The 112376-nt window shown below is 65.2% G+C and carries 107 protein-coding genes (1 of these 107 running past the window's edge); 40 read left to right on the top strand and 67 right to left on the bottom strand.

The genetic code is table 11. The annotated features are described in order from the left end of the window. Positions 1-137, bottom strand: the 5' end (the start) of a protein-coding gene (locus C404_RS47965) for a YggS family pyridoxal phosphate-dependent enzyme (RefSeq protein ID WP_021195932.1). Its footprint begins 586 nt before the window's first position; the window shows 137 of its 723 coding nt (coding positions 1-137); its start codon is at positions 135-137; its stop codon lies beyond the left edge, outside the window. 122 nt (positions 138-259) lie between these two features. Here C404_RS47965 and C404_RS47960 point away from each other — a divergent pair, with 122 nt between their 5' ends. The 3 genes from C404_RS47960 to C404_RS47950 all read left to right on the top strand — a co-directional run bounded on the left by C404_RS47960 (position 260) and on the right by C404_RS47950 (position 3404). Beyond that, entirely contained in the window at positions 260-1303 is a 1044-nt protein-coding gene (locus tag C404_RS47960; protein WP_009241469.1) for a type IV pilus twitching motility protein PilT, read from the top strand. Positions 1304-1368: 65 nt separating this feature from the next. After that, on the top strand, positions 1369-2508 hold the full coding sequence (locus tag C404_RS47955; protein WP_021195931.1) for a PilT/PilU family type 4a pilus ATPase: 1140 nt from the start codon (positions 1369-1371) through the stop codon (positions 2506-2508). Positions 2509-2906: 398 nt separating this feature from the next. Next, positions 2907-3404, top strand: coding sequence for a glutathione peroxidase (locus C404_RS47950; RefSeq protein ID WP_021195930.1), 498 nt, complete (start codon positions 2907-2909; stop codon positions 3402-3404). Here C404_RS47950 and C404_RS47945 read toward each other — a convergent pair whose 3' ends face one another. From C404_RS47945 to C404_RS47895, 11 genes are all read right to left on the bottom strand, one after another. Continuing rightward, positions 3405-4103, bottom strand: coding sequence for a helix-turn-helix transcriptional regulator (locus C404_RS47945; protein WP_021195929.1), 699 nt, complete (start codon positions 4101-4103; stop codon positions 3405-3407). It lies immediately after the preceding gene. A 66-nt stretch (positions 4104-4169) separates the two neighbouring features. Next, the gene (locus tag C404_RS47940; RefSeq protein WP_031329682.1) at positions 4170-4649 is read right to left on the bottom strand and encodes a cupin domain-containing protein; all 480 of its coding nucleotides are present in this window, start codon (positions 4647-4649) and stop codon (positions 4170-4172) included. Positions 4650-4719: 70 nt separating this feature from the next. Continuing rightward, positions 4720-5115, bottom strand: coding sequence for a VOC family protein (locus C404_RS47935; protein WP_021195927.1), 396 nt, complete (start codon positions 5113-5115; stop codon positions 4720-4722). A 169-nt stretch (positions 5116-5284) separates the two neighbouring features. Continuing rightward, a complete protein-coding gene (locus C404_RS47930; protein WP_021195926.1) occupies positions 5285-6016 on the bottom strand; it encodes an LrgB family protein in 732 nt (243 codons plus the stop codon). Beyond that, positions 6013-6390, bottom strand: coding sequence for a CidA/LrgA family protein (locus C404_RS47925; RefSeq protein WP_021195925.1), 378 nt, complete (start codon positions 6388-6390; stop codon positions 6013-6015). Before C404_RS47925 ends, C404_RS47930 begins: the two co-directional genes overlap by 4 nt. Positions 6391-6442: 52 nt before the next feature. After that, entirely contained in the window at positions 6443-7687 is a 1245-nt protein-coding gene (gene glcF, locus C404_RS47920; protein ID WP_021195924.1) for a glycolate oxidase subunit GlcF, read from the bottom strand. 12 nt (positions 7688-7699) lie between these two features. Beyond that, complete coding sequence (gene glcE / locus C404_RS47915) at positions 7700-8833, bottom strand: glycolate oxidase subunit GlcE (protein ID WP_021195923.1); 1134 nt, start codon at positions 8831-8833, stop codon at positions 7700-7702. Positions 8834-8856: 23 nt separating this feature from the next. Beyond that, positions 8857-9777, bottom strand: coding sequence for an ion transporter (locus C404_RS47910; protein WP_021195922.1), 921 nt, complete (start codon positions 9775-9777; stop codon positions 8857-8859). A gap of 8 nt (positions 9778-9785) precedes the next feature. After that, entirely contained in the window at positions 9786-11279 is a 1494-nt protein-coding gene (locus tag C404_RS47905; RefSeq protein WP_021195921.1) for an FAD-linked oxidase C-terminal domain-containing protein, read from the bottom strand. A 162-nt stretch (positions 11280-11441) separates the two neighbouring features. Then, positions 11442-12332 (bottom strand): LysR substrate-binding domain-containing protein, encoded by an 891-nt coding sequence (locus C404_RS47900; protein WP_021195920.1) that lies wholly within the window; start codon positions 12330-12332, stop codon positions 11442-11444. Between the two features lie 27 nt (positions 12333-12359). Beyond that, entirely contained in the window at positions 12360-13778 is a 1419-nt protein-coding gene (locus C404_RS47895; protein ID WP_021195919.1) for an FAD-binding oxidoreductase, read from the bottom strand. A gap of 116 nt (positions 13779-13894) precedes the next feature. Between C404_RS47895 and C404_RS47890 the strand changes: the two genes are divergently transcribed. Next, positions 13895-14452, top strand: a complete 558-nt coding sequence (locus tag C404_RS47890; RefSeq protein WP_021195918.1) for a cob(I)yrinic acid a,c-diamide adenosyltransferase — start codon at positions 13895-13897, stop codon at positions 14450-14452. 70 nt (positions 14453-14522) lie between these two features. On the opposite strand, the gene C404_RS47885 is transcribed toward C404_RS47890, so the two are convergent. From C404_RS47885 to C404_RS47865, 5 genes are all read right to left on the bottom strand, one after another. Continuing rightward, positions 14523-15437, bottom strand: a complete 915-nt coding sequence (locus C404_RS47885; protein WP_021195917.1) for a mechanosensitive ion channel family protein — start codon at positions 15435-15437, stop codon at positions 14523-14525. 177 nt (positions 15438-15614) lie between these two features. Beyond that, positions 15615-16694, bottom strand: coding sequence for a 3-deoxy-7-phosphoheptulonate synthase AroG (gene aroG / locus C404_RS47880; RefSeq protein ID WP_021195916.1), 1080 nt, complete (start codon positions 16692-16694; stop codon positions 15615-15617). Positions 16695-17080: 386 nt separating this feature from the next. Beyond that, positions 17081-18544 (bottom strand): metalloprotease TldD, encoded by a 1464-nt coding sequence (gene tldD, locus C404_RS47875; protein WP_021195915.1) that lies wholly within the window; start codon positions 18542-18544, stop codon positions 17081-17083. A 154-nt stretch (positions 18545-18698) separates the two neighbouring features. Beyond that, the gene (locus C404_RS47870) at positions 18699-19568 is read right to left on the bottom strand and encodes a carbon-nitrogen hydrolase family protein (protein WP_031329680.1); all 870 of its coding nucleotides are present in this window, start codon (positions 19566-19568) and stop codon (positions 18699-18701) included. Between the two features lie 5 nt (positions 19569-19573). Then, positions 19574-23842 (bottom strand): YhdP family protein, encoded by a 4269-nt coding sequence (locus C404_RS47865; protein WP_021195913.1) that lies wholly within the window; start codon positions 23840-23842, stop codon positions 19574-19576. Positions 23843-24029: 187 nt separating this feature from the next. Here C404_RS47865 and glnE point away from each other — a divergent pair, with 187 nt between their 5' ends. Beyond that, positions 24030-26900, top strand: a complete 2871-nt coding sequence (gene glnE, locus C404_RS47860; RefSeq protein WP_031329679.1) for a bifunctional [glutamate--ammonia ligase]-adenylyl-L-tyrosine phosphorylase/[glutamate--ammonia-ligase] adenylyltransferase — start codon at positions 24030-24032, stop codon at positions 26898-26900. Further along, positions 26897-27523: a rhombosortase gene (gene rrtA, locus C404_RS47855; RefSeq protein ID WP_021195911.1), complete on the top strand. Its 627-nt coding sequence runs from the start codon at positions 26897-26899 to the stop codon at positions 27521-27523. The genes glnE and rrtA overlap by 4 nt, the downstream gene beginning before the upstream one ends. A gap of 88 nt (positions 27524-27611) precedes the next feature. Here the strand turns inward: rrtA and C404_RS47850 are convergent, their stop codons facing one another. The 6 genes from C404_RS47850 to C404_RS47825 form a co-directional block, all read right to left on the bottom strand. After that, positions 27612-29615 (bottom strand): S8 family serine peptidase, encoded by a 2004-nt coding sequence (locus tag C404_RS47850; RefSeq protein WP_031329678.1) that lies wholly within the window; start codon positions 29613-29615, stop codon positions 27612-27614. Positions 29616-29800: 185 nt separating this feature from the next. Beyond that, positions 29801-31780 carry a S8 family peptidase gene (locus C404_RS47845; RefSeq protein ID WP_021195909.1) on the bottom strand — a complete coding sequence of 660 codons (1980 nt, stop codon included), beginning with the start codon at positions 31778-31780 and terminating at the stop codon, positions 29801-29803. 170 nt (positions 31781-31950) lie between these two features. Further along, entirely contained in the window at positions 31951-33588 is a 1638-nt protein-coding gene (gene mprA / locus C404_RS47840) for an MprA protease, GlyGly-CTERM protein-sorting domain-containing form (protein ID WP_031329676.1), read from the bottom strand. Between the two features lie 286 nt (positions 33589-33874). After that, complete coding sequence (locus C404_RS47835; protein WP_021195907.1) at positions 33875-34321, bottom strand: hypothetical protein; 447 nt, start codon at positions 34319-34321, stop codon at positions 33875-33877. A gap of 93 nt (positions 34322-34414) precedes the next feature. Next, a complete protein-coding gene (gene recN / locus C404_RS47830) occupies positions 34415-36121 on the bottom strand; it encodes a DNA repair protein RecN (RefSeq protein WP_021195906.1) in 1707 nt (568 codons plus the stop codon). A gap of 22 nt (positions 36122-36143) precedes the next feature. Beyond that, a complete protein-coding gene (locus C404_RS47825; protein WP_031329674.1) occupies positions 36144-37082 on the bottom strand; it encodes an NAD kinase in 939 nt (312 codons plus the stop codon). 110 nt (positions 37083-37192) lie between these two features. Between C404_RS47825 and hrcA the strand changes: the two genes are divergently transcribed. The 7 genes from hrcA to C404_RS47790 all read left to right on the top strand — a co-directional run bounded on the left by hrcA (position 37193) and on the right by C404_RS47790 (position 45490). Beyond that, positions 37193-38260: a heat-inducible transcriptional repressor HrcA gene (gene hrcA, locus C404_RS47820; RefSeq protein WP_021195904.1), complete on the top strand. Its 1068-nt coding sequence runs from the start codon at positions 37193-37195 to the stop codon at positions 38258-38260. A 128-nt stretch (positions 38261-38388) separates the two neighbouring features. Next, positions 38389-39450: a taurine ABC transporter substrate-binding protein gene (gene tauA / locus C404_RS47815; RefSeq protein WP_031329672.1), complete on the top strand. Its 1062-nt coding sequence runs from the start codon at positions 38389-38391 to the stop codon at positions 39448-39450. Next, entirely contained in the window at positions 39447-40238 is a 792-nt protein-coding gene (locus C404_RS47810; RefSeq protein WP_021195902.1) for a taurine ABC transporter ATP-binding protein, read from the top strand. Before tauA ends, C404_RS47810 begins: the two co-directional genes overlap by 4 nt. Beyond that, the gene (locus C404_RS47805) at positions 40235-41104 is read left to right on the top strand and encodes an ABC transporter permease subunit (protein ID WP_021195901.1); all 870 of its coding nucleotides are present in this window, start codon (positions 40235-40237) and stop codon (positions 41102-41104) included. The genes C404_RS47810 and C404_RS47805 overlap by 4 nt, the downstream gene beginning before the upstream one ends. A 106-nt stretch (positions 41105-41210) precedes the next feature. Then, positions 41211-43556 (top strand): hypothetical protein, encoded by a 2346-nt coding sequence (locus C404_RS47800; protein ID WP_021195900.1) that lies wholly within the window; start codon positions 41211-41213, stop codon positions 43554-43556. Continuing rightward, the gene (locus C404_RS47795; protein ID WP_021195899.1) at positions 43553-44809 is read left to right on the top strand and encodes a hypothetical protein; all 1257 of its coding nucleotides are present in this window, start codon (positions 43553-43555) and stop codon (positions 44807-44809) included. Before C404_RS47800 ends, C404_RS47795 begins: the two co-directional genes overlap by 4 nt. A 12-nt stretch (positions 44810-44821) precedes the next feature. Then, positions 44822-45490, top strand: coding sequence for a DUF1266 domain-containing protein (locus C404_RS47790; RefSeq protein ID WP_021195898.1), 669 nt, complete (start codon positions 44822-44824; stop codon positions 45488-45490). Here the strand turns inward: C404_RS47790 and hutC are convergent. Next, positions 45487-46200 carry a histidine utilization repressor gene (gene hutC, locus C404_RS47785; RefSeq protein WP_021195897.1) on the bottom strand — a complete coding sequence of 238 codons (714 nt, stop codon included), beginning with the start codon at positions 46198-46200 and terminating at the stop codon, positions 45487-45489. The two genes, C404_RS47790 and hutC, sit on opposite strands and share 4 nt — an antisense overlap. A gap of 153 nt (positions 46201-46353) precedes the next feature. Between hutC and hutU the strand changes: the two genes are divergently transcribed. From hutU to C404_RS47755, 6 genes are all read left to right on the top strand, one after another. Continuing rightward, a complete protein-coding gene (gene hutU / locus C404_RS47780; protein ID WP_021195896.1) occupies positions 46354-48072 on the top strand; it encodes a urocanate hydratase in 1719 nt (572 codons plus the stop codon). Between the two features lie 120 nt (positions 48073-48192). Then, positions 48193-49749: a histidine ammonia-lyase gene (gene hutH, locus C404_RS47775; RefSeq protein WP_021195895.1), complete on the top strand. Its 1557-nt coding sequence runs from the start codon at positions 48193-48195 to the stop codon at positions 49747-49749. A gap of 2 nt (positions 49750-49751) precedes the next feature. Continuing rightward, entirely contained in the window at positions 49752-50729 is a 978-nt protein-coding gene (hutG, locus tag C404_RS47770; protein ID WP_021195894.1) for a formimidoylglutamase, read from the top strand. After that, positions 50722-51957: an imidazolonepropionase gene (gene hutI / locus C404_RS47765; RefSeq protein WP_021195893.1), complete on the top strand. Its 1236-nt coding sequence runs from the start codon at positions 50722-50724 to the stop codon at positions 51955-51957. Before hutG ends, hutI begins: the two co-directional genes overlap by 8 nt. A 58-nt stretch (positions 51958-52015) precedes the next feature. Continuing rightward, positions 52016-53131, top strand: coding sequence for a ferrochelatase (gene hemH, locus C404_RS47760; protein WP_021195892.1), 1116 nt, complete (start codon positions 52016-52018; stop codon positions 53129-53131). Continuing rightward, entirely contained in the window at positions 53128-53523 is a 396-nt protein-coding gene (locus C404_RS47755) for an RNA-binding S4 domain-containing protein (protein ID WP_021195891.1), read from the top strand. The genes hemH and C404_RS47755 overlap by 4 nt, the downstream gene beginning before the upstream one ends. Positions 53524-53558: 35 nt before the next feature. On the opposite strand, the gene C404_RS47750 is transcribed toward C404_RS47755, so the two are convergent. After that, a complete protein-coding gene (locus tag C404_RS47750) occupies positions 53559-53753 on the bottom strand; it encodes a hypothetical protein (protein ID WP_021195890.1) in 195 nt (64 codons plus the stop codon). 262 nt (positions 53754-54015) lie between these two features. On the opposite strand from C404_RS47750, the gene grpE reads away from it, so the two are divergent. The 4 genes from grpE (at position 54016) to rnk (ending at position 55609) form a co-directional block, all read left to right on the top strand. Continuing rightward, the gene (gene grpE / locus C404_RS47745) at positions 54016-54654 is read left to right on the top strand and encodes a nucleotide exchange factor GrpE (RefSeq protein WP_021195889.1); all 639 of its coding nucleotides are present in this window, start codon (positions 54016-54018) and stop codon (positions 54652-54654) included. A gap of 18 nt (positions 54655-54672) precedes the next feature. Next, positions 54673-54888, top strand: a complete 216-nt coding sequence (locus C404_RS61035; RefSeq protein ID WP_021195888.1) for a hypothetical protein — start codon at positions 54673-54675, stop codon at positions 54886-54888. Between the two features lie 13 nt (positions 54889-54901). Further along, positions 54902-55042 (top strand): hypothetical protein, encoded by a 141-nt coding sequence (locus C404_RS60480; RefSeq protein ID WP_021195887.1) that lies wholly within the window; start codon positions 54902-54904, stop codon positions 55040-55042. A 162-nt stretch (positions 55043-55204) separates the two neighbouring features. Next, the gene (gene rnk / locus C404_RS47735; protein WP_021195886.1) at positions 55205-55609 is read left to right on the top strand and encodes a nucleoside diphosphate kinase regulator; all 405 of its coding nucleotides are present in this window, start codon (positions 55205-55207) and stop codon (positions 55607-55609) included. Between the two features lie 136 nt (positions 55610-55745). Here the strand turns inward: rnk and C404_RS47730 are convergent, their stop codons facing one another. Further along, the gene (locus tag C404_RS47730) at positions 55746-57041 is read right to left on the bottom strand and encodes a phospholipase A (RefSeq protein WP_031329670.1); all 1296 of its coding nucleotides are present in this window, start codon (positions 57039-57041) and stop codon (positions 55746-55748) included. A 271-nt stretch (positions 57042-57312) separates the two neighbouring features. On the opposite strand from C404_RS47730, the gene dnaK reads away from it, so the two are divergent. From dnaK to C404_RS47715, 3 genes are all read left to right on the top strand, one after another. After that, positions 57313-59268, top strand: coding sequence for a molecular chaperone DnaK (dnaK, locus tag C404_RS47725; RefSeq protein WP_021195884.1), 1956 nt, complete (start codon positions 57313-57315; stop codon positions 59266-59268). Between the two features lie 134 nt (positions 59269-59402). Then, on the top strand, positions 59403-60545 hold the full coding sequence (gene dnaJ, locus C404_RS47720) for a molecular chaperone DnaJ (RefSeq protein ID WP_021195883.1): 1143 nt from the start codon (positions 59403-59405) through the stop codon (positions 60543-60545). A 35-nt stretch (positions 60546-60580) separates the two neighbouring features. Further along, the gene (locus tag C404_RS47715) at positions 60581-62470 is read left to right on the top strand and encodes a bifunctional chorismate-binding protein/class IV aminotransferase (protein ID WP_021195882.1); all 1890 of its coding nucleotides are present in this window, start codon (positions 60581-60583) and stop codon (positions 62468-62470) included. On the opposite strand, the gene C404_RS47710 is transcribed toward C404_RS47715, so the two are convergent. The 9 genes from C404_RS47710 to C404_RS47670 all read right to left on the bottom strand — a co-directional run bounded on the left by C404_RS47710 (position 62414) and on the right by C404_RS47670 (position 70042). Further along, a complete protein-coding gene (locus C404_RS47710; RefSeq protein WP_021195881.1) occupies positions 62414-63112 on the bottom strand; it encodes an energy-coupling factor ABC transporter ATP-binding protein in 699 nt (232 codons plus the stop codon). The genes C404_RS47715 and C404_RS47710 overlap by 57 nt on opposite strands. Next, positions 63109-63816, bottom strand: a complete 708-nt coding sequence (locus tag C404_RS47705) for an ABC transporter permease (RefSeq protein WP_021195880.1) — start codon at positions 63814-63816, stop codon at positions 63109-63111. Before C404_RS47705 ends, C404_RS47710 begins: the two co-directional genes overlap by 4 nt. A gap of 11 nt (positions 63817-63827) precedes the next feature. Continuing rightward, positions 63828-64646 (bottom strand): 3-methyl-2-oxobutanoate hydroxymethyltransferase, encoded by an 819-nt coding sequence (gene panB, locus C404_RS47700; RefSeq protein WP_021195879.1) that lies wholly within the window; start codon positions 64644-64646, stop codon positions 63828-63830. Positions 64647-64700: 54 nt separating this feature from the next. Then, a complete protein-coding gene (locus tag C404_RS47695) occupies positions 64701-65345 on the bottom strand; it encodes a deoxynucleoside kinase (protein ID WP_021195878.1) in 645 nt (214 codons plus the stop codon). A gap of 27 nt (positions 65346-65372) precedes the next feature. Further along, the gene (gene folK / locus C404_RS47690; protein WP_021195877.1) at positions 65373-65888 is read right to left on the bottom strand and encodes a 2-amino-4-hydroxy-6-hydroxymethyldihydropteridine diphosphokinase; all 516 of its coding nucleotides are present in this window, start codon (positions 65886-65888) and stop codon (positions 65373-65375) included. After that, positions 65885-67474 (bottom strand): polynucleotide adenylyltransferase PcnB, encoded by a 1590-nt coding sequence (gene pcnB, locus C404_RS47685; protein ID WP_021195876.1) that lies wholly within the window; start codon positions 67472-67474, stop codon positions 65885-65887. Before pcnB ends, folK begins: the two co-directional genes overlap by 4 nt. A gap of 12 nt (positions 67475-67486) precedes the next feature. Further along, positions 67487-68161 (bottom strand): HAD family hydrolase, encoded by a 675-nt coding sequence (locus C404_RS47680; protein ID WP_021195875.1) that lies wholly within the window; start codon positions 68159-68161, stop codon positions 67487-67489. A 63-nt stretch (positions 68162-68224) separates the two neighbouring features. Then, a complete protein-coding gene (gene hda / locus C404_RS47675; RefSeq protein WP_021195874.1) occupies positions 68225-68926 on the bottom strand; it encodes a DnaA regulatory inactivator Hda in 702 nt (233 codons plus the stop codon). 45 nt (positions 68927-68971) lie between these two features. After that, complete coding sequence (locus tag C404_RS47670; RefSeq protein ID WP_021195873.1) at positions 68972-70042, bottom strand: AI-2E family transporter; 1071 nt, start codon at positions 70040-70042, stop codon at positions 68972-68974. Between the two features lie 164 nt (positions 70043-70206). Between C404_RS47670 and purM the strand changes: the two genes are divergently transcribed. Further along, positions 70207-71256, top strand: a complete 1050-nt coding sequence (gene purM, locus C404_RS47665; RefSeq protein WP_021195872.1) for a phosphoribosylformylglycinamidine cyclo-ligase — start codon at positions 70207-70209, stop codon at positions 71254-71256. Positions 71257-71337: 81 nt separating this feature from the next. Here the strand turns inward: purM and C404_RS47660 are convergent, their stop codons facing one another. From C404_RS47660 to mutL, 10 genes are all read right to left on the bottom strand, one after another. Continuing rightward, positions 71338-71766, bottom strand: coding sequence for a hypothetical protein (locus C404_RS47660; RefSeq protein WP_021195871.1), 429 nt, complete (start codon positions 71764-71766; stop codon positions 71338-71340). A gap of 38 nt (positions 71767-71804) precedes the next feature. Next, positions 71805-72017 (bottom strand): Ada metal-binding domain-containing protein, encoded by a 213-nt coding sequence (locus C404_RS47655; protein WP_049286079.1) that lies wholly within the window; start codon positions 72015-72017, stop codon positions 71805-71807. Between the two features lie 47 nt (positions 72018-72064). Beyond that, positions 72065-73144, bottom strand: coding sequence for a bifunctional DNA-binding transcriptional regulator/O6-methylguanine-DNA methyltransferase Ada (gene ada / locus C404_RS47650; protein WP_021195869.1), 1080 nt, complete (start codon positions 73142-73144; stop codon positions 72065-72067). 95 nt (positions 73145-73239) lie between these two features. Beyond that, positions 73240-73878 (bottom strand): DNA-3-methyladenine glycosylase family protein, encoded by a 639-nt coding sequence (locus C404_RS47645; protein ID WP_021195868.1) that lies wholly within the window; start codon positions 73876-73878, stop codon positions 73240-73242. A gap of 16 nt (positions 73879-73894) precedes the next feature. After that, a complete protein-coding gene (gene alkB / locus C404_RS47640; protein WP_021195867.1) occupies positions 73895-74551 on the bottom strand; it encodes a DNA oxidative demethylase AlkB in 657 nt (218 codons plus the stop codon). 10 nt (positions 74552-74561) lie between these two features. Further along, positions 74562-75266, bottom strand: a complete 705-nt coding sequence (locus tag C404_RS47635) for a 2OG-Fe(II) oxygenase (protein WP_021195866.1) — start codon at positions 75264-75266, stop codon at positions 74562-74564. Then, on the bottom strand, positions 75263-75772 hold the full coding sequence (locus C404_RS47630; protein WP_021195865.1) for a methylated-DNA--[protein]-cysteine S-methyltransferase: 510 nt from the start codon (positions 75770-75772) through the stop codon (positions 75263-75265). The genes C404_RS47635 and C404_RS47630 overlap by 4 nt, the downstream gene beginning before the upstream one ends. Before the next feature lie 100 nt (positions 75773-75872). Continuing rightward, complete coding sequence (locus C404_RS47625; RefSeq protein ID WP_021195864.1) at positions 75873-76397, bottom strand: GNAT family N-acetyltransferase; 525 nt, start codon at positions 76395-76397, stop codon at positions 75873-75875. Beyond that, positions 76394-77374, bottom strand: coding sequence for a tRNA (adenosine(37)-N6)-dimethylallyltransferase MiaA (miaA, locus tag C404_RS47620; protein WP_021195863.1), 981 nt, complete (start codon positions 77372-77374; stop codon positions 76394-76396). The genes C404_RS47625 and miaA overlap by 4 nt, the downstream gene beginning before the upstream one ends. Before the next feature lie 7 nt (positions 77375-77381). Then, positions 77382-79292, bottom strand: a complete 1911-nt coding sequence (mutL, locus tag C404_RS47615) for a DNA mismatch repair endonuclease MutL (protein ID WP_021195862.1) — start codon at positions 79290-79292, stop codon at positions 77382-77384. Between the two features lie 135 nt (positions 79293-79427). Between mutL and C404_RS47610 the strand changes: the two genes are divergently transcribed. Next, entirely contained in the window at positions 79428-80075 is a 648-nt protein-coding gene (locus C404_RS47610; RefSeq protein WP_021195861.1) for a VTT domain-containing protein, read from the top strand. A gap of 3 nt (positions 80076-80078) precedes the next feature. Here the strand turns inward: C404_RS47610 and C404_RS47605 are convergent, their stop codons facing one another. Next, the gene (locus C404_RS47605; RefSeq protein WP_021195860.1) at positions 80079-80924 is read right to left on the bottom strand and encodes a SirB1 family protein; all 846 of its coding nucleotides are present in this window, start codon (positions 80922-80924) and stop codon (positions 80079-80081) included. Then, positions 80924-82477, bottom strand: coding sequence for a murein biosynthesis integral membrane protein MurJ (murJ, locus tag C404_RS47600; protein ID WP_031329667.1), 1554 nt, complete (start codon positions 82475-82477; stop codon positions 80924-80926). The genes C404_RS47605 and murJ overlap by 1 nt, the downstream gene beginning before the upstream one ends. 306 nt (positions 82478-82783) lie before the next feature. Here murJ and rpsT point away from each other — a divergent pair, with 306 nt between their 5' ends. Then, positions 82784-83053 (top strand): 30S ribosomal protein S20, encoded by a 270-nt coding sequence (gene rpsT / locus C404_RS47595; RefSeq protein WP_021195858.1) that lies wholly within the window; start codon positions 82784-82786, stop codon positions 83051-83053. 150 nt (positions 83054-83203) lie between these two features. Here rpsT and C404_RS47590 read toward each other — a convergent pair whose 3' ends face one another. Continuing rightward, entirely contained in the window at positions 83204-83521 is a 318-nt protein-coding gene (locus tag C404_RS47590; protein ID WP_021195857.1) for a DUF3579 domain-containing protein, read from the bottom strand. Positions 83522-83890: 369 nt separating this feature from the next. Between C404_RS47590 and argF the strand changes: the two genes are divergently transcribed. Next, a complete protein-coding gene (gene argF, locus C404_RS47585; RefSeq protein ID WP_021195856.1) occupies positions 83891-84817 on the top strand; it encodes an ornithine carbamoyltransferase in 927 nt (308 codons plus the stop codon). 76 nt (positions 84818-84893) lie between these two features. Here the strand turns inward: argF and argG are convergent, their stop codons facing one another. Together argG and ppnP are read right to left on the bottom strand one after the other, a co-directional pair. After that, positions 84894-86231, bottom strand: a complete 1338-nt coding sequence (gene argG, locus C404_RS47580) for an argininosuccinate synthase (RefSeq protein ID WP_021195855.1) — start codon at positions 86229-86231, stop codon at positions 84894-84896. Positions 86232-86263: 32 nt separating this feature from the next. After that, on the bottom strand, positions 86264-86581 hold the full coding sequence (gene ppnP, locus C404_RS47575) for a pyrimidine/purine nucleoside phosphorylase (protein WP_021195854.1): 318 nt from the start codon (positions 86579-86581) through the stop codon (positions 86264-86266). Positions 86582-86689: 108 nt separating this feature from the next. On the opposite strand from ppnP, the gene C404_RS47570 reads away from it, so the two are divergent. After that, positions 86690-87739, top strand: coding sequence for a patatin-like phospholipase family protein (locus tag C404_RS47570; protein ID WP_021195853.1), 1050 nt, complete (start codon positions 86690-86692; stop codon positions 87737-87739). 4 nt (positions 87740-87743) lie between these two features. Here the strand turns inward: C404_RS47570 and murB are convergent, their stop codons facing one another. Then, complete coding sequence (murB, locus tag C404_RS47565) at positions 87744-88772, bottom strand: UDP-N-acetylmuramate dehydrogenase (protein ID WP_021195852.1); 1029 nt, start codon at positions 88770-88772, stop codon at positions 87744-87746. Positions 88773-88878: 106 nt separating this feature from the next. Here murB and C404_RS47560 point away from each other — a divergent pair, with 106 nt between their 5' ends. Continuing rightward, positions 88879-89364, top strand: a complete 486-nt coding sequence (locus C404_RS47560) for a YajQ family cyclic di-GMP-binding protein (RefSeq protein ID WP_009241389.1) — start codon at positions 88879-88881, stop codon at positions 89362-89364. A gap of 82 nt (positions 89365-89446) precedes the next feature. Here the strand turns inward: C404_RS47560 and C404_RS47555 are convergent, their stop codons facing one another. After that, positions 89447-91840, bottom strand: a complete 2394-nt coding sequence (locus C404_RS47555; protein ID WP_021195851.1) for an acylase — start codon at positions 91838-91840, stop codon at positions 89447-89449. Positions 91841-91997: 157 nt separating this feature from the next. Between C404_RS47555 and C404_RS47550 the strand changes: the two genes are divergently transcribed. Further along, complete coding sequence (locus tag C404_RS47550; RefSeq protein WP_021195850.1) at positions 91998-93014, top strand: GlxA family transcriptional regulator; 1017 nt, start codon at positions 91998-92000, stop codon at positions 93012-93014. A 7-nt stretch (positions 93015-93021) separates the two neighbouring features. Here the strand turns inward: C404_RS47550 and plsY are convergent, their stop codons facing one another. From plsY to queG, 6 genes are all read right to left on the bottom strand, one after another. Next, positions 93022-93645 carry a glycerol-3-phosphate 1-O-acyltransferase PlsY gene (plsY, locus tag C404_RS47545; RefSeq protein WP_021195849.1) on the bottom strand — a complete coding sequence of 208 codons (624 nt, stop codon included), beginning with the start codon at positions 93643-93645 and terminating at the stop codon, positions 93022-93024. A gap of 70 nt (positions 93646-93715) precedes the next feature. After that, on the bottom strand, positions 93716-94207 hold the full coding sequence (gene ybaK, locus C404_RS47540) for a Cys-tRNA(Pro) deacylase (protein WP_021195848.1): 492 nt from the start codon (positions 94205-94207) through the stop codon (positions 93716-93718). A 15-nt stretch (positions 94208-94222) separates the two neighbouring features. Then, positions 94223-95158, bottom strand: coding sequence for a site-specific tyrosine recombinase XerD (xerD, locus tag C404_RS47535; protein WP_021195847.1), 936 nt, complete (start codon positions 95156-95158; stop codon positions 94223-94225). Continuing rightward, entirely contained in the window at positions 95155-95631 is a 477-nt protein-coding gene (locus C404_RS47530) for a methylated-DNA--[protein]-cysteine S-methyltransferase (protein ID WP_021195846.1), read from the bottom strand. The genes xerD and C404_RS47530 overlap by 4 nt, the downstream gene beginning before the upstream one ends. 73 nt (positions 95632-95704) lie before the next feature. Next, positions 95705-96367: a chalcone isomerase family protein gene (locus C404_RS47525; RefSeq protein WP_021195845.1), complete on the bottom strand. Its 663-nt coding sequence runs from the start codon at positions 96365-96367 to the stop codon at positions 95705-95707. Positions 96368-96598: 231 nt separating this feature from the next. Beyond that, complete coding sequence (gene queG / locus C404_RS47520) at positions 96599-97774, bottom strand: tRNA epoxyqueuosine(34) reductase QueG (RefSeq protein WP_021195844.1); 1176 nt, start codon at positions 97772-97774, stop codon at positions 96599-96601. Positions 97775-97790: 16 nt separating this feature from the next. Here queG and tsaE point away from each other — a divergent pair, with 16 nt between their 5' ends. From tsaE to C404_RS47505, 3 genes are read left to right on the top strand one after another with little or no spacing between them, the layout of a single operon-like run. Then, positions 97791-98369: a tRNA (adenosine(37)-N6)-threonylcarbamoyltransferase complex ATPase subunit type 1 TsaE gene (gene tsaE / locus C404_RS47515; RefSeq protein WP_031329666.1), complete on the top strand. Its 579-nt coding sequence runs from the start codon at positions 97791-97793 to the stop codon at positions 98367-98369. Continuing rightward, on the top strand, positions 98363-99910 hold the full coding sequence (locus tag C404_RS47510; RefSeq protein WP_021195842.1) for an N-acetylmuramoyl-L-alanine amidase: 1548 nt from the start codon (positions 98363-98365) through the stop codon (positions 99908-99910). Before tsaE ends, C404_RS47510 begins: the two co-directional genes overlap by 7 nt. Then, positions 99910-100446, top strand: a complete 537-nt coding sequence (locus C404_RS47505) for a GNAT family N-acetyltransferase (protein WP_021195841.1) — start codon at positions 99910-99912, stop codon at positions 100444-100446. Before C404_RS47510 ends, C404_RS47505 begins: the two co-directional genes overlap by 1 nt. Here C404_RS47505 and C404_RS47500 read toward each other — a convergent pair whose 3' ends face one another. Next, complete coding sequence (locus tag C404_RS47500) at positions 100447-101466, bottom strand: bile acid:sodium symporter family protein (protein ID WP_021195840.1); 1020 nt, start codon at positions 101464-101466, stop codon at positions 100447-100449. A 119-nt stretch (positions 101467-101585) separates the two neighbouring features. Between C404_RS47500 and C404_RS47495 the strand changes: the two genes are divergently transcribed. Next, positions 101586-102479 (top strand): LysR family transcriptional regulator, encoded by an 894-nt coding sequence (locus C404_RS47495; protein WP_021195839.1) that lies wholly within the window; start codon positions 101586-101588, stop codon positions 102477-102479. 20 nt (positions 102480-102499) lie between these two features. Here the strand turns inward: C404_RS47495 and C404_RS47490 are convergent, their stop codons facing one another. The 7 genes from C404_RS47490 to C404_RS47460 form a co-directional block, all read right to left on the bottom strand. Continuing rightward, on the bottom strand, positions 102500-103258 hold the full coding sequence (locus C404_RS47490; protein ID WP_021195838.1) for a 3-hydroxyacyl-CoA dehydrogenase: 759 nt from the start codon (positions 103256-103258) through the stop codon (positions 102500-102502). A 149-nt stretch (positions 103259-103407) separates the two neighbouring features. Then, on the bottom strand, positions 103408-104076 hold the full coding sequence (gene adk, locus C404_RS47485; protein ID WP_021195837.1) for an adenylate kinase: 669 nt from the start codon (positions 104074-104076) through the stop codon (positions 103408-103410). A 338-nt stretch (positions 104077-104414) separates the two neighbouring features. After that, positions 104415-105221 (bottom strand): 3-deoxy-manno-octulosonate cytidylyltransferase, encoded by an 807-nt coding sequence (gene kdsB / locus C404_RS47480; RefSeq protein WP_021195836.1) that lies wholly within the window; start codon positions 105219-105221, stop codon positions 104415-104417. Between the two features lie 29 nt (positions 105222-105250). After that, positions 105251-105439: a Trm112 family protein gene (locus tag C404_RS47475; RefSeq protein ID WP_021195835.1), complete on the bottom strand. Its 189-nt coding sequence runs from the start codon at positions 105437-105439 to the stop codon at positions 105251-105253. Positions 105440-105507: 68 nt separating this feature from the next. Beyond that, positions 105508-106557, bottom strand: a complete 1050-nt coding sequence (gene lpxK / locus C404_RS47470) for a tetraacyldisaccharide 4'-kinase (RefSeq protein ID WP_021195834.1) — start codon at positions 106555-106557, stop codon at positions 105508-105510. A gap of 15 nt (positions 106558-106572) precedes the next feature. Further along, a complete protein-coding gene (locus tag C404_RS47465; RefSeq protein WP_021195833.1) occupies positions 106573-107004 on the bottom strand; it encodes an ExbD/TolR family protein in 432 nt (143 codons plus the stop codon). A gap of 27 nt (positions 107005-107031) precedes the next feature. Then, complete coding sequence (locus tag C404_RS47460) at positions 107032-107652, bottom strand: MotA/TolQ/ExbB proton channel family protein (protein ID WP_021195832.1); 621 nt, start codon at positions 107650-107652, stop codon at positions 107032-107034. A 1100-nt stretch (positions 107653-108752) separates the two neighbouring features. Here C404_RS47460 and xseA point away from each other — a divergent pair. Together xseA and sodB are read left to right on the top strand one after the other, a co-directional pair. After that, positions 108753-110159 (top strand): exodeoxyribonuclease VII large subunit, encoded by a 1407-nt coding sequence (xseA, locus tag C404_RS47455; RefSeq protein WP_031329665.1) that lies wholly within the window; start codon positions 108753-108755, stop codon positions 110157-110159. A 166-nt stretch (positions 110160-110325) separates the two neighbouring features. After that, positions 110326-110904, top strand: a complete 579-nt coding sequence (gene sodB / locus C404_RS47450) for a superoxide dismutase [Fe] (RefSeq protein ID WP_021195830.1) — start codon at positions 110326-110328, stop codon at positions 110902-110904. A 125-nt stretch (positions 110905-111029) separates the two neighbouring features. Here sodB and C404_RS58890 read toward each other — a convergent pair whose 3' ends face one another. Next, a complete protein-coding gene (locus tag C404_RS58890) occupies positions 111030-111542 on the bottom strand; it encodes a hypothetical protein (protein ID WP_021195829.1) in 513 nt (170 codons plus the stop codon). 90 nt (positions 111543-111632) lie between these two features. Here C404_RS58890 and C404_RS60475 point away from each other — a divergent pair, with 90 nt between their 5' ends. Beyond that, the gene (locus tag C404_RS60475; protein WP_031329663.1) at positions 111633-112349 is read left to right on the top strand and encodes a hypothetical protein; all 717 of its coding nucleotides are present in this window, start codon (positions 111633-111635) and stop codon (positions 112347-112349) included. Positions 112350-112376: the final 27 nt, after the last annotated feature.

The following is a 112376-nucleotide window of genomic DNA, read 5'->3' as shown; positions in this document are numbered from 1 at the left end:
GCGGCACGCACGGCATCGGCATCGAACGTCTTGGAAACGGCCAGCAATATGACACCCGCGGGGTCGCGCGAAGCCAGTGTGCAGGCCGTTGTGATCCGCTGACGCACGGCTTGCAAGTTGGCGGCGATTACAGACATAATCCGGCGACGTTTGTTACAAATAAACAAGGCTCCGGCACGTTGTCAACAATGGCCGGCAGCCCCCGGGATGCGCCATTGCGACGCCTGGGCGACATAAAAAAGTCGGGGGTCATTATAAGATGGACATCGCGCAGCTTCTGGCGTTTTCCGCCAAGAACAAGGCGTCGGACTTGCACCTGTCGGCCGGCTTGCCGCCGATGATCCGGATCCACGGCGACATGCGCCGGATCAACGTGCCACCGCTCACGCACCAGGACGTGCACTCCATGGTGTACGACATCATGAGCGACGGCCAACGCAAGGTCTACGAAGAAAACCTGGAAGTCGACTTCTCGTTTGAGATCCCGGGGCTCTCGCGTTTCCGGGTCAACGCATTCAACCAGAACCGCGGCGCGTCAGCTGTGTTCCGGACGATTCCATCCAAGGTACTCTCGCTGGACGACCTGAAGGCGCCGGCTGTGTTTGCCGACCTGGCCATGAAACCGCGCGGTCTGGTGCTCGTCACGGGCCCGACGGGCTCGGGCAAGTCGACCACGCTGGCGGCCATGGTCAACCACCGCAACGAAAACGACATGGGCCACATCCTCACGGTGGAGGACCCGATCGAATTCGTGCACGAATCCAAGAAGAGCCTGATCAACCAGCGCGAACTCGGGCCGCATACGCACTCATTCGCCAACGCGCTCAAGTCGGCACTGCGTGAAGATCCGGACGTGGTCCTGGTCGGCGAATTGCGTGATCTTGAAACGATTCGCTTGGCGCTTACCGCCGCCGAAACCGGCCACTTGGTGTTCGGCACGCTGCACACCAGCTCGGCTGCGAAGACCATCGACCGGGTCGTCGACGTGTTCCCGTCGGACGAAAAAGAGATGGTGCGCACCATGCTTTCGGAATCGCTGGAAGCGGTGATCTCGCAGACCCTGCTCAAGACGCGCGACGGTTCGGGCCGGATTGCGGCGCACGAGATCATGATCGCCACGCCGGCCATCCGCCACTTGATCCGCGAGAACAAGATCTCGCAGATGTACTCGATGATGCAGACCAGCAGCGGCATGGGCATGCAGACGCTCGACCAGTGCCTGTCGGAGCTCATCAAGCGCTCGGCGATCAACTACGCAGACGCACGCGCCATCGCCAAGAATCCGGACGCGTTCGCGAACTGATGCACGGATGCGCTAACTGGCAACACGTTAGCGCGCACACCAATTCCTTCTAGGAGGGGCACGCCATGCTGGACCGCGAAGCCGCCACCAAATACATCCACGAACTCTTGCAGTTGATGGTGAACAGCCGTGGCTCGGACTTGTTCATCACGTCGGAATTCCCGCCCGCCATCAAGGTGGATGGCAAGGTCACGCCGATCTCGCAGCAGCCGCTGAGTGCAGTGCAGGCCATCGGTCTGGTCAAGTCGATCATGAACGAGAAGCAACTGCGCGAGTACGAAGACACCTCCGAGTGCAACTTCGCCATCACGGCACCGGGCGCGGGGCGCTTTCGCGTGTCAGCGTTCATCCAGCAGGGCCGTGCCGGCATGGTGCTGCGGACTATCAATACGAAGATTCCCTCGCTGAGTGAGTTGGACCTGCCGCCACTGCTCAACGAGATCGTGATGAGCAAGCGCGGGCTGGTGATCGTGGTGGGTGCCACGGGCTCGGGCAAGTCGACCTCGCTGGCGGCCATGGTGGGCCATCGCAATGCCAACTCGTACGGCCACATCATCACCATCGAAGACCCGGTCGAATACGTGCACGCGCACCAGAACTGCGTGGTGACGCAGCGCGAAGTGGGTGTGGATACCGAGTCGTGGCACGTGGCGCTGAAGAACACGCTGCGCCAGGCGCCGGACGTGATCCTGATCGGCGAAATCCGCGACCGCGACACGATGGAATACGCCATCCAGTACGCAGAAACCGGCCACCTGTGCCTGGCCACGCTGCACGCCAACAGCTCGAACCAGGCGATCGACCGGATCATCAACTTCTTCCCGGAAGAGAAGCGTCAGCAGCTGCTGATCGACCTGTCGCTGAACCTGCGCGCGATGATCGCGCAGCGTCTGCTGCCGCGCCAGGGCAAGAAGGGTCGCGTGCCGGCGGTGGAGATCATGCTGGCGACGCCGCTGGTGCAGGACCTCATCTTCAAGGGCGAGGTGCACGAGCTGAAAGAGGTCATGAAGAAATCCCGCGAGCAGGGGATGATCTCGTTCGACCAGGCGCTCTTCGATCTGTATGAAGAAGGCAAGATCAGCTATGAAGATGCGCTGCGCAATGCCGACTCGCTGAACGATCTGCGTCTGCAGATCAAGCTGCATAGCAAGCGTGGTGGGCAGACTGATCTGTCGGCGGGGACCGAGCATCTGAACGTGGTGTGATGTTTGTTCTGGGATGGATGCGGTTGGTCCATCCCTTGTTTCATCCCCTGCCGGGGCTGACTCACTTTCTTTGTCTTGCCAAAGAAAGTAAGCAAAGAAAGGCGCGCCCGAGATGGTGACCCCCTCCTTGAATTTCTGTCGCAGGGAGGGAGAGCGGGCAAACTCGCTGCGCTCAGACAGGCCCGCTCTCTTTTTCCTCCCTGCAACAGAAATTCAAGGCGCCATCTAGGGCATCAACGGCCAAACCGGTGGTGTGCATGTGTCGGCGCTGCGCCGCGCTTTGATTCCCTGCCCCCTTGCCGCAGGGCAGGGAAAGCCACACCGGCGCGGGACTGGCGTTTCTGGCATTCTCCGGCCAGACTTGATTCGTCCTTTCCACCTTTCTCTCGGGGTTTCCCATGTCTGATGTCTACGCGTTCGAGGCAGATTCGCTGACAGGGCAGCGCGTGCCGCTTTCGCAATATCGCGGCAAGGTGCTGTTGATCGTGAACACGGCAAGCAAGTGCGGGTTCACTCCGCAATACGCGGGGCTGGAGGCGGTGTACAAGCGCCTGGGCGAGAAAGGCCTGGAAGTGCTCGGCTTCCCCTGCAACCAGTTCGGTAAGCAGGAGCCGGGCGAGGCGGAGGAGATCGGCGCGTTCTGCGAGAAGAACTACGGCGTGTCGTTCCCGATGTTCAGCAAGATCGACGTGAATGGCGACAACGCGCATCCGCTGTACAAGTGGCTGACGTCCGAGAAGCCTGGCGTGCTGGGCTTGGAAGCGATCAAGTGGAACTTCACCAAGTTCCTGCTGCGCCGTGACGGCACGGTCTACAAGCGCTATGCGCCGTTGACCAAGCCGGAAGAGATCATTGGCGATATCGAGATGCTGCTGGCAGAGCCCGATCCGGTTTGACTAGCAGTCAGACCCACGCACCTTGCGCATGAAATCCGCCAGCGAGCGCTCGGCGGATTCCGCAAACTGCCGCTCCAGGATGTCGACCTTCACGCAGCGGTCCAGGCGGAAGGTGCGGTAGTCCTGACGGTGCTCGCACCACGCGGCCACCAGCCACACCTGCCCCCAGAAGAACAGCCCGAGCGGCTGGATGCACCGCTCGGTCAACTGGCCCTGCGCGTCACGGTAGGAGAGCCGCGCGACCGCGTGGCGGCCGAGTGCAGAATGCAGCGTATCGAAGACTTGCTTGACCTCGCTGCCCATGCCGTAGCCGGGCGCGAAGATGCGCGTGGTCTCGGCTTCGGAGCGGCGCTCGGCGGGCAGGGCGCCCATCAGCTTTTCCAACGCGGCTTCGACCGAGCCGGCCATCGTGCCGCCGCTCCACGCCTTGATCATCCGCGCGCCTGCGACCAGCGCCTCCACTTCATCCGCGGTGAACATGAGCGGGGCCAGATCGAAGCCGGCGCGCATGCGGTAACCGATGCCGGCCTCGCCTTCAATCGGCACGCCCGAGATAGAGAGATCGCGGATGTCGCGATACACCGTGCGCTCGGACACGCCCAGGCGGTCGGCCAGCATTGCCGCCGTGGTTAAACGGCGGCCTCGCAGGATCTGGGCAATCTGGAACAGGCGGTCAGCGCGGCGGGTCATGCGCGGCATTGTAGTGGGCTTCGGGCCGGGTGCCATGCGCGCCATGATTCGACCACCTAAGCCCGCCTGAGCCCACTAAGCGCCGAAGGGCGTCAGCTCGCGCTGCGGGTGGATATCGACCACGTCGACCTGCTCGCCACGGCGCAGCATGCGCTTGCCCAGCCGGGGGAAATCGGCAATCTCGATGTTCAGGTGTTCGCCGCCGCACAGGTAGAGCAGGTCGTCCTTGCCGCAGTTGCGCAGGTGGTGCGCAATGCCGACGGGGAAGGCCATGAAATCGCCCGCGCGCACGGTAAAGATGCTGTCGTCGATATCCGCCTGCGCCTCGCCCGAGAGGATGTAGATCCATTCCTCTTCACGCTGGTGCGCGTGGTAGACAAACGACTCCTTGCCTGGCGGTACGCGCGCGTAATTGATGCCGGTGCGCTTGAGCCCGAGCAGCCGGCCCATCATCGTGCCGTGGATTTCCGACAGGCTGTTCCAGGGGTGCGAAAACGACTGCGTGCGCGCAGCAATGTCGGCGGCGCGCATGAGATAGGGCGATTGACTCGGCATGGTGTTGTTCTCTATGTCTGTCAGGAGGCCGGCGCCTGCGCGCCGGCCGGTACAGTCGTCCCGCGCAGCGTTACTGCTGCAACAGGTACGACTGCGTCTTGGCATCGGGCTCGTGCAGGCCGACGCGGTTGCCTTCGGTGTCGACGATGTGGGCGATGCGGCCCATGTGGTCGGGCAGCGTCATCGGGCCGAACACGCATTGGCCGCCGCTGCCGTTCACGCGCTCGAGCACGGCATCCAGGTTGGGGGCGTTCAGGTAGACCACGCTGCCCCTGTCGGACGGGGCAAAGCCTTCGCCCTTGACCAGCGCGCCGTGGATGGTCGTCTCACCTGCCGGGAACACGCCCATGGTCAGGTCGCCCATGTCTTCCTGCTTGAGCTGGGTGTCGAAGACGTTCTCGTAAAATTTCACCGCGCGCGGGAAATCGTTGGCGGGGATTTCAAACCAGTTGATGACGCTTGCCATGGTGCTCGCTCCGGTTGGTGAGGCAGGTGGTTGGGGGAAACCTGTCTCGTTAAGGTGAAGCGAATTCTGGCGGGGGGCTCCTGACAGCGTTCTGTCAGGAGCCTTCAGGAGAGAAGTGGGTGTTGCAAATTGCCCAGGCAGTGAGCGCCGGGGCGGAGGGAGGCGGGGCTCAGTGCGGAATCCAACCCGCCAGCAGCGGCACGAGTATCGCCGTCAGCACACCGTTCAAGCCCATGCCCAACGCCGAGAACGCACCCGCTTCCGGGCTGACCTGGAACGCGCGCGCCGTACCGATGCCGTGCGCCGCAATGCCGGTCGCAAAGCCGCGCACGCTGTACGCACGGATGCGCAGCAGGTTCAACAGCCGCGTGGCGGTGGTTGCGCCCACGATGCCGGTAATCAGCACCAGCACGGCCGTGATGGTCGGGGAGCCACCGATTTTCTCCGAGATGCCCATGGCGATCGGGATCGTCACGGACTTCGGCGCCATGGAGCGCAGCGTTTCCGGCGTAGCACCCAGCAGCCACGCGATGCCCACCGCCGACACCACCGCCACGACCGACCCGGCCAGCAGCCCGCACATCAGCGGCAGCGCATGCCGGCGCAGCTTCGACCACTGCTGGAACAGCGGCACGGCCAGCGCCACGGTGGCGGGCCCCAGCAGGAAGTGCACGAACTGCGCGCCGTCGAAGTAGGTCTTGTACGGCGTGCCCGTCAATGTCAGGAGCGTGCCCAGAATGACCACCGCAATCAGCAGTGGGTTGACCATCGGATTGAAGCCGCTGCGCTCGTGCAGGCGCACGCCGATCAGGTAGGCGATCAGCGTGGCGGTCAGGCCCAGCAGCGGGCTGGCTGACAGGTAGACCCAGAGTTGGTACAGGTTGGGTGCCATCGTGTTCATGGGGCAAGCTCCTCGTTGGCCTCGCCGTGGTCACCCATCCGGCGCATCAGGGCGCGTGTGACGAGCGCGCCTGCGGCAATCGACAGCCAGGTCGACACGACGGTCGCCACCACGATCGGCAGCCATTCCTGGCCGATGCGATGCAGTTGCGTGATCACACCCACGCCGGCCGGCACGAACAGGATGGTCAGGTGACGGAGCAAGTCGCTGACCGTGCCCTGCATGACTTCGAGCACGCGGCCCTTGTCCACCAGCAGGTAGATGACCAGCAGCACCATGCCGATCACCGGGCCGGGCACCGGCAGGTGCAGCGAGTACGTGAGCAGCTCCCCTATCGACTGGAACGTCAGCAGGATCGCGAAGGTTTGCAGCATGGGGCCTCCGGGCAAAACGAAGCGGGCAGTATAGAACCGACGCGCCGACGTTTCAGGCCAGCATCCGGTCCACCAGCTCGATCCAGTGCTCGACCGGCGTATCCGTGCCGCTCTGCAGATGCGTGACGCAGCCGATGTTGGCGGTGACGATGCGCTCGGGCTGCGTGGCCTGCAGCTTGGCGAGCTTGTCGTCGCGCAGGCGGTAGGCCAGCTCGGGCTGCAGCACCGAATACGTGCCCGCCGAGCCGCAGCACAGGTGGCTGTCGGCGCAGAGCTTGACGTCTACGCCCAGCGCGCTAAGCAGCGTTTCCACCGCACCACGAATCTGCTGCCCGTGCTGCAGTGTGCAGGGCGGGTGCCAGGCCACGCGCGGGCGCTGTGCTTCGGGTTTGGCCTTCTGCAAAAGCGCATCGTAGAAGGCCGGCAGCACTTCGCACAGGTCCCGCGTCATGGCGGACACGCGCGCCGCGCGCTCCGCATAGACGGGGTCGTCACGCAGCAGGTGGCCGTAGTCCTTGACCATCGCGCCGCAGCCGGAGGCCGTCATGACGATGGCCTCCGCACCGGCTTCGATATGCGGCCACCACGCATCGATGTTGGCACGTGCGTTGCCGAGGCCGCCCACGTGGTCGTTCATGTGATAGCGGATGGCGCCGCAGCAGCCGGCACGGTCTGCGCTGATGAGCTGCACGCCCAGCTTGTCGAACACGCGCGCCGTGGCCGCATTGATGTTGGGCGACATGGCCGGTTGCACGCAGCCTTCGAGCAGCAGCATCTTGCGTGCATGTGCGGTGTTTGGCCGCACACCTGCGTGCGGCTGTTTGGCCGGGACTTTGTTGCGCAGCACTTGCGGCAGCAGCGGACGCACAGCCTGCCCCAGCTTGAGCGCCGGGCCGAACAGTGCGGGCCGCGTCAGGCTCTCGCGCAGTACCCAGCGCACCGCGCGCTCGCCCAAGGGGCGCGATTCACCACGCGCATCGAGCTGGTCATCGACGATCTTGCGGCCGATCTCCACCAGCCGGCCGTACGTCACGCCGGACGGGCAGGTCGATTCGCAGTTGCGGCAGGTCAGGCACCGGTCCAGGTGCAGGCGCGTGGCCTGACCGGCGGGCTGGCCTTCCAGCACCTGCTTCATCAGGTAGATGCGCCCGCGCGGGCCGTCCAGCTCGTCGCCGAGCAGTTGGTAGGTCGGGCAGGTGGCCGTGCAGAAGCCGCAGTGCACGCACTTCTGCACGATGCTTTGGGCTTCTTCGCCGTCGGGGGTGTTGCGCAGGAACGCCGCGAGCGTGATTTGCATGATGAGCGTGCTTTAGAAATCTGCGTACAGACGGCCCGGGTTGAAGATGCCGTGCGGATCGAAGCTGTCCTTCAGGCGTTTGTGTACGGCCATCAACGGCGCGGCGACGGGCGTGAAGACGTCGCTCGCACGATCGCCGTTGCGGAACAGCGTGGCGTGGCCACCGGCCTTGTTTGCGGCATCGCGGATGGTGTCGGCGGGGGTACTGGCGGTGTCGATCCACCAACGCTGACCGCCGCCCCATTCGACGAGTTGTTCATCAGCCGATGCATGGCCGAGTGCGAGCGGCGGCGTGGCCGGGGGCAGGGCAATGCGCCACAGCGGCAAGCTGCCCTGCGTGGCACGCGCGAAGAACGCGTGCGATTGCTCACGCAGGTCACGCCAGAACGAAGCGGCTTCCGCATCGTCAACACGCTCGCCGCCCAGCTTGGTGATGGCTGCGCGCACCGCCGCATCGGCACCGCTCAGGCGCACCCACAGCGCACCGTCGATCCACGCAGACGCGGCAATCGGCAAGGGCTGGCCGCCCCAGCGGTTCAGCGTGTCGATGGCCTCGGCTTGTGGCAGGGCAAAGCGCAGCGTCGCATCGCAGAACGGCATCGGCAGCACCTTCAACGACACCTGCACCACCAGGCCGAGCGTGCCGAGCGCACCCGCCATCAGGCGCGAGACGTCGTAGCCGGCCACGTTCTTCATCACCTGGCCGCCGAAGTTGAGCAGGTCGCCGCGGCCATCCATCGCCACCGCGCCAAGCACGAAATCACGCAGTGCCCCCACCGATTGCCGGCGCGGGCCCGACAGGCCCGATGCAAATGCACCGCCCACCGTGGCCTGTTTGCCATCCGCAGCAAAGTGCGGCGGCTCGAAGGCGAGCATCTGCTTGTGCTCGGCCAGCGCGGCTTCGATCTCGGCGAGCGGCGTGCCACTGCGCGCGGTGATCACCAGCTCTGCGCAGTCGTAGTCGACGATGCCGGACCACTCACGCGTGTCGAGGGTGGTGCCCTGCGGGGCAGGCGCGCGGCCGTAGAAATCCTTGGTGCCGCCGCCACGTAACGTGAGCGGTGTGCGGCTGTCAGCCGCCTGCGCGATGGCATCGCGAAAGTGCGCAAGCGTGGGGGAAAGCGTGGTGTCTGGCGTAATTGACATGGCGAACGTCCGGGCACGGCAGCTCACTGGCTGCGGGCGGTTTCCGTGGAAAGGGGCGGCAGCTTGGTCGCGCAGCGCTTGCAGAACACGGCGTCGGCGTCGTGGCCTTCGGTGGCGCAGTGCGTACAGGTGCGTGTCTTGGGCGAGCGCTCGCGCATGGTGTTCACCAATTCCGCGCCGATGATGCCGGTGGGGAACGCGATGATGCTGTAGCCGAGCAGGATGGTCATCGACGTGATGAACTGGCCGAGCGGCGTTTTCGGCACCAGGTCCCCAAAGCCCGTGGTGGTGAGCGTGACCACCGCCCAGTACATGCTGACCGGGATGCTGGTGAAGCCATGCTGCGGCCCTTCCACCACGTACATCACGGTGCCCAGGATGATGGTGATGATGAACACCGTGCCCAGGAACACGAAGATCTTGTGCCGCGCGTTGACCAGCGCACGCAGCAGCACTTGCGCTTCTTCAAAGTAGATCGTGAGCTTGAGCACCCGGAACACGCGCAGCAAGCGCAGCAGGCGCACGTCGATCAGGTAAGCCAGTTCCGGTGCGAACACCGCCAGCCAGGTCGGCAGGATCGAGATGAAATCGATCACGCCATAGAAGCTCAGCACGTAGCGCCAGGGCTTGCGCACCACCAGGATGCGCATGATGTACTCGGCCGTGAACAGCAGCGTGGCCAGCCATTCGATCACGGTGAAGAGCGTGCCCGCGCGCTCGTGCACGCTCGGCAGGCTGTCGAGCATCACCACCAGTACGCTGGCAAGAATGGCGACCAGCAGGGTCACGTCAAACTGGCGCCCGGCGCGGGTTTCGGCCTCGAAGATGATGATGTACCAACGGCGGCGCCAACCCTCTTCTTCGGGTTTGCCGAGGTACTCGCCCAGGCGCGCGTTATGGGCGTGCCACCGGTATCGGTTGGTGCTGGAAGGGTTCTGGCTCATGGGCAGGCTCAGAAGCGCGGCAGATCCGGATGCGGCAGCAGCCCGTTGCGCACGTGCAGCTTGCCGTACTCAGCGCAGCGCGCGAGCGTGGGGATGGCCTTGTCGGGGTTCAGCAAACGCACGGGGTCGAAGGCGGCCTTCACGCGCAGGAAGGCGTCGCGCTCCTCGGTCGAAAACTGCACGCACATCGAGCTGAGCTTCTCCACGCCCACGCCGTGCTCGCCGGTGACAGTGCCGCCCAGCTCCACGCAGGTCTCGAGGATGTCCGAGCCGAACAGTTCAGCGCGGTGCCATTCGTCCTGGTCTTCGCCATTGAAGAGGATGAGCGGATGCATGTTGCCGTCGCCCGCGTGGAACACGTTGATGCAGCGCAGGGCGTACTTCTGCTCCATCTCTTGAATGCGCCGCAGCAGCGTGCCGATGTGCTTGCGCGGGATGGTGCCGTCCATGCAGTAGTAGTCCGGCGAGATGCGGCCCGCTGCGGGGAAGGCGTTCTTGCGGCCGCTCCAGAACTTCAGCCGCTCGGCCTCGCTTTGTGAGACCTGGATGCGCGTGGCACCGGATGCGCGCAGCACCTCGCTCATGCGCGCGATTTCTTCGGCCACCTCTTCGGGCGTGCCGTCGGATTCGCACAGCAGGATGGCGGCGGCGTTCAGGTCGTAGCCGGCGCAGACGAATTCTTCCACGGCGGCGGTGGCGGGCTTGTCCATCATCTCCAGCCCGGCCGGGATGATGCCCGCGGCAATCACGTCCGCCACGGCGTTGCCGCCGGACTCCACATCGTCGAAGCTCGCCATGATCACCTGCGCCAACTGCGGCTTGGGGATCAGGCGCACCGTCACTTCCGTCACCACGGCCAGCATGCCCTCGGAGCCGATCACGGTGGCCAGCAGGTCCAGGCCGGGCGCGTCGGGCGCCTCGCTGCCGAATTCAACCACCTCGCCGTCCATCATCACCGCCCGCACGCGCAGCACGTTGTGCACGGTCAGGCCGTACTTGAGGCAGTGCACGCCGCCGGAGTTTTCGTTGACGTTGCCGCCGATGGTGCAGGCGATCTGCGACGACGGATCGGGCGCGTAATACAGCCCGTGCGGGTTGGCCGCCTCCGAAATGGCGAGGTTGCGCACGCCCGGCTGCACGACCGCGGTGCGGGTGTACGGATCAACCTTGAGGATGCGTTTGAACTTAGCCAGCGACAGCACCAGCCCGCCCGGCGTGGGCATCGCGCCGCCCGACAGACTCGTCCCCGCGCCGCGCGGCACCACGGGCACGCCCATGCGGTGGCACACGCGCAGGATCTCGACGACCTGCGCTTCGGTATCCGGCAGCACCACGGCCAGCGGCACCTGCCGGTACGCGGCCAGGCCGTCGCATTCATAGGGGGTGGTGTCTTCGCGTTCCCAGAGCAGCGCGTCGTCGGGCACGATCTGCGACAGCGCGGCGACCAGTTCGGCCTGCAGGGCAGACGGGTCGCGGGCGGTATTGGGGAGCGGCGCGTTCATGGGGTGTCTCTCTTGGTGATCGCCCGGCTACGGTGGCCGGGGCGTGAGGGACTATAGCCCGGCCGTCGCACCGCGCGGCGTGTTAAGGACTTTTGCGATGATGAATTTGGCTCGCGCAAACGGCCAATCCGGTTCATCGCGGTGCAGCAAGGTGCTGCCGGCTTACCAATCCAGCCCAAGCAGCCAATCCACAAAATGCTGCGCCTCGGGCTTCATCGGCGCCTGCTCGCGCTGGACGATGTAATACGCATGCGGCGACGTCGACTCAATATCCAGCAACCGCACGATCTGCCCCGACGCCAGCCAGTTGCGCGCCATGGCCTGCCGCACCAGCGCCACGCCCTGGTTGGAGGCCACCGCCTCCAGCATCAGGCCGATGTCGTTGAACAGCGAGCCGGTGGAGGGCTCCGGCGCATCCAGCCCGGCGGCCTCAAACCACGGGCGCCACGGCTCCAGCGGGCTGCGCAGCAGCGTGAGGTTCAGCAGTTGCGAGGCTTCGGTGATGGTGTTGCCGCTGATCTGCTCGAAGTACGCGCGCCCACATGCCGGGAAGACGGGCTCGTTGAGCAGCAGCGTGGTCTTCAGGTCCGGATAGCGGCCGGTGCCGTAGCGGATTTCGACGTCGGTGTCCTCGGCCTTCACGTCGAGGAACGGGATGGAGAGATGCAACTCCACGTCGATGTGCGGATACAGCGCGTTGAACTCGGGGATGCGCGGCACGAGGTGCTGGCGCCCGAAGGTGGGCGGAATCGCCACGCGCAGCCGCGCGCGCTGCTTGCTGAATTCGGGCCGCGCCAGCTCGTGCAGGCTCTTGAGCGCGTCCTGCACGCTGCGCAGGTAGCGCGTGCCGGCAGCGGTGAGCCGCAGCGCCGTGCCGGTGCGCACAAACAGGTCTTCGCCCCACAGCTCTTCGAGGTTCTTGATGCGGTGGGAGACGGCGCTGGGCGTGACCGACAGCTCTTCGGCCGCACGCGCGAAGCTGGCATGGCGTGCCCCCGCTTCGAAGGCAATCAGCAGATGCAGCGGAGGAACGCGCTTGAAGACGGAGGACATGCGGGCGGTCGCTGGTGGTGGAGCCGGTTACAGGTGGAAGATCTTGCCGGGGTTCAGGATGTGCTTCGGGTCCAGTGCCTGCTTGACGCTGCGCATCAGGTCGATGGCGTCGTTACCGTGCTCGGCGACGAGGAAGTCCATCTTGTGCAGGCCCACGCCGTGCTCGCCCGTGCAGGTGCCGTCCATGGCAATCGCACGCGAAACAATGCGTTGGTTGATGCGCTCGGCTTCTTCCAGTTCTTCCGGCTTGTCCGGATCGATCAGCAGGGCGACGTGGAAGTTGCCATCGCCCACGTGGCCGACGATGGGGGCGGGCAGGTGCAGCGCGCTGGCGAGCAGGTCTTTCTCGGTTTCCACCACGCACTCGGCCAGGCGCGAGATTGGCACGCACACGTCGGTGGTGACGGCGCGGCAGCCGGGCTTGAGCTGCAGGAAGGCGAAATAGGCGTTGTGACGGGCGTTCCACAGGCGGCTGCGGTCTTCGGGGCGCGTGGCCCATTCGAAGCCCTGGCCCTTGTGTTCGGCGGCGATCTGCTGGACGGTCTCGGCCTGTTCCTGCACGCCGTGCTCCGAGCCGTGGAACTCGAAGAACAGCGTCGGCATTTCGGGCAGCGTCAGCTTGTCGTACTGGTTGATCGCGCGGATGGCCAGCGCATCGACAAACTCCACGCGCGCAATCGGCACGCCCATCTGGATGGTGTCGATCACGGCGGACACCGCATCGCCCATGCTCGGGAACGCGCACACGGCGGCGGACACGGCCTCCGGCTGCGGATACAGCTTCAGCGTGATCTCGGTGATGACGCCCAGCGTCCCTTCGCTGCCGATGAACAGGCGCGTCAGGTCGTAGCCCGCTGAGGATTTGCGCGCACGGTTGGCGGTCTTGATGATGCGGCCGTCGGCGGTCACCACCGTCAGGTTCAGTACGTTCTCGCGCATCGTGCCGTAGCGCACGGCGTTGGTGCCGGACGCGCGTGTTGCGCACATGCCGCCAATGGACGCATCGGCGCCCGGGTCGATCGGGAAGAACAACCCGGTATCGCGGATTTCCGTGTTCAGTTGCTTGCGCGTGACGCCCGGCTCCACCGTCACCGTCAGGTCTTCTGGGTGGACGGCCAGCACGTGGTTCATCTGCGAGAGATCGAGGCTCACGCCGCCGGCCACGGCCAGCAGGTGGCCTTCGAGCGACGAGCCCGCGCCGTACGGGATCAGCGGAATCTCATGCTCGAAGCACAGTTTGGCGACGGCAGCGACTTCCTCGGTGGTCTGCGCGAAGACGACGGCGTCGGGCAGCATCGGGTCGTAGGCGGATTCGTCGCGGCCGTGGTGGGCGCGCACGGCTTCGGCGGTGGAGAGGCGATCGCCGAAACGGGCACGCAGTGCATCGAGCATGGTCTGCGGGATGGGCCGGCGAATCAACTGGGAGGGCGGTGCGGGGTGGTTCATGGCTGCGGGTGTCTCCGACAATGTTGTGCGGCTCTGGCCGGCCTAGGCGATGATTCTAACGCCGGGGCTGTCTGTGGCTTGCGATAATGTCGGCTAGACACACTAGGAGACGCACCGTGGGCAACCGCTTATCGAAGATCGCCACGCGCACCGGCGACGACGGCACCACCGGCCTCGGCGATGGCAGCCGCACAGCCAAAGACAGCCTGCGCATCGCCGCCATTGGCGACGTTGACGAACTGAACTCGCACATCGGCGTGCTGCTGACGGAAACGCTGCCCGAGGGCGTGCGCACTGCGCTCACCGCTATCCAGCATGACCTGTTCGACCTGGGCGGCGAGTTGTGCATCCCCGGCTACACGATGGTCACGACCGCGCACGTGTTGCGGCTCGACCAATGGTTGGCGGACTACAACGCCGACCTGCCGCGCCTGGCCGAGTTCATCCTGCCCGGTGGCAGTCGCGCGGCGGCGCAGGCGCACATCTGCCGCACCGTCGCGCGCCGGGCGGAGCGCAGTATCGTCGCGCTCGGCCGGGCTGAGGCGATCGGCGAGGCGCCGCGCCAGTATGTGAACCGCCTGTCGGATCTGTTGTTCGTGCTGGCGCGTGTGCTCAATCGCGCGGATGGCGGCACGGATGTGCTGTGGAAGCGCGACGAGCACAAGCCGGCGTAATTACCGTCGGCGCCAAAACAAAACGGCCCGGTCGTTGCACCGGGCCGTTTGCTTTTTGCGAACGCGTGGATCAGTTCACGCTCGTTGGCGTTGTGGTGCTCTGTGCCACGGCGGTCAGGCCTGCCAGCTGGCCCGGCGTCGTGATGGTCAGGGCTTGCGACGGCGTTGGCGCCGGGAAGCCGCCTTCGGCCAGCGCTTCCTTGATCGTGCGGTTGGTGTCGAAGTAGACCTGCCAGTAGTTGTCGTTGTGCGTGTACGGGCGTACCGCCAGCACCGGTCCGACCAGGTTGAACTCCAGAATCTCCACGTCGACCGCCGGATCGGCCAGCACGTTGGGAATGGCCGCGATTTTTTCCTTGAGCAGGGCGATGGCGGCACGGTGGTCGGCGCTGCCGGCCAGTTGCGCCTTCAGCTCGACGCGGCGGAACGGGTTGGAGGTGTAGTTCTGGATCGTGTCGGCGAAGATCTTGCCATTGCCGACAATGGTGATCACGTTGTCCGGCGTGTTGATGGTCGTGGCAAACAGGCCGATCTCCTTGATCGTGCCTGTGGTGCCGCCAGCCGTCACAAAGTCGCCCACCTTGAACGGCCGCAGCACGATCAGGAACGCACCCGCTGCAAAGTTCGACAGCAGGCCCGACCACGCCATGCCGATGGCCACGCCGGCCGCCGCAATCAGCGCCGCGAACGTCGTCGTCTGGATGCCGAAGTAGCCCAGGATGCCGATCACCAGCAGCACGTTCAACGTGACGGTGATGATCGAGCCGACATAGCGCAGCACGGTAGGGTCGACCTTCTGCCGGCCCAGGGAGTTTTCCACCAGGCGCACGGCCAGGTTGATCAGCCAGCGCCCGACCACCCAGAAGACGATGGCGCCGAGGATCTTCATGCCGACATCAGCGGCGTACTGCTCCACGATCGCCTGGTACTTGCTTGCCGTGGTGACGGCGGTATTGACGGCGGTGTCCGCCAGGGTGTCTGCCATGGTTGCCTCCGGGGTGGGCAGGGGAATCCTCCTACGATATGTCAAAGACAACGCACTTGTGTGACTTTGATGTCTTTTGCTCACATTTGTTATATATCCGGCGCTTTGTGCAGCGGACAACAAAAAAGGACGCCCGCAGGCGTCCCTTCTCAAATCACGTTGATGCAGCGTGTTGGCTTAGTTGCCGCTGCCCGGCACCAGGCGGCGCTTGCGTACCGCGTCGGCCAGCGTTTCCAGCACCTTCAACGAATCGTCCCAGCCGATGCAGGCGTCAGTCACGCTCTGGCCGTAGGCGAGGTCGGACACCGGCGTGCCCTGTACGTGGTCCTGGCGGCCGGCGTTGATGTGCGACTCCACCATCACGCCGACGATGCGGTTGTCGCCCGCTGCCATCTGGCGGCCGATGTCTTCGCACACCGGGATCTGGTTCTCGTGCTTCTTGCTGCTGTTGGCGTGCGAGGCGTCGATCATCAGGCGCGCGGCCAGGCCCGACTTGGAGATGGCGTCGCAGGCTTCCTGCACGCTGGCGGCGTCATAGTTGGGTGCCTTGCCGCCGCGCAGGATGATGTGGCAATCCTCGTTGCCTGCCGTCGACACGATGGCCGAGTGGCCGCCCTTGGTGACCGACAGGAAATGGTGCGGCTGCGATGCGGCCTTGATGGCGTCCACGGCGATCTTCACGTTGCCGTCGGTGCCGTTCTTGAAGCCGACCGGGCACGACAGGCCGGAAGCCAGCTCGCGGTGCACTTGGGATTCCGTCGTACGCGCACCGATCGCGCCCCAGCTCACCAAGTCAGCGATGTACTGCGGGCTGATCACGTCGAGGTATTCGGTGCCGGCGGGCAGACCCAGCTCGTTGATGTTCATCAGCAGCTCGCGCGCGGTGCGCAGGCCGTCATTGATCTTGAAGCTGCCGTCCATGTGCGGATCGTTGATCAGGCCCTTCCAGCCGACCGTGGTGCGCGGCTTTTCGAAGTACACGCGCATGACGATTTCCAGCTCGTTCTTGAAGCGCTCGCGCTGCTCGACCAGGCGGCGGGCGTAGTCCATCGCGGCCTTGGTGTCGTGGATGGAGCAGGGGCCGATGATGACGATCAGGCGGTCGTCCATGCCGTGCAGGATGCGGTGCATCGCGTTCCGGCTTTGGTAGATCAGGTCGGACACGGCATCGCTGCACGGGAATTCACGAATCAGATGTGACGGCGGCGTCAGCTCTTTGAGTTCGCGAATGCGCAAATCATCGGTGTTCTTCGGCATGGAAAGCTCCTGGGGTGTCTTGTTCGTATTGGAAACGTCTACTGTGTTCGGATCATGTTTCGCGTCGGTGCCGGGGTGGGGCAGGTGACAGGGCGAAAAAAAACCGCCAGGGTCGCTGGCGGTTTTCGGTATCTGCTGGGTGCTTTTATTTTTGCTGCAAGCGCCCCTCTCCTTCCGCCAGCGGTGCGAGATGCCAAAAGTAAAAGTAAAAAAACTTGGCGAAGGACATGGAGAGAATGCTAAGTGCTGCAACAAAAATCAGGGAAGCGCGGGTGACTGCAACTACCGCGCCGCACCAATCGAGCCGTCTTTATAGCTGCTTTTTCTGAGCGCCGCAAGCGCGGGTTTTCCGGGCCTGCGGCATCAAAACGACGGCTTTGTGGCGATTAAGCCGTCCCGCCCACCGTCATGTTCTCCATGCGCAGGGTCGGTTGGCCCACGCCCACCGGTACGCTCTGGCCTTCCTTGCCGCACACGCCGATACCCGAATCGAGGCGCATGTCGTTGCCGATCATGGTCACGTGCTTGAGCGATTCCGGGCCGCTGCCGACCAGCGTGGCGCCCTTGACGGGGTAGGTGATCTTGCCGTCCTCGATCATGTAGGCCTCGCTGGCGGAGAACACGAACTTGCCGTTGGTGATGTCGACCTGGCCACCGCCGAAGTTGACCGCATACAGCCCCTTCTTGACGCTGGCGATGATCTCCTGCGGGTCTTTGTCGCCGCCGAGCATGTAGGTGTTGGTCATGCGCGGCATGGGCAGGGCAGCGTAGCTTTCGCGGCGGGCGTTGCCGGTCACGGGCATCTTCATCAGGCGCGCGTTGAGCGTGTCCTGCATGTAGCCGGTGAGGATGCCGTCTTCGATGAGCGTGTTGCACTGCGTGGGGTTGCCCTCGTCGTCGAGATTGAGCGAGCCGCGGCGGTTGGCCAGCGTCCCGTCATCCACCACGGTGACGCCTTTGGCCGCCACGCGTTCGCCCATGCGGCCGGAGAACGCCGACGAGCCCTTGCGGTTGAAGTCGCCTTCCAGCCCGTGGCCGATGGCTTCGTGCAACAGCACGCCGGGCCAGCCCGGGCCGAGCACGACGGTCATGGTGCCGGCCGGTGCCGGCTTGGCTTCCAGGTTGACGAGTGCGGACGAGACCGCTTCGTCCACGTATTCGCGCAGCAGGTCGTCGGTGAAGTAGCCGTAGGCATAGCGGCCGCCGCCGCCGGAACTGCCCATTTCGCGGCGCCCGTTCTGCTCGGCGATGACGGTGACGGAGATGCGTACCAGCGGGCGTACGTCAGCGGCGATCACGCCGTCGCTGCGTGCGACCAGCATCACGTCGTATTCACCGGCCAGGCCGGCCATGACCTGCACCACGCGTGGGTCTTTGGCGCGGGCGAGCTTTTCGATGCGCTCGAGCAGGGCGACCTTTTCGGAGGCCGTCATCGAATCGAGCGGGTCTTTCGGTGCATACAGCGAATGGCCGCTCGGGCCGGTGGCCAGGCTGTTCGCCACCTTCACGCGGCCAGAGCCGGCCTTGCCGATGGTGCGCGTTGCACCTGCGGCCTGCATCAGCGCGGGCAGGCTGATGTCGTCGGAGTAGGCAAACGCGGTGCGGTCGCCCGAGACGGCACGCACGCCCACGCCCTGGTCGATGCTGAAGCTGCCGGACTTGACGATGCCTTCTTCCAGGCTCCACGCCTCGTTGCGCGTGTACTGGAAGTAGAGGTCGGCGTAGTCCACACGGTGCGTGAAGATGTCGGCCAGCGCGCGCTGCAGGTGCGCCTCATCAAGGCCGTACGGATCGAGCAGCACACGGCGCGCGATGGACAGATTCTGGATGGCGATGTCGCCTGCGTTCATGGTGGGTTCTCGCAAAGAAATTCGGTTGGAACCGGTTCTCGATCCTACTGCGCTGCCCGATCTTGGCCCTGCGATGCTCGCCGTACCCGTGTACGGCCGCGCTTCTCGGGCCAACCTCGGGCCGCTCGCTACGGATCGTAAACCGGTTCTTCGACTACATCACACGGTGTTTCAACGCCGGCAAGTCCTGGCGCACTTGCGCCAGGCGGGCCGGGTCCATGTCGCCGACGACCACGCCTTCGCCTTCAGGCAATGCGGCGATGACTTCGCCCCACGGGTCGACCAGCATGGAGTGGCCCCATGTGCGGCGGCCGTTTTCATGGCGCCCGCCCTGTGCGGCGGCGAGCACGTAGCACTGGTTTTCCACCGCGCGGGCGCGCAGCAGGATTTCCCAGTGCGCGGCGCCCGTCACGTAGGTGAAGGCCGCCGGCATCAGAATCAAGTTCAGGTTGCCCTGCGCTGACAGCGCGCGGTACAGCTCCGGAAAGCGCAGGTCGTAGCACACCGACATGCCTACGCGCCCACATGGTGCATCAAAGGCGACTGGCGTGGCGCCGGGTTCGATGGTGCGGGCCTCGTCGTAGCGCTCTTCGCCGCGCACGAAGTTGAACAGGTGGATCTTGTCGTAGCGCGCTACGCGCACGCCGGCTGGGTTGTAGGCGAGCGACGTATTGCGCACGCGCTGTTCGTCTTCGCACCACATCGGCAAGGTGCCGCCGACGAGCCACAGCTTGTGGCGGCGCGCGGCATCGGCCAGAAAGGTCTGGATCGGGCCATCCTCGTCGTTCTCGCGGATGGCGACCTTGTCGCTGTCCTTGCGGCCCATCTTGCAGAAGTATTCGGGCAGCAGCGCCAGTTGCGCGCCTTGGGCGGCGGCCTCGGCGAGCAGCGCATCGGCGCGCGCCAGGTTGGCGTCCACCTCGACACTCGTCACCGTCTGGATGGCGGCGACACGGAAAGGTGCCTCAAAGGGCATACCGGAGCCGGATGCGGCGTGGGCGGGAGCAACGGTCGTGGAAGTCATGGTGCCTATTTTGCCGAGGTTTCGGAATGGCTGCCTGTGCCTGAACTGGACGCGACCTTGTCGATCTTCGGATTGGCCCAGCTTCCTGTGACGTGGTACTGCGTAGCGAATGCCTTCGACAGTTGGTCGCCCAGGACCAGCTGTGCGGCCAGCGTGCCCAGCCCGATGGCCGGGTTGATGAACGCCGCGGCCAGCGACGCCGATGTGGCGTCCACCTTGGGCGTGACCTTCACGTGCAGATCCTGTGTTTCATCGAGGATGTTGGCCGAGCCCTGCATCGCCACCTGGAACTGCGGGCCCTTGACCGTGAAATCTTCCGTGCGGGCGACGCCGCCGGCGATGCTGCCGGTGGCAGCCACACTCTCGAACGGCGTACCGCGGCCGGTGGCGCTGCGCAGGTCGGTGGCGAAGTGCAGCAGGCCCTGCAGGCTCAGCACACCGGCCAGCTTGGCCAGGCCCGGGTCGACCGGCAGGAACTGCCCGCGCTCCAGGTTCAGCGCCATGCGGCCGTTGAGCGTCGGGTAGTCGATCGACATGGGCGAGCCGCGCCACACCACGCGGCCTTCAAACTTGCCCTTGGCGCCGTCGATCACCTTGGCCAAGCCCATCTTCTGCAGCAGGTCGCCGGTGTCGCGCAGGTCGAGGTTGAAGTCGAGCAGGGTGCGGCGCTCCGGATCATCGCCACCGCCGCGCAGACGGCGCGGAATGCGCCACGTGCCGTGCGCAGTGAGCGTGGCGGCCGGCTGCTCAATCTTGAGTGTCTCCAGCGTCCACACCGGCGCGCCGTCGGTGATCTGGCTGCGTGCCTTGATCTCCAGCTTGCCGAGCGCCTTGCCGCGCAGGTCGAACTTGTCGGCCACGAGGTCGAGCGACGGAATTTCCTGCGAGCTGCTGGCCAGGGACTCGGTCAGCGCGGTCTCTTCCTGCGCATCGGGAATGTTCATGCGCGACAGGCGCATCGTCAGCTCACCGAAGGGCACGGCGGCGCTCTCTGCGTGCCAGCGCGTGGTGCCGGCGATCTCGCGCGAATCAATGGTCGATTGCCAGTTGGCGCCATCGCGCGTGGCATCGACGCTGACGCTGCTGAAATCACGGCCGAGGATGCGCAGCGTCTGCGCGCGCCCACTCAGGCGGGTGGGCAGGTAGGCGTTGTGGCTACCGGCGGCGCTGGCGGCAGCATGATCGGAAGCCGATTGCGCGGCGCTTTTCTCACCCGCCGGCGTGGCGAAGACCTGGCGCCAGGCATCGACGTCGAGCCGGTCCAGCGTCAGGTTGGCCTGCACGCCCTCGGTGGGTTGCGGTACGGGCTGACGCACGCCGATGCCGCCGCGCAGCACTTCGGTGCCGTTGCCGTTGCTGCGCAGCTCGTAGCGTGCGGAGGCAATGTTGCCGATCTGCAGCGTGACTTCGTCGAGTGCGTTGTTGGCCGCCAGCGGCTGCATGTCGAAGCGCACCGGCAGCGGCTGGCCGGCGGCCTTGTTCAGCGGTGCGGGCAGGCGCACCGTCATTGGCGTCAGGTCGGACTGCACCTGGATGACGGGCCGATGCTGCTTGACGCTGATGGTGGCGCTGTACGGTGCACTGCCGTCCAGCGTGCGGGCAATGGCGGCGATGGGGCTGCCTTGCGGCGTGGTTTCACGCAAGCCCTGGGCCGAGGCGGTGCCAGCGACCTGGATGCGGATCGTGCCGTCAGGCGCGGTGCCGCCGGTTGGGCGAATCTCGCCGCCGGCAAAGCGGGCGCGCAGGTTATCAAAGCCGATGCCCTTGTGCGTGAAGGTGAGCGCCCCGGTCACGTCGGTCAGTGGTGGCGCCTGCGGGATCAGCGTGATGTCGTTGCGCAGGAAGGTCACGCTGCCCTGGGCACGGGCCGTGTGCATTTCGTTGAGCGGCAGGTCGAGCTTGAGCGCGAGCGCGGCGTTTCCTTGCGCGCGCGCATCTTTGGTGAAGTGGCCGATCCAGCCACTAACCGGGCTGGCCTCGATGTACTGCAGGAAGCTTTGCGTGGCGCCATCGGCATGGCCGTCGATGGTGAGCAGCGGATGGTGGTCGCCCATGTCGGGCAGGGTGCCGCTCACGTCGGTCAAGGTCACGTCGGCAACTTTGGCGCGCGCCACCTTGAACGACATCGATGGCCCGTCGAACACAACCGTGCCTTCGGTATCGGTGAATGCGGGCCAGCCGGTCGGGTGCGAGGCATCCGCGGGGGCCGGCTGGTAGGTCACGTCCTTGACGGGCACCTCGACGCGGAACACGCCCTTGTGCGGCGGGCGGTACGGGAAGTCGTACAGGTCGCCGGTCAGGACAAGGGTGACGTCGCTGGCGGTGCCGCCCTGCAGGGCGCCCGCCAGGTACTCGCGCGTATGCGGCCCGACGGACAGCGGCAGATAGCGCGGCACACGTGTGACGGTGGCGCGCTCCAGCGTGCCCTTCAGGTCGATGGTGCCGACATGGCTGGTGTCCGGCGCATGGCGGTAGCTGCCCGCAAACCGGGCCGACAGATCGCCATTGGAGAGCGTCAGGTTGTCGCTGCTGACGATCAGTTCCTGCTTGCGATACGTCCAGTTGAAGGTGCCTTGCAGGCGGTCCAGCGGCACCCGTGCTTCATCGAAGAGGCCGGGCAGGAGCAGGGCGGTATCGGAGGAATCGATGCGCAGCGTGCCCCGCTGTGTCCCATCCTGGTCAGAGAAGACGGCGTTGCCGGAGAGGTTCTCAACGCCGGGCACGGCTGGCTCGGGGTGGTGACCGGCCGGCACGGCGGGCAGTGCGCCGGGCCCAAAGGACACCTGCCGCAGCGTGGCGCGCCCTGTGAAGTGCACCGGCGCCGGCGTATTTGGCCGCCAGCGGGAGACATCGCGCTGCCAGTTGATGTCGAGATCGTCGATGCGGCCGGCGGGCTGCTTGGCGCGCAGCGGCTCCAGCACACCGGCGGGCAGCGGCATGGCGGTGGCAATGCTGCGCAGATCGGTCAGATCCAGCGTTGTGGCCTTCACCTGCAAACTGCGCAGCTCGTTGCGTGTATCCAGGGCCCAGCCGACGCTTGCGTTGCGCAGCCCGCGTGGCGTGCCGGCCGGGTTGGCTGGGGCTTCGATGCCGGGGCCGGCCAGTTCGGGCGCGGGCGCCGGTTGGGCGGGCAGGTTCAGCGGCTGCCAGAGCAGCGTGTCGATGCGCAGTGTGTGTTCGCCGTTTGCGGTGCGCTGCTGCGTGGCGAGCGCCTGCAGGCTGCGCAGCTGGAGCGGGTCGAGATCTTTCCGGATCTGCAGGTCGAGCTGCTGGCCGGTCAGCCGCGCCTGGCTGCGCGTGAAGACGCCGTGGGCAAACTCCACCGAGCCGTCTGAACTGATGGTGCCGCTCTTGGCGGCCGCCATCACCGGCACATAGCGCTGCACCGCGGCCAGCTGCAGCGTGTCGACCTGCCAGTTGGCCTGGCCATGCCAGTGCCGCCAATCGCCGGGGCGGGCCAGCAGTTCATGGCGGAAATCGGCGTGCAGCTTGATCGCGCCGTTGAAGAGGCTGGGCGACGTGCCGCTGGCGTCCAGCCGGTGGCGGGTCGGGCCGCTGCGCAATTGAACGTGCACATTGCCCAGTGCCACTTCGGGCAGCTTCTGCTGCTCGTCGAGCCAGCGCACGGCGCCCTCGCGGAAGTCGATGTCGCCCTGGGAGAGCAGTTGGTCGAAGAAGTTGCTGTCACCACCGGTGTCGGGGCCAAGCGGCATGCCGGCTACGAGCAGGGCACCCTCGGGCGTGCGGCGGACCAGCACGTCGGCGCGGCTGGCGTGCAGCGCGGCAAACGTGATCTGCATGCGCAGCAGTGAGCGCCACGAGAGCCGCGCCTGCACGTCCTGCACGGCAAAGGTCTGGCGGCCGGCGGTGTCAAGCGCTTCGATGCGCTGCGCGCGGAAGGCGGGGTGCCAGCCTTCCCAGTAAGTTTCCAGCGAGCCGATGCCGACGTTGGCGTGCAGTGCGCTCGACGCCTCGCGCTCCATCCATTCGCGTGCCACGCTCACGCGCGGCCACAAGACAAAGCGCACCAGCACCATGCCGACCATGGCCAGGACAACCAGTGCGACCACCGTTTTCCACAGGGTGCGCCACAGCCTGCGCCAGATCGGCGCGCGGATGCAGGCAAGAACGCCGCCGACGATCTTGCCGGCCAGCCGCGCGATCCATGCCCAGGTGGCGCTGACGGCGCGCAGGCCTGTCCGGCGGGTGGACAGGGTGCTGGCGTGTCCGCCATCGGACTTCGGCGATTCTGGGGGCTGTGGCAGGCGGGGCATGACCGGGATTATCCGATATTCGTGGCGCAGTGCCACATTTGGAGCCTGGAGAAGCCCGGATGCAGCCCTCGCCGGGTGGCAGGCCAGCCCGATGCCCGTGAAAGTGCGTGACCACCGACCGACCCGCGCGCATTTCAGCGAGAATGGACGTTTCCTCGCAGCTCCCTTGATGGTTCGCATGACCCGCATGACCGATTCCACCTTGTCTGCCCAGCCGTACCTGCAAGCCCCGGCCCGTGCGCCGGAAGCCCCCTCTGCTGCGTTGCCGTATGCGCAGGCCTATTCCCGTTACGTCCAGCGCTTGGCGCAGGCGCGTGAGGGCTGGGCTGAGCGTGTGCAGAGTGCCGCCGCGCGCCCGGTTGACGCAGCTTGGCTGTCAGCGCGCTTTACCGAACTGTTCGATGCCACGGCCGTGGAGATCGAGCCCGCGCTCAAGCGCGCACTGCGCCTGCTGCGCAACGAGGTCTTCGCCACGCTCATCGAGCGCGATCTGTCCGGCACGGCCACGCTCGATGAAGTGACCGGCAGCATGACGGATCTGGCCGAGTTTGCCGTGCGTGCGTCCATCTCCGTGATCGGCCAGGAGCTGCAGGCGCTGCACGGCCAGCCGATCGGGCAATCCTCGGGCGAGGTGCAGGAGCTGGTGGTGGTCGGCATGGGCAAGCTTGGCGGGCGCGAGCTGAACGTCTCGTCCGACATCGACCTGATCTTTCTGTACGACGACGACGGCGATACGCAAGGCGGCCGGCGTCCGCTGTCCAACCACGAGTACTTCACGAAGCTGGGCCGGCGCCTGATCAATGCGCTGGCCGACGTGACCGAAGACGGCTACGTCTTCCGTGTCGACATGCGCCTGCGCCCGAACGGCGATGCCGGGCCGCTGGCCTGCAGCCTGGGCATGCTGGAGGAATACTTTGTCGTGCAGGGCCGCGAGTGGGAGCGCTACGCCTGGATCAAGGGCCGCGTCATTACCGACCCGACCAGTCCGCACGCAGCGCGCATGATCCAGCAGCTTGATCGCGTGACCGGGCCGTTCGTGTTCCGGCGCTATCTGGACTACGGCGTGATCGCCGCCATCCGCGCGCTGCACGCGCAGATTCGCGCGGAGGCGGCCAAGCGCGGCAATGGTGCCAACCGACAGCCGGGCGAAGGCGACGCTCTGGTGCATGCGCGCTCGCCGAACATCAAGCTGGGGCGCGGCGGTATCCGCGAGATCGAGTTTGTTGCGCAGGTGTTCCAGCTGATTCGCGGCGGGCAGGATTTCGGGCTGCGTGTGCGGCCCACGCTAGAGGTGCTGCGCGCCGCCGCCGAGCGTGGCCTGATCGACGACGACGTGGTTGCGCGCCTGACCGAGGCCTATCGCTTCCTGCGCCAGCTTGAACACCGCCTGCAATACGTGGAAGACGCGCAGACGCACAACCTGCCGGGCGCGCCGGAAGACCAACTGCGTGTGGCCCGCATGATGGGCTTTGACGATTACGCCGCACTGGTTGCCAAGCTGGAGGCCTATCAGGACGAAGTGGCGCAGCAATTCGAGCAGACCTTCTCTGACAAACAAGACAGCCAACCGCCGTGTGCCTCGATCTGGCAGGCCGATCTGCTTGACGACGAGCGTACCGAGTCCGCCCGCGCGCAGCTTGCCGACCTGGGCTATGCCGACGCCGATGGCGTGCTCGAACGCCTGCGCGCGACGCGCAACTCGCCGCGCTACCGTGCGCTGACCGAGGTGAGCCGCCAGCGTTTCGACCTGCTGATCAACCGCGCGCTCGACCACGCTGCGCGGCAGACGGATTCGGACGTCACCATCGCGCGCTTCCTGAACTTTTTTGATGCGATCAGCCGGCGTTCGTCGTATCTCTCGCTGCTGTGCGAGTACCCACAGGCGCTGGAGCGCGTGGCCCACACGCTGCACGCGTCGCGTTGGGCGTCGGACTATCTGACGCGCCATCCGCAACTGCTTGACGAGTTGCTCGACGTTGAGGCGCTGTCGGCTGACCCGGACTGGCCCGCTTTCCGCGAGCGCGTGCGCGACCGGCTGCGCGCTGCCGAAGACCACGTCGAGATGCAGATGGACATCCTGCGCCAGGAGCACCATGCGGAGACTTTCCGCATCCTGCTGCAGGACTTGCAGGGCATGCTCAGCGTGGAGCACATCAGCGACCGGCTCTCTGACCTGGCCGATGCGATGCTGGACCTGACGCTGGAGACCGTGTGGAAGCAGGTGTCCACGCGCCACTGCGAGGTGCCGCGCTTTGCCGTGGTGGCCTATGGGCGCCTGGGCGGCAAGGAGCTTGGTTATGCGTCGGACCTCGACATCATCTTCCTTTACGACGACGACCACGAACGTGCGCCCGAGGTGTATGCGTCGTTCGCGCGCAAGCTCATCACCTGGCTGACCAGCCATACCGCCGCCGGCACGCTGTTTGATGTGGACACGCGCCTGCGTCCGAACGGCGCGGCCGGCCTGATGGTGACGCACTTCGAAGCCTTCCGCCGTTACCAGATGCGTGAGGGGGACAACGCTGCGTGGGTGTGGGAACACCAGGCGCTGACGCGCGCGCGCTTCTGCGCGGGCGACGCGGAGATCGGCGCGCGCTTTGAAGCGCTGCGCACCGCTGTGCTGCGGCAGGCGCGCGAGGCTGGTCCGCTGCGCGACGAGATCGTGGCGATGCGTGAGCGCGTGCTGGAAGGCCACGCCAACCCCACGGAATTGTTCGACCTCAAGCACGACCGCGGCGGCATGGTCGATATCGAGTTCACCGTGCAGTTTTTGGTGCTGCTGCATAGCGCTGCGCATGCTGAACTCACCCGTAACAAAGGCAACATCGCGCTGTTGCACATGGCGGGCGAGCTAGGGTTGATCGATGCCACGCGGGCAGCGCAGGTGGCCGATGCCTACCGCGATTTCCGCGCACGCCAGCACAAGTTGCGGCTGGATGGGCAACCTGCTGCACGTGTCCCTGCGGGTACCTGTGCACACGAGGCCGCCCACGTGCGGGCGTTGTGGGAGCAGGTGTTCGGCACCGCGCCCGCGTCGTCCAGCTCACACGCAGGATGAGCGGGCGTCTGCACGCGGTGCATACCTGGGCTGCGTGCCTGGGTGTGGCTGCGTTGTCGGCCGCGTTCTCGTTCGTACCGTGGTTGCATGCCATCGGGCTGTATCAGCGCGATGCCGTGTGCGCGGGCCAGTGGTGGCGCATCGTCACGGCCATGTGGGTCCACCTCGATATGTGGCACTGGCTGGGCGACGGGATGGCGGCAGCGGGGCTGATCTTGCTGCTGGCGCGCGTGCTGCTGCCACAGGCCATCGTTGGCGTGCTTGTGGTGTGCGGTGTGCTGGTACAGATTGCGTTGCTCAGTCAGCCGGGGGTGCAGTGGTACGGCGGGCTCTCGGGCGCGTTGCATGGTCTTGCTGCCTGGGGTGGGCTGCGCCTGCTGCGGCCGCTTACAGAATCGGCGGAAGACACCGGCGACCGCTTCTCACGCTGGATCGGCTTGCTGCTGTGTGCGGGCGTGCTGGTGAAGGTGTGGTTCGAGCAATCGTGGCTGTCGCCCATTGCCTATGACCCGCACTGGGGCTTTGGCGTGGTGCGTATCGCACATGCCTTTGGCGCGGCGAGCGGGCTACTGATCTGGGTATTGGGGGAGTGGCGCGCTCGCGGCAAGCGGCTGCGTATGTGAGCAGCAGGGCGCCGGAAGGGGTGGGGCGGGGGAGGGGAGAATGCCCGCCCGCGCCAGAAAAAGGCGCGGGCGGAGAGAAACAACAGGCTTATTTCACACGACGCCGACGGCCAGCCAAGCCTGCAGCCAGCAGCAGTGCTGCGCCGCCCAGGCCGATCGCGCCGCCACCGCCACCGCCGCTGCTGGAGGTGGTTGCGGGCGTGGTGGTGCCGGTGCTGCCGCCGCCAGTGCTGCCACCAGTGCTACCGCCGCCCGTGCCGCCGCCGGAGGCCGGAGCCGCCGCCACGCTCACTTGCGTTGAATCGGTGGCGGTGCCGCCCGTGCCGTTCGTCCATGTGACGTTAAAGGCGTAGGTGCCCGCCGCAGTCGGCGTGAACGTTGCCGTGTAATTGCCGTTGGTGTCCGGCCCGGCAGTCGTCAGAGAGGCCGTCGGGCCAGACGTTTGCGTCCACTGCACGCTCGCCGTGGTGCTGCCGAAGCCGGGGGTGCCGGAGGCGGTCAGCGTAACGGCATTGTTTGCGGTGATCGAGCTTGCCGAGGTCGCGGCATGCACCAGCGGCTTACCTGATGCCACGGATACAGCGTCGCCGGCGTCGAGCATGCCGGCCCCGCACACGCCCGCGTGCGTGGCGCAGTAGGTGCCGGCCGGGAACGGACGTGCCGACTGTTGAAGGATGGTCGTGATCTGTGCCGGTGTCAGGGCATTGTTGATCGACAGCAGCAGCGCCGCGACGCCTGCCACGTGCGGCGTGGCCATCGAGGTGCCGCCTTCCGCGGTGTAATTGTAGGTGGTGGCCGTGGTTGTGCCGTCGTTCGTCAGCGACGGTACCAGTGCCCCCAGACCGCTGACCACCGAACCGTTGCCACCGCCAGGCGCACTCAGTGTCGTGCCGGTGCCGACGTTGGCGTAGCTGGCCCTGTCGCCTTCGAAGGTATGTGCGGTGACGGCGATGGTGCCTGCGCAGTTGGCGGGTGTGCCAATGGTCGTGTTGCCATCATTGCCGGTAGCCACCACGATGGCAGCACCGCGAGCACGCGCTGCCGAGATAGCGTTTTGCGTGGGGGTGTCGCAACTGCCGACGCCGCCCAGGCTCATGTTGACGACCTTGGCGGGCGACGTATTGACCGTGGTGACGCCAGAGACGGTGCCACCCGTGGCCCATGTCAGCGCATCGACCACGTCGGAGGTGGCGCCGCCGCATTTGCCCAGCACGCGTGCCATCAACAGGCTGACGCCCGGGGCAATACCGGCGACGCCTTTGCTGTTGTGTTGTGCGATGAGCTGGCCGGTGACAAACGTGCCATGCCAGGAGCTGTCAGAAGGCGACCGGCCGCCACATATCGTCGAGTTGTTGGTGATATCTGCGCTGGTGACCCAGTCGCCCGGGTCGGTCGGGTCGCTGCTACGCCCGGTGCCGCCCTTGTTATTCATAAATGGGTCCGTGACGAAGTCGTAACCCTGCTTGATCTGCGCCCCAGACAGGTCGGGGTGGCCCGGAAGAATACCGGTATCGAGCACGGCAACGTTGACGCTGCTCGCCCCTTTGGTCGTGTCCCAGGCGGTGGTCACGTTGGCACCACCCACCGTTGTCGCGCCATTGGCGGGCGCCATGCTGCTGACGGTGACGACGTTGTTGACCGTGCCGGTCTTGGACAACAGGTTCCATTGGTATTGGAACAACGGATCGGACGGCGTGGAAGCGGCGTGCAAGATCCGATCAGGCGCCACATATTCAAATTGGCCGCTGGCTTCCATGCGTTGTGCCACGGCTTGAGCGTCCGCCGCCGACATGGTTTGCGGCAGCGTGACCACATGGGCACCGCCCGACATGGCGCGCTTGTACGTCATCGGCAATTGCGCGGCGGCCGACCAGCGTTGCACTGTCGCGACATCCACGCGCGTAGCTGCCGATTGCAACTGGTACGTGCCGCTCGAGCCGCTCTTTTCCTTGACGATCAGCTGCGACACCCATTGCGTTTGGGCGCCAACGTTTGCTGTCTGACCGACGGCAAGCGCCGGAACAGCGTGATACGAAACCAGTCCGAGCGCGATCAGCGCACGGACCATCCCCCCGGAGACAATCGCCTTCATTTGAGAAGTCCTATTGTTGTAACAAAAAGAGGCGGAATTATCTCAATAGTGATGATGCGGCACTGAAAAAAGAACTAAATACGGAATTGAAAATTTCTTACAATTCCACAGAGGCCGACACGATGGGGTACTAGGGGATGCAACCCCACGCTTGAGGGGGCAACGTGAAACGGGCCGGCCTTCGCTTAACGGGCGCTGCGTCCAAGCCGATGCGCGAGGCTTGCTGCAAGCAATAGCGCCGCATAGGCGAATCCGATTGCCCCACCGCCCCCCCCACCGCCCGACGAAGCTCCCGTGCTGGCCCCCGTATCGGTGCCGGGCGACGTGGGCGCTCCCGTCACGGTGACGCTTACGGTGTCGCTGGCTGTGATGCCCGCGTTGTTGGTCAACGCAACGCTAAAGCTGTAGACCCCGGCCGCGGCTGGCGTGAAGGTGGCCGTGCTGTTGCCGTTGGCATCGGGCGCGGAGGTCGTCAGCGAGACGGGCGTGCCTGCTGTCTGCGCCCAGATCGGGTTACCAGCGCTTCGTCCATAGCCGGGGCCGCTGATGGCTGTGAGTGTGACATTGGCGCTGGTGGAAACGCTCGAAGCTGATGCGCCAACGTGCACGGTCGGCTGGCCCTGCGTCTGCGCGATGGCTGAGCCGGCGTCGAGCATGCCAGCGCCGCATACGCCGGGGTGCGTGCTGCAATAAGTGCCTGTTGGGAAGGGGCGGGCCGACTGCTTGAGGATCGCCGTGATGTCGTCAGGCATCAGCGCAGGCTGGACCGACAGCATGAGCGCGGCGGTCGCAGCCACATGCGGCGTGGCCATCGATGTGCCCATGTCGTTGGTGTAGGTGTCCCCGCTGGGCGAGGCTATGGGTGCGGTAGCGCCGCTGTTGGACAGCGACACGATGGTGCTGCCTGTGCCCGAGATGGCCGTGCCCCTGCCGCCGCCGGGCGCACTGATGGCGGTTTGCGCGCCCACGTTGGCGTACCAGGCATTGTCGCCCTCCCGCGTGTGGGCCGTGACGGCGATGGCACCCGCGCAATTGGCGGGAGCATCCACCGGCCCGGACTCATTGCCGGCCGCCACCACGATGGTGACCCCTAGCGCGCGCGCCGCATTGATCCGACTTTGCTCCAGTGCGGAGCAGGCCCCCGATCCCCCCAGGCTCATGCTGATGACCTTGGCCGGCGTTGGGTTGCTGATGACACCGGGGACCGCGCCGCCGGCCAGCCACGTCATCGCGTCCATGATGTCGGACGTCACGCCGCCGCACTTTCCCAGCGCCCGCGCCATCTGCACGCGCACGCCCGGTGCGATGCCCGCAATGCCGATGCCGTTGTTGCGCTGTGCCGCTATCTGTCCGGTCACGAAGGTGCCGTGCCAGCTGCTGTTGCTCTGGCTGCCGCAGAGCGTCGGGAAGGACGCGGCATCGGCGGCGCTGATCCAATCACCGGGGTCGGACGGGTCGACATTGCCGGCACCATTGTTGGCGCCGTTGTTGACGAACCCGCTGGGGATGGCGGCGCCGGTCTTGCGGTCGATGGCGCCCGCCATTGCGTTGCTGCTGACAAAGTTGCGGCCGATACCGAAGTTCGTGCCGGCAAAGTCCGCGTGGTCTGCGCGGATGCCGGTGTCGACGATCCCGATGCCCACGGTGGGCGCGCCGGTGGTGGTGTCCCAGGCGGACGTCACGTTGGCGCCGCCAGCCACGCTGGTGCCGGGTAGCAGGTTCCATTGCTGGCTGAACAGCGGGTCGGTGGCCAGCGCCATTGGCCGCAGGATGCGATCGGGCGACACGTATTCGAACTGGCCGCTGGCTTCCATGCGCTGCGCAACGGTTTGTGCGTCATCCAGCGTCATGATCCTGGGCAGGGTCACCACATGGGCGCCGCCCGACATTGCACGCTTATACGTCATGGGCAATTGCGCTGTGGCTGACCAGCGTTGCACGGTCATCGTATCCGCCGGATTGTCGACGCCGCCTGCCGATGTGGATTGCAGTGTCAACGCCCCAGAGGTGGTCGCTTTTTCCTTGACGATCAACTGGGTGACCCACTGCAACTGTGTATTGAACGTGGTCGATTTTTCAGCTGCCAGCACGGGTGCTGCGTGATACGACACCAACCCGAGCGCCACCAGCGCACGAGCCACACCCCCGGAAACCATCGTCTTCATCTGAGCAGTCCTTTTTTTGTAAAGAATCGATGAATTTATGGATGCATTGTCAAAAAGAATGGAGGCGAGGTGGTCTAGCTGGGCTTAAGTGGAAGTCCTGATATGCGGATAAGACGCAAAAGAAAACCGCCTCCACATGGGAGGCGGTCTCGGTCAATCTGAAGACGTTGTTACTGCGGCGCAGAGCGCTTGCGTCGGCAGGCGAGTCCCAACGCCAGCATCAGCGCTGCCCCTGCGAGCGGGACGGCACCGCCGCCACCGCCGCCGCCACTACTACTCCCGCTTGTGCCACCAGTGCTGCCTGAGCTTGCCGTACCGTTGCCAATGCCGGCGGGCGTCGTACGCTGGGCGTAACCCACTGCGCCTGCGGTATCCAGCAAGCCTGCGCCGCACACGCCGGTATTGACGGCGCAATACGTGCCGCTTGGGTGCGGGCGCGCTGTCTGTTGCAGACCGGCCAGGATCTGCGGGTTCGACAACTGCGGCTGCACGCTCAACATCAGCGCGATGGTGCCGGCCACTTCCGGTGTGGAGAAGCTCGTGCCCGCCACGGATTTGACGACGTAGTTGCCGAGGGTTTGCGCGCCATCGTTGGAGTCGGCCTGGATGACCGATGTGGTGCCCGTGCAGCCGCCGCTGGTCGCCTGCGAATTGGCGCAACCGCCGCCTGGCGCCGACAGCGCAACCTGTGAGCCGACGTTGGCATAGCTGGCGTTTTCGCCGCTGTCCACGTGCGCCGTGACGGCGATCGCGCCCGTGCAGTTGGCCGGCGCGTCGGCGTTTTGTGCAGCTTCATTGCCCGAGGCGGCCACCACGGTGGTGCCGATCGACGCCAACCGGTTCACTGCGTCCTGTTCGGCCGCCGAGCACGCGCCCGTGCTGCCCAGGCTCACGTTGACCACGCGCGCTGGGTTGGCATTGGTGGGCACACCTGATACGGCGATGCCGCCGGCCCACAGCATGCCGTCCACCGTATCGGACAGCAGTGCGCCGCACTTGCCCGACACGCGCACCGGCACGATCCGGGTGTTCCAGCCCACGCCGGCAATGTCGAGCGCGTTGTTGGTGTTGGCCGCCAGCACGCTGCTGACCTCGGTGCCGTGCCAACTGCTGTTGGCAACGTCGCTGCTGGTGCAGCCCGAAATGGTGGAAACCTGGGCCGAAGTCACGCCGTCGCCCAGATCATGCGCGTCCGTTCCTCGGCCAAACGAGTTGCCCGCACGGGCAGGGTCGGAGATGAAGTTGTAGCCGGGCAGGATCTTGCCGACCAGGTCCGGGTGATCGGTATAGCCGGTATCGACGACCGCCACCACGATGTTGCTCGAGCCCTGCGTGATGCTCCATGCCGCCGCCGCGTTGATGCCGCCCGGCACGAGCGTCGGCGAGGCGAGATTGTTCTGCGTGGCAAACCGCGGGTCGTTGGGGATGGTGCTGGGCCGCAGGATGCGATCCGGCACTACATAGGCCACGCGCGCGTCCTGCGCGATCTTGGCGGCGGTGGCTTCAATACTGGCGGCGTTGGTCAAGCCGGTGTGCATGAGCTGCGCTTGCGTGCCCAACGTGCGTTTGACTTGCAGCGTGCTGCCCGCGGTTTGCGCGACTGACAGCAGCCGGTTGCCGGATTCCGCCGCCGATAGCGTCTTGCGTGTGCCGCTGGTGTCGTCGCGCCACTTGATGATCAGGTCGCCCGTGTACTGCGGTTGCGGCGTGGCGGCCACGGCAGGGGGGCCGCCCATCAACCAGGCGATACCGGCGACGCTGGCGCCTGCACGGAGCCAGGACTTCAACCGAAAGGAGGGGTGTGTCATCAGTGCGCGCTCCGAGGCATCTATCTTGTCGTCATCAGAAACGTCATCAGGATGCGATTCTTGACAGTACGTTACACAAAACCAAAGGTAGCACGCGACCTGCCCGCCTGTGATGGCAGAAACTCGATTGCTAAGGGTGGGGGAAAGCGCGCCTGTTTGCTGGCGCCCTAGCAGGACATGCGCCCGCTACAAGGCGCGATGGGCCCAGAATTGGGCCCATCCGTTTTTCACACTGTGGAGGTCTGGTGTGAGCGGTGCTGAATCGCACCGCGTCGCCTTTAGCGGCTCAGCGCTGGATCTTCAGCACACGATCCGGGTCGGCCGACGCAACGCCGGGCGCAGAGCGCAAGGCCGCGACCGCGCCATCCAGCGTGGCCGCTGCATCGCCCGAGCTGGCGCGTACAACCCAGAACCCGCCCGACATCGGCCGTACCACCGCAAAGGCCAGGCGTGGCGTTGCATGCGCGCCGGCCGTGTCCAGTACGCCCTGCACGGCGGTGGAAGAGGTCGTCGGCGTGCTCAGGCCAACAATGATGTCGCCCAAGTTGTGCGCGGCCGACACCGAGGCTGGCGGTTGGGTGTTGGCGGAAGCGGGGTCCATGGCGGGCGGCTTGCCCGGATCAATTGCGGGTACCGACTTGCACGCCGCCAGCAGGCACAAGCCAAGCGCTGCCGCCAGCAAAGGCTTGGCGGACGACAGCAGAGATCGAGGGCGGGCAGCCTTTGGGGCCATGAAGTTCTCCTGGAATATGTTCATTGGTGTTGGCAGCATGCGGCCCCGGAGCGGCCATGCCAGAGATGGCCGCAATGGTTCCGGTATAGGCGATCACTGCGCCACGCGCCGCGATTTACGTGCGGCAGGCGCCGGTGCCGGTTGGGCGCGGCCGGCGGCCAGCATCTCGTCGGCGTGGCGGCGTGTAGTGTCGGTTAGCGACGCACCGCCCAGCATGCGGGCGATTTCATCCACGCGGCTGGTGGCGTCCAGCACCACCAGGTCGGAACGCGTGCTGCCGGCCACCGTCTGCTTGGCGACCTGGATGTGGTGATTGGCCAGCGCGGCCACCTGCGGCAGGTGGGTCACGCACAGCACCTGGCGGCGCGTGCCCAATTCGCGCAGGCGCCGGCCGACAACCTCAGCCACTGCGCCGCCGATACCGGAATCGACCTCGTCGAAGATCAGCGTGGGGGTCGGGCTCGCCTCGCTGGCGATCACGGAAATCGCCAGGCTGATCCGCGCCAGTTCGCCGCCCGAAGCGACTTTTGCCAACGGGCGTGGCGATACACCTGCATGCCCGGCGACGAGGAATTCGATTTGCTCCAGCCCCGCCGCACCGCCTTGCTCCAGCGCATGCAGCGCGATGTCGAAGCGCCCGCCGGCCATCGACAGGCCTTGCATGGCGCCGGTCACGGCTTCGGCCAGCTCGCGTGCCGCTTTAGCGCGGGCGCGCGACAGCGCCTGGGCGACCACCATGTAGGCGGCGTGGGTTTGCGCTTCCTGCGCCTGCAGTGCATCCAGGTCGGATGCGGCTTGCAGCGCGGCCAGTTGTGCCTGGCGCTCAGCCAATTCGGCGGGCAGCGTTTCGGGGGCAACGCGGTACTTGCGCGCCATGGTGTGCAGCGCCTGCATGCGCGCGTCGACTTCGGCCAGGCGGTCCGGGTCCAGCTCTGCGCGGTCGGCATAGCGGGCTAGCGTATGCACGGCTTCCTGAATCTGGACCTCGGCCGGTTCCAGCGCGGCCAGCACGTCGGCCAGCGCAGGGTCGATCTCGGCCAACTCGCGCAGCGTGTGGAGCGTGGCCCCCAGTTGTGCGAGCACGGCGCCTTCCGATTCAGACAGGCCATCGAGCGCTGCGCGCGTGCCTTCGATCAGGCTGGCGGCGTGCGACAGGCGATGGTGTTCGGCCTGGATGTCCTCCCACTCGCCAGGTTGCGGGGCGAGCTTCTGCAGTTCGTTCACCTGCCATTCGATGCGCTCGCGCTCAAGCTGTGCTTCGCGCGATTGCTGCTCGGCGGCTTCGCGCAGGCGCACCACGGCGTGCCATGCGCGATAGTGCTCGCTGACCACGCGCACGCTGCCTTCCAGGCCGGCGTGGGCGTCGAGCAGGCTGCGTTGCGCGTCCGTCTTCAGCAGCAGTTGATGTGCGTGCTGGCCGTGAATGTCGACCAGTTGCTCGCCCACTTCACGCAGTTGCGCCAGCGTGACCGCCGCGCCGTTGATAAAGGCCTTGCTGCGGCCGGCAGCGTCGACCGTGCGGCGCAACAGGATCACGCCTTCGTCATCGTGCAGCTCGTGCGCTTCCAGCCAGGCGGCCACGTGCGGATGCACGTCAAACTCAGCCGTGATGTCAGCGCGTGGCGCGCCTTCGCGCACGACGGCGGCATCGGCGCGCTCGCCCAGCGTGAGCGCCAATGCGTCGATCAGGATGGACTTGCCCGCGCCGGTTTCGCCCGTGAATACGGTAAAGCCGTCGGCCAGGTCGAGGTCCAGCGCGTGGACGATGACGAAATCGCGGATGGTGAGGCTGCGCAGCATGGTGCGTGGGACGGTGTTTGGGTTACAGCCGGTTGTCTTCAGTCGGGTACTCGTGCCAGTGCAGCTTCTTGCGCAGCGTGGCGTAGTAGTTGTAGCCGACCGGGTGCAGCAGTTGCACGGTGCGCTCGGAACGGCGCACCACGATGCGGTCGCCCGGCAGCAGGGAGGTGAGCGACTGCATGTCGAAGTTGACGCTGGCATCGCGCCCGCTGGTGACCTGGATGACCACTTCCGCATCCTGCGGAATGACGATCGGCCGGTTTGACAGCGAATGCGGTGCGATGGGCACCAGCACCAGCCCCGAGAGCGCCGGGTGCAGGATCGGCCCGCCGGCGGACAGCGCATACGCCGTCGACCCTGTGGGCGTGGAGACGATCAGGCCGTCCGAGCGCTGGTTGTACATGAAGAAGCCATCCACTGACACGGCCAGCTCGACCATGCCTGAGGTGCCCGAGCGGTTGACCACCACGTCGTTGAAGGCCAGGGCGGAGAAGATGACCTCGTCGTCGCGCACGACCTGGGATTGCAGCAGCGTGCGGGTTTCGGCTTCGTAGCGGCCAGACAACATGTCGGGCAGCACGGTGTGCACGTCGTCGAACGGGATGTCGGTCATGAAGCCGAGCCGCCCGTGGTTGACGCCGATCACGGGCACGCTGGCGCCGGCCAGGTGACGGCCGATGCCGAGCAGCGTGCCATCGCCGCCGAGCACCACGGCCACGTCGGCCTGGCGGGCCATTTCTTCGGGCGGCAGGGCAGGGTAATCCTGCACACCGATATTGAGCGCCGTTTCGCGCTCGAACACGATGTCATGCCCGCGCGCGGCAATGCACGACGCCAACTCCATGAGTGGGCCGGCAATGTTGGCGGCCGAATACCGGCCGACCAGTGCGACGGTCTTGAAAGGCGAGGCAGACAAGGCAGCAGGAGGTTTCGAGGCCACGGCGGACGGGGGAATCGACATGCGCGCATTACACCATATCGATATGACCCCCGCTACGTTTGACGTTGTTTGGCGAGAAACGCCAACGTCACCCGCTGGTTGCAGTCGATTTTGCGTAAAATCGAAGAATCATGGATAAGCGCGCCACCATCCTCCTCAAGACCCTGATCGAACGGTACATCGCCGAGGGCCAGCCCGTGGGCTCGCGCACCTTGTCGAAGTATTCGGGGCTTGATCTGTCGCCGGCCACCATCCGCAATGTGATGTCCGACCTGGAGGAGATGGGTTTCATCGCCAGCCCGCACACCTCGGCCGGGCGCATTCCGACGCCGCGCGGCTACCGGCTCTTCGTCGACACCATGCTGACGGCCAGCCCGCTGGACGCGATGGGAGCACTCGGCGCGCACGACCGCATGGCGCAGCAGATGGCCGGCGTGATTGCCGAGCAGGTGCGCACGCAGTTGGCGTCGCACGGGTCGGAGTCGTCGCAGCGGGTGATTGCGGCGGCGGCGCAGACGCTGTCCAACCTGTCGCAGTTTGCCGGCGTGGTGATGACGCCGCGCCGCTCGCACGCGTTCCGGCAGATCGAATTCCTGCGGCTGTCGGAAAACCGCATCCTGCTGATCGTCGTCACGCCCGAGGGCGACGTGCAGAACCGCATCATCCATACCGATACGCCCTACACCCCGTCGCAACTGGTGGAGGCGGCCAACTACATCAACGCGCATTACGGCGGCCTGACCTTCGACGCCGTGCGCGAGCGCCTGCGCGGCGAGCTGTCGGTGCTGCAGGCCGACATGACCTCGCTGATGCAGGCGGCGGTGGAGGCGGGCAGCAGTGCCGCGTCGGACGAAGAGCCAGTGGTGATCTCCGGCGAGCGCAAGCTGCTGGATGTGGAAGACCTGTCTTCCTCCATGGACAAGCTGCGGCGCCTGTTTGCCGTGTTCGAGCAGAAGACCGGGCTGCTGCAGCTGCTGGATGTATCGAGCCGCGCCGAGGGCGTGCAGATCTTCATCGGCGGCGAAAGCAGCCTCGTGCCGCACGAAGACATGGCTGTCATCACCGCGCCGTACGAGGTCGACGGCAAGATCGTCGGCACGCTCGGTGTGATCGGGCCGATGCGCATGGCGTATGAGCGCGTGATCCCCATCGTGGACATCACCGCCAAGCTGCTGTCGAGCACGCTCAGCCAATATTGATCTACCGAGTTTAGGTCTGCATGCGGGCTGCATAAGCTCAGCCGATTTTCTTCGACGACAGCGCGGTCTGCCGTCTCCCACAATCGACTCCGGCGCATGTGCGCGTTCTTCTTTTGCCGGAGTCTTCCATGGCTGGTTTCTCTCTTCCCCGTTTGCTGGCTGCGGCGTTGACCGCAGCCGTTTCGTTGGCGTTGTTTGGTGCCGCACCGGCACGCGCGGCGGACCGCGAGGTCGTCATCGCCTATCAGGACATGGTGCTGCCCTGGCGCTACGCCCAGGCCACCGGCGAGGTTGAGCGCGCCACCGGCTACAAGGTGACTTACCGTCAGCTCGGCAGCGGCGCCGATGTGGTGCGCGCCATCGCGTCGGGTTCCGTACAGATTGGCGAGGCAGGGTCGAGTCCGATTGCGGCCGGCGTATCGCAGGGCGTGGATCTCTCGCTGTTCTGGATTCTCGACAACATCAATGATGCCGAAGCACTGGTTGCCCGCAACGGCAGCGGCGTGACGCGCGTGGCGGACTTGAAGGGCAAGACGCTGGGCGTGCCATACGTGTCGACTTCGCACTTCCACGCGCTGGTGGCGCTCCAGCAGGCCGGGCTGGACCCGCGCGACGTGAAGGTCGTCAACCTGCGCCCGCAGGAGCTGTCTGCCGCGTGGGACCGGGGTGACGTGGATGCCGCCTTCATTTGGGATCCGGTGCTCGCCAAGGTGAAAAAGAACGGCACGGTGCTGACCACCTCGGGCAAGATCGCTGCCGCCACCGGCAAGTCGACTTTCGATGGCTTCGTGGCAGACCGTAAGTTTGCGCGTGATAACGCGGAGTTCATCGCCAAGTTTGTCGAGGTGCTGGCCAAGGCCGATGCCGCCTATCGCGACAACAAAGCTGCCTGGACGGTGACCTCGCCGCAGGTGGCCGCGGTGGCCAAGACCTCGGGTGCCGCTGCGGCGGACGTGCCGGCAAGCCTGGCGCTGTATGCCTTCCCGGATGCTGTGGAGCAGGCTTCCAAGCGTTGGCTGGGCGGTGGCGCGCAGTCGGGTGCGGCGCAATCGCTGCTGGCGACCGCGCAGTTCCTGAAGACGCAGGGCACGATCCAGGCGGTGCTGCCCGATTACGGTGCGACCATCGATTCGCGCTTTGTGCAGCGCGTGGCCAGCGGCACCAAAGCCGTTGCAACCGCATCGCGATGAGCCGCATTGAAGTCCGCGGCCTGCGCGTCGATTACACCGATGCGCGCGGCCGCACCACACAAGCCTTAGGCGGCGTGGACTTGTCGATCAATGCTGGCGAGTTCGTTGTTGCCCTGGGGGCCTCGGGTTGCGGGAAGACCACGCTGCTGAACTGCCTGGCCGGCTTTGTCGCGCCGACGGCGGGGCAGATCCTGCTCGATGGGCGCGAGGTGGATGGCCCCGGCGCCGAGCGCGGCGTGGTGTTCCAGCGTTATGGTCTGATGCCTTGGCTGAACGTGCGCGACAACGTGGCCCTTGGCTTGAAGCTGCGCGGCCTGGACCGCAAGACGCGCCACGCACGGGCGCTCGAACTGCTGCGGCTGGTCGGTCTGGAGGCACATGCCACCTCGCCCGTGTACGCCCTGTCAGGCGGCATGCAGCAGCGCGTCGGCATTGCCCGCGCGCTGGCGACCGAGCCGCGCGTGCTGTTGATGGACGAGCCGATGGGCGCGCTCGACGCCTTCACGCGCGAGACCATGCAGACGCTAGTGCTGGATGTGTGGCAACGCACGGGCACCACCGTGTTCTTCATCACGCACGACGTGGAAGAAGCGCTGTTCCTGGCGACGCGGCTGGTGGTGATGTCGCCGTCGCCGGGGCGGATTGTGCAGACGTTCGATCTGCCGTTCTCGCGGCAGGCGCTGGCGGGCGCAGATGCACGGGCGGTGAAGTCGTCGCCGGAATTCATTGCGTGGCGTGAGCGTGTGCTGGCGCTGATCCACCGTGCCCCCGAGGAGTTGGCCGCATGAGCGCGATCGAAACGGCAGTGTTCAAAAGCGTCCCCGTTGAGACGGCGGCGCCTTCCGTTCAACCGCCGCGCAAGCTGCGCGGCTACCGTTTGCCCGGCGAGGGCAGTGCGCTGGGGTTGAGCCTGCTTTCGGTGGGCGCGTTGCTGCTGCTGTGGTGGGCAGCAACGACCTTTCATTGGGTCCCGCCGCTATTCCTGCCGTCGCCACAGGCCGTCGGCCACGCCTTCCTCGATGCATGGCGCGGCGATATCCAGGGCGGTCAGCCACTGGCTGCCCATCTGGGCTGGAGCGCATTGCGCGTGTTCGGCGCATTTGCGTTGGCAGCTGTCACCGCTGTGCCGGTCGGCCTGGCGATGGGCGTATCGCGCACCGCCCGCGGCTTGCTCGACCCGCCCATCGAGTTCTATCGCCCGCTGCCACCGCTAGCCTACCTGCCGCTGGTGGTCATCTGGCTGGGCATCGATGAGCGCGCGAAGATCGTCGTCATCTACCTGGCGTGCTTTGCACCGATTGCGATGGCCGCGCGCGCCGGCGTGCGCAGCGCCACGCGCGAGCAGATCAACGCCGCCTATGCGCTGGGTGCGAGTTTCACGCAGGTCGTGCGGCACGTGATCCTGCCGGCGGCGCTGCCGGAAATCCTCACCGGCTTGCGCATCGCCATCGGCTTTGGCTGGACCACGCTGGTGGCCGCAGAGATGGTGGCCGCCACCGTTGGCCTGGGGCAGATGGTGCTCAATGCGTCGAGCTTTCTGCGCACCGATCTGGTGGTGATGGGCATTGTGCTGATCGGTGCAATTGCCTGGGCGTTCGATCTGGCCATGCGCGCCATCGAAGCGCGCGCGGTGCCCTGGAAGGGGCGCGCCTGACGTCTTGCTTGCACGTCGTTTCAGCGCGGGCGGTATTACCAAACCTTAACTGAGTCTCACCCGGGTGGGCGCTAAGCTGCGCGGCGTTCCCTCCGGAGAAGACGAGATGACGCCCGATCGCGATGCCCTGAGTGGCGCGCAACTTGAACAACTGCTCGACCGCCTAGAAGCCGATCTGGAAGAAAGCGATTCGAGCGAAGCGGCTGATCTGCTGGCGCGGCTGCGCGCCAAGCCCTTGCGTGCCGATACGCTCGATGCGGTCGACCGCCTGCACACGCTGTGGATGCGCGCAGGCGATACGCCTGCGGCGCGCGCCGTGGTCGATGGCGATGGTGCTGCCGTACTGGCCGCCGCGCCCGCAGATGCCCAGACCGGCGTGCAGATGCAGCTTGCGTTGTATCGGCTGCAGATGGCCAGTTACCTGCGCGACGAAGCTGCCGCTCTGCAAGCGCTGGCTGAGATGCACACCATCGTCCGCGAGCGGCCCGATCTTGACGCTGATGCGTATCGCCAATTGCGCGTGTTCGATCAGCTGGAATACGCCGCATTCGCCGTCGCGTTGCCGACCATCGACCTACGTGAGGCCATCGATCAGGCCATTCCGGGCCGAGCGGCGTTCCGCGCGTGGGATACGGCCGACCATCACCGCCGCCGCGCCTGGGCGTATTCCCGCCATGAGCAGCTTGCCGAGGCACGTGCTGCGGCCGAGGCCAGCATCGCTGCGCTGCAGACCGCCGCCCCGGATCAGGATGTCGACGAAAACGATTGGCTGCGCCTGGGCGATGCGCTGATCGAGATCGTGCCGGACCACCTGGCCGCCTTCGCACAGCCGGTGACGGCGCTCACGGCCGACTGGTCACTGCCACGCCGCCGCGAGGCGGAAGTCCGCCTGGCTCGCCTGGGGGCACGCGCGAAGCGCAAGCAGGGCGATCTGGCCGGCGCGCTACAGGCTTGTGCCGCCGCACGCTACAGCCTGTCGTCCGACGGCAGCGACGACTTTATCGAATACGAACTCGAATGGCTGATCGAGGCCGGCCGCTTTGACGAGGCCGGACAGCGTGCCTTTTTCCACATCTACCAAGTGGAAACCGGCATGTGGGAAGGCTTGCCGCCTATCGTGAGCGCGCGCCTGGCCGATCCGGCAGACACCTCGGTCTGGTGGGCGCTGTGTGTCTTGCGTGCCTGTCATCTGGACGAGACCTTCGAGCGCTTCGTGCAACTGGCGCGAGGGCACGGCCCGGCGCTGCAAGAGCGCTCCGACGTGCACCGCGCGCTGTTTGCCGCGCTGGACGGCAAAGATGCGGAAGAGGCGTTGCCCGAGGTCGTGGTTGCGGCCCATGCGCTGGCCGAGGCCCGCGCCCCCAAGCACCCTTGGACCACGCGCCTGATGGCGGTGCGCAACGGTATGGCGGGGCGCATCGACCCGACCACCGAAGCGGCTCAGCTACTGGCTGCCACGCACGAAACCGAGATGGAGGACAACCGCACGGCGTACTCCCTCTTCCATGCGCGCGCCCGCTCGCTGGGGCTGCTGGAAGCGCTCCGGCTGCCGGTGCCGGCGGTGCCCAGCGGCCTGTGGGGCTACGCCTTTGCCGTGACCGTCGACAACGAATATGAAGAGCAGCTCGATGATCTGCCGGCCAAGCAGCAGGATGAGGCGCAGAAGCTGTATCGCAAGCTGCTGTGCACCGTCTACGAGCAGGCGCAGGCTCGCATGGAGCGCTATTTCGCGACCGGCGCCGGGCATCCGTACGACGCGTGCGCGCACCTGTATTCGATGCTCTGCAACAACCTCGCTATCCAGTACCGCTACTACGAAAGCCGCTACGACGACGCCGTCGAACTGCACCGGCGCGGCATCGCTGCCAGCCCGTTTGCCGAGCACTACGACGGCATCCTGCGCTCACGTATCGAACAGGAAGATCACGCCGGTGTGCTGGACGCCGCCGAGGCGCTCTGGAATTTCTCGGCCGACTACGGCTACAGCCGGCACGAGCCGAACGATTACGTAGGCGATGTGGCGCATGCCCTGCTGACGCTGGGACGACCGCACGAAATGTCCATCTGGCTGGAGCGTCTGGCGCACTGGCAGCAGGAGAACGGCGAGAGCGAAGATGCCCTGACATCCGGTGCGCTGGGCGCGCGCCTGCGCGTGCTGCTTTACATGGGGCAGGCCCTGGCGGAAGAGACAACGACCTACTGGAACCGCCTGGAGCCGCAGGTGCGTGTCTGCGACGATTACTGGGCATTGGCCAAGGCCGCCCAGGTCATGGGTGCGCTGGAGCGCTTTGATGAAGCCGCGGCCCTGTGCCAGCGCTCGATGGACTGCAACCCGCGCGACAATGCATCCGCCAGCCAGGACTACGACGCCATGAAAGCGCTGCTGGCGTCGTACCAGCGCGGGGGTGCCGGTGCAGCGTCCGGCAAGTCGTGGTGGCAGTTCTGGAAATGAGCCGCACCGCCCGGACGACCGGCTACGCCCCGCGCAACGCACTCAACGCCGATCGGCTGAAGGCGGGCATCATCGCGCGCAGCGAAGCGCGCGGTGATGCCGCGCCGGTACGTGCCTGGCTGCTGAATCATTTCTATCGCCACCTGGTGGCCAACTTCGAGCCGGCACGGCCGATCGCCTCGCTGGACGAGGCGCGCAAGGCGCTGGGCGCCGCCACGCTGCCCGAATGGGTGGCCGCACGCTTCACAGCCACCAAAGCGGCCCCCGGTGCTGCGGCCGCCGCGCTTGCACCAGTGGTGTGGATCGACCCCGTCGAGCCCCAACTGCTGGCGCTGGAGCAGAAGCTGCTGGAGTTCCTGACCTCGCGCCGGGGCACCGCGCTGGAGGGCAAGCTCGACCGCGTCAACTGCCCGCAGGCCCTGGCGCAATGGGAGCGCGAGCACGCCGAGATGGCCGCGCGCATCGAGCGCGGCTGGCGCGAGAGCCAACCCGACGCACTGCTCACGCTGCTGACCACCCCCAACGGCAGCTTTGTCGAGTTTCGGCATGACAGCGCCTTGCTGCGCGCCGAGATGGCCTTCGAGAGCTATGTCATGCGCCATTGCCTCGGCCAGTTCGCCGATCGCCGCACGCTGTCCGGCGGCTACGGCGAGCGCTATGCCGAAGCCATCGAACAACAGCGCCTGCGTCTGCTGAGCTTTCGCGATGCCGGCGGGCAGCCGCACATCACCATCAGCCTGATCGTGGGGGCCGACGGCACGTTGACGGTCGAGCAGGTCAAGGGCAAGCAGAATCGTCCGCCGATCGACCGCTATGTCGACGATGTGCTGGCCTGTCTCAACGCGTTGGCACCCGTTGGCGACACACCGGCAGATTGCATCGCCATCGGCCTGGTGCGCACGCCTGTCGGCTGGCAGCGGATTGAGGATGTGACCGATGCGGCCACGCAGACGCAATTGGTGGCGCACCATCCGCAGCTGTTCCCGCGCCTGCGTGCGCCGACGCCCATGGTGGAGTGGCTCATTGCGGCACGCCAACCGGCATTGCTGGCCGAGCATCCGCCGCGTGCGGCGTCGGTTGCCTATGCCGCGCGCCAGGCGCGCACCAAGCGGGGAGCGGGCATGCCGTCGCCCAATCCCGACAATCTCGACAGCCCCGACGCGGGTTTCATGACGGAAGACGTGCCGTGGCCCGACATGTCCGCACGGGAAGCGGAAGCGCTGGCCACGCAAGCCGGCGCACGCCACGGATAAGCGAGGACATCCATGCCCACCTGGCTCAAGATTCTGCTGGCGGTGTTTGTGCTGTGGCGTGTGGTCCGGTACTTCCGCCCCGCCAAGCAGGCTGCCTTCACGCCGCGCAAGCACTGGGCGCTGGCGCTGGCACAACCCATGGTGGAAGCGACTGGCCTGACGGGCTTCATGAGTCCCGCCACGACGGCGCTCAATGAAGAGACGCGCAAACTGTTTCGCACGCCGTTGTTGCACCAGATGGAACTGCGCCCCACCACATCCGACGACGAGGTGAGGGCTCATCTTTCACGGGTGCTGGAAGCCCAATGGTTTCGCGCTGATCTGCATGCGCTGCAGCCCACGGATGACCCGCGTGCGGCGCTGGCGTTTGCCTGCGTGCGCATGGCGTTCCTGGTGCGCAACGCCATGCTGATGGGTTGGGCCGACCCGATGGTGGCGTGGCGGGTGCTGCTGCTCAATGCGCAGCGTGCACAGGATTGTTTTGCGAGTTGGGAAGACTTCGGCCACGCCTTCATTGCCGGGCGGCGGCAGTGGGTGGCCGCGTTTCGCGCCGATCCGCTGGGCAGTGGCTTTGATGCATCGCACGTGCGCCAATTGCTTGGCCTCGACGGCGCATGGGCAGGGTTGCCGTGGCCTGGTGAACCCGCGCTGAGTCCCAGCGCAGCACAAACGGCTGCCTAGAAACTCCCCGTGAACTGATAGCGCCCGCCCGGGTGCCACATGGTTGCCACCGAGGCGACCTGACCCTGCGACAGGGTCTTCCGACGCAGCATCAGGCAAGGCTCGCGCACATCCATGTGCAGCATCTCGGCGATCTCGCGCGGGGGCAGGCGCGCCTCGATACCGTAGTCCACACCCTGCAGCGGGGCGGCACGCATCAGGTAGGCATTCGGCGTGGTCTGCGTGAAATCCTGTTCCATGTACTCGGGCGCGAGCGCGGCATTCACCCAGCGGTCTTCCGCCTGGATCGGCAGGTCGTTCTCGAAATGCACGATCAGCGAGTGGAACAGCAGGTACCCCGTCGACACGCCAAACGCTGCCGCCAGCGCCTCGTTGGCGCGTGCGCGTTCGAGCTTGTGCAGCTCGGCCCGGTGCTGGTGGCCGCGTGCAGCAATCTCCTCGGCGATGTTGCGGATCGCCACCAGCGTCGCCTGGTACTTCTGCTGCGCGACGAACGTCCCCAGCCCCTGCACACGCGTGAGGATCTGCTCGGCAGTCAACTCGCGCAGCGCGCGGTTGACCGTCATGCGCGACACGCCAAAGGTCTGTGCCAGCGTGGTCTCCCCCGGAATCATTTCGCCCTCCTGCCATTCGCCGCTGCGGATGCGCGTGAGGATGTCTTCCTTGATGCGCTGGAAGGCGGGGGTGCTGGCGGACTGATCTTGTGACATGGAGTCGACTTTGGGTGCGGCTTGGCGGCCGATGTGATGTGCGGATGGCAGCCATCATCAGGGTTTGCTCTTGGCTTGTAAAGTTTTCTTGCCTAAGTTGTATATACAACATAAGATGCGCAGCACACCCAAGGAGTTCGCAGGAGACCTCACATGAATGCACCGACCAACGCTGCCCACCTGACCAACGACCCGCGCTACGACGCCTCGCGCGAGATCCGTGCCCCGCGCGGCACCGAGCTGCACTGCAAGAGCTGGCTGACCGAAGCCGCCTACCGCATGCTGCAAAACAACCTCGACCCGGATGTGGCCGAGAACCCGAAGCACCTGGTTGTCTACGGCGGTATTGGCCGTGCAGCGCGCGACTGGGCTTGCTACGACAAGATCCTCGAAACGCTGCGCGAGCTGAACGATGACGAGTCGCTGCTGGTGCAATCCGGCAAGCCGGTCGGCGTGTTCAAGACGCACCCGGATGCGCCGCGCGTGCTGATCGCCAACTCCAACCTCGTGCCGAAGTGGGCGAACTGGGAACACTTCAACGAGCTGGACCGCAAGGGCCTGTTCATGTACGGCCAGATGACGGCCGGCAGCTGGATCTACATCGGCAGCCAGGGCATCGTCCAAGGCACGTACGAGACGTTTGCCGAAGCTGGCCGCCAACACTACGACGGTAAGCTGGCCGGCAAGTGGATCCTGACCGCAGGCCTGGGTGGCATGGGCGGCGCGCAACCGCTGGCCGCCACGCTGGCCGGCGCCGTGTCGCTGAACATCGAATGCCAGCAGTCGAGCATCGACTTCCGCCTGCGTACGCGTTACCTGGACAAGCAGGCCAAGGACATCGACGACGCATTCAACCTGATCCGCCACCATTGCGAGCGCGGCGAGGCCGTGTCGATCGGCCTGCTGGGCAATGCTGCGGAAATCTTGCCGGAGCTGGTCAAGCGTGCCCGCGCCGGCGGCCTGAAGCCGGATCTGGTGACCGACCAGACCTCGGCACATGATCTGGTCAACGGCTACCTGCCGGTGGGCTGGACGGTCGAGCAATGGCGTGCTGCGCAACGCGATCCGTCGCAGCACGCCCGTCTGACCGACGAGGCCGCCAAGTCGTGCGCCGTGCACGTGCAAGCCATGCTCGACTTCCAGGCCATGGGTATCCCGACTGTCGACTACGGCAACAACATCCGCCAGGTCGCCTTCGACCAGGGTGTGAAGAACGCCTTCGACTTCCCGGGCTTCGTGCCGGCCTACATCCGTCCGCTGTTCTGCGAGGGCAAGGGCCCGTTCCGCTGGGTGGCGCTGTCGGGCGATCCGGAAGACATCTACAAGACCGACGCCAAGATCAAGGAACTCTTCCCGCATAACACGCACGTGCACCGTTGGCTTGACATGGCGCGTGACCGCATCGCCTTCCAGGGCCTGCCGGCACGTATCTGCTGGCTGGGTCTGGGCGAGCGTCACCTGGCCGGCCTGGCCTTCAACGAGATGGTCAAGAACGGCGAGCTGAAGGCCCCGATCGTGATCGGCCGCGATCACCTGGACACCGGCTCCGTCGCCAGCCCCAACCGCGAAACCGAATCCATGCGCGACGGCACCGATGCCGTGTCGGACTGGCCGCTGCTCAACGCGCTGCTCAACACTGCCGGCGGTGCGACGTGGGTGTCGCTGCACCACGGTGGCGGCGTCGGCATGGGCTATTCGCAGCACTCGGGCGTGGTGATCGTCGCGGACGGCACGGACGCTGCAGCCAAGCGCCTCGGCCGCGTGCTGGTCAACGATTCCGGCTCGGGTGTGATGCGTCACGCCGATGCCGGCTACGAGACTGCGGTCGCCTGCGCCAAGCGCAACGGTTTGAATCTGCCGATGATCGGCTGAGCCCGGATCGGATTCAGGCATCCCCGCGCGGGCGGGGATTTGATACGACTAGACGATGTGCCTCTGCGATGACCGCCTTTTCATGCAGGGGCGACAATGAAACATCCCACTGCTTTGACCATGAACACCATGACCACGCCCCCCATCCTGACGCTGCAACCCGGTGCGATGTCCTTTGACGATCTGCGCCGCGTGTGGCTCGCGCCCACGCCCGTCGCGCTGTCGGGCGATTGCGCTGCCGCCATCGAGGCATCGGCTGCCACCGTGCAGGCCATTGTCGCCAAGGGTGCCCCGGCCTATGGCATCAACACCGGGTTCGGCCTGCTGGCCAAGACGCAGATCCCCACGCACGAGCTGGAGCGCCTGCAACGCAACCTGATCCTGTCGCACGCCGTGGGTACTGGCGAAGACGTGAGCGACAGCGTTGCGCGCCTCGTGCTGCTGATGAAGGCCGCGAGCCTCGCACGCGGTTACTCGGGCGTGCGCCGTGTTGTGATCGACACGCTGCTGGCGCTGCTGAACGCAGGCATCGTGCCGTGCATTCCGTCCAAGGGTTCAGTGGGCGCCTCGGGCGATCTGGCACCGCTGGCCCACATGACGCTGGCCCTGTTGGGCGAAGGCGACGTGCGCGTGAACGGCGTGCGGACCCCGGCACGCGAAGCGCTGGCCGCCGCCGGTATCGAGCCGATCGCACTGGCCGCCAAGGAAGGCCTCGCACTCATCAACGGCACGCAAGTGTCGACCGCGCTGGCACTGAACGGCCTGTTCCTGGCCGAGCGCCTGCTGAAGGCCGCCACCGTGACCGGTGCGCTGTCGGTAGACGCCGCCAAGGGCAGCGATGCGCCGTTCGATCCGCGCGTACATGCCGTGCGCGGCCAACAAGGCCAAATCGCTACCGCCGCCGTGTACCGCAACCTGCTGGCCGGCAGCGCGATCCGCCAATCGCACCTTGTGGGCGACAAGCGCGTGCAGGACCCGTACAGCCTGCGCTGCCAGCCGCAAGTCATGGGCGCGTGCTTCGACCTGATTCGTCAGGCCGGCGCCACGCTGCTCACCGAAGCCAATGCGGTGACGGACAACCCGCTGGTCTACGCCGACACCAACGAAGTCATCTCGGGCGGTAACTTCCACGCCGAGCCGGTGGCGTTTGCCGCCGACATGCTGGCGCTGGCGATTGCCGAAATCGGCGCACTGTCGGAACGCCGCATCGCACTGCTGATCGACTCCACGCTGTCGGGCCTGCCGCCGTTCCTGGTCGAGCAACCGGGCCTGAATTCGGGCTTCATGATTGCGCACGTGACGGCTGCCGCGCTGGCCTCGGAAAACAAGACGTTCGCCCACCCGGCCAGCGTCGACAGCCTGCCGACTTCCGCCAACCAGGAAGACCACGTCAGCATGGCGACCTTCGCCGGCCGCCGTCTGCAGGACATGGCCGAGAACACCGCCACCATCGTCGGCATCGAAGCGCTGGCTGCCGCGCAGGGCATCGACTTCCACAAGCCGCTGGCCACGTCCGACACGCTGCAACACGCGCACGGCTGCATCCGCGCGCGCGTGGCGTACTACGGTGAAGACCGTCTCTTCGCCCCCGACATTGAAGCGGCTCGCCGCCTCGTGCTCGACGGCGACCTAGGCGATTCGTGCCGCACCCAACTGGCTGACCTCGCGCTCGTCTGATCATGCTGGCCCAAGCTGAACCGAACGTCTGGCAAGGCCGCGTTGATGCGGAAGAGGGCCCGCTTGGCCTGCGCTGGCACCAGACGGTACACCGCATCGATGCAGCCACACCGCTGGCCAATACGGTTGCGCTGGCAGGCTTTGCGTGCGACGCGGGTGTCGCGCGCAACCACGGGCGCACCGGCGCGCAGGCCGGCCCGAATGCTATCCGCAAGATGCTCGCCAACCTGCCGGCGCGTGCCGGCCGCATGGTTGTCGATGCGGGGGATGTGACTTGCCAGGGCGACGCACTTGAAGATGCGCAGAGCGAGTTGTCCAGCGTGCTGCACAACCTGCTCGACCGTGGCGCATTACCGATTGCGCTGGGCGGTGGGCATGAAATTGCGTGGGCTTCGTTCGGTGGCTTGGCCCGGCACCTCGCAGGCAAGTCGAAGCAGGCGCCGCGCATCGGCATCCTCAACCTCGACGCGCATTTCGATCTGCGCGCAGGCGAGCGCGGCAGCTCCGGCACGCCGTTCCGCCAGATTGCAGAAGACTGCGCGCGGCGCGGCTGGCCGTTCCACTACGCCTGCCTGGGCGTGAGCACCTACGCCAACACCGAAGCGCTGTTCGCCCGCGCCCGCCAGCTCGGCGTGCGCTGGATGCACGACGACGAGATGGACGTCATGCAGCTCGCCCACGTGCTGCAGGTGGTGGACGTGTTCCTGAGCCAGGTCGACCACGTGTATCTGACGATGTGCCTGGATGTGCTGCCGGCCGGCGTCGCCCCCGGCGTGAGCGCACCGTCTGCACGCGGCGTGTCGATGGACGTGATCGAGCCCATCGTCGATCGCGTGATCAGCTCGGGCAAGCTGCGGCTGGCCGATGTGGCGGAACTCAACCCGTCGCTCGATATCGACAACCACACGGCACGTGTCGCCGCCCGCCTGGTTGCACGCGTGGCCGATGGCATTGGCCTGCAAGGGACCGCACATGACTGATCAAGCCGACCTGCACTGGGATGCGCTCTGGACCAACGTCCACCTCGCCACGCTGGCGGCTGATGCCGACGGCTATGGCGAGATCCGCGATGGCGCCATCGCCGTCAAGGACGGTCGCATCGCGTGGCTGGGTGCACGTGCCGATCTACCTGCCAACGCCCGCGCCACGCGCGAGCACGATGGCGGCGGCGCATGGCTCACGCCCGGCCTGATCGACTGCCACACGCACCTCGTCTACGCCGGCAACCGCAGCAACGAATTCGAAGCGCGTCTGAACGGCGTGCCCTACGAAGAGATCGCGCGGGCGGGCGGCGGCATCCTCTCCACCGTGCGCGCCACGCGTGCGGCCAGCGAAGATGCACTCGCCGAAGCCAGCTTGCCGCGCCTGAATGCGTTGCGCGCCGAGGGCGTCACCACCGTCGAAATCAAATCTGGCTACGGCCTGGACTTGGAAACCGAGCGCCGCATGCTGCGCGTCGCGCGCCGCTTCGGCCAATCGCTGCCGGTGCGCGTGCGCACGACGTTCCTGGGCGCGCATGCCGTGCCGCCAGAGTTTGCTGGCCGTGCAGATGACTACATCGACTACCTCTGCGCCCAGGTGCTGCCCGCGCTGGCGGAAGAGGGGCTGGTCGATGCCGTCGACGCGTTCTGCGAGAGCATCGGCTTCACGCCCGCGCAGACGGCGCGCATGTTCGACGCAGCGCAACGCCTGGGCCTGCCGGTCAAGCTGCATGCTGAGCAGCTTTCCGATCAGGGCGGCGCGGCGCTGGTGGCACGTTACGGCGGCTTGTCTGCCGACCACCTCGAATGCCTGACCGACGCCGGCATCGCCGCCATGGCCCAGGCCGGCACGGTGGCCGTGCTGCTGCCCGGCGCGTTCTATTGCCTGCGTGAAACGCGCCTCCCGCCAATGGCTGCCTTACGTGAAGCTGGTGTGCCGATGGCGGTGTCGACCGACTCCAACCCAGGCACCTCGCCGCTGACGTCGCTGCTGCTGGCAATGAACATGGCGTGCACGCTGTTCCGCCTGACGCCATTGGAGGCGCTGACCGGTGCTACGCGCCATGCTGCCGCGGCGCTCGGCTTGTCCGGCACGTGCGGGGTGCTCGCCCCGGGTTGCGTGGCTGACTTCGCGCTCTGGCGCATCGATCGGCCTGCGGACCTGGCCTATGCAATGGGCCTCAACCCCTGCGCGGGCGTGGTTAAGGATGGTGTGGTGGTGGCGTAAGGAATGCGTGACGACTCGGCTCGTATAATCAGCCGGGTCACCCGCGAACCCCCGTCCCATGCCCTTTTTGCCCGAACCTCTGTTCCAGCACGGTCAGCCCGATCGCACGGCGATCCTGCTGGTCAACCTCGGTACACCCGACGGTACCTCGCCGCGCGAGGTAGGCCGCTACCTGCGGCAGTTCCTGTCCGACCCGCGTGTGGTGGAGATTCCGCGCGCCGCGTGGTGGTTCATCCTCAACGTGCTGATCCTGCCGCTGCGCTCGCGGGCGTCAGCGCACAAGTACGAAAGCGTCTGGCTGCGCGAGGCCAATATGACGGGCTCGCCATTGCTCGTCTATACCGAGCGCCAAGCGCATGCGCTGCAGCAGTTGATGAACGCACAGGGCCACGACGTGGTGGTCGCCTGCGCGATGCGCTACGGCAATCCGTCGATCCCATCCGTGATGCAGGCGCTGCGCAAGCAGGGCGTCGAACGCATCCTTGTGCTGCCGATGTATCCGCAGTATTCCGGCACCACCACCGCCACGGCGTTCGACGAGGTCTTCCGGGTGTTGGGGGAGATGCGCAATCAGCCGGAGCTGCGGCTGGTCAAGCATTTTCATGACGACCCCGCCTATATCAATGCGCTGCATCAGCAGGTCGGCGCCTACTGGGCGCAGCACGGCGCGCCGGACTTTGCGCACGGCGACAAGCTGCTGTTGTCGTTCCATGGTGTACCGCGCCGCACGCTGGAGTTGGGCGACCCGTACCACTGCGAATGCCTGAAGACCGGCCGCTTGCTGGGCGAGGCGCTCGGCTTGCAGCCGGGGCAGTACCTCGTGACCTTCCAGTCGCGCTTCGGCCGTGCTGAATGGCTGCAGCCGTACACCGCGCCCGCGCTGGAAGAGCTTGGCCGCGTCGGCACCAACCGTGTCGACGTGTTTTGTCCGGGTTTCCCTGCCGACTGTTTGGAAACGCTGGAGGAGATCGCCATGGAAGGGCTGTCTACCTTCCGTGTCGCCGGTGGCAAGGACTTCCACTACATCCCGTGCTTGAACGACAACGAGGCGTGGATTGCGGGCATTGCCGACATTGCGCTGGCGCATCTGCAGGGCTGGCCGCTGACGCTCACGCATCCGCATGTACTCGAAGCCAGCCGCACGCGCGCGCAAAGCAAGGGTGCCGCTGCATGAAAGTGAGCACCGACCCAGCAGATCGCGTCCGCATCGACAAGTGGCTGTGGGCGGCGCGCTTCTTCAAGACGCGCTCGCAGGCGACCGACGCGGTGGAGCGCGGCCGTGTGCAGATCAACGACCAGCTGGTCCGCCCGGCCAAGGACGTGAAGATTGGTGACCGCGTGCGGGTGCACGCGCATGAGCAGCAGTGGGAGTTGGAGGTATTGGCGTTGGCCGAACTGCGTGGCCCCGCCTCGGTTGCGCAAACGCTCTACGCCGAGACGGATACGAGTCGCTTAAAACGCGAGGAAAACGCCGACAGGCGCCGGCTATATCAGGAACCCGCTGTGCAGATCGCCGGTCGACCGACCAAGCGGGACCGGCGTCGCATCGACAAACTCGGTGATTGAGGCAGACGAAGTTAGCCGATGCGCGCGAGTGTGTGCTAACTTGCGAAGCTCAGGCCGCGCGACAACTGCTGCATCTGCGCCGGTTTGCTGATGTAGTGCTTGAAGATAGCCTTACCGCTGCCGTACTCCGTATAACGCGGTGTGACGGCGCCAGACAGGCAAATGAACGTTGTCGCTGCGGTCAGGGTCAACAGCAGGAGCACGGTGAATACGGGTAGCTTGTTGTGCATGGTACGAACCCTCAAAGAAGCTCGCGCCCCCCAAATTTTTCTTGCATCATAGGCGGCCAATTGTGGTGTCGCAATCGCCGCGCCGTTGCCGTTGGATGAAACTTGTAACGCGATATTTCGTGATGCACGGCGCACAGTTGCTGTGCACCTTGCGCCCTTGAAAGGCGCGCCAAATGCCCCATATCGGGGAGTAATTGTTTGTGAAAATCCAGCGGATCCGGCGCCCGGCACGTGTTGTGCGTCGATCCCTTTATCCAGCGCTATGAAACACACTTCGGAAACCCCCTCGACCCCGGACTCGCAAGCTGCTCAGCCGACGCAATCTGCTGCCGCAGGCCAAGCTGCCAATGCTTATTCGAGCCAGGCCCAGCGCGCCAGCGCCGATGCCCAGGCCGTTGCCGGTGACGAAGCTGCCGTGGCGGAAGCCGTGGCCGATGCGGACGTCACCGAACTGCGCCGCCAACTGGAAGCCGCCGAAGAGAAGGCTCGCCAGAATTACGAAAACTGGGCACGCGCCACGGCTGAAGGCGAAAACATCCGCCGCCGCGCACAGGACGACGTGGCCAAGGCCCACAAGTTCGCCATCGAGAGCTTTGCTGAATACCTGCTGCCCGTGATGGACAGCCTGCAAGCCGCACTGGCCGACACGTCGGGTGACGTCGCCAAGCAGCGTGAGGGCGTTGAGCTCACGCTCAGGCAGCTCTACGCCGCTTTCGAGAAGGGCCGCGTGACCGAGCTGAATCCGGTCGGCGAGAAGTTCGATCCGCATCGCCACCAAGCGATTTCGATGGTGCCTGCTGACCAAGAGCCGAACACCGTGGTGGCCGTGCTCCAGCGCGGCTACACGTTGGCCGACCGCGTACTGCGTCCGGCCCTGGTGACGGTGGCTGCGCCCAAGTAAGCCAGCGCTTTCACGCTCATGCTTCAGAACACCGTTTCGTCGCGCACAACGCCTGCCGTGATCCCGGTCGATACGACCGTAGTCGCGGTGCTTGCCATGCGCGGCGTTCCGGTGTTTTCGTTCGCGCATCGTGGTACGCAGCTCGGCCGGGCGACCGGCTGGCGCGGCCACGCGCAGTTTGCCGCCACGGTTGCCAAGACGCGCAATACGTCTGCGGCCGCGCCGCTGGTCTGAGGCAGCGTTCACCATGACGTCGATGCCGCTGGCTGCGGCCCTCCTCATTGCATCTTCTTCCCGTGCCGTGCGCCCGAAGCGCGTGGTGCGTGCATTGCCGCACGCCGCTCAGGCGATGACTGCGGCCCTTGCCGCCGCCCGGCGGTTGTTCTAGTGCCCTAGCGGCACGCCGCCGCCGGGCTCCTTCCCCCACCTGCAGTTCTGTTTCACCGCCGGCCGGCGTTTCGCCCGCTGGTTTTCTTGCCATCGCCCAGGGCTGTCATGCCATCGGCGGCGGCTTTACCTAGTGTTCAAGACGAATCCGTAGGAGATCGCCATGTCCGCAGCCGTCATCTATCTGACCGAGCTCGACCTCACCCGCCTGGAAAACGCCGCCGCCCGCGCCGGTAGCAGTTCGCCGCTGGCTGAACTCGTCGATGACCTCATCGCCCGTGCCAACGTGGTACCTGGCAACAAGATTCCCGCCAACGTGGTGACGATGAACTCGGTGATCCGTGTGGTGGATGACGCCGGCGCAGAGCAGGAGTGGACGCTGGTGTACCCGGAAGAGGCCAACGTGGCGTCGGCCAAGCTGTCGGTGCTCTCGCCCATGGGTGCAGCGCTGCTGGGCCAGCGCGAGGGCAAGTCGGTCAAGTACACCGCGCCCAACGGTGTCAAGCATGGGCTGCGCATCGAGCGCGTCGCCTTTCAACCCGAGGCCAGCGGCCAGCACACGCTGTAAGCCATCAGTCCCTTAGAACCTGCTCACAATCCGTAGCGAGCGGCCTGAGGTTGGTTTGAGAAGCGCAGCCGTACACGTGTACGGCGAGCATCGCAAAGCCAAGATCGGGTCGCGCAGTGGGATTGTGGGTAGGTGCTTAGCGTGAGAGGCTGTAGCCGACGCGCAACTGCGAGCCCAGCTTGTGGTTGTAGTCGAGCAGGCTCTCGCCGTAGCCAGTGAAGTACTGGATGAACAGGTAACCGGCGGTACCACCGAAGATGCGGCTCATCGGATAGGTGAGCTGTGCGTCTACGCTGCCGTAGCTCCTGCGCGTGCCCTTGCGCAACGTGGCGGCTAACTCCCAGCCATTGGGCGCGCCATATGACACGCGGAAATCCCCAAAGCCGCGGTAGTTCGCGATGTCGGTGTTGCCGCTGCGCGTGAGGTAGGCGTATAGCTTCGGCTCGAACTTCCAGTGATAGTCGGTCAGATCGCCAAAGTGGAAGGTCGGGCGCACGAACACGGTGTTGATGGCGCGTGAGGCGTCACCGTCACGGCCGTTCGATTCGTGCTCAATGCCGCCGGCAAACGACAGCCGTGTCAGTGCACCCCCCTGGATGCCGGTATCGGGCCGGTAGTAGAACAGACTCGGCCGATAGTTCGTATCCCGGAACGGTGCCGATTCCTTGCCCAGATCCCACAGCGAAAACTGCGTGTAGCCAAAGTACAGGTTGTCGAGCAGCGCTGTCGACGCCGGGTTCTCCGGCTGGAATATCCGGAATTTGAAGCTCAGCTGGAATTTCATGTTCAGGCCTTCGTGCGCCCCCAGGGCTGCGAACATGGGCTCGTGGAAGGTCAGGCGGGCGGTTTCCTCCGGCGGGCGGGGTGCGTCGCCGGTGCCGGCCACTGCCACCGTGGCGGGCGATGTGGCGTTGGCGCCGGCAGTCGTTGCGCTCGGGTTGGTGCCCAATGCGCCGCCCGGGCGGGTGGCGTCTGCGGCGGCGTTGCGGGCGGCGCCGGCCGGTGCCCCTTCAGCGGCGATCTGCGGGGCGTCGGCGCCGCGCACCAGCGTTACCAGCACAGGCGCGGCGTCCAGCTCAGGCACGTCGATGCGCACGGCGCCACGCAGCACCTCGGGCAACGTGCCGCTGTAGGTGATGGTGCGCACTTGGCCCGGGCGCAAGTGCAGCGTCTCCGCACCTGCATTATGTCGGCTAAGCGTCACTTCAACTGGGCCCTGCAGATCGGCGGTGGCCGTCACGCGCAGCCTGGCGGGCACGGCATAGCTGCGCTGGGCCGCATCGCCCGAGATGACGAGCGTGAGCGTGAACGGCTGGGTGGCGTCGACGCGGCGCGCGGGTTGGAGCAGGGCGACGGCGGCATCGGCTGGGGGTGCGGCGCAGGCGGCAAGCACGGCTGCGCCCAGAGCGAATCGGAATGGGGGCAAACGCATCGGGAGGCGAGGGGCCAGGTGAGGTACCCGGCGAGTGGCAATGCGCCCAAGGGTACCATCGCGCCCTTTTGGACCTTGTTTGCCGCGCTTTGGACGTCGGAAACGCCTGGTTCCTGCCAAGGAGCCTATGTTTTCGGGTGCTTTCCCGAGAAAAACCGGCCAAAATGCTCAACTTTTCAAAATTCGGCCTTGAAAAGCCGGGCGGCACTCCCACATCCGATCCAAGTTTGTATTCAGTGCAGTCCTGACACCAAATTCGAGGAGTAAGACCATGGGCAAAATCATCGGTATCGACCTGGGTACCACCAACAGTTGCGTCTCCATCATGGAGGGCAACACCCCCAAGGTGATCGAGAACGCCGAAGGCGCGCGCACCACCCCGTCGATCATCGCTTACATGGAAGACGGCGAGATCCTGGTCGGTGCCCCGGCCAAGCGCCAGGCAGTGACCAACCCGCGCAACACGCTGTATGCCGTCAAGCGCCTGATCGGCCGCAAGTTTGAAGAGAAGGAAGTCCAGAAGGACATCGGCCTGATGCCGTATTCCATCGTCAAGGCCGACAACGGCGACGCCTGGGTGGAAGTGCGCGGCCAGAAGCTGGCCCCGCCGCAAATCTCGGCCGAAACCCTGCGCAAGATGAAGAAGACCGCCGAGGACTACCTGGGCGAGGAAGTGACCGAAGCCGTGATCACGGTGCCGGCCTACTTCAACGATTCGCAGCGCCAAGCCACGAAGGACGCCGGCCGCATCGCCGGTCTGGACGTCAAGCGCATCATCAACGAGCCGACCGCGGCTGCGCTGGCATTCGGCCTGGACAAGAACGAAAAGGGCGACCGCAAGATCGCCGTGTATGACCTCGGCGGCGGTACGTTTGACATCTCGATCATCGAGATTGCCGACGTGGACGGCGAGAAGCAGTTCGAAGTGCTGTCGACCAACGGCGATACGTTCCTGGGCGGCGAAGACTTCGACCAGCGCATCATCGATTACATCATCGGCGAGTTCAAGAAAGAACAAGGCGTTGATCTGTCGAAGGACGTGCTTGCGCTGCAGCGCCTGAAGGAAGCGGCGGAAAAGGCCAAGATCGAACTGTCGAGCACGCAACAGACCGAAATCAACCTGCCGTACATCACGGCCGATGCCTCGGGCCCGAAGCACTTGAACCTGAAGATCACGCGCGCCAAGCTGGAAGCGCTGGTCGAAGACCTGATCGCCCGTACGATCGATCCGTGCCGCACCGCCATCAAGGATGCTGGCGTGAAGGTGTCGGACATCCACGACGTGATCCTGGTCGGCGGCATGACGCGTATGCCGAAGGTGCAGGAGAAGGTGAAGGAGTTCTTCGGCAAGGAAGCCCGTAAGGACGTGAACCCGGACGAGGCTGTCGCCGTGGGCGCTGCCATCCAGGGTCAGGTGCTGGGCGGTGACCGTACCGACGTGCTGCTGCTGGACGTGACGCCGCTGTCGCTGGGCATCGAAACGCTGGGTGGCGTGATGACCAAGATGATCGGCAAGAACACGACCATCCCGACCAAGTTCTCGCAGACCTTCTCGACCGCTGATGACAACCAGCCGGCCGTGACGATCAAGGTCTACCAGGGCGAGCGTGAGATGGCCTCCGGCAACAAGATGCTGGGCGAATTCAATCTGGAAGGCATTCCGCCGGCACCGCGCGGCACGCCGCAGATTGAAGTGTCGTTCGACATCGACGCCAACGGCATCCTGCACGTGGGCGCCAAGGACAAGGCGACCGGCAAGGAAAACAAGATCACGATCAAGGCAAGCTCCGGCCTGTCGGAAGCCGAGATCGAGCGCATGGTGAAGGACGCCGAGGCCAACGCCGAGGAAGACAAGAAGCTGCGCGAACTGGTCGACTCCCGTAACCAGGGTGAAGCGCTGGTGCACTCGACCAAGAAGGCTCTGGGCGAGTACGGCGACAAGCTGGAAGCTGGCGAGAAGGACAAGATCGACGCTGCGATCAAGGAACTGGAAGAAGCCCTGAAGGGCACTGACAAGGCCGCGATCGACGCCAAGACCGAAGCGCTGGCAACCGCCTCGCAGAAGCTGGGCGAGAAGGTCTACGCCGACATGCAGGCCAAGGGCGAAGCTGGCGGTGCTGAACAAGCCGCGGGTGCCCAGGCAGGTGGTGCGCATGCAGGGCAAGGTGCTCCGCACGACGATAACGTCGTCGACGCCGAGTTCAAGGAAGTGAACGACAAGAAGTAAGCCCCAAGTCCGCCACGGCGGACGTGCGGGACCGCCGGGCAGTGGTCATCGGGTTGTGCAGAGCGCACCTGATGCCACGCTCGGCTTTTTTGCTATTCGACACGCAGTAAAAACAGGCGACGAGTTCAGCCACTATGGCAAAACGTGATTACTACGAAGTGCTCGGGGTGGGCAAAAACGCGAGCGACGACGAGATCAAGAAGGCCTATCGCAAGCTCGCGATGAAGTACCACCCGGACCGCAATCCGGACAGCAAGGAAGCGGAAGAGAAGTTCAAGGAGGCCAAAGAGGCCTACGAGATGCTCTCCGATGCGGATAAGAAGGCTGCGTACGACCAGTACGGCCACGCCGGTGTCGACCCCAACGCTGGCTTCGGCGCGGGCGGTGCCGGCTTTGGCGGTGGTTTTGCCGAAGCCTTCGGCGATATTTTTGGCGACATCTTTGGCCAGGCTCAGGGCCAGGGTGGCCGTCGTGGCGGTGGTCCGCAGATGTACCGCGGCGCTGACCTGCGCTACAGCATGGAGATCACGCTGGAGCAGGCCGCGAACGGCTACGACACACAGATCCGCGTGCCGCACTGGGACGAGTGCGACCACTGTCACGGCAAGGGCGCCGAGCCCGGCTCGAGCGTGGAGACCTGCCCGACCTGTCACGGCGCCGGCCAGGTGCGTGTGTCGCAGGGCTTCTTCACGATGCAGCAGACCTGCCCGAAGTGCCACGGCAGCGGCAAGTACATCCCCAAACCGTGTACCAAGTGCCACGGCCAGGGCAAGCTGAAGAGTCAGAAGACGCTGGAAGTGAAGATTCCGGCCGGTATCGACGAAGGCATGCGCATCCGCTCGTCGGGTAACGGCGAGCCGGGCATCAACGGCGGCCCCCCGGGCGACCTGTATGTGGAAATCCACATCAAGCAGCATCCGGTGTTCGAACGCGACGGTGATGATCTGCACTGCCAGATGCCGATCTCGTTTGCGACGGCAGCCATCGGTGGCGACATCGAAGTGCCGACGCTGGGCGGTCGCGTCGCATTCCCGGTGCCCGAAGGCACGCAGGCCGGCAAGACGTTCCGCCTGCGCGGCAAGGGCATCAAGGGCGTGCGCTCGGGCTATGCGGGCGATCTCTATGTGCACATCAACATCGAGACACCGGTCAAGCTGACGGAGCATCAGAAAGAGCTGCTCAAACAGTTCGACAAGTCCGTGCACGAAGGCGGCTCGCGGCACAGCCCGCAAGAGCAAACGTGGATGGACAAGGTGAAGAACTTCTTCTCCTCTTAAGCACAGCGTTACCGCAGTAACCGGGGGACATCGTCATGCAGTTGCCGCAAGCCGGCGCGCCGTTCGCGCTGCTGGACGATGCCACCTCGGGCGGCGTACCGTGTTCGCGCTGGTACACCGGCTATGCAGGTGAGTTTTTCCGGTCAGCCGGTGTGCTGGATGGTCTGGACGACGATCTGCGTGCCGCATGGCGCGCGGGCTTGCATGCCCTGATCGTTGCACCCTATGAGTTCGGCAAGCCGCTGGTCGGTTTGCCGGCTTCCACTGAAATTTCCTCCGTATTGCCCGGCCACGATGGCCGCCTGCGCGTGCTGCTGTTTCGCTCGCTGCAGGTGCTGTCGCCGGCTGAGGTTAATGCACTGTTCGACGCGTGGCCCGAAGCGAGGGGCGCGGCCGGTCTGTTCGACTGCGCTGCCAGCGTTGATCACACCACCTACACCCACGCCATTGACCGCATCCACGACTGGATTGCGGCGGGCGACACTTACGAAGTCAACTACACCTACCGCCTGCGCATGACGGCATTCGGCGCGCCGGCCGCGTTGTATCGCCGCCTGCGTGCGCGTCAGCCAGTGCCGTACGGCGCGTTCATCGGGCTGCCGGAGGGTGGGGCGATCCTGTCGTGCTCGCCGGAGCTGTTCTTCTCGCATCACGCAGGCCAGCTTGTCGCGCGGCCGATGAAGGGCACCGCGCCTGCCACCGGTGACGCCGAAGTCGACGCAACCCGCGCCACCGCGCTGGCCGCCGACGAAAAGAATCGCGCCGAAAATCTCATGATCGTCGACCTGCTGCGCAATGACCTGGGCCGCCTCGCGCGCCCCGGCTCGGTGCGCGTGCCGGCGCTGTTCGAGGTGACGCCGTTCGGCAGCGTGCTGCAGATGACGTCCACCGTGGAGGCGGAGATCCCGCCCGCCACCGGCCTCGCCGATTGTCTGCGCGCGCTGTTCCCGTGTGGCTCGATTACCGGTGCCCCCAAGCGGCGGACGATGGAGATCATCGATGCACTGGAGCCTGGGCCGCGTGGTCTTTATACCGGCGCCATCGGCTGGGTCGATGCACCTGCCGATGACAGCGTGATGGGCGATGCGTGCTTCTCGGTGGCGATCCGCACGCTGGTGCTGAGTGCGCCCGGTAGTGATGGCCTGCGAAAAGGCGAACTCGGTATCGGCTCGGGCATCGTGCACGACAGCATCGCCGATGAGGAATACGCCGAGTGCCAGTTGAAGGCGCGCTTTGTGACCGCGCTCGATGCGGGCTTGTCGCTGTTCGAGACGATGCGCGCGACGCACGATGGCGTGCCGCTGCTGGATCGGCATCTGGCGCGGCTCGGGCGTTCCGCGCAGGCGTTTGGGTTTCCGTTGGATCGTGCCGCGCTGGCAGGTGAGGTGGCGCGTGTGTGCGCGTCGCTGGCGCCTGAGGGCGAGTACCGCATGCGTTTGTCGCTTGCGCCCAATGGCACGGCGAGCGTGACGGCGGCAACGCTGTCACCGCTGCCTGCGACTTGGGATGCGCCGGTGCGTTTGCTGGTCGCATCGCAAACACGCGAGGCCGCACACAGTCTGCCTTCCCACAAGACCAGTCTGCGCGCCGACTACGATGCCGCCTGGCAGGCTGCCGAGCGCGAGGGCGCATTCGATACGGTGTTCTTCAACGCGGACGGCACATTGGCAGAAGGCGGTCGCACCACGGTGCTGGTCAAGCTGGATGGTGCGTGGTGGACGCCGCCGCTGTCAGCGGGTGTGCTGCCGGGTGTGATGCGAGCCGTGCTGCTGGAAGATGCAACGCCTTGGTTGGGCACTCCGCTGCGGGAGCGTGTGCTGACGCGCGCCGACGTTGCCCGCGCCGAGGCCATCGCCGTATGCAACGCCCTACGCGGCGTGGTGCCCGCGTATTTCGAGCCGCCCCTGGCCGTCGACGCTCTCTAGTTTCCAGCGCGCCACCCCGGGCAGGTTGATGAGCTCGCGGTCGTGGCACACCATCAGCAGCGCGCGGCCTTCTGCGGCCAACTCTCCGACCAGCGCGATGACCTGTTCGCGCGCGGTGCCATCCAGGTTTGACGTCGGTTCATCAAGCAGCAGTACATCCGTGCGCAGTGCGCGCGCGCGGGCAAGCGCCAGGCGCTGCGTCTCGCCGCCGGACAGGCGTTCGGGCGGCACATCCACCACGTGTTGCAGCCCAGCCCAGCGGATGGCCTCGTCGATGCGGCTGGCCAGTTCTGCGCGTGGCACGCGATGCGCGCCTGTGGTCAGCCCATAGCCGAGATTGGCCCGCACCGATGTACGGAACAGGTACGGATGCTGGTGCACATACGTGAGCCGCGCGCGCAGATCGGCCGGGTAGGGCGACAGCGGTTGTGGCCCACGGCCAAGGTCGACCGTCGCGCCATGCGTCGGTGCGAGCCCCGCCAGCATGCGTAGCAGCGTCGTCTTGCCGACACCATTGGCGCCCGTGATGACAATCGCGTTGCCCGCCGACAGTGCCAGACGCGGGATGTCGAACAGCATGCGCGTGCCGTGCTGGCAGCGCAGGTGCTCGAACACCATCATCGGTTGCGAGGGTGCGCTCATGCGGTTTCCCGTCGATAGTTGCCAGCGCCCTGCAGCCACGCCAGCACAACGTTGACGAGCAGCGCCAGCACGATCAGCACGATGCCCAGCGCAATGCCCTGCGCGAACTCACCCTTGCTGGTTTCCAACGCAATCGCCGTGGTCATGGTGCGCGTGATGCCCTCGATGTTGCCGCCAACCATCAGCGCGGAGCCGACCTCCGCAATCACGCGGCCGAAGCCTGCCACCACGGCCGCCATCAGGCCGAAGCGAAGTTCACGAAACACCGTCAGCAGCAGGCGCACGCGTCCGGCACCGAGCACGCGTGCCGTTTCGGCCAGGCGTGGATCAGCCCGTTCGAGCGTTGTCAGCGCAAAGGCAACGATGACCGGCAGCCCGAGCACCGCTTGCCCGAGGATCATCCCACCCTGCGTGAACAGTAGCCCGAAACCCCCGAGTGGCCCTTGGCGCGAGAGCAGCAGATACAGCAGCAGCCCGATCAGCACCGTCGGAAACGACAGCGAGGCCTGCGCCAGCACCACCAGCGCGCGACGCCCGGCAAAGCGGTGCATGGCGATGGCGTAGGCGATGAGCAGCCCCGGTGGCGCCGCCAGCAACAACCCGGCAATCGCCACCTTCAACGATACCCAGACGATCGTCCACAACGCGGCATCGCCGCTGGCGAGCAGGGCGAATGCGTCGACGGTAGCCGACCAGATTTCCATCCGTGGGGCGCTCAGGCGAACGTGTGTTCGGGGCCGGGGAACGTGCCGTCCTTGACGGCGGCCACGTAGGCTGCGACCGCGCCGTCGATGGTGGTCTGCCCATCCATGAAGTTGCGCACGAACTTGGGCCGGTGGCCAGGGAACACGCCCAGCATGTCGTGCATGACGAGCACCTGGCCCGAGCACTCCAGCCCCGCGCCGATGCCGATGGTGGGAATCGCCAGCAAGCGCGTCACCTCGCCGGCCAGCGCGGCCGGAATCGCTTCCATGACGACGAGTTGTGCGCCAGCATCCTGCACGGCCAGCGCGTCGAGCTTCAACTGCTTGGCCGCTTCATCGCCACGGCCCTGCACCTTGAAGCCGCCGAAGGCATGCACCGACTGCGGCGTCAGGCCGATGTGTGCGCACACTGGAATGCTGCGTTCGACGAGGAACTGGATGGTGGGTGCGAGCCAAACGCCGCCTTCAAGCTTGACCATCTGCGCGCCGGCTTGCATCACGCGCACAGCGCTGTGGAAGGCCTGCTCGGGCGTGCCATACGTGCCGAAGGGCAGGTCCGACACGAGCAGCGCTTTGTCGATGCCGCGCGACACGCATTCGGTGTGATAGACGATGTGGTCGAGCGTGACCGGCAGCGTGGTCTTCTGGCCCTGCATCACGTTGCCGAGCGAATCGCCCACCAGCAGCACATCAGCGCCGTTGCGGTCCATCAGGGCGGCGAAGCTGGCGTCGTAGGCCGTCAGCATGGCGATGCGATCGCCGGCGGCACGCATGGCCTGCAACGACGTCACCGTGACGGCCTTGCGGTTCGATTCCTGGAGATAGCTCATGGACTGGGATCCAGTTGGTCGTCGCGACCATCCAGACAGACCGCGTGGGGTCTGCTACCGGGTCGCGAGCTTGATGAATTCCTTGGGGCCGCGCATCGCGTCGATGCGGGCAAGCAAGGTGCGGAAATCGTCGTCGTTGCCAACGGGGTCGAAGGCAGCGGTGTCGACGATCAGCGTCGGTGCGGCATCGTAATACAGAAACAGCTCGCCGTACGCGGCGCAGATGCGTTCGAGGTAGTCGGCATCGATGCCCGTTTCGTAAGGAACGGCGCGCTTGGCAATACGCGGCAGCAGGTCTTCGGCACGGGCCTGCAGGCAGATCACCAGATCGATGCGTTGCTGGGGCAGCGCCAGCGCCTTCGCCATCGCGTCGTACAGCGCGAGTTCGTCAGCCGGCAGCGTGAGCTGAGCGAACAGGCGGTCGCGCGGCAGGAAGCTGTCGGCAACGATGCGCTCACCGGTGAGTGTGGCCTTGTGCCACGTGGCGAGCCGCTCGGCGCGTTGCAGCAGGAAGCGCAGCTGCACTGGCAGTGCGTAGCGTGCGGGTTCAGCGTAGAAGCGGGCGAGGAAGGGGTTTTCAGCCGGCGTCTCGAACAGCGTGGCCGCACGCAGGTGGTCGGCCAAGCGCTGGGCCAGCGTGGTCTTGCCCACGCCAATGGGCCCTTCAACAACGATGCGGCGCAGATGATCAAGTGCCATCAACAGGCGGTAAGACGGGATGCAGAGTTAGGCAGCGGGCTGCTTGGCGCGCATGCATTGACACATCGAGGTCTTCTCGATGCGCTGGTCGGCCACACCGGGCAGCAAGTCAGCCACCGCACCAATGCCCGGGATCACGAGATCGGGCGCCAGTTCATGCAGCGGCAGCAGTGTGAAGGCGCGTTGGCCTACACGCGGGTGCGGTACGGTCAGCTCGGGCGAGGTGAGGACGTGGTCGCCGTAGAGCAGCAGATCCAGGTCCAGCGTGCGCGGCGCGTTGCGAAACGGGCGCTCGCGGCCGAACTGGTCTTCAATGTGGTGACAGATGCGGAGCAGTTGGCCCGCCGTGAAATGCGTATCGAGGCGCACCACGGCATTGATGTAGTCGTCGCCGCTGGCATCGACGGGCGCGCTGCGGTACAGGCTGGATTTGCCGGTGATGGTGATGCCAACCTGCTGCGCAAGGCAGACCACGGCATCTTTCACAGCCTGGCGAGCGTCGCCCAGGTTGGCACCGATGCCGATGTACGCCACTGTCTTCACGTTCCCTCCGAGCCTTCCGGACTGACGCGTTCGACTGTATCCGATTTTGCCGGACCGCGTCGGCGGCGACGGCGTTTGGCCGGCCCAGTGGAGCTGCCGGTTGCGCTGTCCGTTGCGCCGCCCCTCGGGGCAGGGTTTTGCTTGGCTTGGGCCATCAACGCATCGCGGGCGTCGCCGTCGCCATTCTGGAAATCAGTCCACCAGTCGGCGAGCTCTTGCGGCAGTTCGCCCGAGGCGCAGCGCAGAACGAGGAAGTCATACCCCGCGCGGAAGCGCGGCGATTCGAGCAGGCGATATGGCATGCGGCCCGAGCGCTTTTCAAAGCGCGGCTGCATGCTCCAGATTTCCTTCATGTCGGACGTGAAGCGGCGCTGGATGGCGAGTTGCTCGGTCTGGCGGTCGAGCACTTCGTCCATGGCGGTGTGCAGCGCGGGGATCAACGGTTCGCCAGCCGAGCGACGGCGGTTCCAATGCTCGACCACGTGGTGCCACAGCAGCGAGGCAAACAGGAAGCCCGGCGAGACCGGCTTGCCGGCCTTCACGCGATCGTCCGTGTTGTCGAGCGCGAGCTGCACGAAGCGCTGGCCCATCGGCTGTTCGAGCGCCACGTCCAGCAGCGGCAGCAGACCACGGTGCAGGCCGGCCTTGCGCAGCTCCTGCAGCGATGCCCAGGCGTGGCCCGACATCAGCAGCTTGAGCATCTCGTCGAACAGGCGCGCGGCCGGCACGTTGTGGATCAATGGGCCCAGCTCGGCAATCGGCGCGCGCGTATCGGGGTCGATATCGAAACCGGTCTTGGCCGCAAAGCGCACCACGCGCAGCATGCGCACCGGGTCTTCGCGGTAACGGGTGAGCGGGTCGCCGATCATGCGCAGCGTGCGCGCGCGCATGTCTTCCATACCGTGATGGTAGTCATGCACGGTTTCGTCGGCGGGGTTGTAGTACATCGCGTTGACGGTGAAGTCGCGGCGGGTGGCGTCTTCCGCCTGGGTGCCCCAGACGTTGTCGCGCAGCACGCGGCCGCTGGCGTCCACGGCGTGCGTGTGGTGGTCCAGGTCGGTGCGCTTGACGCGCTTGCCGGCCGGGACCTGCTCGCTTTCCACGGCATCCACCAGCGCGCGGAAAGTCGAGACTTCAATGATTTCCTGATCGCGCCCGCCGTAGAACGTGACGTGCACGATCTGGAAGCGCCGGCCGATGATGCGCGAGCGGCGGAACAGCGCCTGCACCTGATCGGGCGTGGCGTTAGTGGCCACGTCGAAGTCTTTCGGCTTGATGCCCAGCAGCAGATCGCGCACTGCGCCACCCACGATGAAGGCGTCATAGCCCGCTTCCTGCAGCGTGGAGGTGACCTTGACCGCGTTGCGCGAGAGCAGCTTCGGGTCGATGCCGTGCTCTTCCACGTTCCACACACGTGCCTGACGTGGTACGCCACCGGTGGATTTGCCGCGCGCCTTGGCCGCTTTGGGCGCCTTGGGGGCGCGGGCTTTCTTGGCGGGTGGCGTTCCCGGCTCGCCGGCCGTAGTGGCCGAAGCGGGTTCTGCTGCGGTCTTGCCTAGCAGGCGATTGATGAGTTTCTTGATCACGCCGCGCTCAGCTTAGAAGAGATCCATGATGCGCCAATTGCGCGAGGCTGCGAGGTTGCGCAGCGTGTCGTCCGGGTTGGTGGCCACGGGGTCGGTCACCTCTTCCAGCAGCGGCACGTCGTTGGCGGAATCGCTGTAGAACGTGCTGTGCTCGAAGTCCTTCCAGCCGCGGCCCATGTTGGCCAGCCAGTCATGCACGCGGGCGACCTTGCCCTCGCGAAAGCTCGGCGTGCCGGCTACCTCGCCGGTGAAGGCGCTGTCGGGTGCGCCGTCAGCGGTGGCGGGTTCGGTGGCGATCAGGTGTTCGATACCGAACGCCTGGGCGATCGGACGGGTGACGAAGCTGTTGGTGGCCGTGACCACGCAGCAGAGGTCACCGGCGTCCAGATGCTTGTAGACCAGCGCCTGGGCCTGCGGGGTGATCTTCGGGCGGATCACCTCGTGCATGAATTCCGCATGCCACTGGGCCAGCGTGTCGCGCGAGTGCGCAGCGAGCGGTGCCAGGGCAAAGCGCAGGAAGGCTTGGATATCCAGCGTGCCGGCTTTGTAGTCGGCATAGAACTGGTCGTTCTTGCGCTGGTATTCGGACGCGTCCACCACGCCGCGACGGATGAGGAAACGTCCCCACTCGTGGTCGCTGTCGGTGGGGATGAGGGTGTGATCGAGGTCGAAGAGGGCCAGATTCATGGGCGGCGATTTTACCCGAAGGTTACGTAACCAACCGCATCTGCCCCGGAATCAAGCCGGCATTCACTTCATCAGCGCGAGCATGTCGCGCACAAGCGGCAGGGTGACGGCGCGCTTGCGGGCGAGCGAATAGGTGTCGAGGGCGTCCAGCAGGGCCATCAGGCTCGGCATGTCGCGGTAGGAATGCGTCACAAGCCACTGCGGAACGTCGGCCGAGAGCTGCATGCCGCGCTCGCGGGCGGCGTGGCGCAAGGCTTCCACCTTGTCGGCATCGGACAACGGGCGCAGCCAGTAGACCAGGCCCCAGCCCAGGCGAGTGCGCAGGTCTTCACGCAGCGGCATCGACATCGGGGCAGCGGCCCCAGCGATGGCGATGGCGGCATGCGGGTGCGCGCGCACTTCATTGACGAGGTTGAACACGGCAATTTGCGCCCATTCGTCCAGGTGCTCGGCGTCGTCGATGGTCCAGACCGTGACTTTCGGGTCAAAGTCATAGGCTTCGGCCGGCGCATCGGGCTCCAGCGTGCGGACTTCGTAGCCGCCGGCCTCGGCCTGGGCGCAGATGGCCTGCAACAGGTGGCTGCGCCCGCTGCCTTCTTCGCCCCACAGGTACACGAGGCGGTCGGTGGCGGTGCCGTCCACCACCTGCGGAACCAGGGCGCGCAGGCGCAGCAACGCCTCTTCGTTGCCAGCGGCGACGAAGTTGTCGAAGGTCGGAGCGGGGGGCGCGCCGAGTTCGAGCGGTAGCTGTTCTGGTTGGGCCATGAGGCTAGGGTGGCGGTATCAGGCGGCGGTAATGCAGCCGGTAAGTTATTCGCGGTAGAGCCTGCTGTTCAGGTAAAGCTGCCGAATCTGCCGCAGACCGACCAGTAGCACAGCACTGATCGGCAGGGCCAGCAGGATACCGAAAAATCCGAACAATTGGCCAAAAGCCAGCAAGGCGAGGATGACGGCCAGCGGGTGCAGGCCAATGCGCTCGCCCACCAGGCGCGGCGTCAGATAGAAGCCTTCGAGCATCTGACCGATGCCGTAGACCACTGCCACCGCCAGCAAACCGTACAGGTTGCCGAACTGCAACAGCGCAGCAAGGACGGCCAGCGTCAGGCCGATGCCGAAACCGATGTAGGGGATGAACACCGCCAGGCCCGTGAAGATGCCCACCGGCAGCGCTACATCAAAGCCCGCCAGCGCCAGGCCCGACGAGTAGTACACCGCCAGCACCAGCATCACGATGATCTGCCCGCGCAGGTATTGGGAGAGCAGGCCGTCGGTCTCGCTGGCCAGTTCGCGCGTCTTGGCCAGCCACCGCCGCGGCACGGCCGTCTCGATCCGGCGCATCAGCATGTTCCAGTCCATCAGCAGGTAGAACATCACGATCGGCACGAGAAAGGCCGTGGCCAGCACCTGCAGCGCTGCCGAGCCAGACACGCGCAGGGTGTTCAGCGCCGTGGACATCACGTCTTCCGGGCCGGAGGCGAGCTGCTCCGTCAGCAGTTTGCGCAGGCCGGGAAAGTCGAGCCGAACCGGCACGCCCATCTCCGCCAGCTTGGGCGAGACCGCCGCATTGAGCTTGGCCAGCATGCCAGGCAGCTGTTCGCGGATGGCCGGAATCTCTTTCTGCAGCACGGCCAGCACCAGCAGCGTAAGCGCCACGCCAATCACCGTCAGCAGCAGGATCATCAGGAACACGCCCAGCGCGCGCGGCACACGGTGACGCTGCAGCCACTCCACGCCGGGATGCAGGATGTACGACAGGATGAACGCGAACAGGAACGGCGTAAGGGTCGGCGCCAGCAGCTTGAGCAGCGCAAAAAAGACGATCGCCACGGCAATCCAGGCGAGCGTGCGCTTGGTCTCCTGCGACAGCAACGGGTCGTTCATGGGCGACGACGGTTCTTGAAGTGGGTGGGCGGAGCCGAAAAGCGGCCATCGGGAGGGCCGCATCCGGTAAAATCGTGATTTTACTGGACCGGCGGGTCCGATTTTTGTGACTTCCCGCCGCCGTCCTGCCTTCCTCACCGGTTCTTTTCTATTCAGACGTCAGTATGAGCGCTTCCGAAACCCCATCCGCAGGCCTGTCTTACCGTGACGCAGGCGTCGACATTGAGGCGGGTGACGCCCTGGTTGACCGCATCAAGCCGTTTGCCAAGCGCACGATGCGCGAAGGCGTGCTGGGCGGCATCGGCGGCTTCGGCGCGCTGTTCGAGCTGTCCAAGAAGTACCAGGAGCCGGTGCTGGTGTCCGGCACCGACGGTGTGGGCACCAAGCTCAAGCTGGCGTTTGCACTGAACCGCCACGACACGGTCGGCCAGGATCTGGTGGCCATGAGCGTGAACGACATCCTGGTGCAGGGCGCCGAGCCGCTGTTTTTCCTGGATTATTTCGCCTGCGGCAAGCTCGACGTCGACACGGCTGCCACCGTGGTCAAAGGTATCGCCCAGGGTTGCGAACTGGCCGGCTGCGCGCTGATCGGCGGCGAAACCGCTGAAATGCCGAGCATGTACCCGGACGGCGAATACGACCTGGCCGGCTTTGCCGTCGGCGCGGTCGAAAAGCGCAAGATCATTGACGGCACCACCATTGCCGAGGGCGACGTGGTGCTGGGCCTGGCCTCGTCGGGCGCACATTCGAACGGCTACTCGCTGGTGCGCAAGATCATCGAAGTGTCGCGCCCCGATCTGAATGCCGACTTCCACGGCCAGCGTCTGCAGGACGCCATCATGGCGCCGACGCGCATCTACGTGAAGCCGCTGCTGTCGCTAATCGAGAAGCTGACCGTCAAGGGCATGGCCCATATCACCGGTGGTGGCCTGACCGAAAACGTGCCGCGCGTGCTGCAAGACAACCTGACCGCCGTGCTGCACAAGAGCGCCTGGACGCTGCCGCCGCTGTTCCAGTGGCTGCAGAAGGCCGGCAATGTGGCCGACGACGAAATGCACCGCGTGTTCAACTGCGGCATCGGCATGGTCGTGATCGTGTCGGCGGCGGATGCACCGGCCGCCATCGCCCACCTGAAGGACGCGGGCGAGACGGTCTACCAGATCGGTGAAATCCGCGCCCGCCAGGCGGGCGAAGCGCAGACGATCGTGGTCTGATGCGCCGACGCGAAGTTCGCGCCCAACAAAAAACCGCCGACAAGTTCGGCGGTTTTTTTATGCGCGTCGCGCTAAGGGTGCTTACTTGAGCGGCACGTAATCGCCGTTTGCCGGGTCGTCTTTCTGCAGCGCGCCGGTGTTCTTGTCGATCAGCAGGGTGACCACGTGCGGCGCGGTGTTCGGATCGCCACCGCAAGCCGGCGTGTGGTTTTCCAGCACTTCGACGTTGTAGTGCGTGTCGTCTTCCAGTCCGGCCATGAACGACAGGCATTCGGGCGACAGGCTGGTCAGCTTGTATTTCTCAATCGCGGCGCGGGCGATGTCTGCGGCCTTGGCTTGCTCGGCTTCACTGAGCTCGGGGGTGCTGGTTGCAGGCGCGCTCGCGGGTGCTGCGACGGGAGCAGAGGCCGGGGCGGGTGCCGGCGCAGCGGACTTCTGTGCATCGTCGGAACGGCCGCAGCCCGCCAGCGCAACGGCGGCGAGCACGGCAAGAAACAGGGGTTTGATCATGGCGCGCGGCGCGTGGGTTCGGAGATAAGACCGCGACTTTACCCGGAATGCATGGATCTTTTCCACGCTGCGTACGCCTGTGGCATGCAGACTGCGCAAGGGCGATAGCCAGCGGCGCGCGCATCGGCTTCGTTCAGGAAGAACACCCGGTGCCGGACATAGCCGCCGCGCGCGATGGCTTGCCGTGCCGCACGGCAATCGAGCCGGCCATAGATGCACGCGCGCCGATGCCCGCCCAGCGTGCCGGGCATGGCGCTCTCATAGGGCTGGCCGTTGGCGCCCAGCAGCGTCCAGGTGTTCACGCCACGGGCAGGGCTTCGGCATGCGCTTCGCGCTCCAGCAGCGCGCGCTTGCGCTCCACACCCCAGCGATAGCCGGAGGTATTGCCGTCGCGCCGGATCACGCGATGGCATGGAATGGCCACGGCGATATGGTTGGCCGCGCACGCCTGCGCCACCGCGCGCACCGCTTTGGGAGAGCCAATGCGCTCCGCAATCTCCGCGTAGCTGGTCGTGCTGCCGGGCGGCACTTCGCGCAACGCCTGCCACACCCGCTCCTGGAAGGCTGTGCCGCGCACATCCAACGGCAGATCCAGCCCGAGGGAGGGCACTTCAATCAAGCCCACGACCTTGGCGACCAAATCCTCAAAACCCGCGTCGCCACCAATCAACTCGGCTTTGGGGAAGGTGTCCTGCAGATCGCGCACGAGGGCATCCGGGTCATCGCCCATCAGGATCGCGCAGATGCCCCGGTCGCTCTGCGCCACCAGGATCGAACCGAGCGAGCATTCGCCCACGGCAAAGCGGATCGTGGTCTGCGCGCCGCCCGCGCGGTAGCGGCTGGCGGTCATGCCGAGCACGTGGTCGGAGGCCTCGTAGAAGCGGCTGCTGGCGTTGAAGCCGGCGTCGTAGATGGCTTCGGTGACGGAGCTGCCGCGCCCCAACTGTGCGCGCAGCTTGCGTGCCCGGTGGGCATCTGCATAGGCCTTGGGGGTGAGGCCCGTCACGCTCTTGAACAGACGGTGGAAGTGATACGTGCTCAGGCCGGCGTCCTGCGCCAGCACGTCAAGCGAGGGCGGTGTATCGGCAGCTTCGATACGGCGGCATGCAGCCGCTACCAGCGCGGCCTGCTGCGCGCGTGCGGTGGTCTGGTCCGGACTGGCGCGGCGGCTCGGGCGGTAGCCGGCGGCCTCGGCGTCAGCGGCGGTGTCGAAGAACGCCACGTTTTCGGGGCGCGGCAGGCGCGATGGGCTGCTCGGCTGGCAATACACGCCCGTGGTCTTCACGGCATAGACGAACGTGCCATCGGCCGAGGGATCACGCGCGAGCACACGGGCCCAGCGCGGGTCGTCTTCGACGGAGAGCGGCAGGTTGGACATGGCGTCAGGTTCCTGAGATCAGTGCCTGTACTGTAGGCGCGTGCCCCGGCAGGGACACTCCGCGTCTTGCGGTCAAATTCAGTGCGGCGGATGTGTCACTTGGTCGGCATCCGCCAGAGGTACCACGCGGCGATTGTGCGGTAGGGGCTCCACGCCCGGCCGATGTCTGCCATCTGCTTGCGCGTGGGCGTGGTTTCCAAGCGTTTCAGGCGGCGGTAACCGTCGCGTACGCCAAAGTCATCAGCGGGCAGGATGTCGGAGCGCTCCAGCGTGTAGATCAGCAGCATCTCGACCGTCCAGCGGCCGACGCCGCGCAGGGTGACGAGCCGGTCGATGAGCGTTTCGTCTGGCATGGCGAGCGCCGCATCGCGCGTGGGCACCACGCCGTCGAGTGTGGCTTGTGCAATGCCGCGAATCGTCGCCAGTTTGGTGGCCGAGAAACCGCAGCTGCGTTGTGCCGCCTCGTCGGTGGCAAGTACCTGCGTGGGCGATGGAAAGCCCACGCCGGGGTACAGCGCCAGGAATCGACCGAGGATGGCGTCGCCGGCTTTTGCGTGCAGTTGCTGATACGCGATGGCCCGTACGAGCGCCTCGTACGGTTCGCGTGCGGGTTTGGCAGCGTGGCGGCATGGGCCAATGGCTGCGATGTGGCGCGCCCAGTCGTCGTCAAGTGAAGCGAGGAAATCTGCGGCACGCGTGTAAGCGTCGTCAGACAGATCGGCGGCGATGGTCATGGGGTGGTCAATGCGGTCAGCCCGCTTTGCGGAAGGTCAGGTTGATGCGCTGCGCGCCCAGCAGCGGATGCGCATGCTCCTTGAGCGGTGCAACGCCGTGATAGCGCAGGCGGTCAGGGCCGCCCCAGACGACGACATCACCATGAAAGAGCGGTACGCGCTGCGTCTTGTCCGCGCGTTTGTGCCCGCCGAACAGGAAGATCGCGGGCATACCGAGCGACACCGAGACGATGGGCGCGCCGTAGTCCTGCTCATCGCGGTCCTGATGGAGCGACAGCCGCGTGCCGGGCACGTAGCGGTTGATGAGGCAGGCGTCGGGTGTGAAGCCGGGGAAGCCGGCTTCGGCAGCGGCATCGCGCGCGAGGCGCAGAAACACGTCGGGCAATGGGGGCCACGGCTGGTTGCTCAGCGGATCCTGCGCGGCATAGCGGTAGCCGCGACGATCGGACGTCCAGCCCAGCGAGCCGCTGTTGGTGAGCGCGACCGACATCTCAAAGCCGCCCGGCGTGACCATGTGGCGGAACGGTGCGCGTTGCGCGATGGCCTCCACGGCGGCCAGCAGTGCGGGCGCGTCGGCCAGTGCGAAGCCGCGCAGCACGTACGAGGCCGGCCCGAGCACGATGCGCGCGTCATCAACGGGTTGCTGGTCGGCAAAGAGATCGCCGGTTGTCATGCGTTCGGTCTCACAGGGCATCGTGGAAGATGATGCCCACAGTATGCCGCTGTCCAGAATGCAGGCGGCTCACGCCATGGCGCATGTTGACGCGATACGCACCGCGCGTGCCCTGTACGGGCCGGTGGTGCACGGCAAAGACCACTGCGTCGCCTTTGCGCAGGGGTACGACTTCGGGGCGCGACTGCATGCGCGGGCGCTGCTCGGTCATGACGAATTCGCCGCCGGAGAAATCGACGCCGGGCTCGGACAGCAGGATCGCCACCTGCAGCGGGAAGACGTGCTCGCCGTAGAGGTCTTGATGCAGGCAGTTGTAGTCGCCGGGGCCGTATTGCAGGATCAGTGGCGTGGGGCGTAATTGCCCCGCCTCGTGGCAGCGGCGCAGGAAGTCGGCATGCGCAGCGGGGTAACGTACGTCGATGCCCATGGCTTGGTTCCAGCGGTTGGCGATGGGCGCAAGTTGCGGATACAGCGCGCCGCGCAACTGCGCGATGACATCGGGTAGCGGATAAGCGAAGTACTTGTATTCGCCGCGCCCGAAGCCGTGGCGTGCCATCACCACGCGCGAGCGGTAGAGGTTATCGCGCGGGTAAAGGGCGGCCAGCGTGTCGCAAGCGTCGTGCGCGAGCAGGCCGGGCAGCACGGCGCTGCCGATGTCGTTGAGCGCGTCTTCAACGGTATGCCAATCGATGAGGTCAAGCTGTGTGCGCGTCATGCGCCGAGCTCCATGGAGAGCAATGCGCGTTTGCGCGCGATGCCCCAGCGATAGCCCGCCAATCCACCATCGGCGCGCACGACGCGGTGGCACGGGATGACGATGGCCAGCAGGTTGGCGGCGCAGGCTGTGGCGACAGCGCGCACGGCTTTGGGGCGGCCGATACGCCGGGCAATCTCAGTGTAGGTGGCGGTGGTGCCTGGTGGGATGTCGCGCAGTGCTTGCCAGACCTCTTGTTGGAAGGGGGTGCCGCCGATGTCGAGCGCGCCGTCAAAGCAGCCGGATGGTGCATCGGCCAAGGCGATGGCTTGCGCCAGTTGCGATGCGAGCGCGGTGTCGTCACGCGTCAACGCTGCATTGGGAAATGCCATGGCGAGTTCGGCGCGCAGCGCATCAGGCTGATCGCCGAGCAGCAACGCGCAGATACCGCGCGCATTGGCTGCGACCAGCACATGCCCGAGCGTGCCGGCACCAATGGCGTAGCGGAGGGGGGTGGGGGTGTTCATGGTTCGCTCCATCAACGTGGTGTTTGATGCAGCGAAGGTTAGGCGCCCGGCGCGCACGCGACACTCCGGGGCTTGCGGTCAAATTCGGGCGTGTTGCGGCTTACGCGGCCAGTGCAGCGGGCATGGGGATGGCGGCCATTTTGTCGAGCGCATCACCGGTCGCGCGGCAGATGCGCCACTCGGGCAGCACGTCGGCGCCCATGGCTTCATAGAAGGCGATCGACGGTGTGTTCCAGTCGAGCACGCTCCATTCAAAGCGGCCGCAGTCACGCTCCTGCGCCAGGCGCGCAAGGTGCACCAGCAATGCACGGCCGATGCCCAGGCCGCGGTGCGCCGGCTCCACGAACAGGTCTTCCAGGTACAGGCCCGGCTTGCACAGGAAGGTCGAGAAATTGTGGAAGAACAGCGCAAAGCCGACGGCCTGGCCTTCGACTTCTGCCAGTACCGCCTCGCAATACGGGCGCGGGCCGAACAGCATGGTGGCGAGCGCCTCGGGCGTGGTCTGCACGAGGTGCGTGAGCTTTTCGTACTCGGCCAGTGCGGTGATCAGGCGAACGAGCGCCGCGCAATCATCCGGTGTGGCAGGGCGCAGCGTAAAGGTGGTAGCGGTGTCAGCGGTGGTCATTGTGGTGATGGCGATTCCAGTGAGGTTTGGACCAGGCGCGCGACCTGGTCGACGTAATCGGGGGCGAGGCAATCGACCACGTGCCGCTCCGGCGTGCTGCGCAGCCAGGTGATCTGGCGCTTGCAGAGCTGGCGCGTGGCAGCGATGCCTTGTTCGCGCAGCGCGGTCTTGTCGATCTCGCCGTCGAGGTAGGCCCACGCCTGGCGATAGCCCACGCAGCGGATGGACGGCAACGTGGGCGAAAGATCGCCACGACGGCGCAATGCTTCCACTTCGTCGAGCAGGCCGCCGGCGAGCATGGCATCAAAGCGTTGGGCGATGCGGGCATGCAGCACAAGGCGATCCGACGGCTCCAGCGCAATCGTCAGATAGGGCGCGGCAGCGTCGTGTTGCTGGAAGGCGTTTGCGCCGACCTCGCGTGCGAGCAAGGCCGACATCGGTTGCCCCGTCAGCCGATACAGCTCCAGCGCCCGCTGAATGCGTTGCGCATCCGTCGTATGCAATCGCGCGGCCGTAATCGGATCGACCAGCGCGAGCTTGGCGTGCAGCGCGGGCCAGCCGTCGCGAGCGGCTTCGGCGTCGATCTCCGCGCGGATGGCCGGATCAGCGCCGGGCAAATCGGACAGCCCCTGCGTGAGCGCCTTGTAGTACAGCATCGTGCCGCCAACGATCAGCGGCAGCTTGCCGCGTGCGCGGATGGCGTCGATCAGCGCGTTGGCATCGGTGGCGAACTGCGCGGCGGAATACGCGTCGAGCGGATCGATGATGTCGATCAGATGATGCGGCGCGACGGCCTGTTCTTCAGCGCTGGGTTTGGCGGTGCCGATGTCCATGCCGCGATACACCAGCGCGGAATCCATGCTGATGATTTCGACGGGCCAGCGTTCAGCGAGCTTGAGCGCGGCAGCGGTCTTGCCGGATGCGGTGGGCCCGAGCAGGCAGACGGCACGCGGTGCGTTTGCAGAGGACACGGTCATCACAAACTCACTGGCCGCGCAGGAACAGGCGGTCCAGGTCAGCCACGGTGAGCTGGATCCACGTCGGGCGACCGTGGTTGCATTGGTCGGCGCGTTCGGTAGCTTCCATCTGGCGCAAGAGCGCGTTCATCTCGTCCAGATTCAGGCGGCGGTTGGCACGCACGGCGGAGTGACAGGCCAGCGTGGCCAGCAGTTCGTTCTGGCGTTCGGCCAGCACGCGCGAGCCACCGTAGGCCTGCAGATCGCGCAATACGTCACGGGCGAGGGCTTGCGCGTCGGCCTTCTGCAGCAGTGTCGGAACCGATCGCACCGCCAGCGTCGTGGGCGACACGGCGGAGATATCGAAGCCCAGCAGCGTGAGCGTGTCGCGGAACTCCTCTGCGGTGCCGATCTCCACTGGGCTCGCGGCAAACGTGACCGGAATCAGCAGCGGCTGCACTTCGACGCGCTTGGCTTCCAGAGCAGTCTTGAGCTGTTCGTACAGGATGCGCTCGTGCGCGGCATGCATGTCGACCAGCACCATGCCGCGCGTGTTTTGCGCCAGCACGTAGATGCCATGCAGTTGGGCGACCGCGAAGCCGAGCGGGTAGGCGTCGTCGTCATCGGTTTGCGGCACGGCTGCAGGTTCTGTGACGGCAGGCGGTGCTTCGGCAGTCGCGGTGCCGCCGTCGAACAACGTTGCGGCGCTCGGCACGTCAGCCATCCACGCTGGGCGCGAGGCAGGCATCGGCGTGTTGTCACCGCGCATCATCGACAGGTATTCCGCACGCGGTTGCGCAATGCCGAGCGAGGTCTGCCGCGCGGCCATCTGGTTGATCCAGCGCGTCGTGTTGTCGGCGGGCGAGGGCGTGGCCGCAACGCCCGGTGCATCGGCGATGTCGGTGCGCAGGCTGTCGCCCTGTTCGCCGGCGTGACGCGACAGCGCACGCTGGATCGCGTGGTAGACGAACTGGTGCACGGCGCGGCTGTCGCGAAAGCGCACCTCGATCTTGGACGGATGCACGTTCACGTCCACCGCTTCGGGCGGCAGTTCCAGACACAGCACGTAGGCGGGGAAGCGGTCGCCATGCAGCACGTCTTCGTAGGCGCTGCGCACGGCGTGCGTGAGCAGGCGGTCGCGCACGAAGCGGCCGTTGACGTAGAAGAACTGGTGATCGGCCCGGCCGCGCGAGGCGGTCGGCAGGCCGGCAAAGCCGAAGATGCGTAGCTCGCCGGCTTGCTCTTCGAACGGCAGGCGAGCACGGGCGAAGTCTGTACCGAGCACGGCGGCGGTGCGCGAATCGGCCTGCGTGGCGTTCCAGTGCTCCAACGGCTTGCCGTTGTGATGCACGGAGATGGCCACATCGGGCCGTGCGAGCGCGGTGCGGCGGATCACTTCCATGCAATGACCCAGCTCAGTTTGCTCGGTCTTCAGGAATTTGCGGCGCGCCGGCGTGTTGAAGTACAGATGTTGCACATCGACCGTGGTGCCGACGCCGCCCGACGCCGGCTGCGCGCGCCCCGTTTGCGCAACGATTTGCGTGGCGTGCGCGTCATTGGCGGTGCGCGAGGTGAGCGTCAACTCCGCCACCGAGGCAATCGAGGCCAGCGCCTCGCCTCGAAACCCCAGCGTCGCCACCGATTCCAGCTCTTCCAGCGAGCCGATCTTGCTGGTCGCATGCCGCATCAGCGCAACAGGCAGTTCGTCCGCGGGAATACCACCGCCGTTGTCGGTGATGGCGATGCGTCGCACGCCGCCTTCCTCCAGTTTGATCTGCAGTTGCGTGGCGCCGGCGTCCAGCGCGTTCTCCAGCAGTTCCTTGACCACGGAGGCTGGCCGTTCGACCACCTCGCCGGCCGCGATCTGGCTGATCAGCTGGTCGGGAAGCGGGCGGATGGGACGGCGGGCAGGGGTGGTGGATTCGGAGGCGGAATTCATCGGCGCATTATAAATGTCACACCCTGTGTGGCGCGCCGACGCAGGCCTGCGATGCCCCCACCAAGGGCTAGGGGAAATCTAAGTCGCATCCGGTATCATTCCCCGCTCGCTTAGGGGGATGGTTTGGATATCGTGATGCAACTGGTCGACATCGTGCTGCATGTCGACAAATCGCTGGGCCTGCTGATTCAGCAGTACGGCGCGTGGGTGTATGTGCTGCTGTTCGCGATTGTGTTTGCCGAAACCGGCCTCGTGGTGCTGCCCTTCCTGCCCGGCGATACGCTGCTCTTTATTGCCGGCGCCATGTGCGCGACCGGCCAGATGGATACCTGGCTGCTGATCGTGCTGCTGGTGATTGCCGCCACGACAGGCAATACCGTCAACTACTTCGTCGGCTCGTGGATCGGCCCCAAGGTATTTGACGGTCACATCCGCTTCCTCGATCACGAAGCGCTGATGAAGACGCACGGTTTCTACGAGCGCCACGGCGGCAAGACGCTGGTGATGGCGCGCTTCATTCCGGTGGTGCGTACGTTCGCGCCGTTCGTGGCTGGTGTGTCGAAGATGACGTTTGCCAAGTTCCAGCTCTTCAACATGATCGGCGCCGTGCTGTGGGTCGGTCTGCTGGTGCTGGCGGGTGACCTGTTCGGCAACGTGCCCATCGTCCGCGAGCACCTGAACACGATCGTGCTGATCGGCCTGGGCGCGGCGATTGTGCCGCTGGCACTCGGCGGCGTATGGAAGCTGCTCAAGCGCCGTCGCGGCGCTGTGGCACAGAAATAAGCGTCAGTTCAGGTTCTTGCTCATGGCGCGCAGCGTTGGCATGCGCTCCTTGAGCTTGGCCGTATCGGCCGCGTCGGGCCGGGCGTCCACGTAGGCTTCCAGGTCTTCCAGTGCGGGCCGGAAGCATTCCAGGTTGGCGTAGGCCAGCCCCCGGTCGCGCACCTCCTCGATGGAGTCGGGCAGCAGAATCACCAGCCGCTGCTGCACTGCCAGTAGCCGCTGCCAGCGCGATTCCTGCAGATAGATCGCCTTCAGGTTGCGCAGCAGGCGCGCGATGATCTCGCGGTGTGTGGCCACCTGCAGGAACACCCCGAGCGGCACCGAGTTCGGGTCTTCGATGCCTTCCTTTTCCAGGTACGGGTCGAGCATGTCCTGCAATTCTTCCTTCGACAGCGTTTGCCCCGTCAGTGGATCGAGCACGACCTCGCCCGCAGGAATGCTCATGCGCACCAGAAAGTGGTTCGGAAAGGACACGCCCTTGAGCGGCAGACCGATCTGCTGGCCGATCTCCATGAGCAGCACCGCCAATGAGATCGGGATGCCGCGCCGGCTTTGCAGCACAGCGTTCAGGTACGAGTTCTCGGGGTCGTAGTAATCGTTGGCGTTGGGCCCGAAGCCCAGCTCGCGATAGAAGAACTGGTTGAGCAGGCGCAGGCGCTGGATGGCCGGCGTGCCGTCGGCTACGCGGTTCTTGATCCGCGCGACCAGCACGTCGATGGCTGCCAGCTCCGCCTGCAGGTCCAGATCCGGATACGCGTCCTGTGCGATGGACAGGGCGGTTTCGGTGAGGGGAATGCTGTCGTCGTCCGCGACCAGGGCCGAAAAATAATCGAGGACTTTGGTGGTCATCAGATCGCCTTCTTTCTGAACGTGGAGAACTTCAAACCGGTTAGCCACAGTGTACCGAAATACACCACCGCGCACAGGACCAAGCTTGCCCCCAGCAAGGCGATGCGCACGAGCGGCTTGCTGCCCAATCCCACCCAATCAAAATTGTGCGCAAGCCAGAGCAGCAGGCCGGCCAACAGCAGCACGGCCGACGTCACCTGCGCCAGGAACAGCCCCCAACCCGGCAGCGGGTGGTAGTAGCCGCGGCGGCGCAGCCCGAAGAACAGCAGCGCCGCATTGATGGTCGCACCAAAGCTGATGGACAGCGCCAGCCCGGCGTGGCCGAACACCGGCACAAAGACATAGTTGGAGAGCTGCGTCACCACCAGCACCACCAGCGCGATCTTCACCGGCGTGCGGATGTCCTGCCGCGCATAGAAACCCGGCGCCAGGATCTTGATGACGATCAGGCCGACCAACCCCACGCCGTACGACGTCAGCGCCTGGCGCGTCATCTCGACGTCCATGCCCGTGAATTTGCCGTAGTGGAACAGCGTGGCCGTGAGCGGCGCCCCGAAGACGAATAGCCCCACCGCCGATGGCAGTGCCAGCAGCACCGTCAGCCGCAGGCCCCAGTCGAGCAGGGAGGAATACTCTTCGCGGTGATCTTCTGCGCTGGCCTTCGACAGGCTCGGCAGCAGGATCGTCCCCAGCGCCACGCCCAGCAGCGCGGTCGGAAATTCCATCAGCCGGTCGGCATAGTTCAGCCACGACACGCTGCCCGCCGGCAGGCGCGAGGCGATGTTCGTATTGATGATGAGGCTGATCTGCGCCACCGACACCGACAGCGTGGCCGGCAGCATCTGCTTGAGCACACGCCGCACGCCCGGGTGGTGCCACGCCGCCCGCACGTTGAACGACACGCGCGGCAACATCCCCACTTTGCGCAACGACGGAACCTGGATCGCCAACTGCAGGATGCCGCCCACCATCACCGCATAGGCCTGCGCATAGATGGGCGTCTCAAGAAATGGCGCCACGAACACCGCCGCCACGATGAACGACAGGTTCAGCAGGACCGGTGTGAAGGCGGGCACGGCAAACTGCCGCCACGTATTCAGGATGCCCGAGGCCAGCGCCACCAGCGACACCAGGCCGATGTACGGAAACATCACCCGCGTCATGAAGATCGCAGAGATATAGGCCTGGCTCTCGTGTTCCTTGAAGCCTGTTGCGACGGCGGTGACGATCAACGGCGCGCCGATCACGCCCAGCGCCGAGATGATCACCAGGAACCAGGTCATCACCGTCGCCACGGAGTCGACCAGCGCGCGCGTCTCGTGCTCGCCTTGGCGGTTCTTGAACTCGCCCAGGATCGGCACGAAGGCCTGCGAGAACGCGCCTTCAGCAGAAAGCCGGCGCAGCAGGTTGGGGATGCGGAAGGCGACGTTGAAGGCGTCGGTGTAGACCGAGGCGCCAAAGGCACGGGCGATCAGCGTTTCGCGGATGAGCCCGGTGATGCGCGAGAGCATCGTCAGGCCGCTGATCGTGGCGAGGGTTTTGAGGAGATTCAAGATGAATGCGTGGTTGGGCGCCGTCCGGGAGGCAAACACGGCGATGGCGGTCTGACCGGCTGCGCCATGCGGGGTTCGCGCCTGACGTGACGGAAGGGCGCAATTGCGGCCGTATTATAGGGACCGCCTCGTCATGCGCTCAAAAGTGCCGCAAAAGCCGCAATCTGCCGTCATTCGGGCGATTTCACAACACGGTTTGCATTGGACGGGGAAGTCTGCGTATAATTGCCGTCTTTCACCAATTTGCGCGCTTCGGCCTTCCGTGTCTCCCGGGGCGCTTGCTACCGTTTCTTCAGGGAATTTTCCATGGCAAACACCGCACAAGCACGCAAGCGCGCACGCCAAGCCGTCGTTCAAAACGCTCACAACTCGGCACTGCGCTCGCGTCTGCGCACCGCTATCAAGACCGTCCGCAAGGCCGTGGCTGGTGGCGACAAGGCAGCTGCAGCTGCTGCATTCAAGACCGCTCAAAGCACGATCGACAGCATCGCTGACAAGAAGATCGTCCACAAGAACAAGGCTGCACGTGCCAAGTCGCGTCTGTCCGCTGCCATCAAGGCAATGGCTGCCGCCTAAGTTCGGGTGATGCCGGCCTAGCCGGCATGGCGTGACGGCAGTTGCGTTGCGCGCCAGCAGTACCGGCAATAAAAAAGCCTGTCTTCGGACAGGCTTTTTGCTTTGGTGCGCCAGAAAGAGCGCCCGGCACGCAGTGGTGCCGGCGATGCGTCAGACCGGCGTGCCCTCGTCAGGCAGGATGCAGGCTTCGACCAACTGCAGGTTGTTGTCGTGCGCGAAGTTCAGCACAAAGTCGAGCGCCTTGGGCTCGATCTCGCGCAGGCGCTCGTCGACGAAGACGCTCTTGATACCGCCCGACATGACGGGGCGCACGAAAGGGGAGTAGGTCAGGCGGGGGTCCCCAGTATCACCGGCGGGGCGGAACTGCGCCATCACGCCGCACAGCCGATCGGCCCAGTCGCTCGGGCGGAAGGTCTTTCCGTCACGGGTGACGCCCTGGATAAAGAATTGGCGAGGGTAGGCTGCCATGGACTGCGTGGGGCTTGTGGAGATTTGCAAACGGCTTCGACCGCGCGGGTGCCGCAACGTTCGAACGGGGTGCACTTGTGGTGCGGATGATGCGCTTGCTCGGTTGCCGATTCATGAACCAGACGAACCGGCTTGTCGTGCCGGTTTGCGGACGATCGAGGCATCCGAGGCAGCCAGTATTATATCTTATATAAGACTTTCATCGGCCTTTCACCCGCGCCTTTATGGTACCGCGAGCGGCCCGGCGGAAACTCGCCAAACTGGCGGCGATCCCGTATGATGAGTTGAATCTTCACCAGACAAGGCGGCTAGGGCGGCGTGCCACGGGATCTTTCCGGTGCGTCATCTGCGGGCTGCCTTCGTTGTTTTATGAACCCACCAAGCTCGATCAAGCACTACCTGCAGTTCAAGGACTTTTCGCTGGAAGAGTACGAGTACCTGCTGGACCGTTCCAAGATCCTCAAGGCCAAGTTCAAGAACTACGAGACGTGGCACCCGCTGCACGATCGCACGCTGGCCATGATCTTCGAGAAGAATTCCACGCGTACGCGCCTGTCGTTCGAGGCCGGCATCCACCAGCTCGGCGGCCACGCGGTCTTCCTCAACACGCGCGATTCCCAACTGGGGCGCGGTGAGCCGATCGAAGACGCGGCGCAGGTCATCTCCCGCATGACCGACATCATCATGATCCGCACCTTCGGGCAGGAGATCATCGAGCGCTTTGCTGCGCATTCGCGCGTGCCGGTCATCAACGGGCTGACCAACGAATACCACCCGTGCCAGGTGCTGGCCGACATCTTCACCTTCATCGAGCAACGCGGCCCGATCAAGGGCAAGACCGTCACCTGGGTGGGCGACGCCAACAACATGGCATACACGTGGATTCAGGCAGCTGAGATTCTCGGCTTCCGCTTCCATTTCTCCGCACCGAAGGGCTACCAGCTCGATCCGGCCATGGTGGCCGATTCCAGCCGCCCGTTCGTGCACGTGTTCGAAAGCCCGCTCGAGGCTTGCGATGGTGCCCACTTGGTGACCACGGACGTGTGGACCAGCATGGGTTACGAGGCTGAGAACGAAGCGCGCAAGAAGGCCTTCGGCGACTGGATGGTCACCGAGGCGATGATGCAGCGCGCGCAACCCGATGCACTGTTCATGCACTGCCTGCCCGCGCACCGCGGCGAGGAAGTCGAAGCCGCCGTCATCGATGGCAAGCAGAGCGTGGTGTGGGACGAGGCGGAAAACCGCCTGCACGTGCAGAAGGCGCTGATGGAATACCTGCTCTGCGGCCGTTACTAAGCCCAAGAGCTGCAGCCATAGAAAAAGGCCGCTCCGATTGATGTCGGAGCGGCCTTTTCGCTTTGAAGCAGCAGGCTTACTTCTTGCCGCCGTCCAACTGGGGCAGTGCGTTGCTGGTGCCCAGCGACAACAGGCCCGCCTTCGAGTAGATGGCCAGCTTGTCGCGCGTGTCCATCAGGTCCAGGTTGCGCATGGTCAGTTGGCCGATGCGGTCCGCCGGGCTGAACGGTGCATCTTCCACTTTTTCCATCGACAGACGCTCGGGCGCGTACGTCAAGTTGGCCGACTCGGTGTTCAGGATCGAGTAATCGTTGCCGCGGCGCAGTTCCAGCGTGACGGTGCCGGTCACGGCGCGCGCCACCCAGCGCTGAGCGGTTTCGCGCAGCATGATGGCCTGCGGGTCGAACCAGCGGCCCTGGTACAGCAGACGGCCCAGGCGCAGGCCGTTGATGCGGTACTGCTCGATGGTGTCTTCGTTGTGGATACCGGTGACCAGGCGCTCGTAGGCGATGTGCAGCAGCGCCATGCCCGGGGCTTCGTAGATGCCGCGGCTCTTGGCTTCGATGATGCGGTTTTCAATCTGGTCGCTCATGCCCAGGCCGTGGCGGCCACCAATGCGATTGAGCTCCAGGAACATCTCCACCGGATCAGCGATTTCCTTGCCATTGACGGCGACCGGGCGGCCTTCGTCGAAGGTGACCGACACTTCTTCGGCCTTCACCTCGACTTCCGGCTTCCAGAACGCCACGCCCATGATCGGGTTGACGATGCGGATGCCGCTGTTCAGGTGCTCCAGGTCCTTGGCCTCGTGCGTGGCGCCGAGCATGTTGGAGTCGGTCGAGTAAGCCTTTTCGGCGCTCATCTTGTAGCCGAAACCTTCCTTCGTCATGAAGGCGGACATTTCAGCGCGGCCGCCCAGCTCATCGATGAAGGTCTGGTCCAGCCACGGCTTGTAGATCTTCAGCGCCGGGTTGGTCAGCAGGCCGTAGCGGTAGAAACGCTCGATGTCGTTGCCCTTGAAGGTCGAGCCGTCGCCCCAGATGTTGACGTCGTCTTCCTTCATGGCGGCGACCAGCATGGTGCCGGTCACGGCGCGGCCCAGCGGCGTGGTGTTGAAGTAGGTGATGCCGCCGGTGCTGATGTGGAAGGCGCCGGCCTGGATGGCGGCAATGCCTTCATTGGCCAGCTGCGGGCGGCAGTCGATCAGGCGGGCCTTCTCTGCGCCGTACTCCATGGCCTTGCGCGGGATGGCATCGTAGTCTTCCTCGTCGGGCTGGCCGAGGTTGGCGGTGTAGGCATAGGGCAGGGCGCCCTTGTTCTTCATCCAACGCAGGGCTGCGCTGGTGTCCAGACCGCCGGAGAAGGCAATGCCGACCTTCTGGCCGACGGGAACGTGTTGCAGGATGGTTTCCATACTCTTTCTCTTCAGATGATCGCTGCTCGCGCTTAGGCGTAGTGGCAGATGTAGTGGTACGCGTCGGTCACACGGATGTCGAACTTCGAGTTGGCCGGGACGTGGAAGCTTTCACCGGCGGAGGAGGTTTTCCATTCGTCGGTGCCGTCGAGCTTGTATTCGCACGAACCGCCCACGCATTCCATGATCTCGGCCGCAGCCGTGCCGAAGGTCAGCGTGGCCGGCAGCACCACGCCCACGGACTTCTTGGTGCCGTCGGGCAGGGTAAAGCTGTGGCTGACGCACTTTCCGTCAAAGTACACATTGGCCTTGGTGGTCAGGCGGACGCCGTCAAAGGTTTCGGTGGTCATGGAGTGAAAAAGGCGGAACGCAAAAAGCGGTGGTCTAGGGTCGAATCCGCCATTTTAGGGCATGATCCGGCCAGCGCCACGGGGGCGCCTGAATCTGGAGGAAAAAGCATGGGAAAGCCGGACGGCAAGCACATCAACCTCGCGCTCCAGGGCGGTGGTGCGCACGGCGCGTTCACGTGGGGTGTGCTGGACGCGCTGCTCGAAGATGGGCGCCTGTCGTACGAGGGCATTACCGGCACCAGCGCGGGTTCGATGAATGCGGTGGTGATGCTCGACGGCCTGCTCGAAGGAGGACCTGAGCGGGCGCGCGAGAAGCTGCATGCGTTCTGGCTGGCGGTGTCGACGGCCGGTTCGCCGCTCTCTGCGATGGGCGAGAACGCCAAGACGATGTTCTCCGGCAAGCCGCTGTTTCCCGATAGCTGGCCCGTGGCCGACTGGATGCGCATGTGGGACAGCTGGATCAGCGCCACGGCCCAGGGCACGCACTACAACCCGCTGCGCGACCTGCTTGCCACCCATGTCGATTTCGAACGCTTGCGTGCCTGCCCCGACACCAAACTGTTTCTGGCGGCCACCGACGTCAACACGGGCAACGTGCGCGTCTTCAACACGCCAGAGATCGATACCGAGGTCGTCCTCGCCTCCGCCTGCCTGCCGTACCTGTACCCGGCCATCGAGATTCATCGCCACCACTACTGGGACGGCGGCTACATGGGCAACCCGGTACTGTTTCCGTTCTTCTACGAGACCAAGACGCAGGACATCCTGCTCGTGCACGTGAATCCGATCGTGCGCAAGGAGGTGCCGGACCAGCCGCACGAAGTGATGGAGCGGCTCAACGAGATCACCTTCAACGCCTCGTTGCTGCGCGAGATGCGCGCCATCGCGTTCGTGCAGAAGCTGATTGCCGAAGACTGGCTCAAGCCCGAATACCGTGACCGCCTGAAATACATCTACCTGCACGCCATCCGCGCCGACAAGCCGCTGGGTGATCTGTCGTCATCGACCAAGCTGGTGACGGACTGGAGCTTCCTGACCATGCTCAAGGAGCGCGGCCGGCACGAAGGCAAGGCGTGGCTACGCAAGCATTTCGACGATGTGGGCAAACAGGGCACTGTCGACATCCAGAAGGAATACCTGCGCGGCCAGGAAATCTAAGCGATCAGATGACGACGGGTTCCGGTTCGATGCGCACACCAAAGCGGGCGTAGACCGTGTCCTGAATCTCGCGCGCCAGCGTCATCAATTGCACGGCGCTGCCGCCGCCCCGGTGCACCAGCACCAGCGCCTGCTTCTCGTACACGCCCACCGCGCCGCTCTGGCGGCCCTTGAAACCGCACTGGTCAATCAGCCAGCCGGCGGCGAGCTTGTAGGTGCCGTCCGGCTGCACATAGCCCACCAGATTCGGGAAACGCTCCACCAGCGCATCGCGCGTGGCGGCATCGACGATGGGGTTCTTGAAGAAACTGCCCGCGTTGCCGATCTCGGCCGGGTCGGGCAGCTTGCGGCGGCGGATGGCGACCACGGCGTCGAAGATGTTCTGCGCCGTCGGATTGGCGATGTTCTGCGCGGCCAGTTCACGTGCGAGTTCTGCGTAGTGCGTGTCGGGCTGCCAGTCGACGGGCAGGGCGAAGGTGACTTCGGTGATGATGTAGCGATCAGCGCCGGCGCGCTTGAAGAGGCTGTCGCGGTAGCCGAAGGCGCAGTCGGCGGCGTCTAGTGTGACGAACTCGCCGGCGTGGCGGTCGTAGGCGCGCAGGGAATGGAAGCGGTCTTTGATCTCGACGCCGTATGCGCCGATGTTCTGGATGGGCGCCGCACCGACGGTGCCCGGGATCAGCGCGAGGTTTTCCAGCCCAGGCAAGCCATGGGCGACGGTGTGCGCGACCAGGCCGTGCCACGATTCGCCGCCGCCGGCAGTGACGGTGTGGACTTCGCGGCCATCGATCGTTGCCTGGCCGGTGGTGATGCCCGGAATCTCCATCAGCAGTACCAGGCCGTCGAAATCACGTGTGAGTACGACGTTGCTGCCCCCGCCCAGCACCAGCACCGGCAGGCCCTGCACGCGCGGGTCGGCCAGCGCGGCGGGGATGTCCTCCGGCGTGCGCACGTGTGCGGCATAGCGCGCGGTGGCCTCAAAACGGAACGTGTTGTGCCGGCCTAGGGGATAATGCGTGTCGAGCAACGCCATGGCGCCAAATCTGCTGGGAAAGCCCGGATTATAGAAGCCATGGCGCACGCGGCACCCGCAGGAAGCTGCCGCAGCAACCCGAATTCAAGTCTGCAAGGAGAACACGATGCCGTCGTTTGACGTGGTATGCGAAGCCAACATGGTGGAAGTGAAGAACGCCGTGGAACAGGCCAACAAAGAGATTTCGACGCGATTCGACTTCAAGGGCTCGGACTCGCGCGTCGAGCACAAGGAGCAGGAGTTGACCCTGTTTGCCGATGACGATTTCAAGATCGGCCAGGTCAACGATGTGCTGATGAACAAGCTCGCCAAGCGCAACGTCGACGTGCGCTTTCTGGACTACCAGGACAAGCAGAAGATCGGCGGTGACAAGATGAAGCAGGTCGTCAAGATCAAGAAGGGTGTCTCGGGTGACTTGGCCAAGAAGATCGTCAAGACGATCAAGGACAGCAAGATCAAGGTCCAGGCCAGCATCCAGGGCGATGCGGTGCGCGTGACCGGCGCCAAGCGCGATGACCTGCAAAGCGTGATCGCCATGCTGCGCAAGGACGTGAGCGACACGCCGCTGGATTTCAACAACTTCCGCGACTGATCGGCTGGTTGGCTGTTCAAGCAAAACGCCCCGCACGGCACGAGCGGGGCGTTTGCATTTGCGGTGATGAATTGATGCGGATTTACTGCGACAGCTTCGTCACCTTCAGCGCCGGGTCGGCAGCAATGGCCGCCTCCGAGAACGGCAGCCGATTCCAGCGTTTGGCCGAGAACTCACGCATCTGGTCAAACGCACGCGGCGAGGCCGGATCGCTCGATTCGCCATAGGTGAGCAGCGCATCGGCCACCGGGCCCTGGTCGTCAAACGTGACGGTCTGGATGTAGCTGGTGCCGAAATACACCTGCAGCCCCTTCGGCCCGATCGGCGTGCTTTGCAGCTTGTTCAGCACGCCTTCGTACTCCTCACCACCGTGCAGGGCGATGTCGCCGCCCGGCGCGTGCGCTGCCTGCACGGTGCCCAGCGGGGCATCCAGCGCAAAGCCGGCGGTGCGCACCGCGCCCACGGCATCCTTCAGCGCCTTGAACACGGCCGTACGCACGGTTACGTCGCTCATGCGCAGGTTGCGTGGCGTGTAGATCGGGTCAGCCGGGTTGAAGTCGACCGCGTAGACATGCGGGATGTCCTTGGCGCGCATCCAGAACTCGCGGAACAGATGGGCGGCGCGGGCGTCGACGTTGCTGGTGAGGTTCCACTGCGCTAGGGCAGCACAGCCGTCACGCACATCAGCATCGAGGTTGCCACTACCGGCCTTGCACGCGGCCAGCAGATCGTCGCGCACAAGGTGGCCGGCGAGGTTGGCATCGCGGAAGATCATCGCCTGCAGGTTCGGCAGATTGACCTTGTTGCCGGGCAACCCATCGGTGCCATTCAAGCGGCGCTCGATCTCGATGATGCCGATACGGGTGCGCAGGCGCTGCGGCACGTCGGTCGAACCCATCACCGGGGAGTAGCCGGTCAGCTTCTGCGCCGGGTTGGTGAGCCACGAACTGTCGTTGCTGTTGGCAACGTAGTCGTCGCGTTCCAGCACCGGCATGCGTGCGGGCGCCACCAGGCCTGGCACGGGCGATGCCGGATCGACCTGCCAGTTGCACGTGCTGCGTGAGCCGTCGAGCAGCACCAGGCCAACGCCCTTGAACAGCTTGTCAGCCAGCGGCGACGGGGCGCAGCGCTTGAGCGTTTCGGCGGACACATCCGGCGTGGTCGACACATCGGCAAACAGCGCGCGGCCGCTGCGGTCGGTGGCAATGGTGTTGACCCAGGGGATGCCGAGGCTGCCGATCGCCTGGCGGATACCCGCCACGTCCTTGGCTTGCCCAATGTGCAGCCATGTGTCGATCGAGCGCGTGTTGTTGCGGTTGGCGTCCCGCAGCGTGTAGGCCTTCTGCGTGGTCCACGGCATGCCGCCGGCAGGCATCGACAGGACCGGGCCGTATACGGTGTCGTAGAAGGTGTGCGTGCGGCGCTCCATGCGGCCGTCGGGCAGCTTCACATCAAAGGCCACGGTGCGCGTGGTCATCTTGTGCGGCGTGCCGTCGATCAGGTAGGTGGTCGGGTCGCCCTCGGCCAGCTTCAGTTCGAACACCGTGAAGCGGCGCCCGGTGGACACCGTGTGCGTCCACGCCACATCCTTGTTGAAGCCGATGCTGACGACGGGGAAGGCGGCAATCGATGCGCCCATCACGTCCAGCTTGCCGGGCACGGTCAGGTGGACCTGGTAGAAGCGGTTGGTGGTCGTCCACGGGAAGTGCGGGTTGCCGAGCAGTACGCCGTGGCCGTTGTCGGTGGCACTCTTGCCGAAGGCCCAGCCGTTGGAGCCGATCGGCATGTCGCGCAGTTGCAGATCGCGATCGAGCGCGGCGGTGTCGATGGCGAGCGGTGGGATCGCTACGCCAGAGACAGGCGCACCGCCCGGCGGCTGCGCAGCGACAATGCTCTGCAGCATGGCACCTGCGCTGGCCTGGATGGCCTTCTCTTCGCCCATCAGCATCATGTCCGCCAGCGTGAGCGGGCGCACCCAGGCGGCGTTGCGGCACGCAGCGGGGCGGTTGGCCGCCGGCGTGTCCTTCAGATAGCGGTTGTAGCCGGCGATGTAGCCGCGCAGCAGTTCGCGTGCTTCAGGCGACATCTGCGCGTAGCCCGCGCGCAGGCCGGCCTCGTCAAAGGCGCCCTTGAAGAAGGCATCGGATTGCGTGTTCGGGATCGGCTTGAACGATACGGTGACGGTGCCTTCCGGCCCAAAGGTCTTCGAGCGCTCGCCATTGACGGTGACGACCTGGTCGGCCAGCAGGCAGACGTTGTCTTGCGCATAGGCGTAGGCCATGCCGTAGCCGAGGCTGGCGTAGTCGTTGGCGCGGATGTGCGGAATGCCGAAGGCGGTGCGGCTGATGTCGGCCGAGAGGCCGGTGTCCGAAGGTGTAGCCCAGCCACTGTCGGTGCTTGCGCAGCCGGCCAGCGCTGCAAGCGCGGCCATGGCGAGCGTGCCGCGCAGCGCGAATCCCTGCATGAATTGCTGCATCGTGCGTTGTCTCCTGATCTTTGTTTTGTGATGGGCCGCGTCTGTGCGCAGCCACCGTTGCATCCTCAATCGGACGGGTCTGATCTGAAAGAGGTATTCCCGCCAGAGTTGGGGTTAATCCCGCCATGTAGATTGCTGCGCATGCCTATACTGCGGCATGCCCAATATCGACCTGCTGACCTTTCCTGACGCCGGCTTTTCCGCACTGGCAACGGCTGCCGACACGCTTGGCGTGGCCAACGCGCTGGCGTCCATGCAGGCTGGCAAGCGGGCCAATGCCGCCAAGACGCCGGTGTTCGGCTGGCGGCTTGTCGCGCGCGATCCGGGGCGCTGGCAGGCGGCGGCCCAGACACTCGCCTGCCGGTGCGATGCGCTGCCGGAAGACGATGCCGAGCTTGGCGACGCGCTGATCGTGCCGCCACTGCATTTCGACCACATCGGCACGATGGAGCAGCGTCTGGCGCTGCTGGAGGTGGAGCGGGCCACGATCCGCCGCTATCTGGAAGCGGGGCGGCTGGTGGCGTCGCCCTTTACCGGCGTGGCGATGCTGGCCGATGTGCTGCCGCCCGGCCAACGGCTGACGGTGACGTGGCTGATCGCCGGTTGGGTGCAGGGCAACTTCCCGCAGTTGAAGGTGGTGCCGGCCCAGGCCATCGTCAGTAGCGGCAATGTCATTACCGCGCGGGCGATGGAACATGGCGTGGCGTTGATGCACCGCGTAGTGGCGCGGCTGGCCGACGCGCGTCTGGCGCGCACGCTGGGCAATACGGCGCTCGATCACCCGTCACGCGGCGAGGCCATCGGCATCTGGCTGCGCAGCAAGCCGGCGATCCGCGACAGCGTCGTGCTGCGTGCGCGACGCTATCTGCAGCAACATCTGCATGAGCCGTTCGACCTGGGGAAGCTTGCCGCCGCCGCCTCGACCAGCGAGCGGACGCTGCTGCGGCATTTCACGAAAACGGTGGGGACGTCGCCGCTGCAATTGCTGCACCGGCTGCGCGTAGAGCGCGCGTGTCACCTGTTGGAAGTCAGCACGCTGAGCCTGACAACGATTGCCGAGCAGTGCGGCTATCAGGACATGTCCGCCTTCCGGCGGTTGATCCGGCGGCACACGGGGCGGCCGCCAGGAGAACATCGGCGCGCGCATTCGGTGCGCGCCGAGTTGCGGAATTAGTGTGGAGCTAGGCGGCTTTCTTTTTCTCGCCGATGCGGCTTTCCTTGCCGGCCAGCAGCTTGGCGATATTGGCGCGGTGGCGTGCAATCAGCAGCACGGCCATCAGCGCAACCGCACCGGCAATCCAGTCGAAGCCGAACATCAGCACATAGAAGAACGGCGCAAACACGGCCGACACCAGCGCTGCCAGCGACGAGTAGCGGAAGAACACGGCGATGATGAGCCAGGTCGCCAGCGTTGCCAGGCCCAGCCACACGTTGATCGCCAGCAGAATACCCGCCGCCGTGGCCACGCCCTTGCCGCCGGCAAAGCGGTGGAATACCGGATACAGGTGGCCCAGGAACACGGCGATCACGACCAGCGCAATGCCAACCTCATCCACGCCAAAGCGCGGTGCCAACAGTAGCGCGAGCCACACTGCCAGCCAGCCCTTGGCCGCATCGCCCAGCAACGTGAGGATGGCGGCCTTCTTGTTGCCCGAGCGCAGCACGTTGGTGGCGCCCGGGTTGCCCGAGCCGTAGGTGCGCGGATCGGCCAAGCCCATGACGCGGCTGACCACCACGGCAAACGAGATCGAGCCGATCAGGTAGGCGGCTACGCCAAAAAGGACGGTTGCGACGACTGGGGACATAGCGGTTCTGTGAAATCAGGCTGCGGGATTGTAGCGCGGGGCGTAGGGTGCCCCAGCCGCTCCGTTCGTTTCAATCGGGGTTTGCACAATTGACGGGCTGTGCGTTCAGCGCCGTCGTCAGCACGCCTGGCGAAATGCTCACCAGAAAACCGCGCCGCCCGCCGTTGATATAGATGCGCTCCAACTCCAGCACGGACGCTTCCACATACACCGGCATCGCCTTGCGCACGCCAAACGGCGAGGTGCCGCCGACGAGGTAGCCGCTGTGCCGCTGCGCCACCTCGGGCTTACACGGCTGTACGCTCTTGCGGCCGGTCTGGCGCGCGAGGTTCTTGGTGGAGACCGAGCAATCGCCGTGCATCAGCACGATCAGCGGCTTGGCGTGCTCGTCTTCCATGACCAGCGTCTTGACGACGGCGTGCTCGTCCACGCCGAGCTGGCGCGACGACTCGGTCGTGCCGCCCTTGTCGACATAGTCGTAGGTGTGTTCGGTAAAGGCGACGCCGTGCGCCTTGAGGAACTGCGTGGCGGGCGTTTCGGAAACGTGTTTGGACTTGCTCATGGGGAAAGGAAAACGCTATCCGCGCGGATGGTGCTGCGCATGCAGCGTGCGCAGCCGCTCGCGCGCGACGTGGGTGTAGATCTGCGTGGTGGAAATATCCGCGTGGCCGAGCAGCATCTGCACCACGCGCAAATCCGCGCCGTGGTTGAGCAGGTGCGTGGCGAACGCGTGGCGCAGCGTGTGCGGCGACAGCGGTGCATGTATATCGGCGAGCAGCGCGTAGCGTTTGATCAGGTACCAGAACGCCTGGCGCGTCATGCCTTCGCCGCGGGCGGTGACGAACAGTGCATCGGCGGTGCGTTCGCCCAGCAAGGCCGTGCGGCCATCACGCAGATAGCGCCGCAGCCAGTCGCCGGCCTCGGCGCCGAACGGCACCAACCGGTCCTTGCCACCCTTGCCGCCGATCACGCGCACCACGCCTTCGTTCAGGCCCACCTCCACCGTCTTCAACGCGACGATCTCTGACACGCGCAAGCCGCTCGCATACATCAGCTCGATCATGGCGCGGTCGCGCAAGCCGAGCGGCGTATCGACATCGGGCGCGTTGATGAGCGCCTCCACCTGTGCTTCGGACAGCGTTTTCGGATAGCGCGGCGGCTGCTTGGCCGTGGGCAGCAGGCGCGACGGATCGGTGCTCACCACATGTTCGCGCAATGCCCATACGAAGAACCGCTTGAACACCGTGCGACGTCGGTTGGCCGTGGAGGCGCGGCTCTCGGCATGGCGTGCGGCAAAGTAGTCGGCGAGGTCGCCGTCTTCGGTTTCGGCGATGGATTTGCTGCGCTCGGCCAGCCAGTGCGCGTAAAGCGTCAGGTCGCGCCGGTATGCATCGAGCGTGTTGCGGGCGAGGCCGTCTTCCAGCCAGAGCGCATCGCAGAAGCGCTGGATGGCGTCGGCGCTCTGCGGGGGCAGGGCCGGGGTTTCGGCGTCTTTTGGTGCAGCTTTTCTCATATCAGCATCACGCCTTCATGGCGCAGCAGCCAGTGCTTGATGTTCAGCAGGTAGCCATCCGTGTGGTGCGAGAACCCGCCGATGCCCGAGGCGCTTACCACGCGGTGACACGGGATGAGGATCGGAAACCAGTTGTCGCCGCACGCCTGGCCCACCGCGCGCGGCACGCTGCTGATCTGCTTGGCGATGGTGCCGTAGGTGATGACGCTGCCGCAGGGGATCGCGCTGATGGCGTTCCACACGCGGCGCTGGAAGTCCGTGCCGGCAGGCGCGAGCGGCACATCGAAGGCGGCGTTGGGGTTGCTGTAGTACGCGTCGAGCTGGCGGGCCAGTTTGCGGATCAACGCATGGCTGGAATCGACCGTGGGCGTGCTTTCCGGCAGGTAGGTGAGTTCACGCAGGGTGCCGTCGGCCACACGCACGCCCAGCTTGCCGAAGGGCGCTTCGAGTACAGCATCGAAAGGGGAGGGCATGACGGCGTCCGGCGCGGAAAAGCGATCCTGCGAATCTAGCACGTCGCTAGGCGACGCAACGCGGCGCGGATCGTCAGCTACCGAGCAGCCCGCTTTTCAGATCCCGGTCGACCGGGTTGTTGCCGATGAAGATGCTGAGCACGGCCTGGTAGAAATCTTCGCCGGGGATGGGCTTGCCGCGCGCCACACCGTTGATGCTGACCGTGGTGCCCGCGTCGGGCGTGTAGTCGAAGTTGATGGTGTCGCCACGACGGGTGGAGCCGATCTGGCGCATGGCGTCTTCCAACTGCCCCAGGCGATCGGACAGCCGCTGCAGCTGAATCTCGGTCTGGTTGTGGTGGATGCCGTCATTCAGTGCGCGGATGAAGGTGTCGGCCCCCACATCACGCAGCGGGTGGATCTGCAGCCGCTTCGGCCCCTTCATGGCGAGGATCAGCGCCGCGTTCTTGGCACGCTCGGGCAGATACAGGCCCGCCACATAGCCCTTGATGACGAACACCGAGCGCAGCCCCGTGCCGTTGAGCGGCAACTCGCGGCCGGCCAGGCGTGCAGCGTCGTCAAAGTGCACGCCCTCGATGTCCACCGTCGCCCAGGCCGGCAGCGTGCAGGCGGCCAGCAGGGCGGCACCTGCAATGCCGTGGCGCCATGCACGTCGAACCATGGACATGCGATTGGATGCACGGACACGCACTTCAAAACGCAATGCGCGGCGGAGGAAAAGCAGGGCGGAGAACATCGAAAACACGCGGTTTTTTGTGAGGCTCTATTTTTGCAAATTTCTATTTCAAAACCATTGGTGTCTGCCCTGATTCGCAACCGTTTGCGTACCACCAGGTATAAGGCTCGGCTTCATCTGGCGTTAACCATGATTTCTTCTATTTGTGCTAGGTGTGAATTGTCTTGTTTTTAAAACAATACCCGCCCCTGATTCCAATGGGGAATTAAAGTGCCGGAGTTTGAATTGCCGTCAGGCTGCCAGTGCCCAGGCGACGTGCTCGCGCACAAGTTCGGAGGGGTGGTCGGCCCGCGTGTGCAATGCGGCTCGCAATTGCACACGCGATGCCTCCGGCAACGGCCCGCGCAGCGCATTGCCCAGCGCCACCGCAATGTTGCGCAGCCAGCGCTCATGGCCGATGCGCCGGATCGGGCTGCCTTCCAGGCGCTGGTTGAATTCGCCTTCCGTCCAACCGAACAGGTCGACCAGCGTGGCCGCATCCAATCCATTGCGCACGTCGAAATCGGGCAGGTTGGCCGGCACCGCAAACTTGTTCCACGGGCAGATGAGCTGGCAGTCATCGCAGCCGTAGACGCGGTTGCCCATCGCCTCGCGCAACTCAACGGGGATGCTGCCCTTGTGCTCGATGGTCAGGTACGAGATGCAGCGGCGGGCGTCCACCGTGTACGGGGCGACGATTGCCTGCGTGGGGCAGACGTCAATGCAGCGCGTGCAGTTGCCGCAGTGGGGCTCGACCGGTGGGTCGATCGGCAGCGGCAGGTCGATCAGGATCTCGCCGAGGAAGAACATCGAGCCGGCATCGCGATCGAGCAGCAGCGTGTGCTTGCCGCGCCAGCCCAGGCCGCCGTTGCTGGCCAGTGCCACCTCCAGCACCGGCGCCGAATCCGTGAACACGCGAAAGCCGTAGGGCCCGACTGCACCGGCAATCTTCTCGGCCAGCTTCTGTAGGCGCTGGCGCAGCACCTTGTGATAGTCCCGGCCGCGCGCGTAGAGCGAGATGGTGGCGTCTTCGGGGCGGCGCATGCGGTCCCATTCGACGGTGCGCCAGTCGCTGCCGGCGGCTGGCTGATCCGTGTGCGCACGGGTGTCGTGTGGCAGATACGGCATGCGCGCGACGATGGCGCGTACCGTTCCGGCAACAAGTTCGGCGGGACGTGCACGGAGCAATCCATGGTTCGCCATATAATCCATGTCACCGTGAAACCCCTGCGCAAGCCACGTCTGGAGCCCTTCTTCAGCGTGCGAGAGGTCGATGCCGGCGATGCGGATGGCATCGAAGCCGAGTTCAGCGCCCCAGGTGCGGATCTGCGCAACCAGCGCAGCGACATCTGCCTCATCGGTAGGCAGGCGCGTATCGAGGTTCGTTTCGAGCGCTGCTGTGGGCGCTGGCGTGGGGGTCGCGGACATGCCTAAATTGTACGCAATGCCTACTGTGCCCCCTGTTGATACTCCCGCTGGTCTGAACTCACCGCTCGCCGAGCGCACCGTGCCGCTCGTCGACGAGGCGGCCACTTCGGCCTTCGGGGCGGCGCTCGCTCAGGCCGTGCTGGCGCTGGGTCCGCGGCCTGTGCAGGTGCAACTCTCGGGGGATCTGGGCGCGGGCAAGACCACGCTTTCGCGGGCCATCTTGCGTGGCCTGGGACACACCGGGCGCGTGCGCAGCCCCACCTATACGCTGGTCGAGCCATACGACGTGACGGGAACCACCGGCACGCAGAAGGTCTATCACTTCGACCTGTACCGCTTTGCCGACCCGGAAGAATGGACCGACGCCGGCTTTCGCGATTGCTTTGCCGAACCCGCACTGTGCCTGGTCGAATGGCCCGAGAAGGCACAGGCTCTGCTCGGTACGCCTGACCTGCATATCGCTTTGGCCGTCGACGTTGTGCACGAAACCTACGATGACGGCGTTGAACATGCACCGCGCCTGGCCCATCTGAGTGCTCGCACGCAGACCGGCCGCCAACTCCTACAGTCGTTGCAACCCCTGCCCCCATGCTGATCAAGCATCTGCCGACCGATCAACCGGACGATCCCACCCTGCCGAGCCACGCACGCAGGCAATGGCTCACACGCATCGCCAAGGCCGGTGCGGGGACCGTCATCCTCAGCCTGGCCGGCACGCAGATCGCACGTGGCGCCAATATCGTGGCGGTGCGCGTGTGGCCGGCGGAGGACTACACGCGCGTGACCATCGAATCCGACGTCGCGCTCAAGGCCACGCACCAGCTCATCAAGGATCCGGATCGCCTGATGGTCGACGTCGAGGGGCTGGACCTGAACCCGACCCTGCGCGAACTGGTCGCCAAGATCACGCCGAACGATCCGTACATCCGCCAGGTGCGCGTGGGTCAGAACCGGCCCAGCGTGGTGCGCCTGGTGTTTGACCTGAAGGAAAGCGTCAACCCGCAGGTCTTTACGCTGCTGCCGATTGCCGGTTATCGCAACCGGCTGGTGTTCGATCTGTACCCGACCAATCCGCCCGATCCGCTGATGCAGCTCGTGCAGGCGACCGAAAGCAAGCAGGAGCGCTTTGCCGCCTCGGGCGGCACGCCGATGCCGCCGTCGTCGTCTCCGGCGGACGACGATGACCCGATCGCTGCATTGGCTCGCCGCGAGAGCAGTGGCTCCGCCACGCCGGCATTGCCGCCGGCCAATGACTCGCGCCCGACGATTGCCAGCCGTACGCCGCCGCTCAAGACGCCGCCCGTGAAACCCGCGCCGCCGCCATCGACGCTGGCCAATGCGCCGCCACCGTCGTCATCCTTGCCGCCGCTGGAGATCGTGCCCGAGCAGCCCGTACCGCGTGGGCCGGCAGGTGGCACGCGCATGCGCCGTCTGCTGACCGTTGCCATCGACCCCGGCCACGGCGGTGAAGACCCGGGCGCCACTGGTGCTGCAGGTACGCATGAGAAAGACGTGGTGCTGTCGATTGCCCGCATGCTCAAGGCCAAGATCGACGCCCAGCCCAACATGCGCGCCATGATGACGCGCGATTCCGACTACTTTGTCCCGTTGGGCGTGCGCGTGCAAAAGGCGAGACGCGTGCAGGCCGACCTGTTCGTCTCCATCCACGCCGATGCATTTGTCACGCCGGAAGCGCGCGGGGCGTCGGTGTTTGCGCTGTCCGACCGCGGTGCATCCAGCGCGCAGGCCAAGTGGCTCGCCAACAAGGAGAACGCCGCCGACATGATTGGCGGTGCCAACCTGGGCTCGAAGGATGCCCAGGTTACGCGCGTGCTGTTGGACCTGTCGACCACCGCGCAGATCAGCGACAGCATGAAGGTTGGCCGCGCCGTGTTGGAGCAGATTGGCGGCATCAACCGCCTGCACAAGGGGGCTGTGGAGCAAGCTGGGTTTGCGGTGCTCAAGGCGCCGGATATCCCATCGATCCTGGTTGAGACGGCCTTCATCTCCAATCCGGAAGAAGAGGCCAAGCTCAACGATCTGGGCCATCAGAACCAGCTGGCCGACGCGATCCTGCGCGGCATCCGGGCGTACTTCGCCAAGAACCCGCCGCTGTCGCACAACCCGGGCGTCTGATGGCTGCAGTCGTCTTACGCCAAGGCAGCGCTGCCGATGCGGACGCCATCGCCAGCATCCACACGCAGAGCTGGCAGAGCGCGTATCGCGGGCAGGGCATCCTCTCGGATGCCTACCTCGATGGCGCGGCGCAGGCCGACATGCAGGCGAAGTGGCATGCGCGCATGACGGCGCCTGTTGCCGGTCAGCACGTCTGGTGTGCCGATCTCGACGGCCAGACCATCGGTTTCCTCTGTGCACTGCTGCATGACGACACGCCGTGGGGCGCGCTCGTCGACAACCTCCACCTACTGCCTGCCGCACGCGGCCACGGTGTCGGCAAGCGCCTGATGGGCGAGGCTGCCCGCTGGGCCGCAGCCCAAGGTGTCGCGCAACTGCATCTGCTGGTGTACGAGGCGAACACCGCCGCAATCGGCTTCTACGAAGCCCTGGGCGGTGTGCCGGTCAGCCGTGATTGGCTGGAGACGGCCGATGGTGGGCATGCCTGGGTGCACACCTACCACTGGCCGGAAACGACGGGCTTGATGACCCTGTGATTACGCCGGATGGCTGGACGGCGAGCCAGCGCTGGCTTCGGCGTGTGCCATGCGATCCGCATACTTGCGCGCCAGCGCCGAGCACACGATCAACTGCAACTGGTGGTAGATCATGGTCGGCAGCACGATCAGGCCGAGGGCGGGGTTGCCGGCAAACAGGATCTTCGCCATCGGAATGCCGTTGGCCAGGCTTTTCTTGGAGCCGCAGAACACTGCGGTAATTTCATCGGCCAGACCAAAGCCTGAGCGCCGCGAGAGCCATGTCGTCGCGCCCAGCACGACGAACAGCAGCGCCCCGCTCATGAGCGCCACGGCCACGATCGTTTCCCACGGATACTTCGACCACACGCCCGCGTGCGTCGAGTCAGCAAACGAGTTGAACACGATCAGCAGGATCACCACGCGATCCACCTTGTTGATGATCGCCTTGTACTTGGTGATGAGTCCGCCGATCACCGGGCGCAGCAACTGACCCAGCACGAACGGCAGCAGCAGTTGTTCGGCCACGCCCAGCAACGCCTTGCCCACCGACAGTTCCGCACCCGAGGCCTGGATCACGAAGCTCATCAGCAGCGGCGTGGCAATCATGCCGATCAGGCCGGAGATGGTGGCGTTGAAGATCGCGGCCGGCACATTGCCCTTGGCCATTGCCGTCATCGCCACAGACGACGACACGGTAGACGGCAGCGCGCACAGGTAGAACACGCCCAGCAGCAGCTCGGCCGGGATGAACGGCTTGCACACAAACAGGATCACCGCGCCAATCAGCGGGAACAGGATGAACGTGCAGCTCTGCACAAACAGGTGCAGGCGCCAGTTACGCGCGCCTTCAACGATCTTCTCGCGCGAGAGCGCCGCGCCGTGCAGGAAGAACACCAGCGACACGCCGACGATGGTGACGACATCCAGATGCAGCGGGCCGTCGCTTGCGCCCAGTGACGGGAAGAACAAGGCCAGCGCAACCATCACCAGCATGGCCTGGATGAACCCATCAATACGAGATAACAGCGGAATCTTCATGTGCGTGCGCCATCACCATTGCGTGACGGCGCGGGTTGGATTGGGGGATAGGCGCTATTGCACAACATCCCTATCTAGAATACAAATGCATTGATCGAATCAATTCATACGGCTTCAGCATGAATGTGACCCTGCGGCAGTTGCGCGTCTTTCTGGCGGTGGCACGTGCGCACAGCTTCAGTCGCGCGGGCGACACAATCGGCCTGACGCAGCCGGCCGTGAGCCGTTCCATCTCGGAGCTGGAAGGCGAGTTGGGCCTGAAGCTGCTCGATCGCACCACGCGTGAAGTGGTGCTGACGGAAGTGGGGCGCTCGCTGGCGACTGCGCTCGATCGTCTGGTTGCTGATCTGGACGACACGCTGCATCAGGCACGCCAAGTGGGCGAGCAGCGGCGCGGGCGCGTGGTGGTGGCGTCCAGCCCGACGGTGTCAACGCGTTTGATGCCGCTGTACGTGGCGGAATGCGCGGTGCGCTACCCGGACATCCGCATGATCGTGCGTGACTCCGTGCAGGTCGATACGCTGCAATTGATCCGCACGGGCGGGGCGGATTTCGGTGTGGTGGTGGAGCCGCTCGATACCGAAGGCCTGTGGACGGAGCCGCTGCTGACCGACCCGTTCTGCCTCGTTTGCCGCCGTGACCATCCATTCGCCCAGCGCAGCAGCGTGCGCTGGAAAGACCTGCACCGCGCGCCGGTCGTGCTGCTCGATCACGCGTCGGGCAGCCGCCCGTTGATCGACCGCATCTTCCTGCGCCACGGTGTGCAGCCCGATGTGGCGCAAGAGATGGGGCATAGCAGTGCCGTGTTCGGCATGGTGGATGCCGGCATTGGCGCGGGCGTGGTGCCGGCGCTGTCGTTACCGCTGCCGTCGTCGTCGCAGCTGGTGTCGGTGCCGCTGACACCCAAGGAGACGCGCGGCATCGTGCTGGCGCGCCGGCATGACCGGTCGCTCTCGCCGGCGGCCGAGGCGGCGTGGCAGATGATTCGCCGGATGGCGCTGCCTACCACCTAATGGCCGCCTGATCGCGCTGCTTACTTCGGCTGCATGCGAATGGCGCCATCCAGGCGGATGGTTTCGCCGTTGAGCATCGGGTTCTCGACGATGGCGCGTGCAAGCTGCGCATACTCCGCTGGCTTACCCAGGCGCGGCGGGAACGGCACCATCTTGCCCAGCGCATCCTGCACTTCAGGCGGCATGCCCAGCAGCATCGGCGTCTCGAAGATGCCCGGCGCAATCGTCATCACACGGATGCCATCGCGCGACAGGTCACGTGCAATCGCCAGCGTCATCGCCACCACGCCACCCTTGGACGCTGCATAGGCCGCTTGGCCGATCTGCCCGTCGAACGCCGCCACGGACGCCGTATTGATGATCACGCCACGCTCGCCGCCGGCGTTGGGCGTGTTGCCCGCCATCGCCGTCGCCGCCAGCCGGATCATGTTGAACGTGCCGATCAGGTTGACGTTGATTACGCGTGCAAACTGGTCCAGCGGATGCGGCCCCGTCTTGCCCACCGTGCGCGACGCCGTTGCGATGCCGGCGCAGTTCACCAGCCCGCGCAGCGTGCCCAGCGACGTGGCCGCGTCGACTACGGCCTGCCCATCGGCTTCCGATGCGACGTCGCAGCGCACGAAGCGCCCGCCCAACTCCTGCGCCAGCGCATTGCCCGCCGCTTCGTTCAGGTCAGCAATCACCACTTTGCCGCCGGCTTCTGCCATCGTGCGTGCCGTGCCGGCGCCCAGTCCCGATGCCCCGCCGGTGACGATGAATACCTGGTCGCGAATCTCCATGCCGTGTCTCCTTGGTTGTGGTCTGTGAATTACTTGACGTTTACGTCAACGTCATATGGTAGCGCGAAGCCGTCGGCGATCGCGAAAAAAAACGGCGCCTCGATCAGGAGGCGCCGTTTTTGTCAGCGGGTCGGTAACGTGGAGTGCGCTCAGTCCTGCAATGCACTGAACGCGCGCGCGGTGATCTCATCCACGCTGCCCACACCGGCGATCTTGCGATACTTCGGCGGCGCAACCTTGGCGGTGTCGTTGCCGTTGGCGGCCCACTGCGAGTAGTAATCCACCAGCGGACGCGTCTGTTTTTCATACACGTCCAGGCGCTTGCGCACGGTCTCTTCTTTGTCGTCGTCGCGCTGGATCAGCGGTTCGCCGGTTTCGTCGTCCACGCCTTCGGTCTTGGGCGGGTTGAACTTGATGTGGTACGTGCGGCCCGAGGCCACGTGCACGCGGCGGCCGCTCATGCGTTCGATGATGGCGTCGAACGGCACGTCGATTTCCAGCACGTAGTCGATCGCCACGGCGGCATCCTTCATGGCTTCCGCTTGCGGGATGGTGCGCGGGAAGCCGTCGAACAGGTAGCCGTTCTTGCAGTCAGGCTGTTGCAGGCGGTCTTTCACCAGGCCGATGATGATGTCGTCCGACACGAGGCCGCCGGCATCCATCACTTTCTTGGCTTCGATACCCAGCGGGGTGCCGGCCTTGACGGCCGCGCGCAGCATGTCGCCAGTGGAGATCTGCGGAATGCCGAACTTCTCGCAGATGAATTTGGCTTGCGTACCTTTGCCGGCGCCGGGCGCGCCCAACAGAATCAACCGCATGGTGACGAGTTCCTCAAGTTTTAAATTCCTGTCGCGCTGTCAGACAGCGTGAAGCGCGTTGGGAATCAGTCCGAGAGGGCGGATTCCCAAAACGCCTTAATGCGTGCCTTGTCGACGCAAACAGGCAGCCTAGCGGGCGAAGTTGACGCCAGCCTTACCGGGACACTGGATGGAACAGGCGCTCGCCGGACGGCGGCACCGATGGCTCGATTTGTCTCCCTGCAGCCGCTGTGGCGCCTTGCGTGGGCGCCGGCATGCGACTTGTCGTCCTCGCGATTATGCCATGCCAGCGCCGGGGTTTCGGCGTGGCGGCTGCAAGTTCCGTGAAATCGATGCGTTCAGGGGCCGTCCTGGGCCAGCAGTTCACTCCAGGCGGCGCGCACGCGGGCGAGGTCTTCCGGCGTGTCGACACCAGCGGCCGGGGCGTCGTCGGTGGTGAGCACGGCGATGCGTTCACCGTGCCACATGGCGCGCAACTGCTCGAGCTGCTCGGTTTGTTCGAGCGGTGCGGCGGCCAGTTGCGGGAAGCGGCGCAGGAAACCAGCGCGATACGCGTAGATGCCGATATGGCGCAGCACCGGCATGGCAGGCAGCGGGCGCTGCGCGGCGGGTTGCGTCAGCACGGCGGGCGTCCAGACATCACGTGCCCAGGGCAGTGGGGCGCGCGAGAACAGCAGCGCACGTTCGGCCGCATCCAATACGACCTTGACGACATTCGGGTTGAACACGTCGGCGGCGTCGTGGATCGGGTGGGCGGCGGTGGCGATGGCGCAATCCGGGTGGTCGCGCAGGTGGGCGGCCACGTTGTCGATCAGCGTGGGGGCGATCAGCGGTTCATCGCCTTGCACGTTGACGACGATGGCGTCATCGGGCAGCCCCAGCACGGTGGCCACTTCGGCCAGGCGGTCGGTGCCGGAGGCGTGGTCGGCGCGCGTGAGCACGGCTTCCACGTGATGCTGCATGCAGGCATCGGCGACCGAGACGGCGTCGGTGGCGACCACCACGCGCGCGGCGGACGACTGGTGCGCGCGTTCAGCCACGCGCACCACCATCGGCTTACCGCCGATGTCGGCCAGCGGCTTGTTGGGCAATCGCGTGGATGCCAGCCGCGCGGGAATGACGGCGACGAACGGTGCGTGCGACATGGCGGGCAGCCTCGATACGTGGTGAGGTGTCAGGCCGGATCGACCGGGGTGCCTTCCACGGTCTGGCGGGCTTCGTCAGCCAGCATGACGGGAATACCGTCGCGGATCGGGTAGGCCAGCTTGTCGACGTGGCAGATCAGTTCGTTGTTGGCGCGGTCGTGTTGCAGCGCGCCCTTGCACAGCGGGCAGACGAGGATTTCGAGCAGGCGATTGTCCATGGCGGTAGAGGCTCCGGGGCGGCCGCAAAAGCGTGGCGGCGGCCTGGGTCAAGAGGATGCGGTGAGCGTTATTGTGCGCTCGCCGTGGTGGTAGCGCGATCGGCCAGGGCGCGTACGCGCTGGCAGACCTGTTCAACCAGTGCCGGGTCGACCACCGGTGTGGTCGGCACCACCCAGATGCGCGGGTCGTCGAGATGGCCGCATTTTACGGCATCCTTTTCGGTGATCAGGATGACCTCGGCGTGGCTGTCGGCGAACGGATTGTTCGCGAAGTCGTAGTGATCGGGCAGCGGCAGGGTGCTGGGCTTAAGGCCCTCGGCGCGCAGCGAGGCGAAGAAGCGCTCGGGGTTGCCGATGCCGGCAGCGGCCAGCAGTTGTTCGCCTTCAACGCGGGTGAACTGGGCGAGCGGGCGGCGCAGCGCTGGGTCGGCCAGGTTATAGGCGTCCTGCAGCGTGAGGTGCATGCCGAAGATGTTCGGGCGGTCGGGCGTGGCGCGGTAGTTCGGGTCGTTGATGAGCGTGGCGTCGCGCTTGCGCGTCATCGGTTCGCGCAGTGGGCCGGCAGGCAGCAGGAAACCGTTGCCGCCCATGCGCGTGTCGAACACGATGATTTCGATGTCGCGGCGCAGGCGGTAGTGTTGCAGTCCATCGTCGCACACGATGACGTTGCAACCCGGGTGTGAGGCCAGCAGTGTCTGTGCGCACAGCACGCGGTCGGGGAAGACCCACACCGGCAGATCGGTGGCGCGGGCGATGAGCAACGGCTCGTCGCCCACGTCTTCCGCACGGGAATGCTCGCGCACCGGGCGCGGGTGCTTGAGCTTTACGCCGTAGCCGCGCGAGACGATGCCCGGACGCATGCCCGCATCGGCCAGTGCCGACGCCAGCGCAATCACGGCGGGCGTCTTGCCGGCGCCGCCCACGGTGACGTTGCCCACGACCACCACTGGCATCGGCAGGCGCACCGAGCGCATCAAGCCCAAGCGGAACAGCAGCCGGCGCAAGGCACTCACGCCGCCAAACAGCCACGACAGCGGCCGCATCACCCACGCGAACCAGCCCCGTTGCTGCCATTGGCGGGTGACGAAGCTGGCGAGACGGTGCTGGGCGACGGGCATGTCGTGCGTGTGGGTTTAGCGAGAAGCGTTGCCGGTTTGTGTAGCAAAGGTCAGGTGCGAGAGGCCAGCCACGCGGGCGGCTTCCATCACATTCACCACGGCCTGGTGCGCGGCTTGCGCATCGGCATTGACGACGACGATGGGCTCGCGGCCGCCCGCCTTGTCCGCAGCAGCGTGCAGGGCATCGGCCAGGCTGGTCACGTCGCGCGTGTCGAGCACCTGTTTGTCTACCGAGTAGACGCCGTTGGCAGTGACAGACACGACGATCTGACCCGGGCGCTCGGTCGCCTTTTCAGCGTCGGCGGTCGGCAGGTTGACCTTCAGTTCGGTATAGCGGGAATACGTGGTCGTGATCATCAGGAAGATGAGGATCACGAGCAGCACGTCGATCAGCGGGATCAGGTTGATCTCCGGCTCTTCGCGAGCGTGGCGCGGGCGGAAGCGCATGGCGTTCTCAGGAATGCGTTGCCCGGATCAACCGCGCCGCGGCGGCAGGATCGCGTCGAGGTACATGGTCGACAGGTGCTCCAGCTCGGCCACGTAGTTATCCACCACGCCGCGGAAGTAGCGCCAGAAGATCAGCGTCGGGATGGCCACGACCAGGCCCAGCGCCGTGTTGTACAGGGCGACAGAGATACCGTGCGCCAGGGTTTGCGGGTTGGTGCCCGCAGCGGTCTGGCTGCCGAAGATCTCGATCATGCCGACCACGGTGCCGAACAGGCCCATCAGCGGCGCCACCGAGGCGATCGTGCCGAGCGCATTCAGATAGCGCTCCAGGCGGTGGGCCACGTTCTGGCCGGCTTCTTCCACGACTTCCTTGGCGGCGTCGCGCGTGGTGTTGGGATGCAGCACCACGTGGCGCAGCGCGGCCGCCAGCAGGCGGCCCAGCGGCGAGCCTTGTTCCAGTGTGTTCACGACTTCCGGCGTGGCCTTGCGCTGATGCGCGACGGCCAGCGCCTCGTCATAGACCTTGGGCGGAATGATCTTCTTGCGCTGCAAGGCAACGAAGCGTTCGATGATGAGCGCGAGGGCGAGCACCGAGGCGATCAACAGCGGCCAGATCGGCCAGCCGGCAGCTTGAATGATGGAAAACACTGGACAACCCGTTTTGTCGTTGTGGAAGGAATTTGATTTGGGGCGCCGATTCGTGGTGCATGTGGCGCCCTGACTGCTGTGCATGCCGTCCGCGTCCCCGAACGCGGTCCGTTGCGGCAAAAACAGGCGCCACTCTAGCGCGTCGGACCTGCCTCGGCAACACGATGGCGCACCGTAGCGACAAGCGCCTGCGACAGTCAAAGGGTCGTCACAGAATTCAGTGCTCGCACAATCCACAATGAAGCGGGACAGTCTTGTGGACGGGTTGTGGACATTGTCGGAACAAGTAAGCTAAGTGCTTGATGTGAAAGGGTATTCGATGCCGTGCTTAAAAAAGATGCAATGGGTGTTCCTGTGGCCAATTCACTGGCAAAACGTCCTCCGCCCCTGGAAACCGGCGGGTAATCCACATCGCCGCGGGACAGTTGTGTGGACGGGTTGTGGACATTCCCAGAACAAGCGCGCTAAGTGCTTGATATAAAAAGGAGTCCGTTGCCGTGCTTAAAAATTGTGCAGACGGGGTTTCTGTGCAGATTTCGGGAAAAATCCGCGTGCGGTCAGAGAAACCGGTGGGAAATCCACACCGACACGGGACAGTCTTGTGGACGGGTTGTGGACATTGCCCGGACAAGCACCTTAAGTCACTGATTCAACAGGGGGTTCGGTGTGCCGCTTAAAAAATGTGCACCGGGGTTTTCTGCGGAAGATTGGGGATGCGAGCCCCGAGCGTGTGACAATCCCCAGCCGATTTATCCACTGCCCAGGCGTCACATTCTGGTTTTCCAGCGCTGCTGTGGATAACTTTGTGAACATCCTCGGGAGCCTTGCGCTAAATGCTTGATGCAGAACGAAATTACTTACGCTGCTGAATTTTTGGCACAAGGCGATTTTTCATAAAAATCAAAGGGTTGCGTCAAAATGCAGAGAGCGCGTCACGTAACGTCTGTCAAGCTTGACAAGGGCGTTATGCTGTGGACAGCTAGCCCGGCTGACGCAAAATCTCTCCCTCATTCAAGGTAGAAGTTGCCCCGGAGCCCCATCGCATTGCGCCGCCACGACCACTCATGACCACGCCGCCGTCTTCCCGCCGACCTTTCTGGATGGATGCTTCCGCCCCTGCGGCGAGTGCACCGCAGACCACTCAAGCGACGCCGGCGCCGTCCTCGCCTACCAGGAGCGGCCAGGACGTGCTGACCGTCAGCGAGGTCAACCGGAAGATTGCCGGGTTGCTTGAACGCAACTTTCCGCTGGGCTGGGTGCGTGGCGAGATCTCCAACTTCACGCGCGCGGCCAGTGGCCACTGGTATTTCTCGCTCAAGGACGCCGGCGCGCAGATCCGCTGTGTGATGTTCAAGGGCCGCAACCAGTACGCCGATTTCACCCCGCGCGAGGGCGAAGCCGTCGAGGTGCGCGCGCTGGTCACGATGTACGAGGCGCGTGGCGAGTTGCAGCTGAGCGTCGAGGGCATCCGCCGTGCCGGGCTGGGCAATCTTTACGAAGCCTTCCTGCGACTGAAGGCCGCGCTGGAGGCGCAAGGCTTGTTTGACCCGGAGCGCAAGCGGCCGCTGCCAAGGCATCCGCGTGCCATCGGGGTTGTCACTTCATTGCAGGCGGCGGCTTTGCGTGACGTGCTGACCACGCTGCGCCGGCGGGCACCGCATGTGCCCGTGATCGTCTATCCGGTACCGGTGCAGGGCGCGGGTGCTTCTGAGCGCATCGCCGCCATGCTCGATACGGTCAATGCCCGGGCAGAAGTCGATGTCGTCATCCTGTGCCGGGGCGGCGGCAGCATTGAAGACCTGTGGGCCTTCAACGAAGAACCCGTCGCGCGGGCTGTGGCGGCTTCGGAGATTCCCATCGTGGCAGGCGTCGGGCATGAAACCGATGTGACCATCGTCGATTTTGTGGCCGATGTGCGCGCACCCACGCCCACCGGTGCCGCAGAACTTGTCAGCCCGGACCGGGCCCGCATGCTGCGCGACGTGGGGCGTGACTGGGATGCGCTGTCCGCGCAGTTCCGCCGCCAGCTGGACCGCCGTGCCCAGACCGTCGATTGGCTCGCGCGCCGCTTGCGCAGCCCGCAGACGCAGATGCGCGAGCGCCGCACGCAGCTGTCGCATCTGGAAGGGCGCCTGCGTTTTGCGCTGACCGGTCGCGTGCAGCGTGCCGAGCACGTGCAGCGCCTGCTGACGATGCGCCTGACGGCGGCCCGCCCGGACGTCACCCGCCAGCGCACTGTGCTGCAGCAGGCCGAGGCCGCGCTGGCACGCGCCATGCGTGACACGCTGGCCCGGTCGCAGGAGCGCCTGGCGCGGCAGCACACCGGTCTGGAGTTGCTGGCACCGCAGCGCACCCTGGAGCGCGGCTACGCGGTGCTGCTCAATGCGAAGGGTCACGCCATCCGCGATCCGAACGCGTTGCATGCCCGGGCGCGCATCGAGGCACGGCTGGCGCAGGGCGCGGTCGACATCGAGATCGCCCAGGTGCAGCCCAAGCTCGATATGTGATTGGCGCATGAACTGATAAGGATTGCGCGCGTTTCCGTACCTGTTCCACGGGTATTCCGAGTATTTGGCACGCTGTTTGCGCCGGTTTTGCAACTCTCCTACAATCGTCGCTCCCGGTTTGCACAACTCGCACGCAACCCCACACAACCCACAGAAGGGAAAACAAATGGCCCACACGCTCCCCCCGCTGCCGTACGCACTCGACGCTCTGGCGCCGACCATCTCCAAGGAAACCCTGGAGTTCCACTACGGCAAGCACCATCAGACCTACGTCACGAACCTGAACAACCTGATCCCGGGTACCGAGTTCGAAAACCTGAGCCTGGAAGACATCGTCAAGAAGTCCTCGGGCGGCATCTTCAACAACGCCGCGCAGGTGTGGAACCACACGTTCTACTGGAACGGCCTGAAGCCGAACGGCGGCGGCGCTCCGACCGGTGCCCTGGCTGATGCCATCAACGCCAAGTGGGGCAGCTTCGACAAGTTCAAGGAAGAGTTCACCAAGACGGCCGTTGGCACCTTCGGTTCGGGCTGGGCTTGGCTGGTGAAGAAGGCTGACGGCTCGCTGGACCTGGTGTCCACCTCGAACGCCGCTACGCCGCTCACGACGGATGCCAAGCCGCTGCTGACCTGCGACGTGTGGGAACACGCCTACTACATCGACTACCGCAACGCGCGTCCGAAGTACGTCGAGGCGTTCTGGACGCTGGTGAACTGGGACTTCGTTGCTGCGAACTTCGCCTAAAGCGAATCGCAGTCCGACAAGCCAGTCCGAAGCAAGGCCCTCCACGCGAGGGCCTTGTTTTTTTGTCGTACAGAATCCGCGCGGCTGCGTCGGTGTTGGATTCTCCGGCTTCTCCGTCGCGCGAACTAGATTCGCGCAACCATCTTTTCGACGTGCTTCTTTCCTTCGTTCGTTACTACAAACTTCTTTCGGGCTTGCTTCGTTGTGCCTTCTTTTCGCTTCTGGATCATCAGTGCCGGTTTTTGGGCTTTGAGCCAATCCAGCGCTCGGGTGACGTTCCCGATGCCATGACCCAAATGTTTTAGTTCGGAGTTGATCTTCTGAGCTTCCAACTCGGTTGCACCTTCTTTGACTTGAAACCAGTAGCCGACCACCAGTGCTTTTTCGCCGTCGGATGTAGGGGATGCCAAGTCGTAGAATTCAGCGAGTGAACTAATTTCGGAAGAGCCTGTTGGAGGAGCGTCGTCGTCGTGATCGTCGCTCGTCCCACTCGTAATCTTCTGACGCTCGCCTTTTGCTTGCGCAATGGTCACGCCAAATCGTGAGCCAGCCCAAGTTAATACTCGCCTAAGCTCTTCCTCGGTAAGTCCTTGGAGAGCTTGCTCGATTTGCACCATAGCCTCCAACTCTTTACTCATCGTTATTCCGGACATATGATCCTCGCGATGTATGTGTCGTACAGACATTAATGGCGAACAAAGTTTGCTGCCCACAAGGACGGTGTGTCAATGGCACCTTTGGAGCGTATTTCAGACCTAGTTCACTCGGGCAAATTGTCTCGAGCAGAGCAGTTGCTGCTTTGTCTGGCGCATCTTGGTGATGGCGCTCAATCCGTTGGTGCTATTCGAGCCATAGCGCAATCTCTAGGGCTATCAACGACCAATATGCCGCGAGATATGCAGAAGCTGAAAGGGCTTGCATTCTCGCGCAGCGACGGGTGGTTGTTGACAACTCCGGGTAGAAGAAGGGCGGAGGAAATGCTCGGCACGACCGACCAACATGTCGCCGCACAGTCGAGTGCTTTGCGAGCGCTCTTGCCTAAGCTAAAAGCTGATGTCCAAGAATTCGTAGCCGAGGCCGTTGCGTGCTATGAAGCGCGGCATTTTCGCGCAGCGGTGGTCCTGTCGTGGGTTGGAGCAGTTTCACTCCTGTATGAGTATGTGGTACAGCATCGCCTAGTTGATTTCAATGCGGAGGCTGCTAGGCGCGACCCAAAGTGGCGGGTCGCAAAAAATGAAGACGATCTTTCGAGGATGAAAGAGTATGAGTTTCTTCAAATACTAGAAGCGTTGTCAGTACTCGGAAAGAACGTCAAAAATGAGCTTGAGGGGTGTCTAAAGCTTCGCAATGGCTGTGGGCATCCCAACAGCTTGAAGCTAGCGGAAAGCCGATGTGCCGCCCATATCGAGGTACTAGTGCTCAATGTGTTCAACGTGTTTACGTGACGAAGCAACCTGCGCTCGACAAAAAAA

The sequence above is a fragment of the Ralstonia sp. AU12-08 genome (assembly GCF_000442475.1).
Lineage (GTDB): Bacteria > Pseudomonadota > Gammaproteobacteria > Burkholderiales > Burkholderiaceae > Ralstonia > Ralstonia insidiosa.
Note: the sequence above shows the minus strand (reverse complement) of the source record. Positions and strands in the feature narration are given on the sequence as shown.

Bases quoted from the DNA above. Each gene is read 5' to 3' on its own strand.
- hrcA (WP_021195904.1), top strand. From the start codon at position 37,193: ATGGATAAGCGCGCCACCATCCTCCTCAAGACCCTGATCGAACGGTAC.
- C404_RS47500 (WP_021195840.1), bottom strand. From the start codon at position 101,466: ATGAAGATTCCGCTGTTATCTCGTATTGATGGGTTCATCCAGGCCATG.
- C404_RS47490 (WP_021195838.1), bottom strand. From the start codon at position 103,258: ATGGAGATTCGCGACCAGGTATTCATCGTCACCGGCGGGGCATCGGGA.
- C404_RS47570 (WP_021195853.1), top strand. From the start codon at position 86,690: ATGGGAAAGCCGGACGGCAAGCACATCAACCTCGCGCTCCAGGGCGGT.
- C404_RS47955 (WP_021195931.1), top strand. From the start codon at position 1,369: ATGCTGGACCGCGAAGCCGCCACCAAATACATCCACGAACTCTTGCAG.
- lpxK (WP_021195834.1), bottom strand. From the start codon at position 106,557: ATGCCCGTCGCCCAGCACCGTCTCGCCAGCTTCGTCACCCGCCAATGG.
- mutL (WP_021195862.1), bottom strand. From the start codon at position 79,292: ATGAATTCCGCCTCCGAATCCACCACCCCTGCCCGCCGTCCCATCCGC.
- hutU (WP_021195896.1), top strand. From the start codon at position 46,354: ATGAATGCACCGACCAACGCTGCCCACCTGACCAACGACCCGCGCTAC.
- C404_RS47705 (WP_021195880.1), bottom strand. From the start codon at position 63,816: ATGGAAATCTGGTCGGCTACCGTCGACGCATTCGCCCTGCTCGCCAGC.
- C404_RS47560 (WP_009241389.1), top strand. From the start codon at position 88,879: ATGCCGTCGTTTGACGTGGTATGCGAAGCCAACATGGTGGAAGTGAAG.
- C404_RS47525 (WP_021195845.1), bottom strand. From the start codon at position 96,367: ATGTTCTCCGCCCTGCTTTTCCTCCGCCGCGCATTGCGTTTTGAAGTG.
- C404_RS47925 (WP_021195925.1), bottom strand. From the start codon at position 6,390: ATGCTGCAAACCTTCGCGATCCTGCTGACGTTCCAGTCGATAGGGGAG.
- argG (WP_021195855.1), bottom strand. From the start codon at position 86,231: ATGGAAACCATCCTGCAACACGTTCCCGTCGGCCAGAAGGTCGGCATT.
- sodB (WP_021195830.1), top strand. From the start codon at position 110,326: ATGGCCCACACGCTCCCCCCGCTGCCGTACGCACTCGACGCTCTGGCG.
- C404_RS47755 (WP_021195891.1), top strand. From the start codon at position 53,128: ATGAAAGTGAGCACCGACCCAGCAGATCGCGTCCGCATCGACAAGTGG.
- C404_RS47790 (WP_021195898.1), top strand. From the start codon at position 44,822: ATGCCCACCTGGCTCAAGATTCTGCTGGCGGTGTTTGTGCTGTGGCGT.
- hutI (WP_021195893.1), top strand. From the start codon at position 50,722: ATGACTGATCAAGCCGACCTGCACTGGGATGCGCTCTGGACCAACGTC.
- C404_RS47495 (WP_021195839.1), top strand. From the start codon at position 101,586: ATGAATGTGACCCTGCGGCAGTTGCGCGTCTTTCTGGCGGTGGCACGT.
- C404_RS47655 (WP_049286079.1), bottom strand. From the start codon at position 72,017: ATGCCCGGCACGCTGGGCGGGCATCGGCGCGCGTGCATCTATGGCCGG.
- hutC (WP_021195897.1), bottom strand. From the start codon at position 46,200: ATGTCACAAGATCAGTCCGCCAGCACCCCCGCCTTCCAGCGCATCAAG.
- C404_RS47940 (WP_031329682.1), bottom strand. From the start codon at position 4,649: ATGCCGAGTCAATCGCCCTATCTCATGCGCGCCGCCGACATTGCTGCG.
- miaA (WP_021195863.1), bottom strand. From the start codon at position 77,374: ATGACCGTGTCCTCTGCAAACGCACCGCGTGCCGTCTGCCTGCTCGGG.
- adk (WP_021195837.1), bottom strand. From the start codon at position 104,076: ATGCGGTTGATTCTGTTGGGCGCGCCCGGCGCCGGCAAAGGTACGCAA.
- C404_RS47935 (WP_021195927.1), bottom strand. From the start codon at position 5,115: ATGGCAAGCGTCATCAACTGGTTTGAAATCCCCGCCAACGATTTCCCG.
- C404_RS47945 (WP_021195929.1), bottom strand. From the start codon at position 4,103: ATGCCGCGCATGACCCGCCGCGCTGACCGCCTGTTCCAGATTGCCCAG.
- aroG (WP_021195916.1), bottom strand. From the start codon at position 16,694: ATGCCGAAGAACACCGATGATTTGCGCATTCGCGAACTCAAAGAGCTG.
- C404_RS47905 (WP_021195921.1), bottom strand. From the start codon at position 11,279: ATGAACGCGCCGCTCCCCAATACCGCCCGCGACCCGTCTGCCCTGCAG.
- mprA (WP_031329676.1), bottom strand. From the start codon at position 33,588: ATGACACACCCCTCCTTTCGGTTGAAGTCCTGGCTCCGTGCAGGCGCC.
- C404_RS47505 (WP_021195841.1), top strand. From the start codon at position 99,910: ATGGCTGCAGTCGTCTTACGCCAAGGCAGCGCTGCCGATGCGGACGCC.
- hutH (WP_021195895.1), top strand. From the start codon at position 48,193: ATGAACACCATGACCACGCCCCCCATCCTGACGCTGCAACCCGGTGCG.
- ybaK (WP_021195848.1), bottom strand. From the start codon at position 94,207: ATGAGCAAGTCCAAACACGTTTCCGAAACGCCCGCCACGCAGTTCCTC.
- glcE (WP_021195923.1), bottom strand. From the start codon at position 8,833: ATGTCAATTACGCCAGACACCACGCTTTCCCCCACGCTTGCGCACTTT.
- grpE (WP_021195889.1), top strand. From the start codon at position 54,016: ATGAAACACACTTCGGAAACCCCCTCGACCCCGGACTCGCAAGCTGCT.
- C404_RS47900 (WP_021195920.1), bottom strand. From the start codon at position 12,332: ATGTCCTCCGTCTTCAAGCGCGTTCCTCCGCTGCATCTGCTGATTGCC.
- glnE (WP_031329679.1), top strand. From the start codon at position 24,030: ATGACCGATTCCACCTTGTCTGCCCAGCCGTACCTGCAAGCCCCGGCC.
- C404_RS60480 (WP_021195887.1), top strand. From the start codon at position 54,902: ATGACGTCGATGCCGCTGGCTGCGGCCCTCCTCATTGCATCTTCTTCC.
- tldD (WP_021195915.1), bottom strand. From the start codon at position 18,544: ATGAACGCAGGCGACATCGCCATCCAGAATCTGTCCATCGCGCGCCGT.
- C404_RS47695 (WP_021195878.1), bottom strand. From the start codon at position 65,345: ATGGCACTTGATCATCTGCGCCGCATCGTTGTTGAAGGGCCCATTGGC.
- C404_RS47960 (WP_009241469.1), top strand. From the start codon at position 260: ATGGACATCGCGCAGCTTCTGGCGTTTTCCGCCAAGAACAAGGCGTCG.
- C404_RS61035 (WP_021195888.1), top strand. From the start codon at position 54,673: ATGCTTCAGAACACCGTTTCGTCGCGCACAACGCCTGCCGTGATCCCG.
- C404_RS47555 (WP_021195851.1), bottom strand. From the start codon at position 91,840: ATGCAGCAATTCATGCAGGGATTCGCGCTGCGCGGCACGCTCGCCATG.
- C404_RS47710 (WP_021195881.1), bottom strand. From the start codon at position 63,112: ATGAGCGCACCCTCGCAACCGATGATGGTGTTCGAGCACCTGCGCTGC.
- xseA (WP_031329665.1), top strand. From the start codon at position 108,753: ATGGATGCTTCCGCCCCTGCGGCGAGTGCACCGCAGACCACTCAAGCG.
- panB (WP_021195879.1), bottom strand. From the start codon at position 64,646: ATGAGCTATCTCCAGGAATCGAACCGCAAGGCCGTCACGGTGACGTCG.
- C404_RS47800 (WP_021195900.1), top strand. From the start codon at position 41,211: ATGACGCCCGATCGCGATGCCCTGAGTGGCGCGCAACTTGAACAACTG.
- murB (WP_021195852.1), bottom strand. From the start codon at position 88,772: ATGGCGTTGCTCGACACGCATTATCCCCTAGGCCGGCACAACACGTTC.
- C404_RS47885 (WP_021195917.1), bottom strand. From the start codon at position 15,437: ATGGCAGACACCCTGGCGGACACCGCCGTCAATACCGCCGTCACCACG.
- rpsT (WP_021195858.1), top strand. From the start codon at position 82,784: ATGGCAAACACCGCACAAGCACGCAAGCGCGCACGCCAAGCCGTCGTT.
- queG (WP_021195844.1), bottom strand. From the start codon at position 97,774: ATGTCCGCGACCCCCACGCCAGCGCCCACAGCAGCGCTCGAAACGAAC.
- ada (WP_021195869.1), bottom strand. From the start codon at position 73,144: ATGTCCAACCTGCCGCTCTCCGTCGAAGACGACCCGCGCTGGGCCCGT.
- C404_RS47590 (WP_021195857.1), bottom strand. From the start codon at position 83,521: ATGGCAGCCTACCCTCGCCAATTCTTTATCCAGGGCGTCACCCGTGAC.
- plsY (WP_021195849.1), bottom strand. From the start codon at position 93,645: ATGTCCCCAGTCGTCGCAACCGTCCTTTTTGGCGTAGCCGCCTACCTG.
- C404_RS47660 (WP_021195871.1), bottom strand. From the start codon at position 71,766: ATGATCAAACCCCTGTTTCTTGCCGTGCTCGCCGCCGTTGCGCTGGCG.
- xerD (WP_021195847.1), bottom strand. From the start codon at position 95,158: ATGAGAAAAGCTGCACCAAAAGACGCCGAAACCCCGGCCCTGCCCCCG.
- C404_RS47530 (WP_021195846.1), bottom strand. From the start codon at position 95,631: ATGCCCTCCCCTTTCGATGCTGTACTCGAAGCGCCCTTCGGCAAGCTG.
- hutG (WP_021195894.1), top strand. From the start codon at position 49,752: ATGCTGGCCCAAGCTGAACCGAACGTCTGGCAAGGCCGCGTTGATGCG.
- C404_RS58890 (WP_021195829.1), bottom strand. From the start codon at position 111,542: ATGAGTAAAGAGTTGGAGGCTATGGTGCAAATCGAGCAAGCTCTCCAA.
- C404_RS47630 (WP_021195865.1), bottom strand. From the start codon at position 75,772: ATGAACACCCCCACCCCCCTCCGCTACGCCATTGGTGCCGGCACGCTC.
- dnaK (WP_021195884.1), top strand. From the start codon at position 57,313: ATGGGCAAAATCATCGGTATCGACCTGGGTACCACCAACAGTTGCGTC.
- C404_RS47465 (WP_021195833.1), bottom strand. From the start codon at position 107,004: ATGCGCTTCCGCCCGCGCCACGCTCGCGAAGAGCCGGAGATCAACCTG.
- dnaJ (WP_021195883.1), top strand. From the start codon at position 59,403: ATGGCAAAACGTGATTACTACGAAGTGCTCGGGGTGGGCAAAAACGCG.
- hemH (WP_021195892.1), top strand. From the start codon at position 52,016: ATGCCCTTTTTGCCCGAACCTCTGTTCCAGCACGGTCAGCCCGATCGC.
- C404_RS47930 (WP_021195926.1), bottom strand. From the start codon at position 6,016: ATGAACACGATGGCACCCAACCTGTACCAACTCTGGGTCTACCTGTCA.
- C404_RS47835 (WP_021195907.1), bottom strand. From the start codon at position 34,321: ATGGCCCCAAAGGCTGCCCGCCCTCGATCTCTGCTGTCGTCCGCCAAG.
- tauA (WP_031329672.1), top strand. From the start codon at position 38,389: ATGGCTGGTTTCTCTCTTCCCCGTTTGCTGGCTGCGGCGTTGACCGCA.
- C404_RS47810 (WP_021195902.1), top strand. From the start codon at position 39,447: ATGAGCCGCATTGAAGTCCGCGGCCTGCGCGTCGATTACACCGATGCG.
- C404_RS47795 (WP_021195899.1), top strand. From the start codon at position 43,553: ATGAGCCGCACCGCCCGGACGACCGGCTACGCCCCGCGCAACGCACTC.
- C404_RS47475 (WP_021195835.1), bottom strand. From the start codon at position 105,439: ATGGACAATCGCCTGCTCGAAATCCTCGTCTGCCCGCTGTGCAAGGGC.
- C404_RS47730 (WP_031329670.1), bottom strand. From the start codon at position 57,041: ATGCGTTTGCCCCCATTCCGATTCGCTCTGGGCGCAGCCGTGCTTGCC.
- C404_RS47670 (WP_021195873.1), bottom strand. From the start codon at position 70,042: ATGAACGACCCGTTGCTGTCGCAGGAGACCAAGCGCACGCTCGCCTGG.
- C404_RS47715 (WP_021195882.1), top strand. From the start codon at position 60,581: ATGCAGTTGCCGCAAGCCGGCGCGCCGTTCGCGCTGCTGGACGATGCC.
- C404_RS47625 (WP_021195864.1), bottom strand. From the start codon at position 76,397: ATGACCACCGCTGACACCGCTACCACCTTTACGCTGCGCCCTGCCACA.
- recN (WP_021195906.1), bottom strand. From the start codon at position 36,121: ATGCTGCGCAGCCTCACCATCCGCGATTTCGTCATCGTCCACGCGCTG.
- C404_RS47645 (WP_021195868.1), bottom strand. From the start codon at position 73,878: ATGACCATCGCCGCCGATCTGTCTGACGACGCTTACACGCGTGCCGCA.
- C404_RS47910 (WP_021195922.1), bottom strand. From the start codon at position 9,777: ATGAGCCAGAACCCTTCCAGCACCAACCGATACCGGTGGCACGCCCAT.
- C404_RS47750 (WP_021195890.1), bottom strand. From the start codon at position 53,753: ATGCACAACAAGCTACCCGTATTCACCGTGCTCCTGCTGTTGACCCTG.
- C404_RS47825 (WP_031329674.1), bottom strand. From the start codon at position 37,082: ATGTCGATTCCCCCGTCCGCCGTGGCCTCGAAACCTCCTGCTGCCTTG.
- kdsB (WP_021195836.1), bottom strand. From the start codon at position 105,221: ATGTCGCACGCACCGTTCGTCGCCGTCATTCCCGCGCGGCTGGCATCC.
- C404_RS47550 (WP_021195850.1), top strand. From the start codon at position 91,998: ATGCCCAATATCGACCTGCTGACCTTTCCTGACGCCGGCTTTTCCGCA.
- C404_RS47950 (WP_021195930.1), top strand. From the start codon at position 2,907: ATGTCTGATGTCTACGCGTTCGAGGCAGATTCGCTGACAGGGCAGCGC.
- C404_RS47680 (WP_021195875.1), bottom strand. From the start codon at position 68,161: ATGAATCTGGCCCTCTTCGACCTCGATCACACCCTCATCCCCACCGAC.
- glcF (WP_021195924.1), bottom strand. From the start codon at position 7,687: ATGCAAATCACGCTCGCGGCGTTCCTGCGCAACACCCCCGACGGCGAA.
- C404_RS47510 (WP_021195842.1), top strand. From the start codon at position 98,363: ATGCTGATCAAGCATCTGCCGACCGATCAACCGGACGATCCCACCCTG.
- C404_RS47605 (WP_021195860.1), bottom strand. From the start codon at position 80,924: ATGACCACCAAAGTCCTCGATTATTTTTCGGCCCTGGTCGCGGACGAC.
- rnk (WP_021195886.1), top strand. From the start codon at position 55,205: ATGTCCGCAGCCGTCATCTATCTGACCGAGCTCGACCTCACCCGCCTG.
- purM (WP_021195872.1), top strand. From the start codon at position 70,207: ATGAGCGCTTCCGAAACCCCATCCGCAGGCCTGTCTTACCGTGACGCA.
- rrtA (WP_021195911.1), top strand. From the start codon at position 26,897: ATGAGCGGGCGTCTGCACGCGGTGCATACCTGGGCTGCGTGCCTGGGT.
- C404_RS60475 (WP_031329663.1), top strand. From the start codon at position 111,633: ATGGCACCTTTGGAGCGTATTTCAGACCTAGTTCACTCGGGCAAATTG.
- argF (WP_021195856.1), top strand. From the start codon at position 83,891: ATGAACCCACCAAGCTCGATCAAGCACTACCTGCAGTTCAAGGACTTT.
- C404_RS47845 (WP_021195909.1), bottom strand. From the start codon at position 31,780: ATGAAGACGATGGTTTCCGGGGGTGTGGCTCGTGCGCTGGTGGCGCTC.
- C404_RS47865 (WP_021195913.1), bottom strand. From the start codon at position 23,842: ATGCCCCGCCTGCCACAGCCCCCAGAATCGCCGAAGTCCGATGGCGGA.
- C404_RS47635 (WP_021195866.1), bottom strand. From the start codon at position 75,266: ATGACGCGCACACAGCTTGACCTCATCGATTGGCATACCGTTGAAGAC.
- C404_RS47610 (WP_021195861.1), top strand. From the start codon at position 79,428: ATGCAACTGGTCGACATCGTGCTGCATGTCGACAAATCGCTGGGCCTG.
- C404_RS47850 (WP_031329678.1), bottom strand. From the start codon at position 29,615: ATGAAGGCGATTGTCTCCGGGGGGATGGTCCGTGCGCTGATCGCGCTC.
- tsaE (WP_031329666.1), top strand. From the start codon at position 97,791: ATGCCTACTGTGCCCCCTGTTGATACTCCCGCTGGTCTGAACTCACCG.
- hda (WP_021195874.1), bottom strand. From the start codon at position 68,926: ATGGCCCAACCAGAACAGCTACCGCTCGAACTCGGCGCGCCCCCCGCT.
- C404_RS47895 (WP_021195919.1), bottom strand. From the start codon at position 13,778: ATGAACCACCCCGCACCGCCCTCCCAGTTGATTCGCCGGCCCATCCCG.
- ppnP (WP_021195854.1), bottom strand. From the start codon at position 86,581: ATGACCACCGAAACCTTTGACGGCGTCCGCCTGACCACCAAGGCCAAT.
- alkB (WP_021195867.1), bottom strand. From the start codon at position 74,551: ATGACAACCGGCGATCTCTTTGCCGACCAGCAACCCGTTGATGACGCG.
- C404_RS47870 (WP_031329680.1), bottom strand. From the start codon at position 19,568: ATGACTTCCACGACCGTTGCTCCCGCCCACGCCGCATCCGGCTCCGGT.
- C404_RS47805 (WP_021195901.1), top strand. From the start codon at position 40,235: ATGAGCGCGATCGAAACGGCAGTGTTCAAAAGCGTCCCCGTTGAGACG.